Here is a 115,343-nt window from a genome sequence, read left to right as displayed (position 1 = left end):
TTGATGCGCATTTTTTGGAACAGCAACGATTCCTCTGTTCGCTTAAGCGGATCCTACGCATTGATGGATTCTTTTATACGTGAAAAATTGCCTTTTTTTTATTCTACATTAGTGCAAGCATCACTATTAATCGCATCTAAATATTTACTTTCGAATAATTTATGTTCTTTGCGCGCTTTTGTCTAGATTTCTTAGATATTGTTACCGCTTTTTAATCATTTCAAAATTAATTGAAATTTAATGCATGTTTACTGTGCAATAACCTATTCAAATATGCACAAAACCCTGCAGCAATCATTTTTTCATTCAAAAAATAGCTCATAACATCAACATCTTCGATGGCACAACACTTGCATTGCTTCTCTGATCAAATACGATCACCAAGGAAAACAGCTGTGCTGAACTTTAAAAAAATTATTCTACTTATATCGCTTTCTGTATTTTTAAGCGCCTGTAACGATTCAGATGAATCAGCATCCAATGCAGATCATGAAACTCTAAAACCAATTGCATTTACCCCGGTTGAAGCCAGTATTGCCAGTGTGCATCAATCGATTCAAAGCAAAGGCGCCAGCTGTGTTCAAATTGTGCAAAGCTATTTAGACCGAATTGCAGCTTATGATAAAAAAGGCCCCGCATTAAACAGCATTATTTCTGTTAATCCGTCCGCGCTCACAGATGCTCAAGCCCTTGACGATTATTATGCACGGACAGGCCAACTCAAAGGCCCGCTTCATTGTGTAACGGTGCTGCCCAAAGATAATATTGATGCCATGAACATGGCAAATACCGCTGGATCACCCGCCCTGAAAGACAATTTCCCAAAAGATGATGCCTATATCATTCATAAAATTAAAGAAAATGGCGGCATTATTTTAGGTAAAGCCAATTTAGATGAATTTGCTTTTGGTTTTGGCGGTAAATCCAGCCATGAAAATGGCGGCCAAGCTAAAAATGCTTATGACCTGACGAAAGGGCCTGGCGGTTCATCTGCAGGTACTGGCGCCGCGATTAATGCCAGTTTAGCCTTAATTGGCATTGGCACAGATACTGGCGGTTCTATTCGTATTCCTTCCGCCGTGCAAGGCTTGGTTGGCCTACGCCCTTCACTTCGCCTAGTCAGTCAAGACGGTATTATTCCTTTGGCGCCTACTCAAGATACTGCAGGCCCAATGTGCCGCAAAGCAATCGACTGCGCTATTCTAATGGATAGCTTAACTGGGTACGATCCATCCCCATCGTCTAATCAGCGCAATGATTTTGACCGTCTTGCCCCTTTAGTCGCTTCCGAAAAGGAATACCGTACTTTGTTTTCTGTACCAAGTACTTATGTTCCAGCAGAAACTGCATCATTACAAGGCAAACGCATTGGCCTAGTTCGGGCACTCTATGCACAGCCCAACACCCGCGGCGTGATGAGTGAAGATGGCCAGCTGGTTAATGAAGCCATGGATCAGGCAGTAGAAAAAATGAAAACTGCCGGCGCGATTGTCGAAGAAGTAGACATTGAAGATTTAGCCAATATTTTAACCAAATACTCCAGCCTTTCTGCCTATGAGTTTAAGACATCACTGAGTGCTTATTTAAAAACCACGCAAAGCATTTTTCAATCTTATGCAGACCTGCAAAAAAGCGGCCTGATGATTGCAACTTTCAATAATTATGACCGTGACCCAACTGCAGCATCCTTTATTGAAGGCTATCATCTCAATACTGTGATACGCGCGCCGCATGTTCGCGGAAATCTCAATGCAGCCCTAGATCATACAGACTTAAACGGTGTATTTAAGGGAACAAGCTACGATGCCTTGGCCTATCCAACCATGACTGCTTTAGCTGCCGATCTAGGCAACAGCCCATCTGCTGGAACGAATAACCGCCTCAGTCCATTTAGCGGCTTCCCGTCGCTTTCGATGCCGGCTAAAACAGTGACATCATCACGCAGCAGCTATCCAATGAACGTCAATATTGAATTCATCGCACGTGAATTTGATGAACCAACATTGTTGAATATTGCGGCAGCTTTTGAGAAAGTAAATCCTGCACGCCAAGTCCCTGTTCATACCCCGGCGCTATAATGCTTTGCTAAAAAATAAATGAGGAGTTTCATGCTCCTCGTTTATTTTTTAGCTGCCCGCGGGTGCGCCTGATCATAAACTTTCGCCAAATGATCAAAATCTACATGGGTATAAATTTGAGTCGTGGTTAAATTGCTGTGTCCCAGCATTTCCTGTACCGCGCGTAAGTCCCCGCTATTGGACAGCATATGGCTGGCAAAGCAATGACGCAGCAAATGCGGATGCAAATCCACATTTACACCTGCCCGCTGCGCTTGAAATTTCACCCGGTTTTCAATTTGCCTCGCGCCTAAAGGATTGCCTTTTTGGGTAATAAACACATTAGCCTCGGGTACAAAATCACCGTGCCATAATGGATACACCTGCAGCCAATTCATGACAGCTTCTTTGGCTTTTGCGCCAAACGGCACAATACGGGTTTTATTCCCCTTACCGGTAATGCGCAGCAGCTGCCGGTTAAAATCAACATCTTTGATCCGCAGCGACTGCACTTCCGCCAAGCGCAGCCCGCTGGAATACAGCAGTTCCAAAATCGCTTTATCCCGCAGCCACATTTGCTGCTGCACCTCTGTTTCTGGCGCTGGCTGATCCAAAATTTGATTGACCGTTTCGATATCCACTAAACCCGGCAAAGGGCGGGACTGACGCTTTAGCTGAAAATTATCGGCAGGGTTGAAGCGCATATATTCACTGTGCTCTGCCCATTTCATAAATTGACGGATCGCGGACAGCATGCGCTGCAAACTGCTGGAACTGAGTTGATGGCGCTCGACCTTGTATGCCAAATATTCACGCAGATCCGAGGTTTCTAGATCTGATAACGGAAGATTCCGTTTGCCGCAAAATAGAATAAAGTCCGAAACATCGCGCTCATAAGCCTGCAGGGTATGCGCAGACTGATTTTGAATTTCCCGTTCTTTGAGCCACATGGCCAGCAATGCAAATGCATCTATTTTAGAGGACATACTCCCGCCTCATACGCTGCTTTCTAACGCATGCAAATATTCGGTGACGAATTCAGCAACTTCCGATGCATGCTGCGCTGCAAATAAATGATCGCCATGTTGAATAATATACAGTGTTGAATGTTGAAATTTCTGATTTAAGTACCGTCCGACTGCAACTGGACTGATCAAATCTGCATCGCCCCACAACAGCAGCACTTCTTGCTTAATCTTAGATAATTGGCTGGCGTAATCCAAATGAACAGCAGCAAACCAGTCGGGATAATTTAAAAATTGATTATTGTATGCGCTCCGCCAATCTTCAACCTGGAAAGGACTTAAATCAATACCGCCTGAAGTCGCAATGAGCACCAGCCCTTTCACCAGCTCAGGCTTCTGCAGTGCAGCCTGCAGCGCCAATATGCCTCCCATTGATTGCGCGATAATTACGCACGGCTGACCCACCTGTGCCAGCACATGACGGCTCAGGCTATCAAAATCATAGACACTTTCCTGCATGGGCACTGAACCAAAGCCGGGATAGCCAATAACGTGCTTGGAATAGCGCTCTGGCAATAAGGCCATTAATGGCTGCCAAAATTCAAGGCTGCCGGATGCGCCAGGAAGAAATATCAATGGTGTCATTCAAGTTCAAGGCAAATGCATTCTTTTATACAGCATAACTGGTTTACAGGCATAAAAAAGCACCATCTTACGACCGTGCTTTTTTATTGCTTAATTTGGCTTTAACCTTGGAAATAGCTCAAATCCAAACGGCCTTCGTAGACATTTGCAGTCGGACCGGTCATCCAAACCACATCGCCTTCGCGCCATTCAATTTGCAGTTTGCCGCCAGCCAATTCAATTTCCACTGAATTTGCCAATAATCCACGGCGCATGCCTGAAACAGCTGCCGCGCAAGCGCCTGTACCGCAAGCCAAAGTCTCGCCGACACCGCGCTCAAAAACACGCAGACGCGCATGCTTTTCATCAATGATCTGCATAAAGCCCGCATTCACCCGCGCTGGAAACCGCTCATGCGACTCCAGCTGCGGGCCTAAACGCGCAACATCTGCCTGAATCACATCAGGGACAATCGTCACGGCATGCGGATTGCCCATATTCACAACATCAATCGTGAGCTGTTCACCATCAGGCAAGCGAATGTCATATAAATTTTCAGGCTCTTCCGCAAGAAATGGAATATCATGCGGCAGGAATTTAGGATATCCCATATTCACGCGGACCCAGCCATTCTGCCCCAGTTCCGGCTCTACAATGCCGGCCTTGGTCTGCACTTTCATTTTGGTTTTACTGGTCAGCTTACGCTCATGCACAAAGCGCGCAAAGCAGCGCACGCCATTGCCGCATTGTTCAACTTCAGAACCGTCTGCATTGAAAATACGGTATTTAAAATCGACATTCGGCATATCGGGCGGCTCAACAATCAAAAGCTGATCAAAACCAATGCCAAAATGGCGGTCTGCCAAACGCTGAATAGTCATCGTGTCTAAAAATGCACGCTGACTGATTAAGTCCAGCACCAAAAAGTCATTGCCTAGGCCATGCATTTTAGTAAATTCTAATAGCATCTCGAATTACTCCTTAAGGCAACAGGCGTTCGCGTTCCCACAATGATTCGATGCTTTCGCGCTCACGAATCAAATGCGGCTGATCAGCATCGACCATCACTTCAGCAGCGCGGCCGCGGCTGTTGTAATTAGAACTCATCACAAAGCCGTATGCACCGGCGCCCAGCACTGCAAGAATGTCATTTTCCTGAATTGCAAGCTCACGCTCTTTCCCTAAGAAATCGCCCGTTTCACAGATTGCGCCAACCACATCCCACTCTTTCGCTTCAGTATCGCTACGCGGCGTCACTTCCTGAATATCCATCCATGCTTCGTATAAAGCTGGACGGATCAAGTCATTCATGGCGGCATCAATAATGGCAAAGTTGCGGTGATTGGTCGGTTTCAGCAAATCGACTTTGGTCAGCAGCACGCCTGCATTGGCCGAGATGCTGCGGCCCGGCTCCATATAGACCTTCATGCCTAATTTTTCTAACGCCGGCTTCATGGCATTGGCATATTCTTCGACGGACGGAGGAGTCTCATCCTTATAGGTGACACCTAAGCCGCCGCCAATATCGATATGCTTAAGATTGATGCCCAATTCTTTGAGTTTCTCAATCATCACCATCACGCGGTCTAAAGCATCCACAAAAGGCTGGGTTTCTGTCAGCTGTGAACCGATGTGGCAGTCAATGCCGACGACATCTAAATTGGGCAATGACGCTGCATATTGATATGTTTCATACACGCTGTCAGATGGAATGCCGAATTTATTTTCTTTTAAGCCCGTCGAAATATACGGATGGGTTTTGGCATCCACATCTGGATTGACGCGCAGCGAAATGGGCGCTTTTTTGCCTAGTTTCGCCGCTACTTTCTGAATGCGGTCCAGCTCTGCAGAAGATTCGACATTAAAGCAGGCAATCCCCACTTCCAGCGCTTTTTGAATATCAGCTTCTGTTTTGCCTAGGCCCGAAAATACAATTTTCGATGCATCGCCGCCCGCTTTTAAAACCCGCGCCAGCTCGCCGCCCGTCACAATATCAAAGCCGGCGCCCAGCTTGGCCAATACATTCAATACCGCAAGATTAGAGTTTGACTTGACCGCAAAGCAAATTTGATGATCGATAAAGCTGAATGCACGGTCCATATCTAAATAATGCTTTTCAAAAGTTGCTTTTGAATAAACATAAAGCGGCGTACCAAATTGCTCTGCGAGCTGCTGTAGAGAACATTGCTCTGCGTGCAAAACCCCATTAATGCGGGTAAAACTCATGAATGTATCCTTGCTTTTAAGAGTTAAGGTGTAGTGGTGGAATTCGAATCTTCAGGCGCAGCTGGCGGCTGAACTGGAGCCTGTTCAGGCTGCTCCGCAGATTTTTGTGACGCTTCTGCATCTGAATAAAGCAAATATTTTGCACGTTTATCGTGGTTCTGATCGTTCGGCAGCTGCAAAGCGCCCGACTGACCGCAGCCCGTGAAAGCAAAACCCACGGCGCATAAACTCATGCAGCAAATGACTTGGCGCATCTGTTCACCTATCCATATTTTCAAAGAAGTATAGCGCAATCGCTTGGCTGACCGAAGCGCTAAACGCTAGAGATTATCGTCACTCATAAAAAAACGCCAGTCTAAGGCTGGCGTTTTTTTATTTTACTTGAATTATTTGTGTTTCGGTTTATAGAAACCAAAGTAACCGATAATCAAAAGAATAAACCAGATTGGGCTGACCATCAGCGCTTTCATCGTATCTGCTTCTAAAGACAGCACGTAAATCATGCCGATAAAGAAGATGATGACCACCCAGCAGGTAAACAAGCCGCCAGGAAGCTTAAAGGTTGATTTCGCATGCAGCTCTGGGCGTGTTTTGTAATAAACAATGTAGCTCCAGATAATCATCAGCCATACGCAGATAAACAAAATCGTTGATAATGTCGTTGCTAAGGTAAATGCTTCAACTGTATTGGGCACAAAATACTGCAGCGCTGCACCCAACAGCAAACATACTGCAGAGAAGTACAATGCATTGGCTGGAACAGCGCGGCTATTCAAATGGCCAAAGGCTTTCGGGCCTTGCTCTTCACGCGACAAGCCAAACAGCATGCGGGATGTTGAGAACACGCCGCTGTTCATAGAAGACATGACTGATGACAGCACCACCAAGTTCATAATAATGGCCGCCGCCGCAATGCCCGCCTGGCTGAATAAATTCACGAACGGGGAAACCGTCGGGTCAATTCGATTCCAAGGCGTGACTGACATGACAATCACCAAAGCCAGCACATAGAAAATAATGATGCGGACTGGAATTGAATTCACTGCTTTCGGCAAGTTTTTCTCAGGATCTTTGGTTTCGGCAGCGGTAGTACCTACCAGTTCCACACCCACAAAGGCAAAGATGGCAATCTGAAAGCCCGCCAGGAAGCCCGTGACGCCTGTAGGGAATAAACCGCCATGCGACCAAAGATGAGAAAACGCAGCAACTTCACCTGTCGTTGACGTAAAGCCGGTAAAGATCATCCACAGACCGACACCAATTAAGACCACAATGGCAATAATTTTAATCAGCGCAAACCAAAATTCCAACTCACCAAACAGTTTTACGGTAACAAGGTTCAGCCCCATAATAAACACAATGGCGGCGATACTGATCATCACCCCTTCCCCAGGCGTGAAAGGTATGCCTCCATTAAAGAACTGCAGGTAATAAATAATTGCGGACAAATCTGCAATGCCGATGGTGATCCAGCACAGCCAATAGGTCCAGCCGACAAAATATCCTGCCCAAGGGCCAATCAAATCAGTCGAAAAATCGATGAATGATTTGTAATGAAGGTTAGACAATAACAATTCGCCCAGCGCACGCATGACGAAAAACACCATAAAACCAATAATCATGTAAATCAGTAAAATGGATGGACCAGCCAAGCTGATCGTTTTACCTGACCCCATGAATAAACCAGTACCAATTGCGCCGCCAATAGCAATCAATTGCAGATGGCGGTTAGATAAACTTCGCTTTAGTTCACTATCTTCGGTAGTCGAACTGAGGTTTTCATTTGACATTGTTATTTTGTCTCTCAGAATTCAGTGTGTAAAAGTAGCCCAAAAAAATAAAAATAAAAAAAGGTTTTTGAGCGATTAGCTGATATTTTTAACGTCCAATTACGTTTTAGATGTTTTTTTAAACAATGTCACCTGTATCCTTTTCTATTTGGCTCTGTCCTTGATAAATTAGCAGTTTGCGTGCCAATTTAAATTATGCGGAGAATCTGCTCAAAAAATTGTTTTTATAAGCCGCTATTGCTACATTCTCAGCATCTCTAATTTCTTATACAGATAACAAGCTACATGAGTAAAGTCAAAACTGTTTACCGCTGCGAACAATGCGGGACTGATCATCCTAAATGGGCAGGCCAATGCACAGACTGCGGTGAATGGAATTGCCTCACAGAAGTCAGCATTGCCCCGGCCATTAGCCACCGCGCGCAGCCCAAAATGGGCAGCAGCGGCGGCTATGCAGGCCAAGCAGCCTCTATCACCACCTTAAATAAAGTGACCGTTTCACGTGAATCACGCTTAGCTACAGGCATTGGAGAGTTTGACCGTGTCCTCGGCGGCGGCTTGGTCACAGGCTCCGTGGTTCTGATTGGCGGCGACCCCGGCATCGGCAAATCCACCATTTTATTGCAGACTGCCACACATATGGCGGCAGCCAACAGTTCGGCCTTATATGTAACCGGCGAAGAATCCCTATCTCAGGTCGCCCTGCGCGCACAGCGTTTAGACTTGCCGACCGATCAGCTCAAAGTCATGGCGGAAACTTGTGTAGAGCGCATATGCGATATTTTGGCGCACGAACGCCCAGCCGTGGCCATTTTGGACTCTATTCAGACCCTGTATACCGAAACCTTGCAGTCTGCGCCGGGCGGCGTATCGCAAATCCGTGAATCAGCAGCCTTGCTGACCCGTTTTGCCAAGAACAGCGGCACATCTTTATTTATTGTCGGCCATGTCACCAAAGAAGGTTCGCTTGCCGGACCGCGTGTTTTAGAACATATGGTGGACTGCGTGCTGTATTTTGAAGGCCAGTCCGATTCGCGTTTCCGCATGATCCGCGCAGTGAAAAACCGCTTTGGCGCTGTCAATGAATTGGGCGTGTTCGGCATGACGGATAAAGGCCTGCGCGAAGTCTCCAATCCTTCAGCGATTTTTCTCAGCCGTTATGATGAAGCCATTCCCGGCTCAATTGTAGTGATCAGCCGTGAAGGCACCCGCCCGCTGCTGGTTGAAGTGCAAGCGCTGGTGGATGATTCTCAGGGCCAGCCTAGGCGTGTCGCTTTAGGCCTAGACCAAAACCGCCTGAACATGCTGCTGGCCGTCATGCACCGCCACGGCGGCGTGCAAACATCAGGACAGGATGTTTATGTCAACATTGTCGGCGGCTTAAAAATCACTGAGACGGGTTCAGACTTGGCGGTACTGCTGGCCTGCGCGTCGAGTATTCGGGGTAAGGCGCTGCCGCAGCAGCTGGCTGTGTTTGGCGAAGTCGGCCTTTCAGGTGAAATACGCCCTGTGCCGAATGGTCAGGAGCGGCTAAAAGAAGCCATCAAGCACGGCTTTAAGCATATTATTTTACCGCGCGGCAATGCGCCGCAAAGCCCGATTCCTGGCGTAAATATCATCTCAGTCGCACGCCTGCATGAAGCGCTGACTGAAGCAATGAATCTGAGTGAAGAACTGACTTAATCGCTATTTCATGTCTTGAATCGTTTTTTTAATAAAAAAAACGATTTTCCTATTGAAATTCAAATAAAATGCCTGCATAAATACAGGGCGATTTTTTATTTTTATATAGGTAAATTTAATGGAAGTTCGACAGCGTGGTTTGATTGCGGGCGTTTTGACCGCTGCTTTATTGGTTGCACCTTTAGCTGCAGAAGCAAAACGTGCAGGTGGCGGTAAAAGCCACGGTATGAGCCGTCAAGCGGCCCCATCTCAGTCTTACCAACAGCCTCGTCAAGCTGCTCCAGTTCAACAGCCAGCAACTGCAGGCGCGCCAGCTAAATCTGGTTCAAATGTAGGCGGCATGGTGGCTGCCGGTGTAGCGGGCGCTGCAATTGGTGCAGTTGCCGCTAATGCTATGGCGGATGATAAAAACACTCAGGCGGCTTCTGAAGCGCAAGCCGCGCAAGAAGAAGAAAAAGGCGGCATTCCTAGCTGGATTTGGATTTTGCTTGCTGCAGCCGCTGCCTTCTTTATTTTCCGTAAGATGGGCGCAAAAAAAAAACTAGCCAATAATCCGTATGCGCCAAATAACGGTTCATCAAACATGGCTTCCGCCAATAATGGGCCGTTTGGTCAGCAAAATGCAGCGTCAGGTTCAGCTGCTGGCGGCAGCACTAATATTTTTGGTCAGTCCGTTGGCGGTTCTACTGCGTCTCAAGCACCTGTAAACAACGCGCCTTTTGCAGGCGGCGTATATACCAATTCCGGCAGCCAATTGCCGGACGGTACAGAGCCTGCGGCTTTTTTACGTGTTGCGCGTCAGCGTTTTAACCATATTCAGTCAATGAATACTGCAAGCAACATTGCAGAAATTCAGCGCTACTTAACGCCAGATCTTTATCAGTCCATGTATAACGACATTATGGCCAATCAAGATCAGGACGTTGCTGAGTTTTCTAATTTAAATGCAATGGTAGCTGACTCGACAACTGAAAATGGCCAATATGTTGTAAGCGTTCGCTTTACTGGCACCGTCAGCGAAGATTTAAACAGCCTTCCACAGCCATTTGCTGAAGTTTGGCATTTTGTAAAGCCTGCCGGTTCTAGCGAAGACTGGAAAGTGGCTGGCATTCAGCAAGAAAGCTAATCCAAAATGGTTTTAAAAGTAGCAGCTTCAGCTGCTATTTTTTTGCCTGCTCTTTTTTTCTGAATTCCTGATCATTCAGTCGATTACCGCGCTCACTAAAAGCTTCATCAGTTCACTTTGCGATGTCGAATATGTTTGTACGTAGATTTGATTAAATACGTGTGTATGGTGCTCAGCACTCACCTGCTCTAGGCTGTGTACGCAAGCGAAAATACATTACCGCCCTTACAGCCAGTATGAGCGCAGCAGCAGCGCCGTTTTAGCTGATTTAAACCCTGTCTTCTTAAAAGCTGATCTTCAGATTGGATTTTTTGAGGCCAACCTATTAGGCTATGCCTATTCTGCACTTTTGGATCCGCTATGTCTGACCTTCCTATTTCACCTGCATTGTTTAACCGCGCGACAGCAGGCAACCGCGATGCTCAATTTGAACTGGCTGAAATTTACATGCAAAGTGACAACGATGAGCATGTTGAGCTGGCTGAAGAGTGGGCGCTGAAAGCGGCGCAGCTGGGGCATGTTGAGGCGATGTATTGGCTCGGCGAAGGCTATGCGGTTTATGCCAAAGACATGCAGGAAGAAGATGCTGAAGAATCGAAAGCTTATTTTGAACATGCGCACCGCTGGCTGGAACAGGCGGCAAAGCATAATCACCCGGCTGCCATTTTGGAATTGGCGAATTTTTACCGCCGCGGCGATGTGGTGGAAAAAGACGTAGCTAAATCTATTGAGCTGGTTGAACAGTCAGCTAAATTGGGTGAAGTGCAAGCCATGCGCGATTTAGCATTTATTTATGCCAATGGCCTAGGCATTGACGCAAATGAAGAAAAAGCGGATTTTTGGACTGAAAAAGCCAATGCTGCTGAGCAGTAACCGCAAAGCTCATTGAAACAATCAAAGCCCATCAACAGATGGGCTTTTTTATATGACGGCCATTTCGCTCAACTCGCGATATAGTCATTAACATCCACAGTAATGACTTGGCGGCAAATCCCCTCGGCCTGACGCTGCCGCTCAAAATCTTCGGCTGACATGGCGTCAAAGCTGTCAAAGAAGCTGATTTCGGCTTCATCGATGTCATACACCAAGGAGTGATTGCCAATACCTTCAAAGGTATCGTAATAGGCAATTACAAACTTGTTTTGCTCAAAGGCCTGCAAAATTTCCGCATAGCCTATTGCAGGCAGTACAGGCAATTGCAATTGCGCCGCTTCAGCATAACTGCGTTTTTCACCCTCCTGCAGATCCGGATCATGTTCTGTATAAAACTGCACGTTAAAGCCAAATTTTTTCAGTCCAACGGCTAAACCAATCGTCGTTGCACCGTATCCAGCTTCATAGCCGCAGACCTCTATCAACTGCTGAATATCTGCATCTATTCCTAAATGCTGCAACAGCATCCAAACAGCGTAAATTCCGCCATTAGCGTCCAGGCTGGATAATTCTTCAGGCATTTCCAAAGCCATAATCAAAACTCAAAAATTTGTCTGAAGCGATAATAAACAAATCATTCAAAATTTGCCTGAAAGTTTTAATCATTCATGGGCTTTAGCATGCACAAAGATAATGTCTAAATCCTGCTGAGGCACAAAGTTCTTTTCTGACATTTGGAATCGTGTTGGACTGATTTTTTTAACTTTGCCCGCCCAGCAGAAGGACACGAGTTCTCCAGCATCCCGTTCAATGGTCAAGTTAAAGTCTTGAATCGGCTTGGCCCAATTCGCCCCAGTTTTTAAGATATAGCCTAATGCCTGATAAGGCGCCTGCTGCGATTTGGCTTTCTTTAAGCCAGCTTTAAAGTTCCGATCCATGCAGTACGCTTTAGTATCCTCTTCCGGATATAACGCCACAGAACCGCCCACCAGCGGCGCGTATTGATGCTGCACATGTGTTAAGGCATTAGCTTTAAAAGTCTGTTTCCAGCTGTAAATCACTTGTGAAGACCAGGTGATCACTTCTTCTTTATCTTTCGGCAGCGCTTTTTGCAATGCTGCATTGCTGCAGCCTCTTAGCTTGGTTTCAAAAGCCTCATATTCATAATTTTGCCGATTCCAAGGATTCAGCATCTCTTTTTCGCTAAAACCGCATTGCTTAAAGGCATCCGTCAAATCTACCGGCGCTGGCTTTTCATCTGTTAAAATAAAAGTCCGGACATGCATCTCAGGCTGTATAGATTTTCCATCGATCAGCACCTTAAAGCTTTTAAGCAAGCGTTCCGTATCCGCAAAATCGGACTCAAAGAAATTTTCAATTTTAGGCAGCGGAAAAAGAATGGTTTCAGTTACATCCTTCTGACTCAAATTTTTAAATTGATAATCCACCTGAATGATTTTTTTACTGATAAATAAGTCTTCACTGTACATTTGGATGTCTTTATTTTTCAAATATTGCACACCACCCGTGGCGACATAGCCTGTTGAGTCATTGGCCATGATTGACGCGGAAATTAGAGGCAAGGCTCCGAGTATTTTTTTCATCATTATTCTTTTATTCCAAACAGACCTATATAAAGTCAGAACGTATTATTCCATAAAATTTACAGATCAAATGCTTATCCGTTAGATATTAATCAATTTCAGATTGGAACTCATCCTAATTCCAAGTACAATACCCTGCTAGTCGAGGGATGCTGCGACTTTTTCACAGGCTGATTTTCAAAAACAGCAATGTGAAATCGCTAGGCTCGACGATTCGGTCATACACCTGTGAAATAACAGTGCTGATCAAAAACGGCATCCGCGAACATAACGATCCAATCTATTTTTTTCTAGGAGATCCTGATGAACGCGGTCACTGCTTCATTTACAGATTACAAAGTTGCCGACATTTCACTTGCTGATTACGGCCGTAAAGAAATTAAACTAGCAGAAGCAGAAATGCCAGCCCTAATGGGTCTTCGCAAACGCTATGCAGCCGCTAAACCGCTTGCTGGCGCGAAAATCCTCGGCTGTATCCACATGACCATTCAAACTGCAGTTTTAATTGAAACGCTGGTTGAATTGGGCGCAGAAGTTCGCTGGACATCTTGCAACATCTTCTCTACTCAAGACCACGCTGCTGCTGCAATTGCTGCTGCTGGCGTTCCAGTATTTGCTTGGAAGGGCGAAACTGAAGAAGAATACGTTTGGTGCTTAGAACAGCAAATTAACGTAAACGGCACACCTTGGGATGCCAACATGATTCTGGACGATGGCGGTGACTTAACTGCGCTTGTTCACGAAAAATACCCAGAAGTAATTGCTAAAATTCACGGTATTACTGAAGAAACCACTACTGGCGTGCAGCGTCTTTACGAAATGCACCGTGACGGCACTTTAAAAGTTCCAGCGATCAACGTAAACGACTCTGTTACTAAGTCTAAAAACGACAACAAATACGGCTGCCGCCACTCTCTAAATGACGCGATCAAACGCGGTACAGACATGCTTTTATCTGGCCGCCGCGCGCTTGTTATTGGTTATGGCGACGTAGGTAAAGGTTCTGCGCAATCACTTCGTCAAGAAGGCATGATTGTACGTGTCACTGAAGTTGACCCAATCTGCGCGATGCAAGCATGCATGGACGGCTATGAAGTTGTTGCTCCGTACAAAAACGGCGTGCAAACTGGCAAGAAAGAAGACATCAACCTTGACCTTCTTCAAAACACTGACTTGATCGTAACCACTACGGGTAACTACCACGTATGTGACGCTGCAATGCTTGATTCTTTAAAAGCGGGCGCTGTGGTGTGCAACATCGGTCACTTCGATACTGAAATCGATACCAACTACCTACGCGGTTATAAGTGGGTTGAAGTGAAGCCGCAAGTACACCAAGTTTACCGTTCAGAAGACGAAAATAACTATTTAATTCTTCTTTCTGAAGGCCGCTTAGTGAACCTTGGCAACGCTACTGGTCACCCTTCACGCATTATGGATGGTTCTTTTGCCAACCAAGTATTGGGTCAAATTCACCTATTCGCTGAAAAATTTGCTGATCTTCCTGAAGATCAAAAACAAGCAGCGATCCGCGTAGAACTGATTCCTAAGAAGTTAGACGAAGAAGTTGCTGCTGCAATGGTTGCAGGTTTCGGCGGCGTGTTGACAACTTTGACTCAAGAACAAGCTGACTACTTAGGCGTACAAGTTGAAGGCCCATTCAAAGCTGAGGCTTATAAATACTAAGTTTTTCACCTCTCCTAACCTCTCTTGCGCTGAACTTTTAAGCAGTGCTTAAAGCACGCTCAGGAGAGGGATTTTTCATTACCGTTTTAAATAATGTAATGGATTCCCCTTCTCCCTTAGGGAGAAGGCTGGGATGAGGGAAATAATAAACAAACAGTATTTATAAAAAAGGATTTGAACATGTCAAAACAGATTCCTATTTCCTTTGAGTTCTTCCCGACCAAAACTGACGCTGGCGCGGAAAAACTTAAAGTTGTACATCAAGAACTTCAGTTGCTCAATCCTGAATTTTTCTCTGTAACATACGGTGCAGGCGGTTCTACCCGTGAACGCACATTGTCTACATTGAATGATTTTAACGGCAAAGGCACACCTGTTGCTCCCCACCTGTCTTGTATTGGTGACAGCAAAGAGCGTATTGCTGAATTACTGGATTTATATAAATCACAAGGGATTGACCGCATTGTTGCACTGCGCGGTGATTTGCCGTCTGGTCAAGTGGGTTTAGGCGAATTACCGTATGCAACTGACTTAGTACGTTTTATTCGTGAACATACAGGTGATCACTTCAAAATTGAAGTCGCGGCCTACCCAGAAATGCATCCGCAAGCAGACAGCTTTGATTTAGACATCAAGCGTTTCTGCGACAAAGCCAATGCAGGCGCAAATGCTGCATTGACACAGTTCTTCTTTAATCCAGATGCTTATTTCTACTTTGTAGAGCGCATTCAGAAAGAAGGCGTGAACATTCCTGTCGCTCCAGGCATTATGCCTATTACCAATGCCAGCAATTTAATCCGCTTTGCGGACGGTACAGGTGCAGAAATTCCGCGCTGGATCCGCAAACAGCTTGCAACCTATGGTGATGACACAGATTCAATCAAAGCCTTTGGTCATGAAGTGATTGTAAAACTTTGCGAACGCCTGATTGCCGGCGGCGCGCCAAGCCTGCACTTCTACACCATGAACACCACTGATCCAACGCGTCAGCTTGTCACTGACCTTGGCTTAGCTTAACCCCCATTGCTCGAGTAATACTGAAATGCCCCGTTTTTTTATTGAAGCTGATTTAACTGTTGATACGGTCATCGAATTAACTGAAACAGTTTTTCATCACTGGGTGAAAGTATTGCGTGCGCAAGTGGGCGAAAAAGCCACCTTGTTCAATGGGCAAGGCGGCGAATTCGAAGTTGAATTGACGGAAGCTTCCAAGAAATCTGCTTCAGTCAAAATCATTTCATTTAATCCAGACAACCGCACCCCCGCTTTTAAGGCTTTACTCGGCCAAGTCATGAGCAAGGGCGACCGTATGGATTATGCAATTCAAAAAGCTGTTGAACTGGGCGTGGCAGAAATTCAGCTGCTGACCTCTGAACGCTGTGAAATGCGTTTAAAATATGACCGCGATCAAAAGAAGATTGATCATTGGCAAGGCATTGCCATCGCAGCCTGTGAACAATGCGGCATGAATGTTGTGCCAAAAATTCATGCCCCGATCAGTTTAGAAGCATGGCTGGCATACGATCTGCCGGAGACTAAACTGGTTTTAGCGCCAAATAAAGATGAAACAGATGTACTGGCGGATGCATCTTTACAAATTGCACTGCTGATTGGCCCGGAAGGCGGGCTGAGTGAAGCTGAAATTCGGCAATCCAATTCCGCCGGCTTTAAAAACTGGTGCATAGGCGCTCGAGTCTTGCGCACTGAAACTGCTCCAATTGTTGCCCTGTCAATTTTGAATTACCGCCTAAAAGCTTAGCTCATCCGAATATTATATTTTTGTATACAATTTGATTGATTTTTATGTTTAACGTAATTAATCTAATTGTAAGCAATAAAAATTAAGCGATGAAAAACCAGTGTGTTTGGATTAATAAAACAACAAGCGACTTTTAATTACTATATTTAAATAAGGCACTTATATTGATGACAGATGATCAATATGACTACATCAAGCAGTACAATCATGCTGCTCAAATCGAGAATACGCTTCGCTTAAGCCGTTATTTTCTTCTCAGTATTTTAATCATCTGTTTATATATCTTTTGTATTTACCAAATTTACTTTAACACTGTTAATTTTTATTTCAATTTTTGGTTTATCTTTACCGAATTATTTGCCAGTTTTTGCTGGCTCATCAGCACGGCCTATTTCAAGCCTCATCAATTTGACTTAAAAATTGCTCACCGCTGGCTTCAGTTTCAATGCTTCAGTATCGGTGCACTGATCTCTGCCGGCATTTTCATCATTTATTATTATTTGCCGTCTATAAATCCTAATTTTGCCGATATTCAAGCGCTGACCTTATCTGCATTATTGCTGATTGTGACGCAAACCTTTGGTTTAACCTATTTAACACAGAAGCTAAATTACTTTTGCTTGGCTTTTTTACCCTCCATTGTGCCCTACTTGGTTTCACAATTTTTATTTCTTGACAAAAGCAGCCACCTGTTCAGCTTAGCTATCAATTTTGCTTTAATTGTCATACTGTTATGTGCAACTACGTCATACCGCATTCACCGCCGCATTTCTACCCTTTATGCAAAAAACAGCCTTTTGGTGAAAGAGGCCGAACAGCAAGTGGCGTGGACTGATGACCTGTGCAAGCAGCTGAAAAATGAAATCAACCACTCTAAAGATATCGAACTGCAGCTTCAGCTGAACAATCAGCTGCTGGAGCAGAAAGTGAAAGAACGGACTTTCGATATCGAGCAAATGAACAAAAATCTAGAAGATCAGCAGCAGAATCTTCAGCTCGCGCATGAAATTGCCGGTTTAAAACCCTGGGATTGGAACATTAAAGACCGAACAATTTCCCTGTCCAATAATCATAAAGGCACCACTCAGCGCGATTCAAAAGAGCATCATCACCAACTGCTGCATACAGTCCATCCAGATGATGCAGAACAGTTCAAAAATGCGATGAAACAGCATTTACGCGGTCAGAATGACCGTTATGAATCGACCTACCGGGTACAAAACAGCCTGACTGGAAAATGGAGCTGGGTGCATGACATTGGCCGGATTATTGCCTGGGACCCTGACAGCAATAAACCGCTGCGCATGGTGGGCATCCGCCGTGATATTCAGCAGGAACGCACATCGCAAGAGCGTTTAAAATTGGCAGCCAGCGTTCTTAAGCAAGCGGCTGAAGGCATTTTTATTCTAGATGAAGAGCTTCGCTATCTGGATGTCAACCCATGTTATGAACAGCTGACCGGCTTTCGCCATGAACAAATGATTGGTAAGCATTTATTTGATATCGCTGCAAATTATAAATCGCAGCAGCGCAGCGCGCATGCTGAGATTTTAAAGCAGGTGCTGCAGCATCAGCAGTATGACGGTGAACTGCAGGAAAAATTCCTGTCAGGAAAAGAATTAACACTTTGGCTGCACATTAATGCAGTGCTGGATGATCAAAACCGTGTCGCTCATTATATCGGCATTGTCTCAGACTTGACTGAACGCAAGCTGCAGGAACAGCGTTTATCCTATTTAGAAAATTATGACATCCTGACCGATTTGCCCAACCGGTTTTATTACAACTATCAGCTGCATCAGTACTTGATTTCGCAGCAGGACTCTTTAAAGCAGCTGGCCGTCATACGCCTGAACATCGACAGATTCCGCCCGCTAAATGAATACCTCAGCAACAACGGCGGTGATGAGCTGCTTCGGCAAGTTGCTCAGCGCCTGCGACTAACCAATGCGGAGGCCTTATTTTTAGCCCATCTCAATGGCGATGATTTTGCCATTGTGTATGAAATTTCGCATATCCGCCCATCGGTGATGGAACATTGCGAACGCATTGCCAAAGCTTTCACACTGCCCTTCAATATATTGGGGCAAGATCATGTCATCACGCTGTCCATGGGTATTGCACTCTATCCAGAGCATGGCCGTCAGCTGGATTATTTAAACAACTGCGCGGAACAAGCGCTTTCTGAAGCCAAACACCTTGGCGGCAATACCATACGTTTATATTCCAATGAAAACACAGCGCTGCTGGAACAAGGCATCTTTTTGGAAAGGGAGCTCCGCAAAGCGATTCAAAGCAATGAACTGGTGGTCTACTACCAGCCAAAAATCAATTTCAGAGATAAAAATATCTATGGCTTTGAAGCTCTGGTGCGCTGGAATCACCCTGAAAAAGGCATTATTCCGCCAGGGCTGTTTATTCCGCTTGCCGAACAGACCAGCCTGATTTCAGACATTGGGCGCATCGTCATCCAGCAAACCGCCAAACAGATCAAGAAATGGAACCAAATGGGGTTTAATAACATTTGTGTCTCAGTGAACGTCGTTGCCCAGCAATTGCGCCGCGGCCAGCTGCTGATCGACTTGGACGAAGCCATCAAAGCCAATGAAATTTCCGGCGACAGCTTAGAATTGGAAATTACAGAATCATCATTAATCGAAAACTCAGAAACAGTCAAAAAACTGCTGCAGGAAATAAAAAGCCGCCATATCAATATTTCTTTGGATGATTTTGGCACAGGCTACTCATCACTATCCTATCTTGCTGATTTTCCTATTGATGTTTTGAAAATAGATCGCAGTTTTATTTCCAAAATCGGTCAAAACAAGCACGAAGCCATCGTCTGCGCTATGGTTGCCATGGGCAAGGCTATGGGCTTAACTGTGGTGGCGGAAGGCATTGAAACCGAACAGCAGCTGCAATATTTGCGAAATTTAGACTGTGACATCGCGCAGGGCTATCTGTTCTCCAAACCGCTCCCTGAAGCGGAAGCAACGGTATATTTAAAACAAAATGTCCGCCCTGCCACTTATACATACTTAATCTAAGTACATCTTTCCGGTCTATAAGTTTGTTGGAAAAAGGCACTTTAGCGACTGTCCGAAGTGCCGAACAAGTGATATATTCGTGCTTATTTAAGAAACACTACCCGCATTTTTGGGCAACTCAGAACAAACGAGATACAGATGGACGATCAATCTTTAAAACAGCAGGCTTTGTACTATCACGAATTCCCAACTCCGGGAAAAATCAGCGTCACGCCAAGCAAACAATTGGTCAACCAGCATGACTTAGCGCTAGCCTACTCGCCAGGCGTTGCTGCGCCTTGTTTAGAAATTGAACGTGACCCGTCAACCGCAGCGCTTTACACAGCACGCGGTAACTTAGTTGCAGTTGTCAGTAACGGTACAGCCGTACTTGGCTTGGGCAACATCGGTCCTTTAGCCTCTAAACCGGTTATGGAAGGCAAAGGCGTACTGTTCAAAAAATTCGCCGGTGTCGATGTCTTTGACATTGAAATTGCTGAAAACGATCCAGACAAAATCGTAGATATCGTTGCAGCTTTAGAACCGACTTTTGGCGGTATCAACCTTGAAGACATCAAGGCCCCAGAGTGCTTCTACATCGAGCAAAAACTTCGCGAACGCATGAACATTCCTGTGTTCCATGACGATCAGCACGGCACATCAATTATTGTCGGTTCAGCATTATTAAATGCATTGCAATTGAACGGCAAAAAAATTGATGAAATCAAAATTATTGCTTCAGGTGCGGGCGCTGCTGCGCTTTCATGCCTGAACTTACTTTGCGCTTTAGGCGCAAAGAAAGAGAACATCATCGTTGCCGATTCACGCGGCCTACTCACCGCAAAACGTGAAGGTCTGGATGAATCTAAAAAAGCCTATGTACAAGATATCGAAGGCACCCAGCTTGCCGATGTCATGGAAGGTGCAGATATGTTCCTTGGCCTTTCTGCTGCGGGCATTTTAACCAAAGAAATGGTTAAAGTGATGGCAAAAGATCCAATCATCTTTGCCCTTGCAAACCCAGATCCAGAAATTCTGCCGGAACATGCGCATGAAGCGCGTTCTGATGTCATTATGGCGACAGGCCGTTCTGACTATCCAAACCAAGTCAACAACGCGCTGTGCTTCCCTTATATCTTCCGTGGCGCGCTGGATGTAGGCGCAACCACCATTAATGAAGAAATGAAGATTGCGTGTGTACATGCCATTGCGCGCATGGCGCATGTTGAGGCGGATGCTGCATCTTATGGTGAAAAATCTGCATCTTTTGGCCGTGATTACCTGATCCCGCGCCCATTAGACCAACGCTTGATTCTTGAAATTGCGCCTGCAATTGCACAAGCAGCAATGGACTCTGGTGTAGCAACCCGTCCAATCCAAGACTTCTCTGCATACCGTCAGCGCCTGTCTGAATTCGTCTATAACTCTGCGTTTATGATGAAGCCGATTTTTGCGCAAGCCAAAACAGATCCAAAACGCATTGCCTATGCGGAAGGTGAAGATCTGCGCGTTCTGCGTGCAGTGCAAATTGCAGTCGATGAAGATTTGGCAAAACCGATTCTTGTTGGCCGCCCTGCTGTAATTGAAGCGAACATCAAAAAGTTAGGCCTGCGCCTTGAAGACGGCGTGAACATTACCATTGTCGATCAAGAAAAAAATCCTGATTACGACAAATTTGCTGATGACTACTACAGCATCATGCAGCGCAAAGGTGTGACACCTGAATATGCGCAGCGTGAAGCGCGCCGCCGCTCTACACTGATTGCAGCCATGCTGGTTCGTCATGGCGTTGCAGACGGCATGCTGTGCGGTACGTATTCAAGCTACGACATTCACTTAGACTTCGTCAGCAATGTGATTGGACTAAAAGAAGGCCGCAATAACTTCTTCACACTGAATGCATTGATGCTTGAAGACCGCAACTTATTCATCGCCGATACCTACATTAACCGCAATCCAACGGCAGAACAGCTGGCTGAAATGACTATTTTAGCCGCTGAAGAAGTCCGCCGCTTTGGCATTACGCCGCGTGTTGCGCTGCTTTCACACTCAAGTTTTGGTTCAGATCAAAGCGATGCCAGCGCGCAAAAAATGCGTCAGGTGTATGACATTTTGTCTGAAATTGCTCCAGAGCTTGAAGTTGAAGGTGAAATGCACGGTGATGCAGCGCTGGATGAGAATATCCGTCATTTCGCATACCCGAACTCGCGCTTCAAAGGTTCAGCAAACCTGCTTATCATGCCTAACTTGGACGCAGCAAACATTTCATTCAACTTGCTTAAAGCAACATCAGGCAACAATGTCACAATTGGCCCAATCCTGCTGGGTGCAGCCAAACCAGTTCATATTTTAACGCCGACAGCGACGACCCGCCGCTTAGTGAACATGACTGCTTTAACTGTTGCTGAGATTCAAGAAAATGAGAAGTCCGCGCTGTAATTTAGCTGGCTAGATCACACTTAGAGACTTGAGAAAACCTCTATTCTGTAGCATGATGGCTTCAAGAATAGAGGTTTTCTCATGCAAGTTTATTTAGTAGGCGGTGCAGTTCGGGATCAGCTGCTCGGACACCCCTATCACGAAAAAGATTATGTTGTTGTCGGCGCAACGCCGGAACAAATGCTTGCTCAAGGCTATCAGCCTGTGGGTAAAGATTTCCCTGTTTTCCTGCATCCAGAAACCAAAGATGAATATGCACTCGCGCGGACTGAACGCAAGGCAGGACATGGTTATCATGGCTTTGAATTTTATACAGATCCAGCGGTTACGCTGGAACAGGATTTAATGCGGCGCGACCTGACCATTAACGCCATTGCGCAAGACAATAATGGCAATTTATATGATCCTTACAATGGCCAAAAAGATTTAGAACAGCGCGTGCTGCGCCATGTATCTGAGGCTTTTGCTGAAGATCCCCTGCGCGTATTGCGTATTGCGCGCTTTGCGGCCCGCTATAAAAAATTAGGCTTTAAAGTTGCTGATGACACTTTTAGGCTGATGACGCAATTGGCAGAGTCTGGCGAACTGGAAGCTTTAACGCCTGAACGCGTTTGGAAAGAGACCGCCCGCGCCCTCATGGAAGATCATGCCGATGAATATTTTGAAGTGCTGCGCGCATGCGGCGCATTGAAAGTTTTATTTCCCGAGCTTGATCAGCTCTATGGCATTCCGCAGCGTCCTGAATACCACCCTGAGATTGACTGCGGCATTCACACCATGATGTCACTGCAGCAGGCCTGCCGGGCCAATTACTCTTTGGATGTGCGCTTTGCTGTACTGGTACATGATCTAGGGAAAGCCTTAACGCCGCAAGAAGAGCTGCCGCGCCATATTATGCATGAAGAGCGCGGCATTCAGCCCGTAACTGAGGTTTGCGAACGGCTGCGCGTTCCAACCAATACCAAACAGCTGGCAATTGCCGTCTGCAAAGAGCATCTGAAATGCCATCAGGCGCTGACGCTAAAACCGGGAACACTTTGGCGCCTATTGCAGCGTTTAGATGTCTTACGCCGCCCTGAACGCGTTGAAGCTTTTGTGCAGGCCTGCGAATGTGACTCCCGCGGCCGTTTAGGACTAGAAGACAGAGACTATTCTCAAGCGCAATATGTACTGGACGCCATGCAAGTGGTGCGCAGCATTAAAGCGCAAGACCTTCCGCCAGACGTCCAAGGCTCTGATATTGGCGAGATGCTGATAGAGCGGCGCATTGCGGCGCTGGCTGAATTGAAGGCACAACACGCAGCCCTGACGATCTAATAAAAAAAGCTCCTTACGGAGCTTTTTTTATTCACCATTTCAGCACGGCTGATCAGTATTTCTAATTGATGTCTTAAATGACCTCTTCAACATTAAAAATGCGGTTGAACATAACAATCAGCCATCTTTCACAGCATCAGCTGATATTTTTGCGATAGCACTTTTCTGATTAAACCCGTGTATCCGAAAGCCATTTAACTCCCAACTTACGAAATATCCGCAGGAAATGTAATCACCTGGTCTAAACGCATTTGCTCAGTAGCAATCATCAGCAAGCGGTCTATCCCTAAAGCAATGCCCGAACATTCCGTCATATTGGGCAATGCAGCCAGTAGAAATTCATCTATCGGCATGACATGCAATCCCAGCTTTTCCCGCTCTGCATTGTCTGCTTCAAAACGGCTGCGCAGCACGTCAGCATCAATCAGCTCATCATAGGCATTCGCCAATTCCAAGCCTTCGATATACAGCTCAAAACGGGCTGCGACTAACTCGCCGTCTTCATCAATGCGTATTTTTGCTAAAGAGGCTAATTCAGGCGGAAAATCTGTCAGAAAAACGGGCGTATCAAAGCCTAAACTCGGTTCGACAAAATGTGAAAACAGCAAGTCGATATAGCCTAAACGGTCATCGCCTAAATCCAGGCTGATTCCAATGCGGCGGCAGCAATCTTTAAGCTCTTGCAATGAAGCTTGCAGCGGGTTTAATTCTAACCGGTCAATAAAGGCATGCTTATAGCTTAGGATGGTTGGACAAACTGCTCCAAAACGCTGCTTCAGGACAGCATTCAACAGATCCGTCACTTCAAACATTAAATCTTTCAAACTGAAGCCCGGACGGTACCATTCCAGCATGGTGAATTCGCTGTTGTGTTTACGGCCATGCTCATCATCACGGAAGACTTTGCAAATTTGATAGATAGGCCCGCTGCCGCTGGCCAGCAGGCGCTTCATGGCAAATTCCGGCGAAGTCTGCAAATAATGTGTTTGCAATTTCCCCATGACATGGCGCTGCGCTTGTATCGAAGCCAAATGCACATCCGTTACGCCTGCTTGAGAAAGACTAGGCGTTTCCACTTCAAGCACGTCACGCTCTGCAAAAAACTGACGAATCTGCGCATACATTTGCGCACGGGCGCGCATCGCTTTTAGATCACAGGTGGGCTGATACTGAACTGACTTTTGCGTGGAATGGTTCATTGACTGGCTCATGCTTTAGGGCCTCCGTGCGCTGCCCATTCACGCCGAAGCGGATAGGTTTTACGCAAATGATCGAAAGCCGTTTGCTCAACTTTGCCAGCTTTAACACAGGCGCGCAAAGCAGCATCATCACGGGCAATATCGTAAATTTCTGCTAAATGCCGTTTCAACACCGTTTTCAGCGGCTGATTTTGGAAAAATTGCTCACAGACCGGAAGCTGTGTTTCAAACTTTTTATCTGCCGCTGCAGCAAAAGTTTTGCAGAAAGCATCGTAAATCATTTGCGTACCGCGCGCCTTGCCTTCCAGGCTGTAGCCTGCAATATGCGGGGTCACTAAAGTAATTAGGTTCAATAATTCTTCTGAAATTTCAGGTTCATGTTCAAACACATCCAGCACAACCTGGCGCTGCGTATTTTTAATATCGGCAATCAGATCCGCTTCTGCAACCACTGGCCCTCGGGCAGAATTAATTAATACCGCTTCCGCTTTCATCTGCGACAGTGCTTCTGCGTTGATAAGATGATAAGTTGGATGCTGCCCTGTCTTGGTCAGCGGCACATGGATAGAGATTGCATCTGCCTGCTGTAATAATTCTTTAAATTCTACCTGCTTCACATGATCGCGCTGGACAAATGGATCATAGCCAATCACGTTCCATCCTAGAAGCTTCGCCATGACCGCCAAACGGGAACCGACATTGCCTAGACCAACAATGCCTAATGTAAACTGCTCATTGGCTTCCATCAGCTCTGGCTTGAGCTTCAGCAATGCTGTAATCACATATTCCGCGACGGCTTGCGCATTGCAGCCCGCTGCATTTGACCATGCTATTCCCTGCTGTTCAATCGCAGGAATATCCAAGTGATCTGTACCAATGGTTGCGCTGCCGACAAATTTTAAGGCTGTATTCTGAATCAATGCAGCATTTACGTTTGTGACTGAGCGAACCAGCAGCGCTTCGGCATCTTTCACATCACCGTGCGTTAAGCTGCGGCCGGCTTTATGTTCAATCGTTCCAAATTCGGCAAAGAAATAATCGGTAAATGCCAGATTTTCATCCGCAATGATTTTCATAAGCGCATCCAAAATTTTACTGCCGCTATGATAGCGCTTTTATACGCAGAATCGCTATGTGAGACAAAATCACTCATAAAAAAGCTCCTGATTTCTTAAAAGACTTTTTAGTATTTTGTGAAAGTGGAGGCAGTCTAAGAATAGGTGATATTTGCCTAGGAGACTGGTGGATATTCACATTAGTATTAGGATCAAACCAGATCGAAAGATTTTCTTGATTCACAAAAAATGGCTTAAGAACAGCAATTGTTCGTACGATCCATCTCTAACTGGTCAGTTCCAAACATTTTTAAAGGCAGGTGATTGCAATCCATGCACGTATATCGGTGCTGAATAAATTTACGGGATTAGACAGATCATTGACCTGAGTTGTTTTCTAAATTTGAGTATTTCAGAGGCAACTTTAACTTTTAAATGTTTGTGCAACAAAGCTCTGTAAGCATAAAAGTTTTATTTTTAACATTTTCAGAAAATCTAGATGTATCTATGACAAATGAGCCATAGGCAGAGTTAATCAGTCTGTTTCTTTTCAGGAGCAGCCATATGGCTATGATCATAATGTTCTGCCATGAAATATTCTCCTTCCGATATTTAGAATTAGCAGAGATACTGGATATAAACCCAATATCTCTGCTGTAAATCAATGAATTTATTGGATTAAGAAACTTTCTTTTCATTTATCCATCGATACAGAACCGGCAATAAAACCAATGTCAGCAGGGTCGATGAGATAATCCCTCCAATCACAACAGTTGCTAAAGGCCGCTGTACTTCCGCCCCAGTTCCGGTTGCCAATGCCATTGGGACAAAACCAAGTGATGCCACACAGGCGGTCATCAGCACAGGTCGAAGACGCAAAATTGCCCCCTGCCACGTTGCATAATAAAGGTCATGTTGCTGCCGCAGCTCTTTGATAAATGTCAGCATGACTAAGCCATTCAGTACAGCCACCCCTGACAATGCAATGAAGCCCACGCCTGCAGACATAGATAGCGGTATGTCGCGCAGCCACAATGCGACTAAGCCGCCACACAATGCAAACGGTACACCGCTAAAGACCAGCAGGCTTTCTTTGATGCTGTGAAATACAGCCATCAATAAAATAAAAATAGTGAGCAATGCCAGCGGAACCACCAATTGCATTCGCGCTTTTGCAGACATCAGATTTTGAAATTGACCGCCATAATCTATCCAGTATCCGCTTGGTAACTCCTGTTTGGATAACGTGCTCTGAAGCTCTGTTACGAATGAGCCTAAATCGCGTCCCTCTACATTTGCAGTAATGACAACACGGCGTTTGCCATTTTCACGGCTGACCTGATTAATGCCCAAGATATTTTCAACACGCGCCACATCTTGTAATTGAATTAAACCGCCATTCGGCAATTGCACTGGAAGCAGCGCTAACTGTTCAGGACTCCGCTGAGAGTCATCTAGGCGAATCACAAAATCGAACCGCTTGTCGCCCTGTAAGATTGTTCCAACATTTTGACCACCGACACTGGTCGCCACCAGATCCTGAATGGCTTTTACCGACAGGCCATATTGTGCGGCTCTAGACTTATCCACTTCTACATTCAATAAGGGCAAGCCGCTGGTTTGTTCGACATTAACGGCTGTCGCCCCTGAAATTGCTTTAATTTTTTGAGAAATCTTATTCGCTTCGCGATTCAGCACCTCCATATCATCGCCAAATAATTTGACGCCCACATCACTTCGCACCCCTGAAATCAGCTCGTTAAAGCGCAGTTCAATGGGCTGCGAAAACTCACTGTTATTTCCCGGCAATGTTGCTAAGAACCTAATCATTCTTTGGCGAAGCTCATCAATGGTTTGTTTGGGATCAGGCCATTCATCATGAGGCTTTAACAGCACAACGCCATCTGAAATATTGGGCGGCATGACATCTGTAGCGACTTCTGCTGTGCCGGTACGCGCAAAGATCGCTTTAACTTCAGGAAATTCTTTCAGCAGCAGCTTTTCAGTGTTTTCCTGCATCCGCAGTGACTGTTCTAAGCCCGTACTCGGAGAGCGCATTTGCTGAACTGCAAAATCCCCCTCACCCAATTGAGGCGCAAATTCACTCCCTGTTTGAGTGGCCAGCGCCCCCGTCAGAACTAAAATACTGGCCGCAAAAACAATCACCAATACACGAAGTTCATAGGCCTTATCTAAGAGCATTTCATATTTAGTTTTAAGCCAATGCATCCAGCGGCTTTCAGTTTCCTTGACTTCTCCAGTAACAAATAATGCAACTGCGGCTGGCACAAAAGTGACAGACAAAATCATGGCCCCAATTAAGGCCAGCACTACGGTCATTGCCATAGGATGAAACAGTTTGGCTTCTACACCGGTTAAGGTAAAGATGGGCAGATAGACCACCAGAATAATCAACTGTCCAAAAATGAGCGGGCGGCGCGCCTGTTTGGCAGCCAGAAAAACTTCTTTAAATCGCTCAGATCGGCTCAGCAAACTGCCTTTCATTTTCTGAGCTTCGGCGAGCCGACGAATACAATTTTCGACAATAACGACTGCGCCATCAATAATAATGCCGAAGTCCAATGCGCCTAAACTCATCAAATTCGCGCTAATTTTCTGTTCTGCCATACCAGCTAAGGTAAACAGCATTGAAAGTGGAATAACGCAAGCCGTGATCAGCGCTGCACGGAAATTGCCTAAAAACAGAAATAAAATCACAATGACGAGGATTGCGCCCTCAATCAAATTCTTCTGAACGGTTTGAATCGCCCGGTCCACCAAATGCGTGCGGTCATATACCGTTTCAATCACCACGCCTTTAGGCAGGGATTGCTGAATAGACTGCACCTTTTCATCAATGGCTTGAGCAACGGTACGGCTATTTTCACCCATCATCATCATGGCAATACCCAATACAGTTTCTTCACCATTATAGGTCGCCGCGCCGGTTCTTAAGTCATGACCGATCGATACCTTGGCAACATCTGAGACCCGAATCGGATAGCCGTTTTTATTGGCAATGCTGATGTTTTGAATATCTTCAATCGTGTTTAAAGTCCCGGGAACCCGAACAGTTAATTGCTGTCCATTTTTTTCAATATAGCCGGCCCCGCGGTTTTCATTGTTTTCTGTCAAGGCCGTTTGCAAATCAACTAAAGGGATTTGCAATTGCTGCAATCGGTTCAGATCCGGGGCAACCACATAGGTTTTATTAAAGCCGCCGATACTGTTGATTTCCGCAACGCCTTTTACGCGCTGTAATTGCGGCCTCACGATCCAGTCCTGAATTTCACGCAAATCCATCGCGGAATAAGCAGTTCCATCTGGCTTCTTCGCATGAGGTTCGGCTTTAATCACCCATTGATAGATTTCACCTAAACCTGTCGAAATAGGCGACATTGCCGGCTGTATATTTTCTGGCATTTCTCCCATCGCTTCTTGCAAGCGCTGGTTAATGAGCTGTCTGGCCCAGTAAATATCGGTGCCATCTTCAAAAATGACAGTCACCTGCGATAAGCCATAGCGGGAAATAGAGCGGGTTTGTTCCATTTTCGGCATGCCCGACATGGCATTCTCAATGGGATAAGTAATCCGCTGCTCCATCTCTAAAGCAGTAAAGCCATTGGCTTGAGTGTTAATCTGTACCTGCGTATTGGTAATATCAGGCACGGCATCAATCGGCAGCTTTTGATAGCTGTAAATGCCTACGCCAATCCAAGCCGCAATAAAAAGCATAATCCAAATGGCATTATGAATTGAAAACTGAATCAGCCGATCAAACAACCCTTCCGGCTTTGCCAATTCATTATCTGGAATTTGAGGGAGTTCAGTGCTCATGCGAAGCCTCTCCTTTTTCCAATTCAGATTTCAGTAAAAAACTGCCTTGACCTGCATATTTTTGTCCCGGATTCAGTCCATTGACTACTTCAATCCATGGACTGTCCCCAGACGATTGGCCGAGTTTTACAGCTTGCGGACTGAATTCAATTTTCTGTCCGTGCTGAGTGGCGACAAAAACCACCTCTTTTCCATCGACATTCTGAACTGCAGACTTGAGCACCCGCAAGGCACTGTTTTCACTCTGTTGCTGCAGCAGCACATTCACCATCAAGTTTGGACGCAATTCGGCTGCATTCGATTCAACTTTTGCACGTACCTGCAGACGGCCCGTTTGAGTATCCGCTTCAGTATTTAAGGTCTGAATAACCGCCTGATAGACCTTTTCCGTTTGCAAGGATTTAAATTCGATCTTTTGATTTGGGGACAAATCCATCATTTCAGCATTGGGCACAATAAACTCAAGCCAAAGCTGATCTAACTGGTCTATGGTAAAGAGTTGGTCGGCCAACTGAACATTTTCCCCAAGAACCAAATCTTTTTTACTGATCACACCGGAAATCGGGGCTTTCAAAATATAGCGCCCGTTACTGGAATTCATGGCGCCAAATGCGCTTAAACGGGATTGAGCGGCTTGAACTTGAATTTGCGCCCGCTGATAGCTGTTATAAGCCCGTTGATAGTCCTGCTTTGCTGAAATGCCCTGTGACCAAAGCTGACGCTCACGTTCAAAGTCTTGTTTCGCCAGTTCAAGATTGGTCTGTTCAATTTTAAGATTGGCCTGCTGATCGACTAAATCAGGCACAAGCAACGCTGCCAAAGGCTGCCCTTTTTGAACTTTTTGGCCGAGCTCTACATAGACATTTTCGACATGGCCGCTAAAACTCGGGGAAACATGCGCTTGCTGGTCGGTATTTACATTCAGTTTTGCCGGATAAGAACTGAGTTTAACCACCGGACCTTGATCGACCACAGAGAGCTGTATGCCTTGTTCAACCAATTGCTTGGCCGTTAAGCTTACGCCTTCTGCATGCTCTTCAATTTCACCTTCATGCTGCTCTTCGCCTTCTTCTGCATGTTCATCTGAAGTTGCTGATTTATTCTTACCCGATATAATTAAAAGAATACTGAGAAGTACAGTTATACTGATGACCACACTAATCAGCAGCGCTTGGGAAATTTTGCCGCTCTGTTTCTTTAAACTATTTTTAAGATCGAACATGTTAATTTCCCCCGCCAATGACAGGCATGGCCTGTATGTCTTGCCATAAATTTTGATTCAATTGTGCAATCGCATCTTTTGACATCACTTCACTTGGGCTAATGCCTAGACTCAAACTTTCCGCTTCAATGGCCTTTTGCCAGCCGTCCCGCAACAGCTGAATTTTACGCAAACGGATATCCTGTAATTGAAGCGTGGCCTGCTGAACATCGCTTAAAGCAAACTTGCCTGCCAGAAAGCCTTGCAATGTTTTACTTTGCACTTCAGCTGCCAAAGGAATTTGAGTGCCATTTACAACTTTGAATTGAACCTCTAGGCCCTGCAGTTCCGTTAAAACCGTGCCGATTTGCAGCGCATTTTGCTTGAGATAAAAATCTTTCTGGCGCTCTAATAAATTCATTTTCTCTTGCGCGATTTTTATGCCATTTTGCTGGCGGTCGAAAATATTAAGCGGCACACTCACGCCAACGACCCATTGATTTTGTGTTGAGTTTTCCATGGACTGAGTGCGGTTGACACCCAGGTTTAAAGTGGGATTCGGACGTGCCTTGGCTTTCAGCTGATCTACCGTAACTTGAGACTCTAAGACCTGTAAAATCCGATATTTCTCAACGTAGTTGTCTGCTAAATTTTCTTGAACCTGCTGATGCGCCGATTTTGGCCAAAGCTTTTGCGGAGATAAATTGATCTGTAATGATTTATCTGACGTCCCCCATAAATTTGATAATTGCTGGGTTGCCACTTGCACCTGCAAGTCAGCCTGTCTAAAAAGACGGATATTTTCCGCATAGCTTAACCGTGCGCGATTCACATCGACTTGCGCGATACTGCCCGCATTAAAGCGCTTTTCAATGGCGTTCATGTTCTCTTCGCTTACGCGAAGCTGTTCATGAACAATGTTTTTTTCAAGTTCAGCGATGGCCAGTTGCGACCAGACATATTTCACTGCAAGCTCAACTTGCGCTTGATATATCTTCTGCTTCAGCGCAGTTTTATCTGTAGAAATACTGGCTAATTTTTGGTTCGCTTTGCGCTCTCCGAAAATATCCAAGGGCTGTGATATGCCAATCGCCAGTTCTTTGTCATTATTTGAACCAAAGCCTGTTTGTTCAACGGAAAGCTCAGGATTTTTGAACAGCTTACTCTGCTGGATATTCGCAGCATTAATGCTCTTCTGCGTTTCCCAAAAGTTTTGGGACGCTTGGTACTGATTCACCTGATCAATGGCCTGCTTCAGCGTTAAATCTTGGGTACTGGCGACTGCAAAGGTACTTAAGCTGATCATTGCGGATAGCACGATCCCTGTACGGAATGCCGGCCAGCATAAGTTCAGGATAGAGGTATCCTGATATAATTTGTTTTTTGACATGAAATGCCCCACACATAATGAAATTAGGAGTGGTGGGCTTTTATAAAACTACCCCACCGATAGCAGGGGCAAATCGGGAGGAGGTGTTAATTGATTTAAATAAGGGGATTTATAAAAAGTTCTTCCCAAATAAGATGGGATAATATCTGTCTCAAAATGAGTCTTGAAATTCAAATCATCAGGTGGATCAATCTGAATCACGATTGTATTTGAGAAATGACTGCACTTTTCATTAAAGCAAACCTTCTGACAATAGTCATAGATTTCATTATAGTTTTCTAGAGAATAAGGCGCTTGGCTAGAATGATCGGTCTTTTCACCTAAAGCGATTGGATTAGATAGTATTGAATTGGGCAGGTTTGGCATTTCATGCAGACAGGCAGCCTCTGCCACACTCCAAATATTCTGGAATGTAAACAAGAGTACCAAAAGCTGAATTAGAAATGTTTTTCTCGTCATACACAAATCTGTATTTAAGGAAGCTGTCCAAATCCATCTAGGATCTGTTCACAGAATTTAAGTCACCTTAAACTTTTTGCAATCTTAAGTAAAGATATTCACTGAATTCATGGGCGGAATATATTAGCCGGCGCAGTTATACCCTTGAAGGGATTCAGCTATCTAGAGTTAACCATTAAGCATATTTGTTTCTTTAGTGGTACTCAATGGCGCACGACAGATTTTTGCCTTGAAATGACAATCCTAAAAATAAATCTATTTCAAGTGAAGCCAAATCAGTTTTGAATAGCCGCCGATTTTGCAGACACTTTTCAGCTAGATAAAATGGCCAATGAACGAGGCATTTATGAGTAGCCGCAAACGATATTCCGCCAAGAAAAATGCCAAGTCTTAGAATAGTGCAAGGACCAGTTCTCAAAAGTGAAATGAACTCCTCCGAACAGTTAAGCATTTAGACAGGGCGATATAGAAAGGATGATCAGGTTACCATCCTCAAAGTTTCGTCGAAGCCAAGATGCATTGCATTCAATCTTGCGAAGCAGTCCTGCTTAAGTGATAAACTGAACAATGCGGATTATGCAACTCATAAATTTACTGCTGTTTACGGGTGGCAGGTGTAGCAAAACCACCTGAACCCTCCATCTTAGTCAGGATGGTCCCACCCGCGCGATATGCATTAATCAGATTTGAATCAACTCAAGATCAATAAACTAAGAACTAAAACGTCAGCCTGCTGGTTAATCCTAAAACCAAAGCATTGTCGACATGGCTTGTTGCGCCGGGATGAATCACATATTGAATATTCGGGCGGAGCATGGCCCATTTTGTTGGATAATAGGAATAATTTAGTTCAAGATTATATTCTGCTTCTTTATTGATGCGGCTGCTATGTTCGCGATAACGGTTGCTCACATGAATACGATTCAGACCAAACCCTAAAATATCATTCTCATGATTTTCCAGTAACCCGATATATTTCAGCCCAATCTGCTGCATATTATCAATTTTATTGGTACGGTCATCATGAAAGCTTAAATTCATAAACCCGTGTAAACCTTGTTTTCCTGCTCCATGACTTGTTAACTGCTGTTCTGCAACAAACCATGCTCCAGAAGTATGGTCTTTAGCTTCTCCTGTCACAATATCTTTTTGATTTTCAATATTATCTGCGGTGTTGTACATCATACCAAAACGGTAACTCCCCGCTAAGCCATTCACAGCATGTTTCGGCTGCCAAACAAGTTCAACTGGCGCCGTTACCCCATCTGACTTTGATGTACTTAAGTTCCATCCCTCATTTTCTTTAATATTGGTCGGGTTAAATTCAAACACAGCAGCTTGAGCATAGAGTTCAGGATAAATTTGATATTTCAACATGCCTGCCCATTGGCTAACAGGAATGTTGTACCAGGAACTTCCCTGCCATTTGCCCATCTGCGCTGTACAGAAAGATGTATTTTGGAAATCACATGACATCACATTAAAATAAGTTCCCATGCCAAACCGACCTAAGCGGACACTTATTCCATTATCTTTAAATTGCTTTTCTATGGAAAATTCGCTTAAACGGCTGCCACTATTTCCTCGCCCATAACTTGCCTGAACATTGCCCATCTGCGGCGCAAGCGGATCAGAAAGCTGTTCAACTGAAACACTTTGACCTTGCCGTGCAGTCACAATTGTACGAACTGAAATACCATCCCAACCGAGTAATTTTTCCAAGTCCCAATAACTCCCTAACCATAATTGGCTGGTATAGGTTGGATCTTGCCGCTCGTGATATCCGCCATCTGCTAAATAGGCGGTATCGACAGTAATATTGGCATCAAACTTCATTCCTTGCTCTGATAGCTGACTGCGGGTTCCGTTCCAATCTCCCAATAAGTAATCAGCTTTGGGGTCTAAAACAGCTGCAGCATGGCTCTGCGCGAGGGTAAAAATAAGTCCTGCGCTGCTGAATAACATTTTTGCTATTAATTTCATTCCTTGATCCTTTTCGCTTTTTCGGCATGCAAAAACCCTATTCATATCATTTGAATGATATGAATCATGTGGACGCTGCCTTCGTTCTTAATTAAATTTAGACGTTTCGTTTGAGTAAAATTGCACTGCTGCCTATAATTTTACACTTTCCTTTTACTGTCACTTTTCAAGCCTGTTCCTTCGGCTAATTCTGTATCTAAAATCCCTTCATCAATCGCATTTCTGCAATGAAACCCGCAACACTCTATTATTGACCGCTATGCCGCATTTTTTAATCCAGCAGTTTTGCTGTATGGGCTTTTACAAAATGCGATTGATTCTCTCGCTGCAGCACGGAAGTAATGTAGTGGCCCGCTTTTAACATTGCAGAAAGGTCAATGCCTGTTTGAAAGCCCGATTGTTCTAATAAATACACCAGATCTTCTGTGGCTACATTTCCTGAAGCGCCTTTGGCATAAGGGCAGCCACCTAATCCTGCAATCGAAGAATCAAAAATCCTCAGGCCCTGCTCTAATGATTCAGAAATATTGGCAATCGCCATACCATATGTGTCATGAAAATGGCCCGCTACCCTGTCAACAGGCAGAACGTCCAGACAATGCTGCAGCATTTTACGAACACGGACTGGGCTGGCTGTGCCAATCGTGTCGCCTAATGAAATTTCATAACAGCCCAAATCAAAAAGCTGTTTTGCAACACGCGCTGCTTTTTCAGGAGCAATTGCCCCTTCATAAGGGCAGTCAACAACACAAGATACATAGCCGCGCACTTGAATTCCATGCTGTTTGGCAACCTCAAACATGGGTTTAAAACGTTCAAAGCTTTCCTGAATAGAACAGTTAATATTTTTTTGCGCAAATGATTCAGATGCTGCTGTAAAAATGGCGACCTCTTTGCATCCGGCCTCAATCGCAGCCTCTAATCCTTTCATATTCGGAACCAATAAGCTGAAGCTAACCTGTTCGGGTTTTTCAAGCGCAGCATATAACGCTGTACTGTTGTCCATTTGCGGAACCCAGCGCGGTGAAACACAGGATCCCACTTCAATTGATTTAAATCCGCTGCCTACCAGCAGATTCAAAAACTCTAGCCGCTGGTTAAACTCAATGACAGATTTTTCATTCTGCAGCCCATCGCGGGCGCCAACTTCTACAATTTTTACAAAGTCATTCATGCTTAGCCCGCCAAACCAATCAAAGCCGGAACAGACAGAATCGCCATGTAATATCCCATAAACTGACAGCCGGTATTAAAACCAAAATGCTTAGATAATAAGCCGCCAACGAGACCAACTGTGATAATGACCAATACGCCAAGGAGCGCCCCTTCCCATAAACTGATCACTAAAATAAGGCCTACAAATGTTGCAATAATGGCCTCATGGCTAATGTATTTGGTTACGAATAAGGCTGCTCGGCGGGCATAATTCATGGCAAATGGATAAGACACGAGGGAAGCAATGAAAACCGCAAGCAGACCATAGCCCAAGAACTCCCATTGGCTTAAAAGATGATGCAGGTTATGCCCTTGCACTCCATTTCCACCCACGGTAAATACCGGCGGCGCATTGAATAATGGCGCAGCTGGGCCAGCAGCGACAGGACTTAAAGGCAGGCCGAAAGCAATCAGCGGAATTAAAGCTTCTGCAATATAAGTAGACTCTGTAATACCATTCTTCGCGGTCAGCGTCGTCGTTAAACGCTGATACACCTGTTTAAATCGTGAAGAGACAAACTCCCCCAAGGCGACGGTCATTGCAACTGGACTGAAAACAAACGTAGCACTTGAAACCACAGACGTCGCAACCGTCCATTTTACTTGTTCTTTATCCAGCACTTTCAGCGGATTAGGAAAGTATCCTGACCAACTCTTTACTTCAGGCGCAATAGAAAGCTGATTAACCGATTGGCGCTGCATTTTTTTACGTCCTAATGGTGAACTCACCATTAATAAATCTGCAATTAATGGCCCAATCGCAATGCCCAGAAAATAGCTAATAGATAATTTAGTATCAAAAGCTGCCGTAAAGCTTTGCAATCCAATAATCAGCACGACAAAAGGAATCAGCAGCAAAGTGGATGCTAATTTACCCGGCGAAAAATAGGTAATGATGATTGCCGCTAAAGCAAAAATCCAGGGTGCGAATGCTTTAATCGCATCGCCAAACGGGGCTAATAAGGAGGCAAATAACACCGCACACGGCACCGCAATAAATGCAGAAACAATGGCGCCAGAAATCATCTTGCGCAAAGCAATATGTGGCGCACCAAGCTTCCGCATCGCCTCACATTCCGCCATTAGCGGTGTGGCTAAAGTATCACCGGGGATACCCAATAATGCGGTAGGAATAGCATGGGTCATATGCTTTGCAACAACCGCAGCCATCCAAAAAGTGAATACCCCTACCGGCGGTGCGCCAAGTAGAATAATTAATAGCGTCAAAGGGGCAATTGTGGTGGTTTCATCCGTTCCAGAAATCAGGCCAATGGCTGCAAATAAAACCGCGCCAAATAAACCGAATCCAAAAGCCACCAAAACTTGATCAAATAATAATTCCATTTTATTTACCTTCACTTTGCTGACGCTGTTGGGCATATGCAACAAAAGCATCGTACAAATTTAGTTCCTTTAATTCTTGAACAAGTTTTTCAGGTAAATCATGAATTTCACCAATTGATTTGCCTTCTTTTTCCCATTGATCAATCAATATTTCAAACCATTCCATGGATTGATTTTCAGACTCTAGAATTTCTCGTTTGGGTTTGTATAAAACTGAACAAATAAAACCCGCAATTAAGCATCCTGCTAATCCACACAACATGCTATATGCATGATTAAGGGTCTGGTTTTCAACAAATTGCCCTAATACCCATTGCGAGGAATAAAAAAATGACACGCTTAAGGCTGCGCCAATAAAAATCGATTTAACCAAAGCCGGGAAGCTGACCGTATCTCCCCATACTTCTACAAGCTCATCATTATTCTCACTTGATACATCTTTTTGAGAACGTTGACTGTGATGAGCTGCATTTTTTTTATCTTGCTGCATCGCATTATCCATTGCTGCTAACTCCTAGTCCTTCTAGTTTTAAAAGCAAACGCATTAACTGCGCAATTCTGCCAACAGCTCCAATGCCCTATCATTTCTGACATCATGTTCTGCGACCATTTTTGCCACAATTAAGTCAACTTCCTCTAGATTAGCGCCTGCCACAACAGCAATATTGCGTGCATGCAATGCCATGTGGCCACGCTGAATCCCTTCTGTTGCCAACGCACGCATCGCCGCCATATTTTGGGCTAAGCCAACCGCTGCAATCACTTCTCCGAGCTCACTTGCCGAGTCAATATTCAGCATCTGAATAGACAATTGCGCTAAAGGATGGGTTTTCGTTGCCCCGCCGACTAAGCCTACCGCCATAGGCAATTCGATGCGGCCAACCAAATTGCCTTGAGCATCTTTCTCCCAAGTCGTAAGCGATGTGTACTGTCCGTTTTTGGCTGCATAAACATGTGCGCCTGCTTCAATTGCACGCCAGTCATTCCCTGTAGCAACAATCACAGGATCAATCCCATTCATAATGCCTTTGTTATGCGTTGCCGCACGATATGGATCAATGACAGCAAACTCATATGCTTCCAGCATACGTTCAATCACTTCTTCACCAGACAATGACTCTTGTTTCAGTTGATCGGGGCGTACAGTTAATTCCGCCCGGACTAAGCGCAAATCTGCGAGATTGGATAAAATGCGTAAACGAACTTGCCCTCCTGTCAGTTTTTCAACCAATGGCGTTACCGTCTCTGCCATAGTGTTCACTGTATTTGCGCCCATCGCATCACAGACGTTTACAATCAGATGCATAACAGCCATAGGGCCGACTTTGGTGGACTCAAATAAATGAACCTCGATGTCTTTACAGCCGCCGCCCAAACTGATCAGGAATTTATCTTTGCTATTTGCGAGCTGAATAATTTCCTGTTTATTGGCCAATAAAATTTCTTTCGCTTTTTCTGCGGATTCAATACCCAAAATTTGGACTTGCGCGCGCATTAACGGTTCTGTGCTTGAGGTTCTAAAGCCGCCGTTTTCACGCACAATTTTCGCCATATATGATGCGGCAGCAACAACTGATGGCTCTTCAACCACCATTGGAATTAAATGATCTTTACCATTAATTTGAAAATTTGCAGCAACGCCAAATGGCAGTTCAAATTTTCCAATAACATTTTCAATCATGCCGTTTGCTAAATCACAAACTAACGCGCCGTCATTTTCCAATAATTGCTGTTGTTGGGCATTTAAACCTGCTATTTTTGAAACTTCCTTGAGGCGTTCTGAAACTGTTAATTTACGAAAATCAGGTAATTTAGAATTCATGCTGGCTATCCTATGCTCATTATGTTCATAGAAACAATTTAAGTGTTTGCCTGATTTCTCTCAAGGTACAGTTTTTACGGACAGTTTTTTTAGGACAGTTTAAGTAATATTATGGACGCCAGCTCAGTACACCTTGTTGATCAAATTTTTCAGATTTTAAAACACCAAATAAAATCTCAACTGTATAAAAAAAATGAAAAAATTCCATCTATTCGAAAATTATGCATTCAGTATAATGTTTCTAAAAATACCGTCATTTCTGCTTTAGAGCGACTAATAGACGAAGGTCTAATCTATTCAAAGCCCGCATCCGGTTTTTTTGTCATGGAACAAAAAAACCTGCCCAGATTTAAGCAAGCCAATATTGAAATGCATGACATAGATGAGTTATGGCTAATGCGCCGGCAATTAGAAACATTCAATGGCGTCATTAATGTTGGAGATGGCTTCCCCGATTCGTCATGGTTTGACTTATTGCCCTTAAATAAACTTCTGCAAAAATCACTTCAAGAAAATAATACCAAGCTATTACGTTACGGGTCTAAATATGGTTATGAAGCGCTGAGAGAAACATTATCCTTACGCTTAAGCCAAATCAACATTAAAACTATTCCTGATAATATTTTACTGACTAATGGTGTAAATGATGCAATCGATCTGATTATTCGATATTTCGTTGAATCCGATACTATTGTCTTAGTCGACTCGCCTATTTATTATCCGCTGCTAAAAAAACTGCAGCTTACAAAATGTAAAATAATGGAGGTTCCGCGTTTGGTCGACGGGCCAGACTGTCAAATTCTTGCAGAATATTTAAAGACACTCAAACCTAAACTTTTCTTTACCCAAAGCATTTCACATAACCCGACCGGCACACATATCAGTCTAGATAAAATCAAGATCATTAACAGCTTGTGTAAAGAACATAACTGCTTAATTATTGAAAATGATATCTTTTCTGAATATACAGATATTAAGCACAGATTAAGCTCGTATAGTGATTTTTCACATCATCTTTATATTGGCGGATTCTCTAAGATTATCAGCCCATCCATTCGCGTTGGATTTATTGTTGGTGAATACCATTTAATGGATAAAATCGCTGATTTCAAAGCCATTTTACATGTTAATAGTTCAGAATATGCAGAACAATTTATTTGTACGATTTTACAAAGTAAAGTTTATGAACAGCATCTTCATTTTTTTAAAGAAAGCTTAAAATCAAACAGTCAACTTGCACTGAAGAATATTAAAAAATTAGGAGGCAAGGTTTTTTACGAAGCTCAAGATTCTTTATATTATTGGACTGCTTTTGAAAATCTAGATTTGTCTCATGACATGATGAAAAAGTCAGTTGAACATAAGCTTGTTCTCGCGCCTGGCTATATTTTTAGTTTGGATGGACAGAAATATAATCAATGGACTCGCCTCAATGTTAGCATTGCCTCCAAGCAAAATTTTTATGAAGAATTCGATTCCTTTTTAAACCTATAAAAATAATGCAGCTTCAAATGGCTTTGTTGCACAAACCTGCCGTTAAAGGCTTATTCAGCAATATAATTTTCAGATGAGCAAGCCTGTACCTGAAATCTATATGGCAGCTGTCTTTTTTTAAAATTGAATGGCCATACTGTATCACTCAAATCTTTTTCCAATTTTATCCATTTGCCTTAATGATGTGTGCTGAATTAACAGCACACATCAAAAAAAGCAGGCCGCTTTTAAGGGATAGATACCGCCTGTAAAATGGACATCGTTAAGCCATGGTATGAATGGTGTCCTTAAAGCGTTTCCATGACACATAAAAGAAGACCGATGCAATACCGATCAGCCACAACATGGACGGCCAAACGACATCAAAGCCTGCATTACGGTACAAAATAGCTTGAGCCAAAGACACAAAGTGTGTTGTTGGCGCAATCAGCATAATATTTTGAACAATTTCCGGCATGCTTTCCCGCGGTGTTAAGCCGCCAGAAAGCATTTGCATGGGAATCAGCACCAGCATCATCAGCAAGCCAAACTGCGGCATGGACTTGGATACGGTCGCCATATAAATGCCCATAGATGTGGTCGCAAATAAAGTCAGCAAAGCACCCAAAAAGAATAAAGATAAACTGCCGTCAATCGGCACATGTAAGACCCCTTGCACCACAACTTTAAGGCCGAGAAATGCTGCAATCAGCACTACCAGGCTCATTGACCAGACTTTGGACATCATAATTTCAAACACCGTCACGGGCATAACCATTAAGTGCTCAATCGTGCCATGTTCGCGCTCACGAATTAAGGCTGCACCCGTCAAAATAATCGACAGCATGGCAACGTTATTGATGATCTGCATGACACTGCCAAACCATTGCGAATCAAGCGTTGGGTTGAAGCGCGCACGCAGTTCCAGCTCTACAGGCAAAGCAGTAATGTGACGGTTTCGCAACACATATTCATTGACTTCTGACTGAATAATCTGCTGAACATAGCCTGCTCCAGACATGGCCTGAGTCATACGCGTTGCATCGACATTGAGCTGAATTTCAGCCGTGTCGCCTTTCAAGACATGTTCCTGGAAATTGACTGGGATGTTCAATGCAAACGTAAACTCCCCTGCATCCATGCCAGAATCCATGGTATTCAACTCAGCGGTTTGGCTGATGAAGTACGGCGGATAAAAGGCCGACGAAATGCGCTCGGATAATGTCGATTTATCTTCGTCTACAATCGCTATCGGCGCCATATTTAAAGTATCAGTCATCGCTGTAGCCGCGGTATAAACCGACACCGTAAAAGTATAGATAATCAATACCAGCATGATCGGATCACGCCACAGGCTCCATAGTTCCTTACAGCCCAGCTGATAAATATTCTGCAATTTATGTCTGATCATTTTATCGCTCCTGTTTTTTCAGCAAGGCGATGGCGGCTAACATGATGACAGGCACAGACAGCGCCATAATCCATAGGGATTTATTCAAATCATCAAAGCCCAAGCCTTTGTTGAATATGCCGCGGCTGATGTTGATCATGTGAGTAGCTGGGTAAATTTCACCAAACCATCGGCCAAATCCTTCCAGTGATGACACAGGGGTAATAATTCCGGCAAACTGCATCACAGGAATTAAGGTAGCAATCACTACCAAAAACAAAGAAGCAATCTGGCTTTTGGTCATGGTAGATGCCAGCAGCCCCATTCCTGTTGAAAAAATCACAAACAACAGTGACGCCAGTGTCAGCGTGAAGAAACTGCCTTTGATCGGAACATCAAACAGCGTGACAATCATCAAGCACATCAACAGATAATTCATCATTGCCAGTACGATATAAGGAATTTGCTTGCCAACCAGGAATTCCGTCCGCGTAACGGGCGTTACATATAAATTGACAATCGAGCCCAGTTCTTTTTCCCGTACGACAGATAGTGCTGTCAAGATTGCCGGAATCAGCAGCAGCAGCAGCGGAAAGACTGCAGGCGCCATGGCCGGCAAACTTTTAATATCGGGGTTATAGCGGTAACGGGTTTCGACGGTCACCAGACTTGAACGGTCATAACCGCTTTTTTCCAAAGTCTTTTGCATGAGCCAGTGGTTATGAATACCCTGTACATAACCTTGCACAGTTTCAGCACGTGATGGCATAGAACCATCAATCCAAGCCGCAATTTTGACATTTTCTCCCCGGGCCACATCCCGTGCAAAATTTGCCGGAATTTCAATGGCCAGCGAAATGTCACCGCTGCGCATGCGCTGATCAACTTCGTCATAGCTATGCAGCGGCGCTTTCTCAATAAAATAACGTGAGCCAGCAATACTCATGGTGTAGTTTGCACTGAGTCCAGACTGATCCCGATCAAGTACCGCAAAAGTCAGGTCTTCTACATCCATCGTAATACCAAAACCGATTACAAAAAGCAGAATCAGCGAACCCAGCAATGCTGTAGTAGCGCGGATCGGGTCTCGCGCAAGCTCCAAAGACTCACGCCACGCATAACTGAACATACGCTGCAAGCTGAAACTTTTGGGCTTTTCATCTATTTTTTCAGCTGGCTTATTTAAATTGAGTTCAGATGATGAAGCATCTTCCTGATCGGTTTTGGTTCCTGCACCGGCATCCAGCAAATAACCAATAAATGCTTCTTCTAGTGTTTCGGCATGGCGATTTTCAATCAGCTGAGCTGGTGCTGCGCTATCTAAAACCCGGCCAGCATGCATCATAGACATGCGGTCACAGCGCATGGCTTCATTCATGAAATGCGTGGAAATAAAGATCGTGACCCCATCATTCCGCGAGAGACTGATCAAATGGCGCCAGAAGTTATCCCGCGCAATCGGGTCAACACCGGAAGTCGGTTCATCCAGAATTAAAATTTCAGGATTGTGCACCAGCGCTACCGCCAAAGATAACCGCTGCCTTAAACCTAGCGGCAAGTCATCAGGCAATTGCTCCTGTACCTTAGTCAAATCAAAACGCTGCAGCATCAACTGTACGCGCTCATCTATTTTGTCAGCAGGCACATGAAATAATTTTGCATGTAAAATTAAGTTTTGCAGAATGGTCAGTTCGGTATACAAGGAAAATGACTGCGACATATAGCCGACACGCTGCCGTGTTGCGAGATCGCTGCCATCAACCGGCTGACCAAATAGCCATGCCTTGCCTTCCGATGCTTCTAGCAAGCCCGTCAGTACTTTCATTGTTGTCGATTTACCGCAGCCGTTCGAGCCTAAAAAGCCGAAAATTTCACCGCGCTTGATTTTGAAATTAACATGATCCACCGCAGTAAAATCACCAAATTTAACTGTCAAATCCTGTGCTTCAAGTGCATAGTGCTGCGAATCATACTCAGGCAATGGTGGAATCACCACAGACTCATAGCCCTTGGTTTTTTCCTCAGGCAGCAGCTTAATATAGGCTTCTTCCAAATTCTGACTTTCAGTTTTTGAGAGTAATTCCTGCGGAGTCCCGGTTTTTAAAATATTGCCGTCATCCATCATCGCCAGCCAATCAAAACCTTGGGCTTCATCCATATACGCAGTGGCCACAATCACGCTCATTCCTGGGCGGCCTTTGCGAATTCGGTTAATCAGTTCCCAAAACTGGGCTCGCGCTAAGGGATCTACCCCTGTCGTCGGCTCATCCAAAATCAGAAAATCTGGATCATGAATAAGTGAGCAGCACAGGCTCAATTTTTGCTTCATGCCGCCAGAAAGCTTGCCTGCAGGCCGATCCAAGAAACCATTTAAACCTGTACTTTTGGTCAACTCATCAATACGGCGGCGGCGCTCTTCGGCACTATGGCCAAATAGCCGCGCTACAAATTGTAAATTTTCTTCAACCGACAATGTCTTATACAGGTTTTTACCTAGGCCTTGCGGCATATAGGCAATATGCGGACAGACTTTTTTACGGTGTTTTTTACTGGCAATATCACCGCCTAAAACAGTGAGCTTACCTTCCTGTACAATTTTAGCACCAGACAGCAATGCCAACAGACTGGATTTACCTACCCCGTCTGGACCGATCAAGCCAATCATGCAGCCTGCCGGAAGCGATAAAGTAATATTCTTTAACGCTTCATTTTTTTCATATTTCAGGCTGACATTTTGAATCGCAGCAACAATCAGCCCTTGAACTGATTGTTGTGTCATGATTTAACCTTATTTTCTAAGAATGGCGGCCAAGCCGCTTTATCATCAATTTTAATGTAGGCGACGCCCGGAAGACCGGTCTTCACTTGTTTAATATTGTTTTGCAACAGTTCCGGATCAATTTTCGCTTTAACGCGGAACATCAGTTTTTGCCGTTCGCTTTCCGTTTCAACCGATTTAGGTGTAAACTGCGCTGTATCTGCAACAAAAGACACTTTGGCTGGAATAACTATATTTTTAGCAGCATCCAGCACAATACGCACTTCTGTACCCATTGCAATACGGCCAGCGACTGTTTCAGGCAAGAAGAAAGTCATATATACATCAGACAAATCAATTAAATTCAATACACGACCGCCCGCAGCGATCATTTCACCGGGTTGCGCCACTCGGAACTGGACCCGCGCTTTTAATGGCGCTTTCAACTGCGCATCATCAATATCAAATTTCAGACGTTCAATCGTTGCTTTCACCGCATCTACTTGTGAATGGGCGCTTGAAACCTGACTACGCGCAGCGACTATGGCGCCTTGTGCACTATTCACTTGCGCTTTGGCTGCACTTAACACAGCGGCAACACGTTTAGCATCGGCGCGTTCATCATCCAGTTGCTGTTTTGACGATGCACCTTCTTTGGCTAAAATTTCAGTACGGGCTAAACGGTTTTTAGCTGCGGTTAATTCTGTTTCACGCTGCGCCACCATCGCCTCAGCAGCTGCTTTTTCACTGATACGCATGGCCAGCTGCGCTTCGGCTGTTGCAATGGCATCTTCAGCCTGGCGTTGCTGAGCTTCGGCCTCACGGACTTGTGCTTCCAAAGTCGATACATTGATACGCGCCAAGACTTGTCCAGGCTCAACAAAGTCACCTTCCTTAACTAAAATCTCTTCAAGCTGACCTGACAATTTACTGGACACATTGATTTCCGTTGCTTCAATTCGGCCATTGCCGCTGACCAGCGCTTCGGTATCGGGCTTGCTAATCTTTTGCCAAACCAGATAAGCGACCAAAATTGCAACCACCACTGCCCCAACAATAGATAACTTTTTAATATTCATATGCTTAACCACCAAATATATTCAATAAAATTTAAAAGGAAGCTTGTTCAAGCGTAAAACTCCTTCTTCATCATTTTGTTCAGATTCTTTTAAAGCTGTATTGTTAAGACGGCGTTATGATGTTGCTGTCTCCCCCCAAAGCAAAGTATAGAGAGACGTAGGACTGCATTAAGGCGCTTTGTGTTTCAACCCATTGCTGCTCTGCAGACATTAGGCTGCGCTGTGCATCCAGTACATCAAGATAACCGACTGCACCATTGTCATAGCGCAATTGCGCCAGCCGAGCAGTTTCTCGAAATGCGTTCAAGCCTTGCTGCTGCACTTGCAATTGTTTGGTTAAATGCCGCTGTCCTGCCAAGGCATCAGCCACTTCACGAAAGGCATTTTGTACGGTTTTTTCATATTCAGAGACAGCAATGTCTTGACGTACTTCAGCTAAAGTCACGTTATTTTTCAAACGTCCAGCAGTAAAAATTGGAATGCTGATACTTGGCGAAAAAGTCCACAGTTCACTGCCTGAATTAAACAAACCATCAAGCTCAGTACTGGCAGTACCAAAACTGCCAGTTAATGCAATCCTCGGAAAAAATGCCGCGCGGGCTGCATGAATATTGGCATGTTTAGAATTGAGCATTGCCTCGGCAGAGCGAATATCTGGACGGTTCAGCATTAATTCCGAAGGCAGCCCTGTTTGCAGCACCCCAGTTTTAAAAGTCACTTGGTCTAAATCGGGTTTTGGAATTGCAACCGGCTGGCCAATTAGCTGCACCAAATAATTGGCTGTCATATCCTGACTTTTTTGCAACTGCGCCAATAAGGTCTGACCATTGGTTAACAAAGTTTGCGCCTGCATATATTCAACTTTCGATCCAGCACCCACTTCATAGCGGCGCTTGAATATACGCACAGATTTTTCATAGCTTTGCACTGAACGCTGCGCAAAATAAATCCTTTTTTCTAATTCCGACAGTGTCACATAGCTTTGTATCGCCTGCTGGATAATGCTGTTACGTACAGCCAGCTGATTATATTCAGTCGCAAAAAACTGCTGCAATGCAGCTTCATTTAAACTGCGGATACGCCCCCAAAGATCCAGTTCCCATTGGTTCATGCCAATACCGACAGAATACTGATCGGAAGTCACTGCACGACCGACATAAGACAAATCAGCCGGCACTCGACTGCGGTCATAGCCAGCACTGCCTGAAATGCCCGGCCAGGCTTCGGAACGCTGAATACCGTATGCGGCTTTCGCTTCCTGAACTCTCAGCGCTGCAATTTTTAAATCGCGATTATGGGTTAAAGCCAGATTCACCACTTGAATCAAAACTGGATCATTCACATAATCGGACCATATTAAAGCCTGATATTTAGTCCCTTTTTGCATGGGATACACTTCAGCCAATGCCACTTGCGGTTTTTGGTAGGTTGCAATATGTTGACATGCTGTCAACATGCCTGAAGAAAGCACAATAAATAATAGACGTGAATATTTTGCAGACATTCCAGTCACTCCCCCCAATATTTAACTGAGTAATATAAATGTGCATGTGTAAACATGGCTTTTAAATGAATTTTAACGAATTGATTCAACCGTAATTCAATATCAAAATCCGGATCGGCCATCCACTTATGCACTAACCCAATCATTGCAGCCATAATAAAATCTGCTAGCATTTCTATGTCTACATTTCTCGATAGTTGTTCTAAAACTAAAGCCTCTCTTAACCGCTTAATCAGCTCTTTTTCTCTTATTTTTTGTGACTCAATTAAACACTGACTCAATTCCTGATTAGATACCAAACCATAGAGTTTCAACCCAAAATATGCCCTATATTTATCTTTATTCTTATTAATATCATTTGCAGCATCTAAAAAAAGGCTATTTATAGCTTCAAGACCATATTTACCTTCGGTCGCTACTCTACACTTCTCACCCAACCACATTTCCAACGAATTTAATACACGAATTAACAATCCAGTTTCAGTTCCACAATGCTGCAAAACCAAACCCATGCTATAACCAGAATTTACACAAACAGCTTCTAATGTAACAGAACCAATACCACCATCAGATAATAAAATAATTGCCTGATCAACCATTTTATTATCTAACTCAATTGCTACATTCTGATTTTCTTCTCCTTTTAAGCTATTTTCCCACCTATCACCAAACTCATAAAAACAGATATTTTTCTGATTCATTTCCACCTCTATTTAAAAAATATATAAAAACACTGTTATTAAAAATATTTATTTTTATAATATACTTTTAAAAAAGTTTAACGTCAAAGCAATTCAAAAAACAATAATTAAGCATTATCTTTCAAAAACTTGCATACAATTCAACCAAAAAAATATCCAACTGATTTAATCTGGATTAATGAAACTAATCAAAAAAATAAGCTGTCTGAAAACAACTTTTCCGGGTACCAAAAAAAACCTAATAGCAACTTTAAGAAATTGACTTAAATAGAAACTTAGTTTTTAAAAATATTATCTATTAATCAATAGCCAATTAAAAAATTATTTTTTATAATCTAAATAGAAGCACAATATACCTTCAATAAATAATCAAAAAAACGCATTGACATTAACCAAAAAAAATAAATAAAAAACCTGCCAAATAAAATAAATTCAAATACATCAAGATGACAAAATTATCTAAATAACACTCCTAAACGAGGAAAAATTATTACGCTTTATGGAATTTAGCACACAGATTTACTGACCTATACACTTGAATAGCCACCGATTTTTTTTAGAAACATTTTAGTTAGATATAATGATCAATTAACCAAATATTTATGAGCGGCAGTAACTGAGCTCACAGCAGGCACCAAAGGGACACCCTGCCAAAGCGGGCGATATTGCCTACTATGCGCCTTGAGGCAAATGAAAAAATTGGTCAGGCTAACATCGCCAAAGTTTGGTTGAAATAAAAATGCGCTGCATCGAATTATTTGAAGATCAGCTCAGTGCTTGAAACTTTCCAAGCCGCGTCAATAAAATTTGTACACGTCTGGCAGTATTCAATATTTAAGGAATCAGGCCATTTTCTCACTCAAGCTGTAACTTAAATTTGAGACATAGGTGAAGCTTTAACTTTTAAATCTTTGTGCAGCAAAGCCAGTGAGATCTATATATTCGCCTTTTATGCAATCAACAACAGAACATTATTTTTTATATAAAACAATATCGATGCCAGAAAACTCATTCTTATATTTATCAAATAATTGTTCAAAATCCATAATCAATTCTTGATTACTGCAAGGCAATACCTCATTGCTATATGCATCACTCACACTGCACTTTAACTTTTGCTTTGACATTGTATAAACAGCCTTTTGACGAGCAAATTCAGTTTTTCGAACGACTCCTAATCTCCGCATCTCTGACAAGATTCTGTAAACACTCGCAAGACTGCAAGATTTGATCAAATTGAGTTGGATATATAATTGATCTACAGCCAATCCTTCTAAATTTTTATCCAAAATATCAACGATAAGCTGCTGTATTGATTGCTGTTGCTTTTCATTATTTAACAAAATGAAATATCCCAATTCCAGTAAAAGATTGATTGCCTTTTCAAACAAATAAAACCTATACATTTCAAAAATGATGCTTCAGATTACATTCGAATATTTCCACCCAATGCTGCAATCAATTGTGCTGTATTGTTCATTTGAGAAAGTTGCAATTGCAAAGTCGTTTGCTCAGCCTGCAATCTTAAATTTTGAGCAGTAACCACCTCTAAATAACTCACTAAGCCTGCGCTATAACGCCGAGTTGCTACTTGTTCATTCTCGGTTGCCAGCGCAAAGAGTTTTGCTTGTTCAGTTTGCTGCTGTTTAAAACTGGATGCCTGCAACAAAGCATCTTCGACATCTTTCCAGCCTGTTAATATCGACTGCTTATAGGCTGCTAATTTTTCATCATAATTGGCTTGAGCCTGAGCAATTTCCGCTTCTCGTTTACCGCCATCAAAAACAATGGCAGCCGCTTGTAAGCCTGTAGACCATAAGTATTGCGGCGATTGGAACAAATGCCCCAAAATTTGACTGTTTAAGCTGCTATTTAAACCAATCGTGACATCAGGCAGCCATGCGGTTTGCGCTAAACCCAATTCAGCATGCGTCATGGCCAATTCCCGCTCTGCGCGAATAACATCAGGACGCTGGATTAATAATCGGCTTGGAAGCTGAGCAGGGATCTGTGGAACGGTCAATGCCTGCTTCTGTTTAATCAATTGAAACTGAGCAACACTTTTACCTTGCAGCACCGCCAAAATATTTTCTTGTAAATTGCGATCTCGGGTGGTTTCAATCCGTTGGATTTGCACCTGCTTTAATTGCGTTTCTGCCTGTATGACATCGGCGCGAGCAATCATGCCTGCCTTGTATTGATTTTTTAAAATTTGAACCGAACGCAGATAACTTTTTTGGGTTTGCTGCAGTACATCGGACTGTGCATCTAGTACACGAATATTCCAATACGCATCTGTAGCCAACAATTGCTGATTTAATTTAACCGCGTCTAAATCAGCCTGACTGGCTTCTAGATTAGCCTGTTGCCCTTCAATAGCTTTTGCCACACGTCCCCAAACATCTGGCACCCAGCTGGCTTGCACCCCCAATCCAAATTGGCTACTTGCTACGGTATTTTTTGCGCCATTACGGTTTGCAGCACCATTTGCTGTGATATTGGGTACGCGATTAGCACGCTGTACTTCAAGCAAAGCCTGCGCTTGCTGATAACGCGCTTCGGCTTGCTTTAAGGTTAAATTTTCTTGATTCAATTGCTGCATCAATTGGCTTAAAACAGGATCGTGGTAAATATCCCACCATTGTTCAGCAGAAATTTGAATTGCCGAAGTTGCTGTCCAGTTTAAATCGGCATATTTGTACTGATCATCTGCTTGTACAATCGGAATTTTATATTCAGGTGGCTGCAGTACTACATTCGAACTGCACGCAGTTAAAATGAACATGCAGCTTAGGCTCATCACATTTTTATACTTTAAACTCTGCATCTTATTTCCTATTTACCTAAATCAATTGCATGCACATTTTTCGATCTTCTGAAAAATTCAGCGCATTTTTCTAAAACCAAATACAGCACAGGCGTGGTATATAACGTAAGTAATTGTCCAAGCGCCAAACCGCCGACAATCACCACACCCAAAGGCTGACGCAATTCAGCCCCTTCGCCCCAACTCAGTGCCAATGGAACAGCGCCTAATAGTGCTGCGGTATTGGTCATTAAGATGGGCCTAAAACGAAGTTCCGCTGCGGACACGACTGCTTGATAGGCTGATTTTCCTGCCCGCCTTTCCATCAAAGTAAAATCAATAAGCAGAATGGCATTTTTCACCACTACCCCAATGAGCAGGAACATTCCCAATAAGGCAATCAAGCTAAAATGAAAGCCAAATGTCCAGAGTATCAATAAAGCCCCTAAAGCGACTGCGGGTATGGTGGACAGAATGGTAAATGGATGCACCACGCTTTCATAAGTCACGCCCAATACGATATAAATAAGCAAGATCACCACTAAAACCAGTACAGGCGTACTTAAACCGCTTTGCAAACTTTGCGCTTCAGCTTCTTTATCGCTGGTCATAAAGATTTCGTTCGGCAGCATCACTTCAGGTAAAACTGAGCGAATCGCAGCATCGGCTTGTTCATTGGTATATTCTGGTTTGACCACATAGCCAATGCCCATCGCAGCATACTGGTTACGGCGGTAAACCCGGTCATTGGTGATGCCATAAGACCAGGTGGCAAAATTACTGAGTGGAACGGGCTCACCTTGCTGGTTCGGCACACGAATATCCGCCAAAGCCTCCGGCTGTTCGGTAAAGCGCTTATCAACTTCCATCACTACATGAAACTGCTGTGTTTGATCATAAATGGTTGAAATTTGCCGCTGTGAAAAAGAGTTATTTAGCACACTGGCAATGCTTTCTATATTTACCCCTAAGCGTTGAGCTGCTTCACGGTCAATATTCAAAGTCACATGCTGTGCGCCTTCATCGCCCATCGACTCAACTTCTGCAAGCTGAGGGAGCTTTTGCATTGCCAAAGCAACTTTAGGCACCCATTCACGCAACAGCGCTACATTGTCAGATTGCAAGAGCAACATGTAGTCTTGCCCACTGCCACCAAACGGATCATCAAGTTCAAGCTCCTGCTTGACTCTTGCTGAGAAAATTGCACCCGCCTGCCACGGCGCATTTTGTTTCAAACGCTCCACCACTTCATGGGCACTTTGACCATCGCGTTCGGCTTTCGGTTTTAAGCTGACCATCAGAAATGAATTGGTTGTCCCGCCTGAGCCACCTGAAGTTCCCACCACATTTTGCACAGCAGGATCTTTTAACAGGCTCTCGCTAAAGGCGGCAATTTTTGGCCGCATAATCTGAAATGAGAATCCATCATCACCGCGAATAAACGCATCCACTTGCCCTGTATCTTGCTCAGGCAATACCCGTTTAGGTAAAGTCTGGTAAATATAAGCAGAACCTGCAATTGCCCCAATCCATAACAAAATTGCCAGATAACTGTGTTTCAGCATCCATTTTAATGATGCTAAATAAGCCTGATTCAGCTTCTGCATCCAACGATGGCTATATTGATACAATGCCTGATGCTGATAACTGGCGAGTGGTTTTAGGCAACGTGCAGATAAACTGGGTGTTAATATCAGTGAGATCACCACGGATAAAATAACAATAAAAACTAACGTTAAAGAGAATTCTCTAAATAGTCGTTCTATCACCCCGCCCATAAACAGGATAGAAATGAAGATCACCACCAAAGCCAAATTCATGGCAATCAAGGTTGTCCCCACTTCCTGAATGCCTTTTAATGCTGCCTGAACAGGTTGCTCACCTTGCTCAATATGCCGTTCAATATTTTCAAGCACCACGATGGCATCATCAACCACCAGTCCAATAGCAACAATTACCGCCATAATGGACAAATTATTGAGTGAAAATCCTGCCAAATACACCAGACTGCTTGCACCAATCAATACGACAATCAACGCAACTGCAGGCACTACTGCACTTTGTACCCGCCCAAGCATGAGTGCCACAACAATCACCACTAATAGGATTGAAAGCAATAAGGTATCTCGCGCTTCATCCAAGCCTGCTCGAATGATTTTTGAACCATCCATCACGGTTGTAAGCCGAGCATCCTCAGGAATCATCAGTTGTAATTCAGACAGCCTTTCCTTGATTTTTTCAATGGTTGCAACCGTATTGGCATTCGGTTGCCGACTGATTTTAATAATGACCGCAGGTTGACCATTATGAAAACCACTGACATAACGGTTTTCTACCGAATCTTGAACTTCTGCAACATCTTTTAACCGTACAATCGTTTGCGCATTTTTATAGACAGGGAGATTGGCAAAATCTTCAGCAGTTTTTAAATTGCTTGAAAGCGCCACTTGCCAGCGTAATTGATCATTTTCAACCACACCGAGTGCTTGAGTGCGGTTGCTTTTTACAATCGCTTCTCGTACTTGCTCTAAAGTTACACCCTGTGAAATCAATGCATTCGGATTTAAGGTCATCCGCACCGCTGGCATGGAAGCGCCATCAATCGAGACTTCACCGACGCCACTGACCTGTGCCAAATTGGGCTGCAGCAAGTCACTGGCAATTTCATACAATTTACCCGCAGATAAATGCTGTGAACTCAATGCCAAGTAAAAAATAGGGCTTTGGCTTGGATTGACTTTGAAATATTCAGGAGGGCTTGGCATGCCTGAAGGCAACTGCGACATGGCAACATTGATTGCTGCCTGTACTTCTCTGGCTGCTTCATTAATGTTTGTTGCCAAGTCGAAATTCAAAACCACTTGTGCTGAACTTTGACTGCTTGACGAATTAATGGCTTTGACCCCAGAAACGCCCATCATGGCGCGTTCCAGCGGTGTTGCCACAGTAGCAGACATACTTTCAGGGCTTGCACCCGGTAAACTTGCCCGTACCACAATGGTGGGAATATCTGCTTGGGGTAAGGCTGCAACAGGTAAACGTAAATAGGCCAAAATGCCCAATAAAACAATGGCAATGGCAATTAGGACACTTGCCACGGGTCGATGAATAAAGACTGAGAGTAATTTCAAGACTCTCTCCCTGCATCATCTGTAACAGCTGTATCAACAACAAACTGATTTGAGTCTGACTGACTGAAAGATTGCTGTAAGCGATCAAAAAACAGATAAACCACAGGCGTCGTAAATAATGTCAGAATTTGGCTTAACAACAATCCACCGACCATCACAATCCCAAGGGGTTGTCTCAGCTCTGCCCCTGCACCCGATGCCAACATCAAAGGAATCGCACCCACCAATGCAGCTAAAGTGGTCATTAAAATAGGACGGAAACGCATGAGTGCCGCTTGATAAATGGCCTGTTGCGGCGACAAACCTTCATTACGCTGAGCAGCCAATGCGAAGTCCACCATCATGATGCCGTTTTTCTTCACCAAACCAATCAGCAAGATAATGCCAATCAACGCGATCATATCTAAAGGGCGATTGACCATAAACAAGGCAAGCAAAGCGCCAATGGCCGCAGAAGGTAATGTAGAAAGAATGGTAATCGGATGAATAAAGCTTTCGTACAAGATTCCCAACACGATATACATGGTGACAATCGCTGCAATCACTAACCAGAATGTATGTTGTTTTGAATTTTCATAGGCTGCCGCAGCACCCTGTAGTTTCACTTTGACATCAATCGGCAAATTGAGTTGCTGTTCCACTTGATGGATCACCTTAATTGCATCACCCAATGCTACGCCCTGTGCCAAATTAAATGACACGCCATTGGCGGGGAATTGTGACTGTTGCTGCAAGAGGATCGGGACACGCTTTTGTACAATGGTTGCCACGGAACTGAGTAGAATCGGTTCGCCGTTGCTGTTATGAATATAGGTTTGGGCCAGAGCATCAAAACCTTGTGTTGAATCTGGAGCAAGTTCTAACACGATGCGGTATTGATTCGACTGTGTGTATAAAGTGGCAATTTGCCGCTGAGCAAACAAGTTTTGCAGCGCTAAACTAATATCTTCAATACTTAAATCTAAACGTGCCGCTGCATCACGATTGACATCAATAAATGCCTGCAAGCCCAATCCGCCGCCATCACTGGTGACATCGGAAAATTCAGCTTGTTTGCGTAAAACATCTACCAAAACAGGTGTCCATTGCTCTAAATCTGCACTTCGCGTTGCTGTAAGGCTCAGTTGATATTGCGTTCGGCTGATTTTGTCTTCAATACTCAACTCTTGCACAGGCTGCATCCAGCCTTGAATGCCTTTGACCTGATCAAATTCTCCCCGTAAACGAGTCATCACTTGCGATGCACTATCACGTTCAACATACGGTTTAAGGTTAATAAGAATTCGGCCATTGCTGAGTTTTGGATTATTGGCATCAATGCCAATAAATGAAGACAAACTCTCAACCGCTGGATCTTTTAAAATTTGTTGTGCCAAAGCTTGTTGACGCTCACTCATGGCCTGAAACGAAATATCATCAGGTGCTTCGGTCACTACCTGAATCACACCACTGTCTTGTACGGGGAAAAAGCCTTTAGGAATCATCCAATACATGACACCAGCCAACATGACCGTACTCAGCATCACCGCCAAAGTGAAAGTTTGATGCTTAAATACCCACTGCAAACCTTTACCATACTGCTGAATCACCCAATCCAAACTCCAGCGACTACGTGATGGCGCATGCTCAGTATTTTTAAGCAGATATGCACACATCATTGGGGTTAGGGTGAGTGAAACGACGAGAGATAATGCAATAGCAGCTGCTAATGTCACTGCAAATTCATGGAATAAACGTCCCACGACATCCCCCATAAACAACAAAGGAATGAGTACGGCAATTAACGATACGGTAAGTGAAATCAGGGTAAAACCAATTTCCCGTGAACCTTTTAATGCTGCTTGTAATAAGCTTTCACCTGACTCTCGATGTCGGGCAATATTTTCCAACATGACAATGGCATCATCGACCACAAAACCTGTGGCAATGGTCAGTGCCATTAGCGTTAAGTTATTAACCGAAAAGCCTAAAAAGTACATCAAAACAAATGTACCGATAATCGACAGTGGTACAGCTATACTTGGAATAATCGTGGCAGAGAGATTTCTTAAAAATAAGAACGTCACCATCACCACCAGACACACGGCAAAAACCAATTCTTTTTGCACATCATGAATCGAACTGCGGATACTTTCAGTTCGATCGGTCAAAATGCGAATTTTGACATTGTCAGGGAGATTCTGCTGCAGCTCAGGTAAAACCTGTTTAATTTGATCAGCCACCTGAATGACATTGGCATTCGGTTGGCGCTGCACATTGACCAAAATCGCAGACTGGCTGTCTGCCCATGCCGCCATATAGCGGTCTTCACTGCCCTCAATAACGGTGGCAACATCTTTGAGGCGAATGGGCGCGCCATTATTCCAGCGGAGAATTAAAGCTTCATAATCTGCAATTGAACGAATTTGATCATTGGCATCCAGCATGGTGGTCCGAAATGGCCCGTCAAAACTGCCTTTGGGTTGATTGGCATTGGCAGAATTAATCGCAGACCGCACATCTTCCGCACTCATTTTATAACTTGCCAGCGCAGCCGGATTCATTTGCACGCGGATTGCTGGCCGCTGACCGCCTGCAAGACTCACCATACCGACACCTGTCAGCTGCGACAGTTTTTGCGCAACGCGAGTATCCACCATGTCGTACACAGTGGTTAAAGGTAATGTTTCTGAGCTAACCGCTAATGTAATGACGGGTACATCGGCAGGATTGACTTTGCGGTAAATCGGCGGTGTGGGTAAATCATTGGGTAATTTACTGCTTGCAGTGCTTAATGAAGACTGAACTTCTTGCTCCACCACGCCCAGTTCAGCACTGAGATCAAACTGCAAGCTAATCACCGATGCCCCCACCGAACTGTTGGATGACATTTGCTTTAAGCCGGCAATTTTCCCCATTTCACGTTCAAGTGGTGCGGTAATCGTTCGCTGTACCGTATCTGGATTTGCCCCTGGCTGAAAGGTATACACCTGAATAATCGGATAATCGACTTGCGGCAAAGCAGAGACTGGAAGCATTCGCCAGACCAGCAGACCACTAAATAGCAATGCTAACATCAGCAGTATTGTTGCAACTGGACGTAAAATAAAGAACCGTGAAATATTCATGATTTATCCAGCAGCAGATTCCGTTACAGGGGGATGCGGTTGATCATCAGCAATAATTTGAACTTCTTTGCCATCTGAAAGACGGTCAATCCCCTCAAGCACCACTTTTTCAGTGCCGTTTAAGCCTGCTAAAACTTCAATCTGACCATTGCTGCTTAAACCTAATCTTAGGCTTCTGATCTCAGCTTTATGGTCTTTATTGATGACGTAAACATAAGTGCCTTTTGCGCCATGCTGAACCGCATCGCTAGGAATACTCACTGCATTTTGAATGGTTTGCGCACTTAAACGGACATTGACAAATTGATTTGGAAATAAGCTGTCATCACGATTATCAAACACCGCTTTTAACTTTAAAGTGCCTGTACTGATATCAATTTGATTGTCCAAAGCCTGCACATGACCGACTGCGAGCTGTTGCTGTTCAGCTTTATCCCATGCACCGACTTTGACCTGTTGACCTGATTTTAAGGCTTCACGTAATCCTGTGAGATGATTTTCTGCCACTGCAAACTGTACATAGACCGGATGAACTTGCGTGATGGTCACCAAAGCTGTGCTTTCATTGGCCTGAATCAAGTTGCCTGCATCTTTTTGCTTAAAGCCGACACGGCCATCAATAGGTGAATAAATTTTGGTATAGGACAATTGCAGTTTTGCAGCATCGACTTGCGCACGATTGGATTGTATTTGCCCTTTCAGCTGATTCACCAAAGCCTGCTGCTGTTCAACTTGCTGTTTGGCAATAGAGTCTTGTTTAAACAGCAATTGATAGCGTGCTAGCTCAGTTTCCGCATTGTTTAATTGCGCAAGATTTTGCTGTCTAGTTCCTTCAGCTTGCGCCAAAGCCACTGCAAATGGAGCAGGGTCTATCTGAGCCAATAGCTGCCCTTTTTTGACCCATTGCCCTTCTTTGAAATAAACCTGTTGCAGCACGCCAGAAACCTGACTTTGCACATTTACCGTATGCACTGGAACAACCGTACCAATGGCTTTAATTTCAACATCTAAATTGCTGCGCTGTACAGGCACTACACGTACAGGTACAGGCTTACTCCACTGGCTATATTCTTCTTGCGGTTGATTTGCAGTCTTTTTCCAATATATTCCCCCAATGATCAGCAAAATGAATACAAAAAATCCAATGATATATTTCAGTTTTCGACCCAATGAATTGCGTTTTTTCGCTACATCTATATTTTGATTACTCATAAAACTCACTCATTTACAGTCGAAAAAATTGCAATCCAATCACAATAAAAAAAGCCATGCTTGATAAATTCAAATTCAACTTTGCTTGATAAGATTGAATAAACACGATTGCTCCAGCAATCAGTGTGATGACGCCAAACCATGCGGTTATCCCGATCGAAACACCCCACGCTAAAATGCTGTGAAATAATGAAAGTGCTAAAAACATCCATCCAAAGACCTTAAGTATTTGGATTTTTTTTAAAGATAACGGCGCTTTCAAAACCAGTTTTGCATTGCGCTCCATAGACAGATTTAATGCAAATAAACCGATATAGCTCAAAAATATTGCGGTTAAAATATTGATGGATAAAATGCTCATGACAACTCCTCCGAACCTTGTGGTTCAGTAGAGTTTTCTGCCTTGGACGCAGGCTGCTTTTTAACTTTTTTGACAGGGAGCTTTAAAATAGAATCCCGCTTAAGCCATACTTTGTAAGATGCCCATGTGAGCATTAAACCGATACCAATAAAGCCAATATCAATACTGGCTAATGCAAAGTCTTGGTGTGAAAGTGATACGCCTAAGTGGCGATCTGTCGTAACAAAGTTGAGGATAGGCAACAATAAATAAGCCAAAGCAGCAAAAGCCAATATCTCAATCCAAGCACGGACAATCGGCCGACTTAATGCATAAAGGAAGCTGAATAATAAGGTGATATATAAACAATGCACTTCCCAATTGGCACGGTTAGCGAAATCGGCAGGAATCAAACGGTTTGCCCAAAAATACACGGCTATCGCAAGGGGTAAACCAGCAATCATGGCTATATTTAGGCGCTCAACCAAGGCATGACCAAAACTCATTCGCTTTGACTTTAATTGTTTTGGCCGGCGTTTAACGGTCCACAGCACCAAGCCAGTTGCAATCATGGCTGTGCCTAAAAGCCCTGTCAGCACATATAAGATACGCGCAAATGGCGATGCAAATAAGCCCTCATGCAGCCCTAATACAGTTGTACCAAAGACCATCGGCGCCTTATCTTCATTGGACTTTTCCTGAACAATCTTTTGACCTGTATATAAATCAAAACTTAAAGATGTGCGTTTTCTTGCAATCGTATCGCTGCCAGTTTGGTAAAATTCAATTTTTGCAGGAGTTTTACCTTGATCAGGATAAAAATTTACCTGACTGATTTTTTGTGATCCGCCCCATTCACTTTGAACTTTTGCAAGTAAAGGCTGAATAGGAACGAATTTCTGCTGGATTTCACCCATGGCTGGCGGAACAGCAGAATCATCCTTATTAAAACGAGAGTTTGTTGGGTACAGTTCCGCATAATAGCGTTCTGTATTTTTCTCTCCTGAGCCATAAACCATTGGAACACCCAAAGGCATATAAGCATTGGCAAAGAAAATTAAACCGCTATACGTGATCATGATATAAAACGGCAAAGCAATCACACTAATCACATTGTGTGCATCTAACCAGGACCGCTGGCCTTTGGCGGGTCTAAACGTAAAGAAATCTTTAAATATTTTTTTATGGGTGATGATGCCTGAAATGATGGCAACAAACATGAACATGGTGCAAATGCCCACGATCCGCATGCCCCAATCATAAGGAATATAATGCAGCGCATAATGCATACGATAAAGCGTAAAACCGCCACCCGTTTCACGAGGCTGAATTTGCTCAGAAACAGGTTGCCCTGATGAAACATCAAGCACTTCTTTATTATATTTACCCCGTTTCCCTTCTTCTTTGGGTGGCAAAGTCCAATTGACAGCGAAGTCATCTGCACCGCGCTGATTGGTGAGCAGATTCACTCCCCAGCGTTCGGCTTTTTGCGCGTCAGGATTATTTTTTAAATAATGATAGGCTTTATCCAGCTGCTCATTTTCAGGCACAATAATATTGGACTGCAATGCTTTTTCAGGCTGCATCCATCGTGTCAGTTCAATTTGAACATAACCTGCTGTACCTGTTAAAAAGACAAAAAATAAGATCCAGCCAACGACCAAACCTGTCCATGTATGCAGCCAAGCCATGCTTTGGCGGAAGCCCTCTTTCATGTGCTTCCCCAAATTTTTAGTGCGCTGACGATACACCCAAGGCTAAGCAACAGGCCGATGGATAAGCAGACCGTTTTTAAAGTGCTTTTTATACTGAATACAGTCAAGATGAACACTAACCAAACAATGAAGCTAATCAAAAAACCGGTATATGTAGCGATTGCAAGCTGATTTGGAAAGAGCAACCCAACCATAGCAACCGTTAAATTTGCCGCAACAAAACCGCCTAATGAAGCAAGCAGAATACGTATAAACACAATAAATCGATGATGATTTTGAGTGTTGAACTGAAAAGAAAGGGATTTCATGACTAGACCACTAACATTGCAAGCGTAATACAGTGATTACGCATCGTTATCTACTTAGACGGATGAGATGAATAAACAGCTCAAAAAAGATGTTACTTTGTGTAAATAATAATATTGCATTTAATAATGATTATCATTAAGATTCAATAAATATTTTTATTGAAATCTATTTTCTTTCTTGAATTTGGATTTGATTGATTCTGTTTTAAGGCTATTTGATGAATTTAAATGTACATAAGCAGTTATGGTTCAGCCATGTTTATCAAACACACCAAACAATGTTACTCTCCTGGTTTAAGCACAAACTTCAGCATCATCATCAATCTGAAGACTTAAGTCAGGAAGTCTTTTATCGCGCCCTGAAAAGCCATTATCAACATGAAAATATTAAAGAACCCAAAGCATGGCTACTTGGCATTGCCAAACATGTCATTATTGACCATTGGCGTCATCAACAAGTGGAACGCTTATATTTAGAGGCACTGGCCCAATTACCTGCTGAGTTTTATCCATCTGTTGAACATGAAATCTGCATTCGTGAAACATTATTTCAAGTCCATAAAGTCTTGGAAAAATTACCTGCGCGTGCAGCACAAGTTTTTTTATTATCTCAACTCGATGGCTTAACCTATAAAGGCATTTGTGCGCAGCTGAATATTTCTGAAGCCACCGTAAAACGGGACATGAAACTCGCTTTTCTCGCCTGTATCAGCCTTCAACAACAGTAATTTATCATTCACATATGACAACTCCAGAAAAACTGTCCAAACACGTTTTAGATGAAGCAACTGATTGGCTGGTGATTTTGCACTCTGGAGAAGTTAGTGATGAACAGTATCAGCAATTTGAACAATGGAAAAATCAAAAATCGGAAAATACACTGGCCATTGAGCAGGTCCAAAAAATCATCTCCGGACTCAATGAACTGCCGGCAAATTTAGGCCATCAATCTTTTACCCGTTCAAAGAATGAATTTCATCAGACATTAAAAAATAATACTTTATTGAGCTTAATTGGCCTGTTCATGCTCACCTTTTTTTTATATCAATTGCCTTGGTCAAAATGGCAAGCTGACTATCACACCGATATTGGTGAAATTAAGAATATTCCTTTGGAAGACGGCTCTCAACTTATCCTTGCCAGCAATAGCTATATCAATGTCGAATACACAAAGCAATCACGGAAAATTAAACTTATTACCGGTGAAATTTATATAAAAACTGCTAAAGACCCGTATAAACGCCCTTTCTTTGTGAGTACTTCAAATGGTGACTTGGAAGCCTTAGGCACCCAATTTACTGTACGGCAAGAAAAGAAAAAAACTAAATTAAATGTTTATGAACATGCTGTAGCCATTCATTCCGCTGGGCCTGCAAAAGAAAAAATAATCAAGCAAGGATTTCGTGCTGTTTTTAATGCTCAACAGATATCTAACGCGATCCCTTTAAAAAATGACCAGCCATACTGGACGCAACATTTATTAGTCGTTGAAAACTGGCCTCTCAAAAAGGTTTTACACGAATTATACCGTTACCAGCAAGGCACCTATTTTATAGACCCCAGTATTGAAAATATTCAAATTTCAGGCGTGTTTTCTTTGGTGCACATTGATCAAAGCCTTGAGGCTATCGCGCATGCAAACAGCCTTAATTTAGAGTTCTATAGCCCATATATACTTCATATTAAAAAGTCATAATTCGAGTTTTTAATTGCTCTTCAGCGAATGGTGATGCCCCCCTGTAATCAATAATATTCTGCAGATATTCAAACGGTCCAAAATAACTTGCACTAAAAATATGAGCTCTTTTTCTTTTTTATTCGACTTATAGGTAAACATACTTTCAGATGCAAATTTTATGTCAAAATTTCAGGTCAAAACCGCATTATCTATTGCGATTCGAGCAGTTTTATTAGGAGCTCCGGCACTTACAGTTGGAGTACTGTCAACCAATGGCTATGCCGCTGCCGCGCAGAGTATCACTGTTAAAAAAAGCACACTCGATCAAGCGTTAAAACAGCTTGCTATTCAAACAGGAATAACGATTAGCTATGATGCTCAAGCATTTTCAAAAATAAACAGTAAGGGCTTACAGGGGCAATATTCTCCTGAACAAGCTTTAAGAATTTTATTACAGCCAGCGAATTTAGAAGCCATTAAACTTGAAAATGGCGGCTTCAGCATTAAACCTCTTCACACAGCTGCCAACGAAACTCAGCCCCCCCAACTCAGCACAACTCAAGCAAGCACAACATCTCAAGATACGAATGCTTCCGCCCATGAAGTAACGCAATTACCCGCAATTATAGTCACCGCAAATGAGGAAAGCCCATTAACGACGGAAGGAAGCAATTCATATACAGCTAAGGCAACAGCAGCCTCTACAGGTTTAGCCCTGTCATTAAAAGAGACACCACAATTAGTCAGTGTGGTCACACGACAGCAAATGGAAGATCAAAATCTTACTCAGCTTATGGATGTCGCCAATCAAGCTGCAGGATTAACCATTAAACAAGGCGGCAATATCGGCTCAGACAATTCTCCAATTTATGCACGCGGTCAAACTGTAGACAGTTACTTACTGGATAGCATAAAACTACTCAACTCATATTCAAGTATTTTTCAAAGCCAAGACACTGCTCTTTTTGATCGCGTTGAAATTGTTCGTGGAGCAAATGGATTAATGACCGGCGCAGGCACAGCCAGTGCCAGTATCAATATGGTACGAAAGAAGCCATTAGAAGATTTTAAAGCTTCTGTCAGTGCAAGTGCTGGTTCATGGGATACTTACCGCACCGATCTTGATATATCTACCCCACTCAATAAAGAAGGCACAATCCGTGGGCGTACGGTCTTTGCATATCAAACAGGCGATTCATATATAGACCGTTACAGCGAGGAACGCAAAGTCGCTTATGGGGTTGTTGAAGCCGATTTAAATGATAATACCAAAGCCAGCCTTGGCGTTAGCTATCAACAAATTGATATAGATGGCATTGCCCGCAGCGGTTTACCAACGTATTACACAGATGGAACACCTATCGATTGGTCACGGTCTGATTCAGCCGCGGCCAATTGGTCAACATCCGACCGCTCAACAACAGGCTATTTTGCTGATATGGAGCATCAGCTTAATGACCGCTGGAAAATAAAGGGCGTTGCATCCCGCACTATTACCTCTTCTGATGAAATTGTCGGCTATGTATTTTCCGGTTCAGGAATAAATAAAGCAACTGGCGCTGGCAGTGTGCTTTATGGCACACGTTGGGACTATAAACCTACTCAGGATTTATTTAATTTAACACTGAATGGCTCATTTGATTTGTTTAATCAAACGCATGACGTTGTGGTTGGAACAACGTATGCCAAAAGCAAAAATAAGCGCCCTAACTCAACTGGTTGGGATACCATTCCAATAGATAATATTTTTGCTTGGGATGGCTATACGCCAGCTAAACCGGACTTAAAAACCAATGGCTGGTATAGTACAGATGAAAAAAGCCTCTCCGCATTTACTGCTGCCCGCTTAAAACTGAGTGACCCGCTGGCCATGATTATCGGTGCCCGGCTTGATGATTGGGAACGAATTTCAAAAACCAATCCGGAAACCGGCGGCACTGCGACAAGCAAAAAACAAGAAGAAAAAGAAATCATTCCTTATATTGGACTAACATACGATTTCACTCCACATTGGACAGCCTACACCAGCTATACAACTATTTTCTCCCCACAAGATAAATATGATCTTAGCGGGAATTTTATCGATCCATTGGTTGGCAATAGTACTGAAATTGGCGTTAAAGGTGAATTTTTTGATAATCAGCTAAATATCGGTGCAGCCATCTACCAAACCAAAGAAGACAATAAAGCTATCTTAATTACTGGCGCGCCGCAAATTACTCTGCCTAATGGACAAAAAGTATCTCCATATCGTGCTGAATCAGGTACAAAAAGCCGTGGGATTGAGTTAGAAGCTACGGGGAAAATTACTGATTTATGGCAGCTTTCAGCAAGCTTTACACGCAATCTTTCCCAAGACAGCAAAGGTGACAGCCTAAATAGTGATGTGCCTAACAATACAGCTAAATTATTTACAACATATACATTGCCCCAGTTAGATGAAGCGCTCACCATAGGTGCAGGAATCCGTTGGCAAAGTGATATTTACACATATGTCACGCGTACTAATTCATTTAAATCAGAACAAGGGAGCTATGGCATAGTTGATTTAATGGCGCGCTATAAAATCAATGAAAATCTCACAGCGAATTTAAATATTAATAATCTATTGAATGAGAAATATCATTTATCGACTTTAAATAGTTACTATGGCGCACCAGCTAACTTTCAAGTAGGTGTAAAGTATAATTGGTAATCTTTAAATTTTGGTAATATTAAAGGCTTATTCATGGCACAACATTTGCCAATGAATAAGCCTGCCCAATGCTGCACGTGCATGAATCTCATTGACTTGGCTTTGAAAGTTTCTAGCCGTTAATTTATCGCCTAATAATTTGATGCAATGCATCTTGGTTTCTACTAAGCTGCGTCGATGATAGCCGGACCATTTTTTCCAAATCGTTCTTCTTCGCCGTTTGATTGTTTGCAGTAATTCATTTCGCTCTGCAAATTTCAGCTTTTGATCTTTCCAAGGCTTGGCATTTCTTCTTGGCAGTATCACCGCATATGCTTGTCGATCTGAAATCAGCTGTCTACAATCTTTTGCATCATAAGCGCCATCCGCATAGACTGGTGGATTTTGATCAAGTAAATCCCTAGTACTTGTGAATTACTGACATTATTTTCAGTAAGCTGAACAGCCGTATTTGCATGGTTTTAACATCTATGTATGCCGATATGAAGCTTACGCTATTGTATGCGATATTCAGGCTGATGCTTCTTACACTTCCATTCGCCTTCACCTGAAAACTTAAGAGCAGCAGAGTCTACGAGCAGATGCAGGCCATCATTGCTTTTCGGATAAACAATCTCAATATCGATATGCTTTTGCCTTCTGCCGAGGGTGGAGTACGAATATCACTGATATTCGGAGCTGTCCAATCTAATCTACACAGCTGAATCAGGCTTTAAACAAAGTATGTGACCATGCCTAAAGTGAGTCGAAATAGAGATTTGATCACGAGACAGCATTGAATCAATGTATTGAAATACCTTTGATTTCGACCCTGCTTGCCTTATGCCAGAGCACACCATTGAGTTTTGGGAGCATACTAAATTGAGATATCTCCTCCAATTAATTAAGGCTCGATTATAGGAAAACCAATTGGTTGTACGATAAAATTTAGGTGCAGACTCATTCATGGTTAAATTATATGGTTGAATAGGCCTTTAGTAGCGGGTTTGTGCAACCAAGCCAATCAGAAATAAGTTAAGAACTTATTTCGAATGAAATTTACAAAAAATCTGAGCTCACAGTTGTCTATTTTTTATTGTGTCTGTCAGTTTATTTTCAGCTATTCTTATTAGAAGCTCATTAAATTTCCCACAATCTTTATCCAAAGAAGTCTATTTCGATCCAAAATTTTATGTGGGATAAAAGCACAGGCAAGAAAAAAGCCCTTGCAAATACAAGAGCTTAATTCAAAATTTGGCGGAAGCGGTGAGATTCGAACTCACGGAGGGGGTAAACCCTCGTCGGTTTTCAAGACCGGTGCATTAAACCGCTCTGCCACGCTTCCATGGGCGTCATAATACGGCTCTTTTCCGATGATGACAAGTAATAAATGAAACTAAGCCATTCAAATGCATATTGTTTAACCAAAAAAATTATAATTGGGCTGCTAATTCAGCGCCGTCGCGAATAGCGCGCTTAGCATCCAATTCTGCAGCCAATTTTGCACCGCCAATGATATGGTAATTTGCTAAGGTCTTTTCCGGCGCTGCAGGCATTAACTCTTTAACTGATTCCTGGCCTGCACATACCACTACGGTATCCACACGCAGCAATTGATCATGCCCGCCCAGTTCAATCCATAAACCTTCATCCGTCACAGCTTTATATTGTACGCCGCGAAGCATACGCACTTGATGCTTTTTCAACTGCGCACGGTGTACCCAGCCTGAAGTTTTGCCCAGCCCCGCCCCAAGGGCTGAAGTTTTACGCTGCAATAAATATATCTCACGAATAGGCGGATGAACTTCGGCTGCTGTCGCGCCGCCTTCCGAGACATAGTTTGGGTTTGGATCGACCCCCCATTCACGCTGCCAATCTGCAAGCGGCTGCGGCTGAGGTTGATGCTCGGGTTTCAATAAATACTCAGACACATCAAAGCCAATGCCCCCTGCACCAATCACAGCCACCTTTTGTCCAACGGGCGCACCGCGCAGTACTTCTGCATAAGACAAGACTTGCGGTAAGTCACTGCCTTCAATACGCAGTGCACGCGGAACCACACCCGTCGCGACAATCACCTCTTCAAAACCTTCTCGCTCCAGCTGTTCGCGGTTGGCTTTCGTATTTAAACGAAGCTCTACCCCTGTTTTTTCAAGCTGCACTTTGAAATAGCGGATGGTTTCATGAAACTCTTCTTTGCCCGGCACAACTTTTGCCAAATTAAACTGGCCGCCAACTTCATGAGCGGCTTCAAATAAAGTGACTTGATGGCCGCGGCTGGCTGCTACCGTAGCTGCAGACAGGCCTGCAACTCCACCGCCGATGACCGCAATACGTTTAGGCTTCGATGTTTTCAGATAAACCAATTCTGTTTCAAATGCCGCCTGCGGATTAACCAAGCAGGTGGCGCGCTGGTTTTTAAAAGTATGATCCAGGCAAGCTTGGTTGCAGGCGATACAGGTATTAATTTCATCGACACGGTTGGTTGCTGTTTTATTCACCCAAAATGGATCGGCCAAGAGCGGACGCGCCATTTGCACCATATCCGCCTTGCCCGCAGCCAAAATTTCTTCGGCAGTTTCCGGCATATTAATGCGGTTAGAGGCAATCACTGGAATAGCCACATGCTTTTTCACTTCTGCCGTATAATCCGCAAATGCTGCACGCGGCACAGACGTCACAATGGTTGGAATACGCGCTTCATGCCAGCCAATGCCTGTATTCAACAAAGTAATACCCGCCTGCTCTAAAGCTTTGGCAACCGTAATTACTTCATCCATTGTGTTGCCGTCATGCACCAAATCCAGCATCGACAGGCGGAAACAGATAATAAATTTCTCACCGGCTTTAGCGCGAATAGCTTTGACTATTTCCACTGCAAAACGCATCCGGTTTTCAATCGGCCCGCCCCAACGGTCTGTACGCTGGTTTACATGGCGGCTCAAAAACTGATTCAGCAAATAGCCTTCTGAGCCCATAATTTCCACACCGTCATAGCCCGCTTTTTGAGCTAAGCTTGCACAGCGCACATAGTCGTCTATCGTGTCTAAAATCTGTTTATCACTCAATTGCCGCGGCTTAAATGGCGAAATAGGCGATTTAATTGGACTGGAAGACACCACAAAAGGCTGATAGCCATAACGGCCTGCATGCAGAATCTGCATTAAAATTTTCGCGCCATGCTTATGTACGGCATGCGTCACCAAGCGGTGCGGCGCAATATCACCCAAAGTATTCATCGTTCCGCCCGCAGGCAGCAGCCAGCCTTGACGGTTTGGCGAAATGCCGCCCGTAATAATTAGGCCTACGCCGCCTTTTGCGCGTTCGCCAAAGTAGGCTGCCAATTTAGGATAATTATAAAAACGGTCTTCTAAGCCAGTGTGCATAGAACCCATGACTACACGGTTTTTAATGGTCGTAAAGCCTAAATGCAGCGGCTTTAAAATATTTGCATAGCTAGTTGTCATCATGAATCCTTGTATTTGGCTTTGCAACTTGTTGCATACTACTTTAGCGGGTTTTATAAATTTTGGGATGACAATTTAAAAAATATTCTGCGCTTCTTCGGTCAATGCTATACACAAGCGAATGTCAAATCGATGACATGGAACATTTAAACAAAAAGCCCATCATTAAAATGATGGGCTTTTTATCAAACAAGCTTCAAGAGACGCAGCCACGCTGCAGGCTGCTATTTCCAATGTTTGAGCTTGCTGGTTTGTCCAATCCCGACATTAAAGCTATTGGTCGGATCCAGCTTTTGATAATGATTTTTCAGCGCAGGTTTCGCCACATATAAATGCCCGACATTATGCTCTGCAGGATATTCAGCGCCACGGTCATCCAGCAAATGCCACATTTCATGTTCCATCGCCAACGGGTCTACGCCTTTTTTGACAATATAATCCTGATGGAACACATGGCACAGGAAATGCCCATAATACAATTTATGGATAATTTGCTCATCCATGGCTTTCGGTAAAGTTTCCACCCATTCACGGTCATTACGGCGCAGCGCAATATCCAGTGCCACAATGTCTTCCACTTCCGAACGGTGTGTATCACGGTAACGGATTGCAGCGCCTGCTACCGCAAAACGGTGCAGAAATGCCTTACGCCCTTCCTCATCGCTGCATTTGAAAGAGCTACCTGAATTTCGATTGCTGAAATAATCTTTTAAATAACGTTCAACCTGATCCACATCCTGATTCTCAATACGAATCACCAAATGATGCTCATACAAATCACGGAATTCATTCATGCGTTTCGGCAAATGATTCGGCAAAAATTTAGTCACCAGCTGCAAGACTTTATCCGACAAACCGCGTAAATGAAGTTTTTCCAAATAGCCATCGACTTTATCTTTCATGGCAAATGCAGCCGGCACTTTTGCCGTACCGAATTTCTCAATAAACATAAAGGTGTCTTTGCCGTATTCTGCACCAATGTCATAAGCGACACGATGAATATACTCGCCTGCAATCGGCAAGCGCGGCAAATCTTTCAGCAAAAAGCGGCGGATTTCCGTCAAATCATCATGTGAATTGGTTCCCACATAAAACACCTGACTTGGAATCTTTTCAAAGGTATCTAAGCGAACGGCAAAGACACACACTTTACCCGCAGAACCCGACGCTTCAAATAAGCGGCTTGGATCGGCATTAAAGCGTGCAGGCGTATTTTCATCAACTTGCTTTACGTCATGTGAATAGCGCTGGTCTGATGCACAGCAGCTTGAATTATTCACAATGTCATTGATTTGATAGTTTTTATTTTCCAGCGCTGTGAGGATTTCTTCAGGCGTATTGCCCAGATTGACCCCTAAATGATTGACCAGCTCCAATTCACCTGATGAATTGACTTGCGCATACAGTGCAAGCTCCGTATAGGCAGGACCGCGGCGCACCAATGCCCCGCCTGAGTTATTGCACACGCCGCCCAAAACCGATGCGCCAATACAGGATGAACCAATCACCGAGTGCGGTTCACGATTGAATTGCGCCAAATCTTTTTCAAGCTTGTCTAGCGTTGCACCCGGCAAGCAAATCACTTGCTTGCCTTCATTAATCACTTGTATGCCAGCCAAACGACGGGTGCTCATCAAAATCACAGGACGGTCATAATCATCGCCAAATGGTGTTGACCCCCCTGTTAAGCCTGTATTGGCCGCCTGCATAATCACGATGCAATCTGCATCTACTGCCGTTTTCAGCACTTGCCATTGTTCCAGCAAAGTTCCCGGCACAACCACGGCCAAGACATGCCCTGAACCGTAACGGCGACCTTGACGATACAGACGCGTGTCATTGGCATCGGTCAAAACGTGCTGTTTGCCGACGATGTTGATGAGGTTTTGAATGGTTTGATGTGGAGATGGTTGGGTAGTCATGGTCGTATGTCTTCTATTTTTTTCAATACCTGAATTGGATAGTTCCCTCTCCTGAGCGTGTTTTAAAGCACTGCTTTAAAACTCAGCGCAAGTGAGGCTTAGGGAGAGGTACTTTTCAATTAAATGAAGGAATAAACTCCTCCCCTCATCCCAACCTTCTCCCACAGGGAGAAGGAGTATTGCTATTTAAATCAAATAACATTTCCCACTTTTACAAAAGGGAGAGATTCACTATCAAAAGTAATTATTCAGCCAACTCTTTCTCTAACTTCACCAAACAATCAGACGTAATATCTGCAATGGTTTTCGCGCCCGTCAACGTCATCGCCACACGCATTTCTTTATCAATCAAATCCAGCAGATTCGAAACGCCTTCACCGCCTGCAGCACCCAAAGCATAGACAAATGCGCGACCCAACATGCAGGTATCCGCACCCAATGCCAGCATACGCACGACATCCAAACCATTGCGAATACCAGAGTCCGCAAGGATTTTAATATCGCCTTTCACAGCATCTGCAATTGGTGGCAAAGCACGAGCAGAAGACAATACGCCATCCAGCTGACGGCCGCCGTGATTCGACACCACGATGCCATCTGCACCAAAACGTACCGCATCTTTGGCATCTTCAGGATCAAGAATACCCTTGATTACCATTGGGCCATCCCAGAACTCACGGATCCACTCAAGGTCTTTCCATGAAATCGATGGGTCAAAGTTATTTCCCAGCCAGCCGATATAGTCTTCAAGACCCGTTGGCTTGCCTAAGTATTTAGAAATATTGCCCAAGTCATGCGGACGTCCCATCATGCCGACATTCCATGCCCAATGCGGGTGGAAACACGACTGCATATAACGGCGCATGGCCGCATTTGGACCACTCATGCCTGAGTGCGCATCGCGGTAACGCGCACCCGGTACAGGCATATCCACGGTAAATACCAAGGTAGAACAGCCGGCAGCTTTGGCGCGCTCCAAGGCATTTTTCATAAAGCCGCGGTCACGCAGCACATACAGCTGAAACCACATCGGACGGTTGATTGCAGGTGCAACTTCTTCAATCGGACAGACTGAAACAGTGGATAGCGTAAAAGGAATGCCCTTCTTATCTGCTGCAACGGCGGCTTGCACTTCACCGCGGCGCGCATACATGCCTGTTAAACCCACAGGTGACAATGCAACAGGCATCGACAAGGTTTCATCAAACAATTTTGTTTCTAAACTGAGCTGAGACATGTCATTTAAAACACGCTGTCTTAACGCAATTTTTGATAAATCTTCCACATTGCGTTTTAAGGTGTATTCCGAATACGCCCCACCATCGATGTAATGGAATAAAAATGGCGGTAAACGACGTCGCGCGGCTTCACGGTAGTCATTTGCAGAAGAAATAATCATGTTTTATATCCTGTTCAATCGGCTTGCACGCTGACGACGGGCTTCTTCCTCATCAATCATCCGTACCTGCTGTACTACAAATTCGATATGTCCACAGACTGCAGCGCGTGCAGCCTCGGGATCACGACGTTCAATTGCATCCATCACCTGTAGGTGCTGATCACGCAACTGATCATAACGGCGGGCTTCGGTATAGACTTTACGACGCCCTAAAACGACATTAAATTGCAGCAAATCAAACAAGCTGCGCATCATCTGAATCAAAACCAGATTATGAGACGCTTCTGCGATGGCCAGATGAAACTCTGCATCTGCCATCGAGGCTTGATCATCATCGCCCAAAACTTGAAAATAGCTAATCTGATCATAACAATAGCGGATTTTTTCAAGGTCCTGAGGCGTTGCCCGCTGTGCCGCATACCACGCTGTTCCACCTTCCAGAATCATCCGCGCTTCCTGCACATCAAAACGATAGGCAGGATCTTCATCGATCAGATTACTTAAAGGTTCGACAATCTGATTTTGCGACCAGTTTGCAGGCAATTGCTGCAAATAAGTCCCCGCCCCAACTTTGCTGACCAGCATGCCCGTACTGGTCAGTTGCGAAATGGCCTCTCTCAAAGAGGAACGGGATACACCGAGCTGCTCACAGAGCTTACGTTCGGCAGGCAGACGGTCTCCGACTTGCATACTGTTTTTTTCAATCAGCATGCGCAGGTTTTGTACCACTTTGTCGGAGACTTTCATCTGCTTTCCTCAGTTTTGCATCAGGTCTGTGCAACCGCATGAGGATTCATGATTTGAAAAATCAAGGAATCATCCATGGGAACACATAGGCTTGTAATGTGATGATGATACCAATCATCACAGTAAATGAGATACTGTGTTTTACCGTAAAACGGAACAAATCAGACTCTTTACCCACTAAACCTACTGCTGCGCAGGCAATTGCAATTGACTGAGGAGAAATCATTTTCCCTGTGACACCGCCACTGGTATTGGCAGCTACAAGCAACACTTCAGGTACGCCAATTTGCTGTGCCGTAGTTGCCTGCAATGCACCAAACAGCGCATTGGCAGAGGTATCTGAACCCGTCAAGAACACCCCTAGCCATCCCAAGAATGGAGAAAAGAATGTAAATGCCTGACCGGTATGCGCAAGCGCCAAGGCAAGCGTTGCAGACATCCCTGAATAGTTCGCGATAAATGCAAAAGCCAGCACCATGCCAATTGAGTAAATTGGAATTTTCAATTCATTGACCGTTTCACCAAAAGTCACAATCGCGTCTTTCGGCTTCATTTTTAAATAAATGATGGTAATGATGGCCGCGAACATAATCGCAGTACCCGTTGCCGAGAACCAGTCAAATTTATAGATCGCATCGTAGTCCTTGATCTCAGGCACCACAGGCGGCATTTTTTGAATCATTTGATGCAAGAATGGCACTTTGATCGAAATCACCATGTCATGCAAAGCGCCATCTTTGGTGAATAAATCCTTAAACGGTTTTACGCTCCAGATTGTCACCATTGCCGTTAAGATGGCAAATGGCGACCATGCTTTGGCAATTTGACCAATGCTGTATTTTTTCGCTTTTTGCGCTGCAAGATTTTCATCAATCGAGGCATCTTCATCAGCAAAACGGAAGATATGTTTTGGCTGCCAGAATTTCAAAAGAATAGTCAATGAAATCAAGGATGCAATTGCCGCAGTAATATCCGGAAGTTCGGGACCGACAAAGTTAGACGTTAAGTATTGCGCCAATGCGAAAGAACCGCCGCCCACAATCACCGCAGGCCAAGTCTCTTTCACGCCGCGCCAGCCGTCCATGATCGCCATGATCCAGAACAGCACGATGATGACCATAAACGGCAATTGGCGGCCGACCATCTGACTGATTTCCATGGTTTCAACACCTGAAACCTGACCCGCCACAATAATAGGAATACCCATCGCGCCAAAGGCAACAGGCGCAGTATTCACAATCAAACATAGACCCGCAGCATAAAGCGGTTTAAAGCCTAAACCGACTAAAAGCGCAGCCGTAATCGCCACAGGCGCGCCAAAGCCCGCCGCGCCTTCAAGGAAAGTACCAAATGCAAAACCAACGAATAGCATTTGCAGACGCTGATCTTCAGTGATGGACAGGATTGAGGAACGAATAATATCGAACTGCCCTGTTTTCACAGACACTTTATACAGGAATACTGCACCGATAATGATCCAGGCAATCGGCCAAAGACCATAAAAGAATCCGTAAATCATTGAAGCGAATGCCATCGGCGCAGGCATTTGATAGCCAAATAAAGCCACCAATAATGCAAGCACGACAGTTATCGTGCCGGCAACGCTTCCCTTCATGCGGAACACAGCAAGCGCTAAAAAGAAAAAGATAATTGGAATGAGCGCGATGGCACTGGAAACCCAGATATTCCCCATCGGATCATAAATCTGTTGCCACTGTTGAAGCATTGTCATCTCCTTGAAATGCTTTCAGGAAAATTAAAAGAGGTCTGATCAAACACTTATTTCTCAATAATTGGTAAGACCAATATTTAATTAAATAAAAAATATATCACCACAAGCAAGAATATCGTACTTTTTGTTGAATTAAAGATCAATTATTAATTTAATGATTTAAAATTGGTCATACCAATATTATTCTTAAAAACGGAATTCTATCTTTGATTTTAAGGCGGAGGGTACTCAGATCAAATTATTTAAATCTTTAATTTTTAATATTTTTCATTGAACCAGAAAATTTCGGCCCTGCTCACATTATACTTTAGTCTAAAACAAGAATTTGGGAGGCTGTTCTTGCAAACCCGCCGCCTCAATAGATCGCCATTTATACATCAGGCTTGAAGCCATCTAGCTACCCCGCATATTGAAAATATGAATATTCTGTTGATAGATTATTTTAGGCGCGTCAGCCTCTGACTGAATGAGCACATCCATTCAGATAAAAAGCAGAATTTTTGCTGTTACTTTTCCCATTGCTTTGCTGTTGCTTTCCACAGTGAAAACAGTCCCAGCACTGTTCCAACGGGAAAGCTCAGCAGCATAAGAACAGCCATCACCCGTGACAAAATCAGCCCTTCATTATTCCCCTTTTTAACTTGAATGCAGGCCAAAACATTAAAGCCAAACATCAGCAGCATCAGCACAGTTAATACCGCCAATTCAATCATAGGCATCGTGCTTTGCTGATATTCCAAATACCAGACAATAGCCAATGCGCAAAACAGCAGCCCTGCATAGATGCCATGCACCAAGCTTAAGGTTTCGTTCTTGCTTTTTGGATGCGGATATAAGGGCGGTAAATTATTCATTGCCATAACAGGTCTCCCCCTATGAGATGTGTTTTTCACTGAACATTTTTCAGCATTCGATTATTTTCAATCCCAATGAATCGAAATAATCAAAAATGTTTTTTTCCAGAACAATACTTCAAAAATTTATTCATTTTTTGAATCTGCGGAAGTTGCCAATACAAATATATCAGCAACGTATCGCTTTAATATGAACGCATTGCTATTTAATGCCGATTTTCCATCACGGCGCGCCGAATATTCTGTTTTGATGCAAAATTCAATGAACTGAAAATAATGCCGGAACAAATAAAAGCGGCTCCAATGAGAATATTGATTGTGATCGGTTCATGCCACAGCACATGCCCAAAAAATAAACTCAGTATTGGAATGCACATCACTGAAATTGAAGCGACAAAAGTATCGACCTGGCTCACAATCCAATTCCAGAGCGCAAAAGCAAAACCGGTCCCAATCACCGCAATATAAAACAGAATCGAGTCATTCAGCGGATTGAGCCACACCTTAAAATCGACGGGTTCAAATGCCAAAGCGCCCATTAAAATGATGAAACCGCCAATCAGCATTTGCCAAATCGTCAGCTTCATTTTGTCATAGGCTGCAAAATTCTGTTTGACGTAAACTGTCGTCATGGCCCAAAAGAATCCTGACAGAATCAAAAAGCCTTGGCCAATTAAGGCTAAATTCAAATGCATGTGGTGCAGCTGTGGCCATAGAATGGCGGCTAAACCCAATGACCCGCACAGCAGTCCAATGATTTTTTGCGTATTTAAGCGCTCTTTCAAAATATAGTGCGCCAAGACGCCAATAAAAATCGGCATGGTAAATACCAGAACAGCAGATAAACCGGAATCTACAAATTGCATGGCAAATATCTGTGTCGCATAGAAACCGATGCAGATCATCAAACTAGAAACAATCAGCTGTTTCCATTCCCCTTGTGCAGGCAGCACAGACTTTTTCAGCAGCAGCTGTACAGCAATCAGCGTCAATGCAGCCAAAATCAAACGCATTGAAATAAACAGAAACGGCGGAAAAATTTGCAGGCTGTGCTTGACCAATCCCCATAAAGATCCCCAGACCAGACAGAGCAAGGCAATGGCACTCACAACTTTAATATTCATTTGCTGCACTCAACAGATGGAAAGTTCCAGCAGTGTAAATAATAAATGACATCATGAATAATGTTATGTTTTAATCTATACATCATTTTTTTTGATGTCTTGGGTGAGTCATTGGTGATCCCTGCCTGGACCGATACTTGAGGATGCAAAATGAATATCGATATGAGTGATATCAAATCATTTGTTACTGTAGCAGAGCTTAAAAGCATTACTGCTGCCGCGCACAAGCTTAATTATTTGCAATCCAATATGACGGCTAAAATCAAAAAAATTGAAAATCACTATGACCGTCAGCTTTTTATTCGCAAGCCTAAAGGTGTAGAACTGACTGAGTCAGGCATCAATCTTTATCAGCAATACAAAAAAATGATGTTCACTTGGGAAGAGACTGAAAATAAAATTTATCAGCAAGAAAAATACTTACGCTTTGGCACCAATACCAGCTTAGGCGGCATGCGTTTTTACCCCTCTTTTAGCCAGCTTTATGAAACTTATCCTGATCTCTCAATCACCATGAAAACAGGAGCGACAGGCTTTATTGAAGATGAAATAGTGCAGGGAAATTTGGATATTGCTTATGTACTGGGGCATCCGAAGCAGAAAAATCTGCAGTACATTCACAAAGCGGATGACCATCTGGTGCTGATTGGGAAAAATGTCATTAACCATGACAATGTTGCTGACTGCATTCATCAGCAAAATGTTCTTTTAGCTTCGGAACAATGCTGCTATTCCACAACCTTGGATCAAATTTGTGTTGATTATCAGATTAAAAAAGGCGAAACAACACATATTTTTGATCATGAAGCGCTGATTCAATTTACTCAGCTTGGCATGGGTATTTCTATGATTGCCAAATCACTGATCGAGAAATTTAACATCCAATATTATATGGAAGTGCCTGAACAATACCGCAATATCGGTTTATATTTAATTGCACGGAATGATCATGTATTTACGCCCATTGAGAAGCAGTTTGTGGGATTGAATGATCAGCTGTGAGGGCGATTGCTGTATTTTTTTCTTTCGAATAAACAGTGTTCCTATTGGAAATGCCGCAAGTAATAAAAGCGATCAAAAAGCAGATCAATATCGTGCTGATTTGAGCTCCATCTGCACTTGCTGTGCGGCATATGCTTGAAGCGCCGTTTGAATTATTCGCGCGATAAAATATCCCAAAGCGGCACATGGTTGACTGTCATCAAATGATGCTGAAAAATCCAATATCAATCATATCAGCAATGAATAAGCAGGCCGCTGCATAATGCATTGATAACAGGCCGACATTGAGTTTTTGCGATTGAATTATCGGCTAAGCTGATTTTGGACAATTGTTATTGCCTCTTTTTTTTATTTTTCCTCTGAGCGCATATACGGCCGAGTTCGCCAGCTTTATATCCTGCATTGAGCTGCCCGCCGCACCCGCATCCCCGGCATTAGGCTCAGCCCAATAAATGCGGTCTAATTTTTTATAAATACCGCATTTAATGCTGCGTATATAAGCTAATTTTACTGCACTGCATCTGTTTCGTTCTATTTCTTCGATAAAATCTATTCTTCGCATTGTTTTTTTGCCTATTCCGAATTTTTTCAGAAAAAAAATGCGCCAAAAAGTGATATCATTGAAGAAATATATATTCTCTCGGGCCACCCTTTTAAGGTGCCTATTTTAATATCGTTAGGATTAACAATGACTGATAATGCAACTATCTTGCAGAATGTCCCTGTTGGCAAAAAAGTTGGTATTGCCTTCTCTGGTGGTCTAGATACTTCAGCCGCTCTTTTGTGGATGAAACAAAAAGGCGCAGAACCTTATGCTTATACAGCAAACTTGGGTCAGCCTGATGAAGACGACTACGATGCGATTCCACGTAAAGCGGAAGCGTATGGCGCAGTAAAAGCACGCTTAGTTGATTGTCGTTTACAGCTTGCTCTTGAAGGTATTGCGGCGATTCAATGCGGCGCGTTCCACATTTCTACTGGCGGCGTACCGTATTTCAACACAACGCCATTAGGCCGTGCAGTTACAGGCACAATGCTTGTTACCGCAATGAAAGAAGACGACGTTAACATTTGGGGTGACGGCTCTACTTACAAAGGCAACGACATTGAGCGTTTCTACCGCTACGGCCTATTAACCAACCCTGCGCTTAAAATTTATAAGCCTTGGCTAGACCAAACGTTTATTGACGAATTAGGCGGCCGTGCAGAAATGTCACAGTTCCTGATCGACAATGGCTTTGACTACAAAATGTCAAAAGAAAAAGCATATTCGACTGACTCGAACATGCTGGGCGCGACCCACGAAGCAAAAGATCTTGAATACCTCAATGCAGGCATCAAAATTGTTGACCCAATCATGGGCGTTGCATTCTGGAAAGATGACGTAGAAGTTAAAGCTGAAGAAGTCTCTGTGACTTTTGAAGAAGGCTTCCCTGTTGCCTTGAACGGCAAACGCATTGAAGATCCTGTTGAATTCATTCTTGAAGCCAACCGTATCGGCGGCCGTCACGGTCTGGGCATGTCGGATCAAATCGAAAACCGCATTATTGAAGCAAAATCCCGCGGCATCTACGAAGCACCGGGCATGGCGCTCCTTCACATCGCTTACGAGCGTCTTGTGACCGGTATTCACAACGAAGATACCATTGAACAATACCGCATCAACGGTTTGCGTTTAGGCCGTCTTCTTTACCAAGGCCGCTGGTTCGACTCTCAAGCGCTGATGCTTCGTGAAACTGCGCAGCGCTGGGTTGCTAAAGCGGTCACAGGTACGGTGACTTTAGAACTTCGCCGCGGCAATGACTACACCATCATGAACACTGAATCTCCTAACCTCACTTATGAAGCTGAGCGTTTGACAATGGAGAAAGGTGATTCTATGTTTAGTCCAGCTGACCGTATCGGTCAATTGACGATGCGCAACTTAGACATCACAGATACCCGCGCAAAACTAGGCATCTACACTGGCGCTGGCTTGCTTGCTGTTGGTACAGGTTCAGCGGTTCCGCAATTGAAAGATAAAAACAAATAATTATTTGTTTGCAGTCAAAAAACCGCTCACATGAGCGGTTTTTTAATGGCAGCAGAATTTCAGCAATATCTGCTGCTACCCGCCCGATTTGAACCTCTGCCTAAACCGCTGCAAATATTATCGGCAGCATCAATGCTGAGAATGAAAAGCTGAAAGCCTAATTAAGCTACTTGCGCAGATCGGATAGATTGATAATAGATTTGGTTACGGCCAAGCTGCTTAGCGCGGTACAGCGCTTGATCGGCGATAGACAGCAAATCCTCTTTCGACAGCTCTTCTCCGCGGAACACCGTAATGCCTAGGCTGATCGTCACATGGCTGGACACGGTGGATTTTGCATGCGGAATTTCCAAACGGTCAATAGCTTTATAAATATTAGACGCAACGGCGTACGCGCCATGCGCGTCAGTTTCAGGCAAGAGCACCACAAACTCCTCACCGCCATAACGCGCAACAAAGTCCATGTGCCGAATCGCATTTTTAACGGTCTTGGCAATGGATGAAATCACATCATCGCCTTTTTGATGCCCATAAAAATCATTGTAGTTTTTAAAGTGATCAACATCGATGAATAAAATAGATAAGGCGCTTTCATCCCGCTTGGCCTGCTCATAGCAGGTATCCAGCATTTCATCAAAGGTCCGGCGGTTGGAAATTTTAGTCAGTTCATCATGCTGGCTTAAGTGCAGCAGCTCGGTGGTGTGTATGCGGTGAATCTTCTCACTGATATCCGCCCGCAGCATGCTGAGGAAAATCATCCGTTCCCGCGCGCAAAGCATTTTGCTGATGACAAAGCCCAGCACGCAGCTGCCGATCAGCACCCGCCCCATCACCATGGCATCAAACTTCACATACAGGGAAAACAGCATCATCATTGTAACCATTGCCGCCATCAGGCCTGTCATCAGCATATGCACAGGCTTAACGCCCGTCAAAATATAGCCCAAGATGTAAATCATGCAGATGATCATCATGGCTTGATGCTTTAAAGCCGGCGTATAAACGGTCATGGTCAGCCACGACATCGAAATCACGGCCCAAAACACTAAAACCATGGAGGCATACGGGAAATAATGATTCAATTTTTTATAATGGGCAAACACATAGAGTAGCCCTAGACACAAAGCGCCATTCACCAATCCCGCTAAACAGCGAACAAAATCATGGCTGAAATACGCTTTTTCAATGATCCAGTAATCTCCAGGAATCATCAGCAAAGTCAAAATAAAATAGGTTAATACCCCGATCCAGACGTATTGATTAATATTGTCGCGGGCGCGGTCTAAATTTGTAATCCAAAATTGAGTTTCCAGCTTTTTAGGAAAAACCTGTCCGACACGGCGGCTTTGGCGTGCAATCAATTCTTCTAATTTTTCTTTATCATATTGCAATTTTGCAAGATTGTACTTGTATTCCATTGCCACGATTTATTTAATTATTTTAGTGCCCTTAAAATAACACAATTTTTTCAAATTATTTAGATCACACACGCCATTTGTCTTTAAAACGCGTTACCATTTTCACACTTTTTGCATTATTATCTATTTTATTTCCAAGTTTGAAATCGCCTTGAACTCGATTACTATTCTTCAGCCAGATGACTGGCATGCCCACCTTCGTGACGGCTTAGCCTTAAAGCGCACGGTTCCAGATTTAGCCAAACAGTTTGCGCGCGCGATTTGCATGCCAAACTTAGTCCCGCCTGTAAAAACTGTTGAAGAAGCAAATGCTTATCGTGAACGCATTATGGCGCATGTGCCTGAAGGCGTAAATTTTGATCCGCGCATGGTGCTGTATTTCACCAATAATACTGCGCCAAGTGAAGTGCTGAAAATCAAGCAGTCTGAACACGTCAACGCGATCAAGCTTTATCCTGCCGGCGCAACCACGAACTCTGACAGCGGCGTCAGTGACATCAGTAAAGTCTATGGCGTCATTGAGCAAATGGAAGAGCACCAAGTGCCGCTTTTGCTGCACGGTGAAGTTACACATAACCATGTCGATATTTTTGACCGTGAAAAGCGCTTTTTGGATGAAGTGCTGTCTCCGCTTTTAAAGCAGTTTCCTAAACTGAAATTGGTGCTGGAACACATTACCACCAGCGAAGCTGCGCATTTTGTCTTGGAGCATGACCGCAATGTGGCTGCCACTATTACACCGCAGCACTTATTGTTTAACCGCAATGACATGCTGGTGGGCGGCGTTAAACCGCATTTTTACTGCCTGCCGATTTTAAAGCGCCAAACGCATCAGCAAACCCTGCTTGAAGTCGCCACCAGCGGCAGCCCTAAATTTTTCTTAGGGACTGACAGCGCGCCGCACTCAAAAAATGCTAAAGAAAATGCATGCGGCTGCGCAGGGTGCTATAGTGCGCCTAACGCAATTGAGCTGTATGCTCAAGCATTTGATCAAGTCGGAAAAATTGAACGCCTGGAAGGTTTTGCCAGCCATTTTGGCGCAGACTTCTATGGCCTGCCGCGCAATACCAATACCATTACTTTGGTAAAAGAAGATCAAGTGATTCCTGAAAGTTTAGACTATTTGGATGGTGAACAGATTATTCCGCTGCATGCGGGTAAAACCATTCAATGGAGAAAAGTGTGACAGATGAAACTCTACCAGTAATTGGTCAGCGTTTCCGTGGATTCCTGCCTGTCGTTGTTGATGTTGAAACCGCAGGCTTTAATTCACAGACCGATGCATTATTGGAAATTGCAGCCATACCGATTGTGTATGATGCAGAAGGAAAATTTGTGCCGGGCGAAGCGCACCATGCGCATATTAACCCATTTGAAGGCGCAAACTTAGACCGCAGGTCTTTGGACTTTATTGGCGTAGACCCGTTTAATCCTATGCGGATGGCCATGGCTGAAGATGAAAAGTCTGCATTGAAACGCATTTTTAAATCAGTCAATGAAGTCCGCCGCCAGCAAGGCTGCACACATGCCATTTTAGTGGGCCACAATGCGCATTTTGATTTAGGCTTTGTACAGGCAGCCATTGCCCGTACAGGAACCAAAAATCAGAACCCGTTCCACAGTTTTTCTGTTTTTGACACTGTCACCTTAAGCGCTGTAGTTTTTGGCCAAACTGTTTTAGCTAAATCCTGCATTCAGGCTGGCATTGAATTTGACGGCAAAGAAGCGCATTCTGCATTGTATGACACACAGAAAACAGCTGAATTATTCTGCTTTATATTGAACAAGCTTGGCCCAAGTTTGTTAGATATCCTAAGCGCTGAGAAATAATTTCCGCCCCTGCTGGCTTAAAATTTGAATCTGGCAACATGCCTAATATGTTCAAATTTTAAGCCAGCAGGGCTTTTTTTTGACCTTATAAAAACCTCGATTAATCGTTTTTTCTTCTCAATAAAATCGTTTTTTTGTATTAAAAATAAGTCTCATTTGTATTGATTAATTTAACATTGTTAATGATAATCGATCGCATTACTATTTATATCCACTTTACCCTCTATGCGATTTGCCCACTCTCCGCTTGCTCTGGCTATTTTTTCCGCGCTTTGCCCTATCGCATATGCAAATGATGCCGAAAATGCAGCCGTACAGCCCGAAGTGAAATTAAATACCATTATCGTAGAAGCAGAAAAGGCAAATGAAGTCGGGCAAACCACTTACAGTAAAGAAGATTTAGAAAAAACGCCGAATAGCTCAAAAAACATTACCGACTTTTTAAAAGTTAATCCGAATGTGCAGTTTGACTCCAGTGCACGCAGCGGCCGCCAGCAAGGTGAACTGAATCCGTCAGAAATCAGCATTAATGGCGGATTGCCCTATGATAATAAATTCCTGATTAACGGGATGAGTATAAACAATAATATCAATCCAGCCAGCGAAGCTGGCAGTACAAATGTTTCCGAATTAATGGGTGGATCACAAACTGTTGCCATCAATACTGACTTACTGTGTAAGCTCACTGTTTTAGACAGTAATGTCAGTGCAGAATATGGCGAGTTTACCGGCGGTGTTGTCAGTGCAGAAACCTGTACGCCAAAAACTGAAATTGGGAAAATACACGGCAAGATCAGCTACGACTACACCTCAGATAGCTGGTCTAAAATCCACTTTCCAACTCAAGAGCAAGCGGATAACTTCGAAGACTCAGTGAGTGAAGCAATCCAGCCTTTTTTTACAAAACAAGGTATGAGCGCCACGGCTTATGGCCGACTGTCTGAAACATTGGGTATGAATGCATTCGGCTCATACCGGAAATCTGATATTCCACTCAAAACCAGCATCAGCACGCCTACGAATTTTGATCAAAAGCGTGAATCAACAAATGCAGGCTTAGAATTATTTTACACCCCCGATGATAAAACCTCACTGAAAATCGGCACGCAGTTTATGGAGTCTGAAAGTCGCTATTTTCTAGCTACAACAGCCAACTCTGAAAGCCAGCACACTTCAGACAGCCAAAACTTTTATATCAACTACAATAAAGCCTTAAATAAAGTTCAATTTGAGCAGCAGCTCAGCTATCAAATACAAACCGCTTCCCGCGAAGGGGAAAAAGATAATTTATCGTGGCTAAAATCTTCTACTAAAAATTGGCGCGCATCCGGTACACAAATTGAAGGCAGCTTTGGCACAATGGAACAGCAAGAAGAAAAGCTGGAATACACAGCCAAAGCAGTCTTCGACCCAATCCGCATTGGCGCATTCAGCCATGCCTTTAAAGCTGGCGCTGGCTATGGGCACTATAATGCTTATTGGGAAAGACCAGAGACCACTTATCTCTATTCAGGCGCTGTAGGCAAACTGAAGAATCTAAATTGCTATGCTGCTTCAGGTACGCGCTTTGATGCATGTGATGAAGGTGATAGCACTGATGGTCAATATCTTGCTAATCGAACGGCGTATTTCGCAGGAAAAATCGAGGTTCAGCAAGACCGCTGGCATGCATTTGCAGAAGATCAAATTCAGTGGGATAAATATCTCACTGCAACATTAGGCTTAAGAACAGACTATGACAGTTTAACCAAAAACAATAATATTGCGCCCCGCAGCTCATTTGTTTATAAGCCTTTTGGCAATGATAATCTGTATTTCTCTACCGGCTGGAACCGCTACTATGGCTTAAATGCGTTCTATAATGAACTGCAAGACCGCAAAGGCTTAATGATGGTCAGTCAAAACCGTACAGATTTAAGCAATAACTGGAAAGATAAAAGCTCCACAGCATCTTATACCTACCGTTCACAGCTCGACACGCCATATGCGGATGAAACCGTATTTGCAGTGAATGGCACTTATGCGAATACCCTCATGGGTTTAAAATGGGTGAACCGTAAAAACAAAGACCAGCTGCGCAGAACCGAATCTCTGATTGATCCTAGAATTGACAGTACAAGAAGCACCTATACTTACGACAATACTGGCCACTCAGAATCAGACATTTTTAGCCTGAGTATCAGCAATATTGAGCCGCTTCAATTCTTAGGCAGCCAGCATAAATTCAGCTTCAATGCCGACTACACCCAAACAGAACGCAACTTCAACTCTTACAGCTCGACCTTCTACATAGGCACGCCGCAAATTTATTATGATGGCAAAATTATTAATGCCGAAGACCGTCCTTCTGAAGCCTTCAATACTCCGTGGACAACACGCCTAGGCTGGGATATTCAATTTGATAACTTGCCGTTATCCATTAATAACTTCATCAGCTATCAAGGCAAAGTCGATGCCATGAAAAAGACAACCAAAGGTTATACGGATGAAAACGGCATCGAATATGACATGTACACACCATACACCACGAAAAATAAATTTTACTGGGATTTACGGGCTACGTATGACATTTCAATGGCGAATGGCAGCAAAACAACATTTGGCTTGACAGTGAACAACGTCACCGACCGTAAAAACACTTATATTTCTTCCGGTGTGATCTATCCTGAACTTGGCCGCCAATTCATCGCTGATGTCACCTTTAAATTTTAGTTTGTAAATTATTTACATTGCTGAGAACAATGCCGCCTGAATTCACAAACTTTGTAGCTTACAGCCTGCCTTGTTTTCGCTATACTGAGCGGGCTTTTTTCAATCTCCCCCCATATTTATGCTGAAAAATATCCTGCTGGTTTTACTTATTTTATTTCCTGCCGCACTATATATTTATATGATCAGCCGGGATGACGGCACCAAACTGGCAGAACAAAAGCAGCCATCTTCCGAACAGCATTCCGTAGTTCAACCAAAACCCTAATCCGGACATTTATATCTATTTTATTGATAGTCAAATATAAATTATAAGAAAAAACCGATTTATGTGATTTTTCATATAACGAACCTATAAAATATGTTTTTAAAAACTTTTGTTTTCAATCTATGCAATCTCCCTCTCAGCCTTCGCAGCAACCCTCTGCGGAAGGGACTACGCCGTCTTTAAAACGCGCTATGACCACGCGTCATCTAATTATGCTTTCCTTAGGCGGCGCCATTGGCACTGGCCTGTTCATGGGTTCTGGTGAGGTTATTTCCCAAGCAGGCCCATTAGGGGCAGTTCTTGCTTATATTATTGGGGGCATCATTGCCTATATGGTCATGCTTTGCCTCGGTGAGCTTGCCGTACATTTACCGGTATCCGGATCATTCGGGGCATTTGCGACCAACTACATTGGCCCTGGAACGGGCTATATGGTGTCTTGGATGTACTGGCTCGGCTGGTCTGCCACCTTAGGCACAGAATTTACCGCAGCCGCCATACTGGTGCAGGAGTGGTTTCCGCAAACTTCTATCTGGCTATGGACCCTGATTTTCGCTGCGGGCGTGCTGCTGTCCAACCTCAGCTCCACACGCACCTTTGCCGAGTCTGAATTCTGGCTGTCTTTTATTAAAGTGGCGACGGTGCTGATATTTATCGGGCTTGGCTTTGCCTGCATTTTTGGCCTGATTCCTTTTGAAGGCTATACCTCTGCCCCGCTGTTCAGCAATTTGACAGAACATGGCTGGCTGCCAAATGGCTTGTTCCCGCTTTTTGCAACCTTGCTGATCGTGAACTTTGCTTTTAACGGGACAGAAATGATCGGGATTGCGGCGGGCGAAACCGAAAACCCAGAGAAAAATGTGCCTAAAGCCATTCATGCGGCCGTATGGCGCTTGATGATTTTCTTTGTCGGCACCATTATCGTCATCAGTTCTTTGCTGACCTATACCGATGCGGGCTTAAATGTCGGCGGTCACGGCGGACTCAGCAGCAGCCCATTCGTTTCAGTTTTCAACTTGATGGGCATTCCCTATGCGGAAGATATGATCCGTTTTGTGATCATTACCGCCTTATTGTCTACCGCAAACTCAGGCTTATATGCCGCATCCCGCATGATGTGGGCACTGTCTGCACAAAATCATCTGCCGCGCGTATTTGCCAAAGTGAATAAATCAGGCGTTCCTGTGGTTGCCATTTGGGTCACCATGATTGGCGGTTTGCCTGGCTTGCTGTCTGAACAGTTTGGCGCAGATGTGATCTTTAAAAACCTGATGGGCGTGGCTGCGTTTACCATGGTGATTGTCTGGATGAGCATTTGCTGGAGCCAATTCAACTTCCGCCGCCAATGGCTGAAGCAAGGCCATACTGTCAGTGAGTTGAAATTTAGAACACCTTGGTTCCCGCTGGTGCCGATATTAGGCTTTATCTGCTGTACGGCCACCGGCTTAAGCATGGCCGCCGACCCTGAAATGCTGTCTGGCTTTATCGGCTGCCTGCTGTTTATGGCGGCATGCTATGCCAGCTATTACTGGCTGTATCACAATAAAAATCAATAACAGTCCTATTTTATAATCAAAATTTTTGATGAATTTGACTTTGAACAAAGCGCAGCGGCTCCGCTGCGCTTTGTTATTCAACCCGCCATTATGGATGGCAAGATTGACGACCCTTTAAAAACGCAGCGCCTTTCAATTGCTCATCTCAAAATAAATCTCTCATTTTTTAATCAAACAATTCAATATTTTAAAAATAATGCCTTCTCAGGTTTGACAGCTTTTTTAAAAATCCCTAATATAGCCATCACCTCGCAACGTCCCTATCGTCTAGAGGCCTAGGACATCGCCCTTTCACGGCGGTAACCGGGGTTCGAATCCCCGTAGGGACGCCATCTATCTTTTTATAGACTATCTTTTATCAAATAATTAAAAGCTGATTGCACTCTCACTATTTTTCTCTACAATAGCCCGCTTCCTACTATTTTCTTAATGACATTTTATGCACTCATCTCCGAATGATGCTCTGCATCAGGGCAATTCTGCGCCGTTAAAACGCGCTATGAGTACTCGGCATCTGGTCATGATTTCGCTTGGCGGCGCAATCGGCACAGGCCTGTTTTTAGGGTCGGGTGAAGTCATTGCACAAACGGGGCCTGTCGGTGCCATCATTTCATATTTTTTGGGCGGCATTATCGCCTATATGGTTATGCTGTGCTTAGGCGAACTTGCCGTTCATATTCCTGAGTCCGGCTCATTTGGCGCCTATGCCAAACGCTATATCGGGCCAGGTACAGGCTATACCATTACCTGGCTGTACTGGCTGACCTGGTCAGTAACATTAGGCACGGAGTTTACGGCAGCCGCATTGCTGATGCAGGAATGGTTCCCTGACAGTTCTATGTGGATGTGGACCCTGTTTTTTGGCGTTTTTGTATTCAGCCTGAATATGATTTCAACCAGATGGTTTGCTGAATCTGAGTTTTGGCTGGCTTTAGTCAAAGTGATTACGGTCGTTGCTTTTATTGTGTTGGGTTTACTCGCCATCTTTGGCGTGATTGGCTACAGAGGCTATGAAGCTGCGCCTTTATTTAGCAACTTAACGGCCCAAGGCTGGTTCCCAGAAGGTTTATTCCCTATCTTTACCACCATGCTGATCGTTAACTTTGCATTTTCAGGTACAGAGCTGATTGGTGTAGCTGCGGGTGAAACCAAAGATCCAGCGAAGAATGTGCCGAAAGCGATCAATACCGCGATTTTCCGCTTACTGATTTTCTTTGTGGGCACCATCTTAGTCGTGACTTCACTCCTTCCGCATCAGGAAGCAGGTTTAGCGGCTGAAGGCGTCAGCAGCAGTCCATTTGTTACGGTATTCCAGCATATTGGCATTCCTTATGCTGAAGACATTATCCGTTTTGTGATTATCACTGCGTTATTGTCTGCTGCGAATTCAGGCCTGTTTGCCGCATCCCGCATGATGTGGTCGCTGTCTTATCAAAAGCAGCTGCCAGCGGTGTTCTCTAAAGTCAATGCGCGCGGCGTTCCTTATGTGGCTGTCATCGTCACCATGATTGGCGGCATGCCGGGCTTATTGTCTGAGCAGTTTGCACCCGAAACAATTTTCACGAATTTACTGGGAATTGCGGCATTTACCATGGTGGTTGTATGGATGAGTATCTGCTTAAGCCAATTCAACTTCCGCCGTCAATGGTATAAAGATGGGCATACCAAAGCAGAATTGGGCTTTGCTGCCCCGCTGTTCCCGCTTGTGCCGATTCTGGGCTTTATCTTCTGTTTTATCACCTGCATCAGCATGGTATTTGATCCATCACTGCGCATCAGCTTCTTTGGCTGTTTAGCGTTTATTGCGGTCTGCTACGCCAGCTATTATGCGTTCTACCATAATAAATCCTAAACATTAGGCTTTCAGTATAAATAAAAAAAGAGCAGCTCCAGCTGCTCTTTTTTTATTTATACTGTTTTGACAAAGGACATCTTTCTAGGTGCGTCTATGAATATTATTTTGATTCATGGAATGAACCAGCAAAATCAAACAGCTGAATCACTGCGTCAGCGCTGGTTAGGAATTTTCAAAAGCGGGCTGCATCATTGCCAGCAAGATGCCTATTATCCTTATTTAAAGCAGCACATCCGCATGCCCTTCTATGGAGACCTGCTTTCAAGGCACCATCTGCAAAATACATTAAACGCCAGCACATTGATGCCGCAGCATTGGCCGCATTTTCCATTTGTCCATACTGTTCCACTGCAGCCCAGCCCTCAGGCAGCGCATGAACACTCGCCCGAAATTTGCAACAATCCGCAGTTAAATGTCGAAGATGCGCTGAATTCCAACCCTAAAATAAAATGGATGGCCGCATTAAGCCGGGATTTGGCCCTGCGCGACTTTGCCCTGATCATTAATCATTTTCCTGACCTGCATGCCAGCCTGCTGCATAAATTTCTAGTCGAAACCTATCTCTACTTATCCAATCCGCACTTCATCCACGCTGTTCATGCACGGATTCATGAACAGCTGCACACAGCAAAACCGCAAATGATCATTGCGCATTCATTGGGCACCGTCATTGCCTACAATTTTATGATCCAGCACCCTGAACTGAATATTCAGAGATTTATCACGCTCGGCTCTCCGCTTGCATTCCGCGTCATACAGTCTCATCTTCCGCAGCCCATCCAAAGGCCGCCGTCTCTCGCGGGCGACTGGATCAATTTTTACTCTGCGGATGATTTCCTCACCGCCTTTCCCCTCTCGGAATCGCCCTTTAAATTTAAGCCGGCAATTATCAACCACGAAATTCGGACACAGCTTGAACATCCGCATGACATTGGCGGTTATCTGCAGCATCCGCTTGCGGTCGCGGCATTGCTGGAAATGCTCAAAAAAACGCCTTAAACGATGTATTTTTCAAGCTTTTTTCAGATATTGTTTTAAATTTATGCACTCGGTACAGAAATCTGAAATTATTTGTGGAAAAGCGTTTGACACCCCCCGGTTTTCACCCTAATATACGCCCACCTCTGAAACGTCCCTATCGTCTAGAGGCCTAGGACATCGCCCTTTCACGGCGGTAACCGGGGTTCGAATCCCCGTAGGGACGCCAATTTCAGAAGTACATTTTATTAAGTCCCTATCGTCTAGAGGCCTAGGACATCGCCCTTTCACGGCGGTAACCGGGGTTCGAATCCCCGTAGGGACGCCATTACTTCAGATCAAAAGTTCTGGTTTTAAAATTTAACTTCTGTACTGTCCCTATCGTCTAGAGGCCTAGGACATCGCCCTTTCACGGCGGTAACCGGGGTTCGAATCCCCGTAGGGACGCCATATTCGAGATTGAGATTTATCAAAATTTCATCTCATAAAAAAGCTCAAGCATTTAAGCCTTGGGCTTTTTTATTGCCTCTATTTTCAGCCAACCTGATCAGAGGCGCTGCATAATGTTTTCAAATTCCTATATATTCAAAAACAGCCTAAACACAATCATTATAAAACCGCATGAACATCACTTTGCATCACCTGCCTAATTCGCGCTCACAGCGCATCCTTTGGCTGCTGGAAGAATTAAATCTCAATTATGATTTGATTATTTACAGTAAGAACACAGCAGATAAGCCGAACAGACAGATGAAGTTCCCGACCCTGCACATCGAACAGAACAGCCAATCTCAGACACTGACTGAAAGCAGCGCGATTGCAGAATATTTATGCCAGCTTGAACAAAAAATCATGGTACAGCCTGCGGACAGCAGTTATTGGAATTTCTGTTTTTATAAAAATTTTGCAGATGCCGGCTTTATGCCTAACCTAGCCTTAAAACAGGTCTTTACACAGATTGCACAGCAAACCCCTTGGCCTGTGCGCTTTGTCAGCCTTGCATTTAAAGCGGCATTCAATCAAGGCTATTTAAACCCTGAACTTCAAAAACAATTGCAGATGCTGGTCAGCCATTTACAGCAAAACACTTGGCTGGCAGGAAACCAGTTCAGCATGGCCGATATTTTATTATGGTTTCCGCTGCAGGCTTGCGCATATGCCTATCCGCAATTTTCGGATTACCCTGCTTTAGAGCAGTACTTAACACAAATCAAAAGCAGGCCGGCCTTTCAATCTGCACTGCAGAAAGGGCGCTGGTCGGCTGAAGAGTTCCAGCGCTATTGGCAAATCACGCAATAACGCTGATGCATTTACCTGCAATCCCCATTAAGCCGATTTGCGCGAGTTCACACGGCCTTTAATCACCGCCGTCAAATTGCCTTTTAAGTACTTAAAAAAGACTTTTAATGGCGACAGTTTAGGATTTGGCTGCTTGCCTTCGCCGATGGCTTTAAACTGCGCCGCATACCAAATAATTTCCATAATTGCCATTTTATCGACCATTGGAATGCCGGTTTTAATTTTATCTACACCATACCGCACATCCTGCCCGGCCAGCAGGCGGTCTGCCAATGCCGTTTCTACCGCAAATGGACGCGCAATGCCGATAAACTCGCATGCGCCGCTGTCCAGCGCCGCATTCATGCCTTGCACCGTACGGAAGCCGCCCGTCACCATCAAATGGCATTTCACTTCCTTGCGGATTTTATCGGCAAAATCCAAAAAGTAGGCTTCGCGGGCAATCGTCGATGCTTGACGCTTCTCTTCTTTAGCACCCGCCATGGCTGGCGCTTCATACGTCCCGCCCGACACTTCAATCAAGTCAATGCCGGCTGCATCAATAGCCTTAAATACAGCAATCACATCTTCTTCGGTAATGCCCCCGCGCTGAAAATCGGCGGAATTCAGTTTTACCGCAATAATGAAGCGGTCTGATGTGGCAGCGCGCACCGCGTGATAAATTTCCAATAAAAAACGCATGCGGTTTTCTATTGAACCGCCCCATTGATCAGTACGCAGGTTGGTCAGGGGCGATAAAAACTGGCTGATAAGATAACCATGCGCGCCATGCAGCTGCACACCTTCAAAGCCCGCTTTTTCACATACTGCGGCTGCCGCGGCAAAACGCTGAATAATGTCTTTAATTTCATCTTCACGCAGCGCGCGCGGCGTGCCGAAGGTTGTTGCCAGCATTGGGCTGAACGGCACAGCAGACGGCGCTACGGTTTCTTTGTTCAGGCCTTTCGGACACTGGCGGCCCGGATGCGACAGCTGCACCAATTGCACCATGCCATGCTTTTTGCCGATATCGGCCCACTGCTTAAGCAAAGCCAAATCACGCTCAGATTCAATTGCCACGACGCCCGGTTCATTTTTGGCGCGGATATCCACCATGACATTGCCGGTAATGGCGCAGCCTAAGCCGCCTTTCGCCCATGCTTCATACAGGCCATAATGCAGATGATTCGGCTGCCCTTGAACGTTCGCCAGCGCTTCACTCATTGCGCCTTTAATAATCCGGTTTTTAAATTGTGCCCCGCGGATTTGAATCGGTTCTGCAAGATGGCTCATGTCGTTTCCGTTATTCTTTAAATAGTGCTTTTACTCTAACCATATTCTGCATGGCGTCAATAGCATATAGACAATTAATATTGTCAAATCATTCCAGTAAGGATCAGTATTGGCTGGCTTCAATCAGCTTTTGCGTATATTCCGTTTGCGGCTGCGCAAACAAAGCCTCTGTATCCTGAAATTCCACCATTTTGGCGCGGCGGAGCACCAGCACTTTTTGGCAGAGCGCTTTCACCACTTTCAAGTCATGACTGATAAACAGATAACTCATCCCGTCTTCCTGCTGCAGACGCCGCAGCAGGCGCACAATGGCGCGCTGCGTGGTGCGGTCAAGCGCAGAAGTCGGTTCATCCAGAATCAGCACTTTCGGCTGCAGCACCAAAGCCCGCGCCAAGGCAATGCGCTGCCGCTGTCCGCCAGACAGTTCATGCGGATAGCGCTGTTTAAAAGACACCGGCAGTTCGACTTTCTGCAAAGCCTCATCAATGCGCTGCTGAATGTCGTTTTTAGAAATATTCTTGAGCGCCAAGCCCTCACTGAGGGTCTGCTCCACATTTAAACGCGGGTTTAAGCTGCTGAACGGATCTTGAAACACAATTTGAAAATGACTGCGCAAAGGGCGCAGCTGTTTTTCATTCAGCTGATTTAAATCCTGTCCCAGCAGCAAAATTTGCCCATCACTGTCTATTAAACGTGAAACCGCCAAAGCCAGCGAACTCTTGCCGGAACCGCTTTCGCCCACAATGCCGATTGACTGCCCCTGCTGCAGCACCATGCTCAAAGGCTCAACCGCCACAACATAATCTTTGACCCGATTCAGCAGGCCTTGCTTGATTGGAAACTTCACACCTACATTGACCAGTTCGAGGACAGCTGGCTGCGGATTCAGCGTTAAAGCTTCGCCAAAATCATGATTGAGCAAATCTTGGGTATATGCCTGCGCAGGCGCATTAAAAATTTGCGCTGCATTGCCCTGTTCAACCGCTTGGCCCTGATGCATCACAATCACCTGATCGGCATATTTACGCACCAGATTCAGGTCATGGCTGATCAGGATCATGGCCATTTTCCGGCTTTGCTGCAGCAATTGCAGCAAGTTTAAAATTTGCGCCTGCAGCGTGACATCCAAGGCAGTGGTCGGTTCATCGGCAATTAAAATGTCAGGATCCAAAGCCAAAGCCATTGCAATCATCACGCGCTGGCGCTGGCCGCCCGACAGTTCATGCGGATAGCGTTTAAGCTTTTCTTCCGGCTCTGGAATGCCGACATCATTAAGAAGCTGGATCACCCGCTCACGGGTTTTGGCTTTAGACCAGCCGCGAAGCAGCAGGCTTTCGCCAATAATTTTTTCGACACGGTGCAGCGGATTCAGCGCGGTCATCGGCTCCTGAAAGATCATGGCGATCTTTTCACCGCGAATGCAGCGGAGCTGCGCCTGTGTCATTTCCAGAAGGTTTTGACCGCTGAATAGCGCCTGCCCAGACACCTGCAGCGTTTTCGGCAGCAGGCCCAGCAAGGCTAAACTGCTGATGGATTTGCCTGAACCGCTTTCGCCGACAATCGCCAGCGTTTCACCAGCCTGCAGCTCAAAACTGAGGCCTTGCACCAGCGGCTGCGCATCATCATCATGATCTATCCGCAGCTGATGCACGCGGAGCACCGTATTCGCAGCAGGATCTGCAGCGGTATCTGACGATGTATTATTGACGTCTTGGATCGAATGCATCGCGCGCCGCCTCCCCAATATAGATCAGCAATGACAGCACAATTGCTAAAGTAAAAAAACCAGACAGCGCAAGCCACGGCGCATTTAAATTATTTTTGCCCTGCAGCAGCAGTTCACCCAGTGAAGCGGCATCCGGCGGCAGGCCGTAACCTAAAAAGTCCAGCGCCGTCAGCGCGGTAATATTTGCTGTCAGCATGAAAGGCAGCTGAGATAGGCTTGAACTCATGGCATTCGGTAAAATATGGCGGAAAATAATGGCCCGGTCTGTAGCGCCTAGGCTGCGCGCGGCCCGCACATAGTCAAAATTGCGCGCGCGCAAAAATTCAGCCCGAACCAGCCCAACCAAGGCGGGCCAGCCAAACAGCAGCATAATGGCAAACAGCCAGTACACGCTTGGCGTAAACATGCTGACCAAAATCATCACCATGAACAGCATGGGCAAGCCGCCCCACACTTCCAGAATACGCTGGCCAATCAAGTCAATCCAGCCGCCGTAATAGCCTTGAACCGCGCCGACAGCGATTCCCAAAACAGCTGAGGCCAACGTCAAAGCAAAACCAAACAGCAATGACACACGAAGGCCATAGAGAATACGCGCCAGTACATCCCGCCCCTGATCATCGGTACCCAGCCAGTTCTGCGCTGTCGGCGCTGAAGGCACAGGCACTGCTAAATCGAGATTTGGCGTCTGATAAGAAAAATGGTTGATCGGCCACAGCGCCCAGCCTTTTTCATTAATCAGCTGCTGCACAGCCGGGTCTTTATAATCCGCTTCGGTTTCAAATACCCCGCCAAAGGCCGTTTCAGGATAATTTTTAAATACGGGCAGATAAAGGCTGCTGCCGTATTTCACCAGCAGCGGCTTGTCATTGGCAATCAGCTCCGCGCCTAAAGACAGCAGAAAAATAATGCTGAACAAAATAAAGCAGCCAAAGCCCAGTTTATTTTCTTTAAAGCGCTTTAAACGCGCCTGCATAATCGGGGACATTATTTCGCTCCCCGTGATTCAAAGTTGATGCGCGGATCAATGACCTGATACAGCACGTCACTGATTAACCGTAAAATTAAGCCCAGCAAGGTAAAAATGAATAAGGTTCCGAAAATCACGGGATAATCCCGCTGCACAATGGCTTCAAACCCCAGCAGCCCTAAACCGTCTAAATTAAAAATAATTTCAATGAATAAATTGCCTACAAAGAAAATGCCAATCAGCGCTTCGGGCAAACCCGCAATCACAATCAGCATCGCATTGCGGAATACATGCCCATACAGCACGCGTGATTCCGTTAAGCCTTTGGAACGCGCAGCCAGAACATATTGCTTGTTCAGCTCTTCCATAAAGGAGTATTTAGTCAAATAGGTCAGCCCTGCAAAGCCGCCGATCACCATGGCTAATAATGGCAGCGTCATATGCCAGAAATAATCAGCGGCTTTTCCAAAGGCGCTCAGTTCAGAAAAATTTTCTGACACCATGCCTTGCAATGGAAACCATTGGAAATACGATCCGCCAGCAAAAAATACAATCAGTAAAATCGCAAATGCAAAAGCCGGAATAGCGTAGCCAACCGCCAGCAGCAAAGAGGTGGCTTTATCAAATAGCAGGCCGTGCTGACGGGCTTTTTTAATTCCCAGCGGAATCGACACCAGATAAATCAGCAAGGTACTCCACAGGCCCAAAGACAGCGATACAGGCATTTTTTCCCACAGCAATTGGGTCACCGGCTTATCTTTAAAGAAACTGGTGCCAAAATCCAAAGTGGCGTAGCCTTTGAGCATTTGCCAAAAGCGTTCATGCGCGGGTTTATCGAAACCATATTGGGCTTCGATCTTCTGCACCATGTCTTCACTGAGGCCTTTCGCGCCTTGATACTTGCTTCCGCTCTGAGCCGTTTCCCCGCCGCCCGCCGTTCCCATGCCTTGAAAAGCTTCGGCCTGCTGGATGGCTTGCTCGACAGGCCCGCCCGGAGCGATTTGAATCACCACGAAGTTAATCAGCAAAATAATTAACAGTGTTGGGATAATCAATAACAAGCGTTTTAAAATATATGTGCCCATCCTGTTTTCCTTTTATTTTGGGCTTATTGCTTGCGCAGATAATTGGCAACTTTATTGGCCTGTGCGGCATCGCTCCACCAGTAATCAATGCCAGTGGACAGTTTGGGCTTGACCGCAGGCTGTTTGTACATATTCCAATACGCCAGCCAGTTTTCGCCTTTGCCGTAAGTTGGAATCTGATAGTACCCAGCGCGGAGCAATCGGTCCAAAGCACGAGTGCTGGTCACCAACGCTTGGCGGTCAGGGGCCCGAATCACCTGCTCTATCATGGCATCAATAGCAGGATTTTTAATGCCTGCATAGTTATAGTTGCCATCCTGATCGGCGGAAGCGCTCCCCCAAAACTGCGCCTGCTCATTGCCGGGACTTAAAGACTGCGGCATGACACTGGTGGTCATATCAAAATCTTTGCTCCGCATGCGCTCAATATACTGCGGCACATCCACTTGACGCACATTCACCTGAATGCCTAAACGTTTCATATTGCGCACAAAAGGCATCAATGTCCGCTGCAAGCCGTCCTGATGAATGAGAAATTCAATTTGTATTGGCTGCCCTTTATGATCCATTAATTGGCCATTCTTATATTTATAGCCGGCTTGAATCAGCAGCTGTCTGGCCTGTAATAAATTATTGCGGTTAAAGCCGCTGCCATCTGACACTGGATACTGCCAGTTTTTCAGCACACCTGCACGCTGAACAGGATCTAATTTGGCCAGCAGCGGATTCAGTATAGCCCGCTCGCCGGCAGACGGCATGCCTTTCGCTTCCAGTTCACTATTGGCAAAATAGCTTTGCAAACGCGTGTATTGGCCATAAAACAGCGCTTTATTCTGCCACTCAAAATCATAGGCATAGGTTAGCGCCTGACGCAGGCGGATGTCTTGAAAGGGATTGCGGCGGGTGTTGAATACAAAACTTTGCGTGGCAATCGGGTTGCTGTGCTTAAAGCGGTATTTCACCACCATGCCGGCTTTCACTGCAGGAAAATTATATTCCGTCACCCATTTTCTTGCCGTATATTCCTCATGCAGCGTGTACTGCCCAGACTTAAAGCCTTCAAAAGCAATATCTAAACTGCGGTAATAGACGTATTTCAAGCGGTCAAAATTATGGCGGCCTTTGTTGACCGGCAAATCTTTGCCCCAGTAATTGGGATTGCGTTTATAGCTGATGCTGCGCCCCGCATCAATCCGGTCAATTAAATACGGCCCTGAACCCAAGATCGGCTGCAACGTCACACGGGTAAAATCTTTTTCCGCCCAGTCCTTTTTTGAGTAAATGGGCATTTGCGACAAAATCAGCGGCATTTCCGCATTATTGTCCGATTTAAAACTCATTTTGACCTGATATTTAGACAGCACTTCAGTCTTGGCTAAATCGGCCAGATACATTTGCAGGCCAGGGTTTGACTTGGTTTGATAGGCATCAAAACTGTATTTCACATCATCTGCAGTCACGGCCGAACCGTCACTGAATTTGGCTTTTGGATTTAAATGGAAAATGACATAAGCTGTTTTATGCGGGTCAAAGGTGACACTTGTCGCCAGCAGCGGATACATTACGCCCGGTTCATCCAGGGAACTGCTCATCAATGAATCGAACAGATAATTGACCCCATCGACTGAACTGCCTTTGCCGTTCATGCTGTTCAAATTATCAAAGGTGCCATTGCTGGCGGTACTCAAATAACCGCCTTTCGGCGCCTTTATATTGGCATAGGGCATGATTGCCAAAGAGGCATATTTCGGCGCACTGTGCACCGCAATGAAAGGTGTGGTCTGCAGCGCAGCGCAGCCCCCTTGCGGCAGCGCTGCAGTTCCTAAAGCCAGTACATAAGGATAAACCTTGACGAATAAACTGTTCACATTGCTCCCTGCTGTGTGTTTGGCTTTAGTTCGGTACTTTAATGACGTCACCGATACGCAATGATGCAGAAGGCTGCAGATTATTTAATTCAGCCAAAGCGCCGCTCTCCATGCCATAACGGCTTGCCAAGCCAATCAGCGTATCGCCGCGTTTTATGCGGTATTCCGTGATGGTTTTTGGAATCTGAATTTTTTGCCCGACGCGCAAACCGGCGCGCGCACTTAAACTGTTCATATCCGCCAGTTCAGCAACGCCTAGCCCCGTACGGCCGGCAATCGAATTCAAAGACTCGCCTGCTTTTACGGTATAGCTTTCTGTGCTGCGCGAAGGTGCTGGCGCCGGTTTTGCCGCTGCAGGCGCGGCGCTTTTCTCCGCTTCCGGCAAGTCGCCGGCAATTTTTAATTTTTGGCCAATGCGGACAGAACCGGTGCGGCTCAAATTATTCAGATCCGCCAGATAATTCAGCTGCAAATGGTATTTTTGCGCAATCGAAGTCAGGGTTTCTCCCGATTTCACTGTATGCGTTTCCTGAACAAGGCCAGAACTGGCTTTGTCATTTTTGGATGATGATTTGGCTTCAGCTTTCATGGCAGGTTTAACTTCCGCCTTTTCTTCAGGCGCATCACCGGTCAGCTGAAGCTTTTGCCCAACACGCAGGCCGTTATTGCGGTTAATGCCGTTAACATTCGCAATATAATCAATGGTTAAATCATAACGGCCTGCAAGTGCAGAAAGCGTATCGCCCGGTTGCACCACATACTGTTCAGGCGTTTTCTTGATGGCGGGCACTTTCAGGGACTGGCCAGCGCGAAGGCCGGTATTGGCTGCAATATTGTTGATTTCCGCCAATTCAGACACGCTGATTTTAGATTGAGCGGCAACGCTATACAGCGTATCGCCGCGCTGTACGCTGTAGCTTTCTGTTTTATAGCTTGGTTCAAATTTCGCTTCGGCCTTAGGTTCCGCTTTTGCCGCCGGCTTTGCATTGCTGCTGGAAACAGATTCCACATCATTCAGCGGCACATTAATTTTTTGACCCGCCATCAGGTTGCTGAATGCAGTTAAGCCCGAAGTCAAATCCGCCAATTCCTGATTGGACAGTGCATAGCGGTCGGCAATCAGTTTCAAATACTCGCCGCGTTTTACGGTATAAGTCTTGGTAGGCACTTTAAGGGCTTTTTTCTCAGCCTCGGCTTTTTTGCTGTCGGCTTCAAGTTTCGCCTTCGATGCGGCTGTTTCTTTCAGCGAAAGCTTCTGCCCCACAATTAAGCCGCTGGTCGTGCTGATATTATTGAAATCCGCCAGCTGCTTCACCGATAAGCCAAATTGGCTGGCAACACCTGTTAAACTGTCATTGGCTTTCACGACATAATTTTCTGGCTGAACTTTTGACTTTGATTCTTCCTGCTGCGCGGCCGGTTTCGCATCGTATAAATAGATCACGGTTCCAACAAACAGCTTAGAATCCGCATCCATTTGGTTCCACTTGGCAATATCACGCCAGTTCACGCCGTTTTTCATGGCGATCACCGCCAGCGTATCGCCAGACTGAACGGTATAGGTGCTGCGTTTCCCTTTTGGCGCAACCACGACCACTTCTGAATCTGTTTTGATGTAGTTTTTGCCTAAATTCCGCTTCGCCTCATCAGAGTCCGGACGGGTATTTTCAGCGACGCTTTTCGGATAAGCAAAGCCTTTGGTCAGCTCTTTACCCTGCTGGTCGGCAATAGATTGGCTGGTTTGAATTGCGGTCAGCTTAATTTTACCGTCATAGGGATCAACAATTTCAGTGCCTTTAGGCGCTAAAGCAGTCAGCTCTTGAACCACTTCATCCTGTTCCGCTTTCGTCGCAACAGGTTTCAGCACTTCATCAACTGTTTTGGTTTCGCCCTCAGCCTTAATCGCCGCCATGATTTGTTCGCGCTCTTTTGCTGACAATGGCGGTTCTGCAGACACGGCTTTAACTGGCGCTGCCGGTGTCACGGCAACAGGAATACGCGGCGCGCTGGGGATATTCGTACTGGATGCGAAGGCAGCTAAAGCATCAGAACCTCTTGGCGTCTGCGCTTGCGGGCGCCCCAAAGCGCTATTGCTGGATACCGCCACAGCCGGCTTCACAGCCACTGCCGGCGTCTTAGCAGATGCCAACACTGGCGGTACAGATATTGAAGGGACAACCGTTTTAGTATTTAAGGCCGGCGGTGTTTCACGCGAAGGTGCAATAGTGACATTATTTTTAGGCAAGTCCTGGCTAAAACCGCCCGCCCAGTAGCCGCCCGCAGACGATTTCATCTTTTTCAGCTTTGCATCTACCGATGGGCTGATGTCAGCGGGAATTAAAATTTTCATCGGGCTGCCCGTGTCAATCACTTCACCGCGGTGCCCAGGATTTAATGCATATAGTTCTGAACGGCTTAAGCCTGTAACAGAAGAAACCTCATCTAGGCTGGCAGGCCCAACCATCACTTCACGGAAATGAGGGCGGTTGGCAATGGGCGGCAAACTTACGCCATAAGCGTCCGGATTTTTAATAATCTGCGCGACCGCCAAAAACCGCGGCACATAGTTCATGGTTTCCTGCGGCAATTTTAAAGACCAGTAATCGGTCGGCAAACCGGCAGCTTTATTGCGGTTAATTGCCTGCTGAATGCGGCCTGGGCCTGCATTATAAGATGCCAGCGCCAATTCCCAAGAACCAAACTGATTATACAAACTGCCTAAAAATTCATAAGCGGCCCGTGTAGATTCCACCACATCACGGCGCCCATCGTACATACTGGTCTGCTTTAAGCCATAAATACGCCCAGTGCTTGGAATAAACTGCCAAAGGCCAGCGGCGGCGGCGCTTGAAGTTGCTGCAGGATCATAAGAACTTTCGATCACAGGAAGCAATGCCAACTCGGTCGGCATGCCGCGGCGCTCCGCTTCTTTTACAGTGTGATACAGATAACGCGATGCGCGCGCGCTCAACCGGTCAATATAGGGCTGACGGGAGGCAAACCAGCCGCGCTGCGCTTCAATGCGGGTATCCCAATGGTTTAAATCCATTTTAAAGCCAACAGTCATGCGCTTCCACACATCGCCATGCTTTAAAACTTGCAGGCGGTCGCCTTCCACTGCCCGCATATCTGTTGCAGAAAGCAAATCTTCCAAACCATCTAAGCTATTGGCATCCAAATAGCCCGATGAACCAACCATTTTCGACTTCGACCCATGTGTTGTGCTGGAAGTAGATGAACAGCCCGTTAAGCCTAAAGCAGCTAACGCTGAACCCAGTACTGTAATTTTGAATAATGACGGGAAAGTAGGCTGACACCAGATCGTGGTTGGTTTATACATAAAAAATCCAAACAACTCGTATAAAATTTATTTTTTAGATATGCCATTGTAGTGAAGCGCCACTCAGACACAAGGCGTTAATTTAACGTGTTTCGAGTATAAATGTTACAAGAAATTAAAAAAACGTCGTGATATCGCTTCCTCATTTGCAATTGCGTTATACAATACTCCCTTGAACTCAGCCTTAACTTTCCGGATTCATATTTATGTCACAAACAATCACGCTTTATGTCGATGGCGCCTGCAAGGGCAATCCCGGTTTAGGCGGATGGGGTGCATACATTATTACAGAATCTGCAGAGCATAAAATTTGCGGCGGCGAAGCGGAAACCACCAATAACCGCATGGAGCTGACTGCAGCGATTGAAGGTGTGCTGTTTTGCCCAATGGATGCCAAACTGATCATTTGGACAGATTCCAACTATGTCAAGCAAGGCATTACAGAATGGATTCACGGCTGGAAAAAGAAAAACTGGAAAGATGTCAAAAATCCTGACCTTTGGAAAAAACTGGATGCTGTATGCCAAGGCCGTGAGATTGAGTGGAACTGGATTAAAGGCCATGCAGGCCACGCCGGCAATGAAATGGCGGATCAGTTGGCCAACCAAGGCGCAGAAGAAACCGCAGCCCAGTTAAAAAACGGCAATGCCGTCGAAACTAAAAAAAAAGCGGAATCTGACTGGCTCTTGAATGATCCTTTTGGATTGGATGCCTCGGATGACGAAGAAGAATATTCCGAAGATGAAATGCACGATGCGGAATCAACGGACGCAGCGGGTGATGCGCCGATCAACACATGGGCTGAAGATGCGCTGGACGAGGCTGTTCCTGCAGACGCAAGCAGAATTCCTGCAAAGCAGGCATCAAACGCGCCGATTCATCCGGCAGTCGTCATTACACCCGCCACATTGGACCTGCAAGGCCCGCGCCAGCTGATTCTGGATACCGAAACCACCGGTTTTTATTTCCAGGACAGCGACCGCATTATTGAAGTCGGCGCAATCGAAATGATTAACCGCAAGCTGACCGGCAGTTCCATTCATATTTATATCAACCCGCAAAAGCCTGTGGGCGAATCTGAAAATATTCACGGCATCAGCGATGACTTTTTAAAAGACAAGCCGCTGTATGCAGAAATTGCCGAGGCTTTATACGAGTACTTAAAAGGCGCAGAAATTATTGCGCATAACGCAACCTTCGATATGAACTTCTTAAATATGGAGTTCACCCGCGCCGGCTTTGGTGCGCTGTCGAATGTCTGCGAAGTGACCGATACGTTAAGCATGGCAAAAGCCAAGCACCCTGGGCAAAAAAACTCGCTGGATGCGCTGGTTCGCCGCTATGAAATTCCGCAGCGTGACCGTACTTTCCACGGCGCCTTGCTGGATGCGGAAATCCTGTCCGATGTTTATTTAGCCATGACTGGCGGGCAGGTTTCATTTGACATCGACGCCCTGACTCATTCTGAAAGCGCTCAAGGCAATGCGTCCAGACAGGCCGTGCAAATTGAGCTGCCTGCCATTATGCCAAGCGAAGAGGAATTAGCAGAGCATGAGAATTGGGTCAAACAATTTGAAGAAAAACATGGAACACCTTGCCTTTTCGCAAAATAAAATCTGAATTCCGTGTTACTTTTTGTATTTAAACCATTAAAACTTACGCTATAGTAAAACAAAAGATGGCCCGCCTGAACAAGGCGGTTCACAAACAAGATAAAACCCTAGGAAAGGTGCAGATCCATGTCCTACCAAACCTCTATTCATTTTGATCCAACGGCATTGCTGATAATAAAAAATGAGGTTGATAACTCGATCAAGTTAGTCGAATCAGCAGTCAGCACCTTAGTGGAAGACCAAACTTTGCCTTTCGGCATTGATGATGCGCTCAATCAATTCGAGCAATGCTCACAGGTTCTGGCGCTGATTGATATGTCCAGCCTTGCTAAAATTGCACAATATTCTGCAGAATTAATGCGCAAGATCATGGGGAATCCTGCCATCATTAACTCAACAGATGTGATTGCGCTCAGCGAAGGCACCACCATGCTGAAGCGCTATATTGAATTCATCTGCTTGCGTGAAGTCAAAATTCCGCAATTCTTATTAGATACGCTCAACCGTCTAGAATTGTCATTAGGTAAGCCGCTGACTTCTGAGGGCCAGCATATCGAGACCCTGCTCGACTCAATCACCCCAGATTTTGATTTGCCTCAAGCGCCGGCTTTGGAAAAATCAAAATATGTGCACCGACTGTATAAACTGGCTTTAAACAAGCTGCTGAAGCAGGAAGAAACTGAATCTGACCTGCAAGCCATTAAGCTGGCGGGCGCATATTTAGCAGGCCTGTCTGAAAAGCACCCAAGCAAGCAGTACTGGAACCTGGTTTTTAACGCGTTTAATCAACTTGACCATTTGCTGCTCAGCGAACCCCGCCTGCGCACCTTCATCAGCATTGAACGCAATATGGCGCAGTATTTCAGCGCGCCTGAACGCTATAAAGCATCGCTTGCGGATATTGCAAATGTGCTCAGCCTCTGCATCAGCCAAGAAGATGAAGTGTCGCAGCATATCCGCGGCAAATTGAATATTGGAGACGACCTGCTGACTGATATCCAGCTTCAAGTCTTCAGCCGTCATTTGTATGGCCCTGATTTTGACACCATGCATACCATCAGTGATTTAGTCACTGCTGAAATGACGCAAATCCGCAATGATATTGAGTTCAACTATCAGAATATGACACCTGAAAAAACTCAGGAACTGCAAGCTAAACTGCTTCAGCTGGGCAACATATTCAAAGTGCTGAACTTGAACGAAGCGCATAATGATCTGACTCGCCAAGCCGCATCCTTAAACCAAACAGAAATTTTGAAAGATGAAAATTTTGCGCAGCAGCTGATGAACTGTATCTTATCTGCCATGAATTCGATTGGCGTGCTGGAACGTCACCACACTTCAAGCCGTCTGCAGCTGCGTGTCAACAACATGAACATTTCATTAGACCGCCTAGACGAAGCGCATGAAGCGCTGCTGAATGAAACCAAGCTTTTAATTGATGCAGCCAGCCAGACTTTAGTTCAGTTTGTAAAAGAGCAAGATCCTGCCCTATTGCAGACAATTCCTTCGCAATTGCGCGAAATTGGCGGCGCCTTGCTGTTCTTGAATGCTGAAACAGGCCGAGATGCGCTGAATGCTGCCGCGTCTTTCCTGCAAAACCGCATGGATGCAACCGATGCGATAGACGCGCAAAACATTAACCATGTTTTAGATACGCTGGCGAGCGCAGACATGCTGATCGACAATTTAAAGAACAAATTGCCTGTATTGCACACGATGTTTAAGGTAGCATTGGAAAGCAGTGATAAACTGAAATCTGCAGCCTAATGACCACACTCTCGCTTGCCTATATTTTCAAACAGCAGCAGCTGTTAGTCGATGAACATTATCAGCTTCCTCAAGTTGAAAGCCTGGCAAGCGATTTGCTGATCAGCGCGGGTGATCAAGTGATTGCCCGTGACCTTCTGGATCATGAGCCCATCCCTGACGGCTTGCAGCTCGTACCGATCCGCCAATTGCTCCAGCTTTGGAATATCAAAGAGTTTGAACAGGCCAGCCGCGCTATTCAGCTTTTAGAATGGCGCCGCAACCATAAATTCTGCAGCCACTGCGGACATAAAACCGATGTTCACGCCAGTGAATATGCTATGGTTTGCCCTTCCTGCGGCTATCATCAATATCCGCGTGTCAATCCCTGCGTCATTACCGTGATTACCCGCGGCCAAGATGAAATTTTGCTGGCCAAAAATGCCCGCAATAAAAACAGTGAAATGTACGGCTTAATTGCTGGCTTTATTGAAGTTGGAGAAACGCTGGAAGATGCTGTGCGGCGGGAGACGCTGGAGGAAGTCGGCTTGACGCTGCAAAATATTCAATATCTGGCCAGTCAGCCCTGGCCTTTTCCAAGCAATTTAATGATCGCGTTTAAAGCAGAATACGCTGCGGGTGAAATTAAACTGCAGCCCGAAGAAATCAGTGATGCCGCCTTCTTTAAATTTGATCAGCTGCCGGAAATTCCATTTAAAGGCAGTATTGCGCATGCCATGATCATGCATGCGATTCATGGCACGGCTGTTGCGGATGATACGCAGGCTTGGCTTTAAGCCAGAACCAAACGCGTTTCAGCCGATTATTTTAATGCATCGTCCAAGGCGCGCATAATAGCTGTTTTAGTGCTAAAAAAACGGCTGAACAAACTGGAAACAGAACCAATCATCGTAATATGCCCAACCCGCGGCACAGAAATCAGCTGGCTGTAATTGCCCCGCTCCCGCAGCTTGGCATCAAAATCCATGCTGTTGCTGTGGCCGACAATGTTGTCATTGGCTGCCGTAAACAAATAATGCTTAATGGAGTTTTGCTCCACAAAATAGTACGGCATTACCTGCTGATACGGCAGGTTCTGATCAAAGGCATCGGCGCAAAGCGGGTCGCCCTTATAATCAAAATGATAGGGTCCAGCCAAACCGATAATCGCCCGAATCTTATCCTTGCTTTGCAGCGGATACGGGTGTGGATTATACAGAGCCGACATCACATTGAATGCGCCTGCAGAATGCCCCATCAGCACAATATTCTCGGCGGCTATCTGCAATTTTTGCTGTGACTGGCTGAGAAAATTCAGCGCCAGGCTTAAATCATCAATGTAACTTGGAAAGATATGCTTAGGCGCAAGATGGTAGTTAATCACCGCCACATCAAAGCCTTCTTTGGCAAAAGCTTCGCCGATAAAGCTGTAATCCTTTTTATCCCCATGCATCCATGCCCCGCCATGCACAAAAACAATCAGCGGGCGCTGCTGGCGCGGCGCGCTGCTTCGGTATAAATCGAGCCGGTGGCGCGCTTTCAGGCCATACGGCACATTGTGCTGTACGGTATAGCCCTGCTTTGGCGTTAACCGGTTTAATGCATAACTGCCAAAGTCATAAATGCGGAAATTCCGATACATGAATTTCGCAAGTTCAATTTTCTGATGGAGCTGCTTTTTCCAGCTTTTCACATTAAGGTGCATTATTCGGTTCAGCTGTATCCGGGTCTATAGCAACAGGCGTTTGCGCTTCTACAGCGCCATTGACCATCGGTGCTGAAAAGCTTGACGCAGTTGAGGCTGGCGGAAGGCCCTGATCAATATTATCCACCAAAGTCACAATTTTGGTCACATTGCCCACTTGCTGCAGCACCTGATTCAAATCATTGATTTCAGCCGTATTCAAACGCCCCATGACATACAGGACGCCATCTTCGGTATGAATATTGACTTTGCTGTCCGAAACCACGGGCGCTTTCATAATCAGCCCACGAGTATTCGCTGTTACAGCCGTATCTTGCATAATGGTGTTATAGTTGATCTGATTGCCGACAGTAATAAAGTTGTGAATGCTTTTCACATCACTCATGGCTTTAACATTGTCTTCGGCCAGCTGCTTAAGGTGCTCATCGGGAACCTGCCCCGTCAGCAGCACATTGCCATGAAAACTGTCGATGTTGACACGGGCCTGCTTAAAGCGCGAATCCAATTTATATAAATTAATTTTTGCTGTTCTAACAATTGAAGAATCAATAAAAACCTGACCTAAAGAACGCGCACCGCTTTCTGTGCCTACAGGCGCTGTGCCTGTACCGCCGGAAATAAAACTGGCGCATCCTGATAAACTTGCGACACATAACATTGTCATTGCAATACGCTTAACCACTCAGCATGACTCCTCAATATTTTTTTTCAGTCGATTTCTATCTATGCATTTACACAGTATATTTGTTCAAAGATTAATAAACTCTTGATCAAAAGTAAAAGCATTTTCTATCCATTGCAAATCATAAGTGAAATTGGAAAAATCATGCTGTAGTGATTTTGCAAACCGTTGATAAAAATCAAAACAAATCACATCAAAGCGGCAAAAATACTGTTGAAAACTAGGCTGTTCATTCAGAAAATACAGGGCAGTTTTTAGCATTTTACGCTGCTTATGTATAGAAACGGTTTCAGAAGCCTGTGCATATGCCGTTTTAGACCGCGCTTTGACTTCAATAAACAGCAGTTCCTGGCCGCGCTGCACAATCAGATCAATTTCACCAAAACGGCTGTGATAATTGGCCTGCACCAAAGAAAAACCCTGCCGCTCGGCCAATTTAAGCGCCTGCTGTTCAGCCCATTGCCCCATCTGCATCAATTCTGCTTCCCTTTAAAATGAATAAATTCAATGCATTTAAATGACCGTTACGCCTTTTCCTGTATTGTGATAGCAATGCGGTGTACGCTGAATGTGGTTGCCGTTAATTTGGATCAGCCCAGTTCTCCCCTCAAAAACCGCTTCTTTCAGTTTTGGGTTCTGCAGATACAGCTGCGCAATGCTCCATGCATCGCCGCCAAAGGCCAGCATGCGCTGATAAGGCATTGTGACCGGATGCTGCTGATAAGCGCTGTACAGTTCCGCCCATTGACCGCGGTACAGCGCAGGCGTATCGCAGAATTTCATGCCTTTCGGAATCGGCTGATCTTCCTCAATGGCATTGGATACTGTATAAATCTGTTTTTTCGGCAATTTCTGCTGCCCATTCATCCACTCATTATTTCCCAGCAGCAGCAATGCCTGATGCCTTTTTAATTTTTTTGGCGGCGCATGTACCACTTGCATTTGCAAGCCCGCCTGCGTGACCAAAGACATTAAAAACAGCTCATGCTCTGTTTCCGCGCCCGGCTGACGCAGCACCAGCAGCTCCTGCATCCGGTCTTCCGCCAGTATTTTCTGCAAGGCTTGCGCATCATCTTTTTTCGCGAGGCTGAATTGCGTGATATTGCCCGCCTGCGCGGCGCCTTCATTCAGCGTTAAAACCCGTATTTTAGGTCTGGCTTTCATCAGCGCATCCACCTCTGCGCGCGCCAAAGGCCCCACGATCAGCTTGGTCTTTGGGGTAATATTTTTCTTCAGCACTTTGGCTATTTGTTTTTGATCAGAATTCACAAATTTAAGGGGTTCTGGATGGCCAGACGCCGCATATGCGCTTTGAAAACCCAGCTTGATGCTCGATGCCGCTCGCGCCATAGGGCCAGATTCGGGTAAAATAACCAAAACCTCTGCTTGGGCGTAAGTCATTCCTCCCATCAACGCCAATACAAGTAAATTTTTCTTATTATTCCGCTTATTCTTAAACATGGAGAAACCTATGGGTGCTCAGTTATTTGTTGTTGCGACTCCAATCGGGCACTTAGATGATATTAGTTATCGTGCAATTAATGTTCTGAAGTCGGTTAATATTATTGCCGCAGAGGATACACGAACTTCTGCGCAATTACTTAAACACTTTAATATTCAAACACCGCTAACCGCCTGCCATGATCACAACGAAAGCAATAAGATTGATCAGCTGATTCAGCGCCTGAAAAATGGCGAAGATATGGCGTTAATCAGTGACGCCGGCACACCGCTGATCAGCGATCCGGGCTTTAAGCTGGTGCGTGCCGCGCAAGAACACCATATTCAAGTCATTCCTGTACCAGGCGCCTGCGCCGCCATTGCTGCGCTCAGTGCCGTGGGGCTGCCCAGCGACCGTTTCAGCTTTGAAGGTTTTTTACCGTCAAAACAGTCACAGCGCCTTTTAGCGCTGCATAAGCTGAAAGATGAAACCCAGACCATGATTATTTATGAAGCGCCGCATCGCATTGTCGCGTGTTTAAAAGATATGGCTGAGGTGTTTGGCGCAGAGCGGCCTGTCGGTTTTGCCCGTGAAATTACCAAGACCTTTGAAACCATAAAAAAAATGACGCTGGGCGAATTGGTGACTTTTGTGGAATCTGACCATAATCAGCAAAAAGGCGAAATTGTCTTGGTGATTGGCGGCGCAACTGCAGAAAAAGATTTGGAACAGGAAAAGCTGGATCAATTGCTGACCCGGCTGCTGCAGGACTTATCGGTGAAAGCGGCCTCTCAGTTAGCCGCCGACTTAACCGGTATTAAAAAGAAAGTCGCCTATCAGCGCGCTTTGGAACTCACTCAAAATAATGATGAATCCTAATCCGCGCAGCAGCGCATAAGCGGCTCTGCTAATAAGAAAGGCATGTTCAATATTGGTCATGGATATGCTTTTCTTAGCACTTAAATATACAGAAGCAGCGTCTAAGCAGCGGAATTATTGAGTCCGCATTTGAATCCTTGAGGACGTGATGCCATACTTTTAGAATAATGATCAACACCTCAATAACAATAACCGCATGATGGCAAAACCCACGTTTAAACCGGTCTATCTATTCAATCTCTTTTGGCTGACTGGACTGCTGCATATTGCATATTATGGCTCAAAGCCTTATCCGCATTATATTTTTGATCAGATGATGACACCGGATGCTCAGGCCGTATTCATTACTTGCGGTATTTTTTCGATTTACTTTATTGCCGGCAATATTTTGCGCCTTACGCCTCTTTGGCAGACGCCGCGCTATTGGCCTTATATTTTTCTCAGCGCTATTTTAGTATTTCAAGCATTCATTGCCTTTATTGGGGCAATGCATGCTCCGCCTTACTGGGGAGCTCTGATCATCAACTGCATGTTTATGCTGCTGGCGCATTTTGTATTTTATCCGCTCTACGCCATCAGCAAAAAATACACAGAAAAGAAAAACACTGCCTAAAAGCAGTGTTTTTTATCAGTCGTGCGCGTTTTCATCCGGCGGCACTTCAGTAATCCTGCCGCCGCGCGCCAAGAATGCTGCCACTTCATCTTCCAATGTCTGACGCTGTTTCAGCTTAGCAGTGACTGTCAATGTTTCCGCTTCTGCAACATCACCGTCAGATGCGCCTTCTGATGCATCTGAAGCGCCTTTTTCGGCTGCTTTCGCTTCATCATCATCTACTGCAGAATCTTCTGATTCATCATAATCATTCATTTCTGTCATCTTGCTCTCCCCACGAATGACTGCTTGTACTGGTCAGGCAAAAACCTGATTTTGATTTAGAAGAAATTTATCAATCTCTTTGGCTTTCGCATAGAGCTAATCACCATAAAATCGTATCTTTTTTGATCAAAATCGTAATCATGCATTTACAGATGCTTAAAAAACTCGCTATTTCAGCTTATGCGCAATAACGGGTCGCTTTCAAAGAAGATAAGCCGCTGGCCTGAGCCATAAACGCGTCTTTTAAAATGTGCTGATTTTCGACTTGCTTCAAGCCAAAATTGCGCGTCCAAACCACGGGAAACAATGCTGCAGTTTCCAGCCAGCCAATAGCAGACATGCTGTGCATCATGGCATCATTTTGCCCTTTGCGGCGGTGCTCATAGCGCTTTAAGGTCTGCTCATGCGCCCACACGCCGCGCGCCTTGTCATGCAGCAGCGCATCGCACAGCACCGCGGCATCTAAACAGCCAATATTCACGCCTTGACCTGCCAGCGGATGAATCACATGGGCAGCATCGCCTATCAGCGCTAAACCGGCTTTGACATACTGCTGCGCCGCACGCGCTTTCAGCGGGAACTTGGCCCGCGGTGTAGCATCCAACACTTCACCCAGCATGTGATGGCTTTCACGGGTTAAGAGCGCCTTAAAATCTTCATCTGATAAAGCTGCATATTCATCTGCATAATCGTCTGGCAACGTCCAAACAATCGACTGCCAATAACCGTTTTGCTCAAAGCTTAAGCTCGCCATCGGCAAAAATGCCAGCGGCCCAGTTTCCAAGAAAATCTGACGCGCCATATGCAAATGCGGCTGTGCGGTGCGGATCGCGCAGCTGATGCCTGCCTGCTGATAATCCAGCACATCAATATCAATAAACGCTTGTTCACGGACAAAAGAATTAGCGCCATCGGCCCCGATCACCAATTTGGTTTTCAGCTGAGTGCCGTCCGCCAAATGAATATGCCAAATGCCGACACCTTCTTCAACACGAATCACTTTAACTTGAGTTCGATAATCTTTGAGCTGTTCCAGCATTTGCTGCTGTATCGCCAAATTCAAAATGCTGGGTTCCACCATTGAACCCAGTGCCTGCTCTGCACTTGGGGTGCGCTCAGAAGCATGTCCAAAATTGATTTCGCCATAGCCATTTTTATTCCACACCTGCATGCCGCTATAGGGCATCTGACGGGCTAATTTCTCCCAAACACCTACTGTTTTCAGCAAATGAATAGTGGCTTGGCTCAGCGCCAATACGCGCGGATTGGCAACGGCTAAATTCTTTTCTGCATCCAAAATTGGCGCGGCATCCAAGACAGTCGCCTGTACGCCGCCTTGCGCTAACAGCAGCGCTGCTAAGCCGCCCACCAAACCGCCGCCAATAATAACTGCATCCAATACCGGATCATGACTCATATTCATGCTTTCAGCCCCATTGCATAATTTGCGACCAGCGGTTTAATACCGGGAATCGTGTCAAATGCCACCAAGCCTGTATTGCGGATGAATTTTAAAATTGGGTTTTGGTTGCTGAAACCGCGCACTACAGAATCACAGAATTTAATCACCCGCTGCTGATCGGTCAGGCGGGACTTTTCATAATCCAGCAGCATGGCGGCGTCACCCAAGTCGGAAGCTTGAGTATTTTGCTCGATTAAATAGCGGCGCAGCACATAAGCATCCCGCATGCACAGGTTAAAGCCCTGTCCTGCAACCGGGTGAATGGTATGAGCGGCGTTGCCCATCAGCACCACACGGCCGACCGCCTGCTTTTCTGCCAATACTTGTGACAGCGGAAAACTGAAACGCTTGCCGGTTTTTTGGAACTTGCCAGCGCGGTCGCCATAAGTCTGCTGCAAGGCATCTAAAAAGTGCTGATCATTTTCATCGCCCATCCACTCACCTTCTGTACCCGCAGGCACTGGCCAAACCACAGAACGGCGGTATTCACCCGGCAGCGGCAGCAGCGCTAAAGGCCCCAGCGGGCTGAAACGCTCAAAGCCGACATGATTATGCGGTTTTGAGGTTTGCACAGTGGTGACAATCGCCACTTGATCATAATCATGTTCAGATGCGCCAATGCCTAAAGCTTTGCGGCAGAATGAATCGCGGCCATCAGCCGCAATCACTAATTTTGACTGCAGTGCAATTTTTTCTGCTCCGCGGATGGCTTCAATATATGCCCAATCTGCATCTTGGGTTAAAGAGGTGACTTGCACGCCATCGATCAGTTCAATCAAGGCGTCTTGCTTAACCTGTTGCAGCAGTACCCGGCCCAGCCATGCATTTTCAATGACCTGTCCAAAGCTTTCGACTTTTTCCTGTTCTGCTTTTAGGCGGGCTTTGCCGAAACTGCCCTGCTCTGTAATGTGGACTTCATAGATTGGCGTTGCATGTTCCTGCAAGGCCTCCCACAGGCCCAGCTCTTGATAGATTTGCACAGTGCGGCGCGACAGTGCGCTGTTTCGCGCATCAAAACTGGAATGATAGGGAGCAAGATTGGCATCATCATAATTTGGATATTGAATGGCTTCGAGCAGCTTCACGCCAATATCCGCTTTTGCCAACATAAGCGCCAGACTCAGTCCGACCATACCGCCGCCAACAATAATGACTTCTTGCTGCATGCTTTCATCCTTTTTTATGAGGTACTCGAATTCAGGAGATTCATTCGAAATACGTATAATCTGTAATGGATTTTATATTACATCAAGGACATGCATTTTTATAATGAATTAGAAATTTGTTGCAGGATTGAGTACTCAACCGCTTCATCCTTTGTGGATAGCTAAGCCAAGGGCCAATCTTGTTGCTATGGTATTTTCTGCTGAACATTTAGAAATTTATTTAAGCGAATGAATCAAATGCGCAGACAATTAATTAAAGAATAGGCATAAAATATGATAAATCATTTAAAACGCCCCAGCATTCACCATTGGGCTTAAAATATAATTTAAGATTATGATTAATATAGGATAAAATTAGTTTTTTATTCCCACGCAGAGAGATCTCTGACAAACTCAGTACAGTCCAAGCGACAAAGCTATGACGTCCCAACTTTTAAGTTTATTGGTATAAAGAGTAAGCGCCATGAAGCTCACGAGCAAAATTTCTCCATACGATATTAGATGGCCCATACTCTTTCATGCAGCCAAAGCACAAATTGCAAAGGCTTTTGGAACTGAACTGATTGATATTCACCATGTCGGAAGTACTGCCGTTTCGGGTCTCGCTGCCAAGCCAGAAATCGACATACTGATTGAGGTTTCTGCACATATCAATGAAACTGCTCGAAATAATGTCATGCGTGGCCTCGGATATGTACGTGGCAGTGATCTGTCATCAGGCCACCATTTCTACCGTCGAGATATAAATGGAGTGCGGACACACAAAGTGCATGTCTGTATTTCAGGTCATCGTGAAATTGATAGAATGCTTCGATTTCGAGATGTGCTAATCAATCATAAAGAAATTCGACAAAGTTATCAGGACTTAAAACTCGAATTAGAGAAAAGCAATACGGGCGGCATTGCTGAATATCTCATCCGCAAGGCGCCTTTTATCGAGAATGTTATGGAGTCGCTCACGGATTAAAGTCACTTTAGAGGATTATCACAGCCATAGCTAAGCTGCCATTATTAACTGAATCAAAAGAAAATCTAAAACGCCTATCACGATCAAATCTGCAGGAGGCAGTCTAAGAGACTAATACGAAATCCCCTGACAGGATGTCAGGGCTTAAATAAGTATTTCACATCAGGTGTATCATGTTAATTTTAAGGAAACTTAAAAATGAAGAAATTAGAAATCATTTTTTCAGTAATCTTATCCCTCATTATTTTGTGGGGCATCCAATGGATGTTTCATGGTTTTCCGACAACAAATTAAAACCATATTCCTATTAATCGTAGATTTTTACTAAGAAACAAATGGCACTGACAACAGAAAATTTCCTCAATATTGCGATGAAAAACACCATCAATGCTGAAATTGCTTTTAGGCTTCCCCAGCTTGGTTTAGATCAATGTATGCTCACAGCTGGATGCCTATTTCAAACGATATGGAATCATCAATCACAATTACCATTAACTTGGGGAATAAAAGATTACGATGTTTTCTATTTTGATGAAGATTTATCTTTTGAAGCTGAAAACAAAATTATTAATTCTGCTCAAAAACTTTTCCAAGATTTAGATATTAATATTGAATTAAAGAATCAAGCCCGTGTTCATCTTTGGTATAGCAGCCGATTCGGTGGACAATACCCAAAATTAGAATCAACTCAAGATGGTATAGACCGTTATCTAATTTCAGGAACATGCCTTGGTTTAGATATTGAATCGCACAAAATTTATGCTCCAAATGGCTTCTCTGATATAGAACAAGGAATTCTTCGCATTAATCCTAAAAATTACAAGTTAGATCTATTCCACCAAAAAGCTAAAAGTTATCAAGCTCGCTGGCCTTGGCTTAAAATTATAGAGCCTAATTCGCAAGCTGTTTAACATAAAACTTCTAATACAAAATAAAAAAAGCCAGTCATCAGACCGGCTTTTTATTTATGAAGTCTTACTTCGCCATCAAGGCTTCAATCTCTTCTACAGATTTCACTACAGCCGCAGTTAAAACCCGCGGGCCGGTTTTGGTGACCGCCACATCATCTTCAATACGGATGCCGATCCCGCGCCATTTTTCATCGACAGTTTCATCGTCCGGCGCAATATACAGACCCGGCTCAACGGTGACCACCATGCCTTCTTCATAAGCACGCCATTCACCATCCTGCTTATATGCACCGACATCATGCACATCCATGCCCAGCCAGTGGCCTGTGCCATGCATATAGAACTGGCGGAACGATTCAGCGGCAATAATTTCATCAATATTGCCGTGCATAATGCCGAGGTCGAGCAAACCTTGCACCAATATACGCACTGCGACATGATGCGGCTCTTTATAAGAGTTGCCAATACGCACGGCGTCAATGGCGGCAAGCTGGGCATCTAAAACGACGTTATACAGCGCTTTCTGCTCTGGGCTAAATTGACCATTCACTGGAAAAGTACGGGTAATATCGGAAGCATACAGCTGATATTCACAGGCTGCATCAATCAGCACCAGGTCTCCATCTTTCAGCTCTTTGTCGTTTTCCACATAATGCAGAATGCAGCCGTTTTCACCGCCGCCGACAATGCTGTTATATGAAGGCACGCAGCCATTTTTGCCAAACACATAATTCAGTTCAGCTTCCAGCGCGTATTCCATCATGCCGGGCTTAACCGCTTGCATGGCGCGGGTATGCGCTTCTGCAGAAATATCAGATGCCAGCTGCATCAGCGCCAACTCATCTTCAGATTTATGCAAACGCAGCTCATCGACAATGCGGT

The 115,343-nt window shown here is 44.7% G+C and carries 85 protein-coding genes, 5 tRNA genes and 1 pseudogene (1 of these 91 cut by a window edge); 34 read left to right on the top strand and 57 right to left on the bottom strand.

The annotated features are described in order from the left end of the window. The first annotated feature begins 395 nt into the window (after positions 1-395). The gene (locus tag JZ784_RS08350) at positions 396-2,078 is read left to right on the top strand and encodes an amidase family protein (protein WP_346314525.1); all 1,683 of its coding nucleotides are present in this window, start codon (positions 396-398) and stop codon (positions 2,076-2,078) included. A 41-nt stretch (positions 2,079-2,119) separates the two neighbouring features. Here JZ784_RS08350 and xerA read toward each other — a convergent pair whose 3' ends face one another. From xerA to JZ784_RS08320, 6 genes are all read right to left on the bottom strand, one after another. Next, complete coding sequence (xerA, locus tag JZ784_RS08345) at positions 2,120-3,043, bottom strand: site-specific tyrosine recombinase/integron integrase (protein ID WP_346314524.1); 924 nt, start codon at positions 3,041-3,043, stop codon at positions 2,120-2,122. 9 nt (positions 3,044-3,052) lie between these two features. Further along, positions 3,053-3,667, bottom strand: coding sequence for an alpha/beta hydrolase (locus JZ784_RS08340; protein WP_346314523.1), 615 nt, complete (start codon positions 3,665-3,667; stop codon positions 3,053-3,055). A 101-nt stretch (positions 3,668-3,768) separates the two neighbouring features. Beyond that, the gene (gene dapF / locus JZ784_RS08335; RefSeq protein ID WP_346314522.1) at positions 3,769-4,614 is read right to left on the bottom strand and encodes a diaminopimelate epimerase; all 846 of its coding nucleotides are present in this window, start codon (positions 4,612-4,614) and stop codon (positions 3,769-3,771) included. 13 nt (positions 4,615-4,627) lie between these two features. Next, positions 4,628-5,872, bottom strand: coding sequence for a diaminopimelate decarboxylase (gene lysA, locus JZ784_RS08330; protein WP_346314521.1), 1,245 nt, complete (start codon positions 5,870-5,872; stop codon positions 4,628-4,630). A gap of 23 nt (positions 5,873-5,895) precedes the next feature. Then, positions 5,896-6,126: a lipoprotein gene (locus JZ784_RS08325; protein ID WP_346314520.1), complete on the bottom strand. Its 231-nt coding sequence runs from the start codon at positions 6,124-6,126 to the stop codon at positions 5,896-5,898. Positions 6,127-6,258: 132 nt separating this feature from the next. Next, positions 6,259-7,662, bottom strand: a complete 1,404-nt coding sequence (locus tag JZ784_RS08320) for an amino acid permease (RefSeq protein WP_130146610.1) — start codon at positions 7,660-7,662, stop codon at positions 6,259-6,261. Between the two features lie 285 nt (positions 7,663-7,947). On the opposite strand from JZ784_RS08320, the gene radA reads away from it, so the two are divergent. The 3 genes from radA to JZ784_RS08305 all read left to right on the top strand — a co-directional run bounded on the left by radA (position 7,948) and on the right by JZ784_RS08305 (position 11,344). Then, positions 7,948-9,345, top strand: a complete 1,398-nt coding sequence (radA, locus tag JZ784_RS08315; RefSeq protein ID WP_130146612.1) for a DNA repair protein RadA — start codon at positions 7,948-7,950, stop codon at positions 9,343-9,345. Between the two features lie 118 nt (positions 9,346-9,463). Beyond that, positions 9,464-10,471, top strand: a complete 1,008-nt coding sequence (locus JZ784_RS08310; RefSeq protein ID WP_346314519.1) for a Tim44-like domain-containing protein — start codon at positions 9,464-9,466, stop codon at positions 10,469-10,471. A gap of 360 nt (positions 10,472-10,831) precedes the next feature. Further along, on the top strand, positions 10,832-11,344 hold the full coding sequence (locus JZ784_RS08305) for a tetratricopeptide repeat protein (RefSeq protein ID WP_346314518.1): 513 nt from the start codon (positions 10,832-10,834) through the stop codon (positions 11,342-11,344). Between the two features lie 68 nt (positions 11,345-11,412). On the opposite strand, the gene JZ784_RS08300 is transcribed toward JZ784_RS08305, so the two are convergent. Both JZ784_RS08300 and JZ784_RS08295 read right to left on the bottom strand, forming a co-directional pair. Next, entirely contained in the window at positions 11,413-11,937 is a 525-nt protein-coding gene (locus JZ784_RS08300; protein ID WP_346314517.1) for a peptidase C39, read from the bottom strand. A 69-nt stretch (positions 11,938-12,006) separates the two neighbouring features. Beyond that, positions 12,007-12,948, bottom strand: a complete 942-nt coding sequence (locus JZ784_RS08295; protein WP_346314685.1) for a DUF4424 family protein — start codon at positions 12,946-12,948, stop codon at positions 12,007-12,009. 303 nt (positions 12,949-13,251) lie between these two features. Here JZ784_RS08295 and ahcY point away from each other — a divergent pair, with 303 nt between their 5' ends. The 6 genes from ahcY to JZ784_RS08265 all read left to right on the top strand — a co-directional run bounded on the left by ahcY (position 13,252) and on the right by JZ784_RS08265 (position 23,175). Then, on the top strand, positions 13,252-14,634 hold the full coding sequence (ahcY, locus tag JZ784_RS08290) for an adenosylhomocysteinase (protein WP_346314516.1): 1,383 nt from the start codon (positions 13,252-13,254) through the stop codon (positions 14,632-14,634). A 180-nt stretch (positions 14,635-14,814) separates the two neighbouring features. Then, entirely contained in the window at positions 14,815-15,651 is an 837-nt protein-coding gene (gene metF, locus JZ784_RS08285) for a methylenetetrahydrofolate reductase [NAD(P)H] (protein ID WP_005008548.1), read from the top strand. A gap of 25 nt (positions 15,652-15,676) precedes the next feature. Beyond that, positions 15,677-16,393, top strand: coding sequence for a 16S rRNA (uracil(1498)-N(3))-methyltransferase (locus tag JZ784_RS08280; protein WP_346314515.1), 717 nt, complete (start codon positions 15,677-15,679; stop codon positions 16,391-16,393). Between the two features lie 167 nt (positions 16,394-16,560). Continuing rightward, positions 16,561-19,440, top strand: a complete 2,880-nt coding sequence (locus tag JZ784_RS08275) for an EAL domain-containing protein (RefSeq protein ID WP_346314514.1) — start codon at positions 16,561-16,563, stop codon at positions 19,438-19,440. Positions 19,441-19,578: 138 nt separating this feature from the next. Then, positions 19,579-21,858 carry an NADP-dependent malic enzyme gene (locus JZ784_RS08270; protein ID WP_005008542.1) on the top strand — a complete coding sequence of 760 codons (2,280 nt, stop codon included), beginning with the start codon at positions 19,579-19,581 and terminating at the stop codon, positions 21,856-21,858. Positions 21,859-21,939: 81 nt separating this feature from the next. After that, entirely contained in the window at positions 21,940-23,175 is a 1,236-nt protein-coding gene (locus JZ784_RS08265; protein WP_346314513.1) for a multifunctional CCA addition/repair protein, read from the top strand. Positions 23,176-23,381: 206 nt separating this feature from the next. On the opposite strand, the gene epmA is transcribed toward JZ784_RS08265, so the two are convergent. From epmA to JZ784_RS08210, 11 genes are all read right to left on the bottom strand, one after another. After that, positions 23,382-24,374, bottom strand: coding sequence for an EF-P lysine aminoacylase EpmA (epmA, locus tag JZ784_RS08260; protein WP_346314512.1), 993 nt, complete (start codon positions 24,372-24,374; stop codon positions 23,382-23,384). Between the two features lie 8 nt (positions 24,375-24,382). Next, positions 24,383-25,450, bottom strand: coding sequence for a 4-phosphoerythronate dehydrogenase (locus JZ784_RS08255; RefSeq protein WP_346314511.1), 1,068 nt, complete (start codon positions 25,448-25,450; stop codon positions 24,383-24,385). A gap of 657 nt (positions 25,451-26,107) precedes the next feature. After that, entirely contained in the window at positions 26,108-29,266 is a 3,159-nt protein-coding gene (locus JZ784_RS08250) for a CusA/CzcA family heavy metal efflux RND transporter (RefSeq protein ID WP_346314510.1), read from the bottom strand. Then, positions 29,256-30,488 carry an efflux RND transporter periplasmic adaptor subunit gene (locus tag JZ784_RS08245; protein WP_346314509.1) on the bottom strand — a complete coding sequence of 411 codons (1,233 nt, stop codon included), beginning with the start codon at positions 30,486-30,488 and terminating at the stop codon, positions 29,256-29,258. The genes JZ784_RS08250 and JZ784_RS08245 overlap by 11 nt, the downstream gene beginning before the upstream one ends. Position 30,489: 1 nt before the next feature. After that, positions 30,490-31,857 carry a TolC family protein gene (locus JZ784_RS08240; protein WP_346314508.1) on the bottom strand — a complete coding sequence of 456 codons (1,368 nt, stop codon included), beginning with the start codon at positions 31,855-31,857 and terminating at the stop codon, positions 30,490-30,492. A 48-nt stretch (positions 31,858-31,905) separates the two neighbouring features. Beyond that, a complete protein-coding gene (locus JZ784_RS08235; protein ID WP_346314507.1) occupies positions 31,906-32,316 on the bottom strand; it encodes a hypothetical protein in 411 nt (136 codons plus the stop codon). Between the two features lie 717 nt (positions 32,317-33,033). After that, positions 33,034-34,299, bottom strand: coding sequence for a carbohydrate porin (locus JZ784_RS08230; RefSeq protein ID WP_346314506.1), 1,266 nt, complete (start codon positions 34,297-34,299; stop codon positions 33,034-33,036). Positions 34,300-34,570: 271 nt separating this feature from the next. Then, complete coding sequence (locus JZ784_RS08225) at positions 34,571-35,473, bottom strand: hydroxymethylglutaryl-CoA lyase (protein WP_346314505.1); 903 nt, start codon at positions 35,471-35,473, stop codon at positions 34,571-34,573. A 2-nt stretch (positions 35,474-35,475) separates the two neighbouring features. Further along, positions 35,476-36,858, bottom strand: a complete 1,383-nt coding sequence (locus tag JZ784_RS08220; protein ID WP_346314504.1) for a tripartite tricarboxylate transporter permease — start codon at positions 36,856-36,858, stop codon at positions 35,476-35,478. Position 36,859: 1 nt separating this feature from the next. After that, entirely contained in the window at positions 36,860-37,360 is a 501-nt protein-coding gene (locus JZ784_RS08215) for a hypothetical protein (protein ID WP_346314503.1), read from the bottom strand. Between the two features lie 42 nt (positions 37,361-37,402). Continuing rightward, a complete protein-coding gene (locus tag JZ784_RS08210; RefSeq protein ID WP_346314502.1) occupies positions 37,403-38,680 on the bottom strand; it encodes a hydroxymethylglutaryl-CoA reductase, degradative in 1,278 nt (425 codons plus the stop codon). Positions 38,681-38,791: 111 nt separating this feature from the next. Here JZ784_RS08210 and JZ784_RS08205 point away from each other — a divergent pair, with 111 nt between their 5' ends. After that, positions 38,792-40,174, top strand: coding sequence for a PLP-dependent aminotransferase family protein (locus tag JZ784_RS08205; RefSeq protein WP_346314501.1), 1,383 nt, complete (start codon positions 38,792-38,794; stop codon positions 40,172-40,174). Between the two features lie 262 nt (positions 40,175-40,436). On the opposite strand, the gene JZ784_RS08200 is transcribed toward JZ784_RS08205, so the two are convergent. From JZ784_RS08200 to JZ784_RS08140, 13 genes are all read right to left on the bottom strand, one after another. Continuing rightward, positions 40,437-41,564: an ABC transporter permease gene (locus JZ784_RS08200; protein WP_346314500.1), complete on the bottom strand. Its 1,128-nt coding sequence runs from the start codon at positions 41,562-41,564 to the stop codon at positions 40,437-40,439. A gap of 1 nt (position 41,565) precedes the next feature. Then, entirely contained in the window at positions 41,566-44,325 is a 2,760-nt protein-coding gene (gene rbbA / locus JZ784_RS08195; RefSeq protein WP_346314684.1) for a ribosome-associated ATPase/putative transporter RbbA, read from the bottom strand. Next, positions 44,319-45,380 carry an HlyD family efflux transporter periplasmic adaptor subunit gene (locus tag JZ784_RS08190; RefSeq protein WP_346314499.1) on the bottom strand — a complete coding sequence of 354 codons (1,062 nt, stop codon included), beginning with the start codon at positions 45,378-45,380 and terminating at the stop codon, positions 44,319-44,321. The genes rbbA and JZ784_RS08190 overlap by 7 nt, the downstream gene beginning before the upstream one ends. 103 nt (positions 45,381-45,483) lie before the next feature. Further along, positions 45,484-46,884 carry an efflux transporter outer membrane subunit gene (locus tag JZ784_RS08185; protein ID WP_346314498.1) on the bottom strand — a complete coding sequence of 467 codons (1,401 nt, stop codon included), beginning with the start codon at positions 46,882-46,884 and terminating at the stop codon, positions 45,484-45,486. Positions 46,885-46,889: 5 nt separating this feature from the next. Further along, positions 46,890-47,585 carry a TetR/AcrR family transcriptional regulator gene (locus JZ784_RS08180; RefSeq protein ID WP_346314497.1) on the bottom strand — a complete coding sequence of 232 codons (696 nt, stop codon included), beginning with the start codon at positions 47,583-47,585 and terminating at the stop codon, positions 46,890-46,892. Between the two features lie 971 nt (positions 47,586-48,556). Further along, positions 48,557-48,928 (bottom strand): transcriptional repressor, encoded by a 372-nt coding sequence (locus JZ784_RS08175; RefSeq protein ID WP_346314496.1) that lies wholly within the window; start codon positions 48,926-48,928, stop codon positions 48,557-48,559. An 83-nt stretch (positions 48,929-49,011) separates the two neighbouring features. Next, positions 49,012-50,412: an efflux transporter outer membrane subunit gene (locus JZ784_RS08170; protein WP_346314495.1), complete on the bottom strand. Its 1,401-nt coding sequence runs from the start codon at positions 50,410-50,412 to the stop codon at positions 49,012-49,014. Between the two features lie 8 nt (positions 50,413-50,420). Then, positions 50,421-53,522, bottom strand: coding sequence for an efflux RND transporter permease subunit (locus JZ784_RS08165; RefSeq protein WP_346314494.1), 3,102 nt, complete (start codon positions 53,520-53,522; stop codon positions 50,421-50,423). Further along, on the bottom strand, positions 53,519-56,629 hold the full coding sequence (locus JZ784_RS08160) for a multidrug efflux RND transporter permease subunit (RefSeq protein WP_346314493.1): 3,111 nt from the start codon (positions 56,627-56,629) through the stop codon (positions 53,519-53,521). The genes JZ784_RS08165 and JZ784_RS08160 overlap by 4 nt, the downstream gene beginning before the upstream one ends. Positions 56,630-56,632: 3 nt before the next feature. Then, the gene (locus JZ784_RS08155) at positions 56,633-57,841 is read right to left on the bottom strand and encodes an efflux RND transporter periplasmic adaptor subunit (protein WP_346314492.1); all 1,209 of its coding nucleotides are present in this window, start codon (positions 57,839-57,841) and stop codon (positions 56,633-56,635) included. A gap of 13 nt (positions 57,842-57,854) precedes the next feature. Beyond that, positions 57,855-58,202, bottom strand: a complete 348-nt coding sequence (locus JZ784_RS08150; RefSeq protein ID WP_346314491.1) for a DUF3325 domain-containing protein — start codon at positions 58,200-58,202, stop codon at positions 57,855-57,857. Further along, complete coding sequence (locus tag JZ784_RS08145) at positions 58,199-59,896, bottom strand: PepSY-associated TM helix domain-containing protein (RefSeq protein ID WP_346314490.1); 1,698 nt, start codon at positions 59,894-59,896, stop codon at positions 58,199-58,201. Before JZ784_RS08145 ends, JZ784_RS08150 begins: the two co-directional genes overlap by 4 nt. Further along, positions 59,893-60,204 (bottom strand): hypothetical protein, encoded by a 312-nt coding sequence (locus tag JZ784_RS08140; protein ID WP_346314489.1) that lies wholly within the window; start codon positions 60,202-60,204, stop codon positions 59,893-59,895. Before JZ784_RS08140 ends, JZ784_RS08145 begins: the two co-directional genes overlap by 4 nt. 218 nt (positions 60,205-60,422) lie before the next feature. Between JZ784_RS08140 and JZ784_RS08135 the strand changes: the two genes are divergently transcribed. The 3 genes from JZ784_RS08135 (at position 60,423) to JZ784_RS08125 (ending at position 64,577) form a co-directional block, all read left to right on the top strand. Beyond that, the gene (locus tag JZ784_RS08135; RefSeq protein ID WP_346314488.1) at positions 60,423-60,932 is read left to right on the top strand and encodes a sigma-70 family RNA polymerase sigma factor; all 510 of its coding nucleotides are present in this window, start codon (positions 60,423-60,425) and stop codon (positions 60,930-60,932) included. A gap of 14 nt (positions 60,933-60,946) precedes the next feature. After that, complete coding sequence (locus JZ784_RS08130; protein ID WP_346314487.1) at positions 60,947-61,900, top strand: FecR domain-containing protein; 954 nt, start codon at positions 60,947-60,949, stop codon at positions 61,898-61,900. Positions 61,901-62,060: 160 nt separating this feature from the next. Then, positions 62,061-64,577, top strand: a complete 2,517-nt coding sequence (locus tag JZ784_RS08125; RefSeq protein ID WP_346314486.1) for a TonB-dependent siderophore receptor — start codon at positions 62,061-62,063, stop codon at positions 64,575-64,577. Positions 64,578-64,604: 27 nt separating this feature from the next. Here the strand turns inward: JZ784_RS08125 and JZ784_RS08120 are convergent. The 9 genes and pseudogenes from JZ784_RS08120 to JZ784_RS08080 form a co-directional block, all read right to left on the bottom strand. Beyond that, positions 64,605-65,524: pseudogene (locus JZ784_RS08120) on the bottom strand (IS5 family transposase). A gap of 287 nt (positions 65,525-65,811) precedes the next feature. Continuing rightward, positions 65,812-65,901, bottom strand: a tRNA-Ser gene (locus tag JZ784_RS08115). 88 nt (positions 65,902-65,989) lie between these two features. Beyond that, positions 65,990-68,026 (bottom strand): NADPH-dependent 2,4-dienoyl-CoA reductase, encoded by a 2,037-nt coding sequence (locus tag JZ784_RS08110; protein ID WP_346314485.1) that lies wholly within the window; start codon positions 68,024-68,026, stop codon positions 65,990-65,992. 221 nt (positions 68,027-68,247) lie between these two features. Continuing rightward, positions 68,248-69,945, bottom strand: coding sequence for a D-lactate dehydrogenase (dld, locus tag JZ784_RS08105; protein ID WP_346314484.1), 1,698 nt, complete (start codon positions 69,943-69,945; stop codon positions 68,248-68,250). Between the two features lie 244 nt (positions 69,946-70,189). Continuing rightward, positions 70,190-71,344, bottom strand: a complete 1,155-nt coding sequence (gene lldD, locus JZ784_RS08100) for an FMN-dependent L-lactate dehydrogenase LldD (protein ID WP_005008476.1) — start codon at positions 71,342-71,344, stop codon at positions 70,190-70,192. A 3-nt stretch (positions 71,345-71,347) separates the two neighbouring features. After that, positions 71,348-72,091: a transcriptional regulator LldR gene (gene lldR / locus JZ784_RS08095; protein WP_346314483.1), complete on the bottom strand. Its 744-nt coding sequence runs from the start codon at positions 72,089-72,091 to the stop codon at positions 71,348-71,350. Positions 72,092-72,152: 61 nt separating this feature from the next. Next, the gene (gene lldP / locus JZ784_RS08090; RefSeq protein WP_219189850.1) at positions 72,153-73,823 is read right to left on the bottom strand and encodes an L-lactate permease; all 1,671 of its coding nucleotides are present in this window, start codon (positions 73,821-73,823) and stop codon (positions 72,153-72,155) included. A 506-nt stretch (positions 73,824-74,329) separates the two neighbouring features. Then, entirely contained in the window at positions 74,330-74,683 is a 354-nt protein-coding gene (locus JZ784_RS08085; RefSeq protein WP_005008459.1) for a hypothetical protein, read from the bottom strand. A 200-nt stretch (positions 74,684-74,883) separates the two neighbouring features. Next, positions 74,884-75,801: a DMT family transporter gene (locus JZ784_RS08080; RefSeq protein WP_346314482.1), complete on the bottom strand. Its 918-nt coding sequence runs from the start codon at positions 75,799-75,801 to the stop codon at positions 74,884-74,886. Between the two features lie 150 nt (positions 75,802-75,951). On the opposite strand from JZ784_RS08080, the gene JZ784_RS08075 reads away from it, so the two are divergent. Further along, the gene (locus JZ784_RS08075; protein ID WP_005008455.1) at positions 75,952-76,803 is read left to right on the top strand and encodes a LysR family transcriptional regulator; all 852 of its coding nucleotides are present in this window, start codon (positions 75,952-75,954) and stop codon (positions 76,801-76,803) included. 310 nt (positions 76,804-77,113) lie between these two features. On the opposite strand, the gene JZ784_RS08070 is transcribed toward JZ784_RS08075, so the two are convergent. Then, the gene (locus tag JZ784_RS08070) at positions 77,114-77,365 is read right to left on the bottom strand and encodes a hypothetical protein (RefSeq protein ID WP_346314481.1); all 252 of its coding nucleotides are present in this window, start codon (positions 77,363-77,365) and stop codon (positions 77,114-77,116) included. 126 nt (positions 77,366-77,491) lie between these two features. On the opposite strand from JZ784_RS08070, the gene argG reads away from it, so the two are divergent. After that, a complete protein-coding gene (gene argG / locus JZ784_RS08065) occupies positions 77,492-78,835 on the top strand; it encodes an argininosuccinate synthase (RefSeq protein WP_130147686.1) in 1,344 nt (447 codons plus the stop codon). A 161-nt stretch (positions 78,836-78,996) separates the two neighbouring features. Here argG and JZ784_RS08060 read toward each other — a convergent pair whose 3' ends face one another. After that, complete coding sequence (locus JZ784_RS08060; protein WP_346314480.1) at positions 78,997-80,253, bottom strand: diguanylate cyclase; 1,257 nt, start codon at positions 80,251-80,253, stop codon at positions 78,997-78,999. 151 nt (positions 80,254-80,404) lie between these two features. Here JZ784_RS08060 and pyrC point away from each other — a divergent pair, with 151 nt between their 5' ends. From pyrC to JZ784_RS08005, 11 genes are all read left to right on the top strand, one after another. Next, positions 80,405-81,439 carry a dihydroorotase gene (pyrC, locus tag JZ784_RS08055; protein WP_005008452.1) on the top strand — a complete coding sequence of 345 codons (1,035 nt, stop codon included), beginning with the start codon at positions 80,405-80,407 and terminating at the stop codon, positions 81,437-81,439. Beyond that, complete coding sequence (gene rnt, locus JZ784_RS08050) at positions 81,424-82,083, top strand: ribonuclease T (RefSeq protein ID WP_035361767.1); 660 nt, start codon at positions 81,424-81,426, stop codon at positions 82,081-82,083. Before pyrC ends, rnt begins: the two co-directional genes overlap by 16 nt. A 225-nt stretch (positions 82,084-82,308) precedes the next feature. Then, a complete protein-coding gene (locus JZ784_RS08045) occupies positions 82,309-84,795 on the top strand; it encodes a TonB-dependent receptor plug domain-containing protein (protein ID WP_346314479.1) in 2,487 nt (828 codons plus the stop codon). Positions 84,796-85,182: 387 nt separating this feature from the next. Beyond that, positions 85,183-86,616 carry an amino acid permease gene (locus JZ784_RS08040; RefSeq protein WP_346314478.1) on the top strand — a complete coding sequence of 478 codons (1,434 nt, stop codon included), beginning with the start codon at positions 85,183-85,185 and terminating at the stop codon, positions 86,614-86,616. Positions 86,617-86,872: 256 nt separating this feature from the next. Beyond that, positions 86,873-86,948, top strand: a tRNA-Glu gene (locus JZ784_RS08035). Positions 86,949-87,055: 107 nt separating this feature from the next. Beyond that, positions 87,056-88,468, top strand: a complete 1,413-nt coding sequence (locus JZ784_RS08030; protein WP_346314477.1) for an amino acid permease — start codon at positions 87,056-87,058, stop codon at positions 88,466-88,468. Between the two features lie 96 nt (positions 88,469-88,564). After that, positions 88,565-89,470, top strand: a complete 906-nt coding sequence (locus JZ784_RS08025; protein WP_346314476.1) for an alpha/beta hydrolase — start codon at positions 88,565-88,567, stop codon at positions 89,468-89,470. 132 nt (positions 89,471-89,602) lie between these two features. Then, a tRNA-Glu gene (locus tag JZ784_RS08020) sits at positions 89,603-89,678 on the top strand. Between the two features lie 23 nt (positions 89,679-89,701). Further along, positions 89,702-89,777, top strand: a tRNA-Glu gene (locus tag JZ784_RS08015). Between the two features lie 46 nt (positions 89,778-89,823). Next, a tRNA-Glu gene (locus JZ784_RS08010) sits at positions 89,824-89,899 on the top strand. A gap of 171 nt (positions 89,900-90,070) precedes the next feature. Beyond that, positions 90,071-90,748, top strand: coding sequence for a glutathione binding-like protein (locus JZ784_RS08005; RefSeq protein ID WP_346314475.1), 678 nt, complete (start codon positions 90,071-90,073; stop codon positions 90,746-90,748). Between the two features lie 27 nt (positions 90,749-90,775). Here JZ784_RS08005 and JZ784_RS08000 read toward each other — a convergent pair whose 3' ends face one another. The 6 genes from JZ784_RS08000 to JZ784_RS07975 all read right to left on the bottom strand — a co-directional run bounded on the left by JZ784_RS08000 (position 90,776) and on the right by JZ784_RS07975 (position 101,009). Continuing rightward, positions 90,776-92,020 carry an NADH:flavin oxidoreductase/NADH oxidase family protein gene (locus JZ784_RS08000; protein WP_346314474.1) on the bottom strand — a complete coding sequence of 415 codons (1,245 nt, stop codon included), beginning with the start codon at positions 92,018-92,020 and terminating at the stop codon, positions 90,776-90,778. A gap of 103 nt (positions 92,021-92,123) precedes the next feature. Then, positions 92,124-93,746: a dipeptide ABC transporter ATP-binding protein gene (locus JZ784_RS07995; protein WP_346314473.1), complete on the bottom strand. Its 1,623-nt coding sequence runs from the start codon at positions 93,744-93,746 to the stop codon at positions 92,124-92,126. Next, complete coding sequence (locus tag JZ784_RS07990) at positions 93,721-94,734, bottom strand: ABC transporter permease (protein ID WP_346314472.1); 1,014 nt, start codon at positions 94,732-94,734, stop codon at positions 93,721-93,723. The genes JZ784_RS07995 and JZ784_RS07990 overlap by 26 nt, the downstream gene beginning before the upstream one ends. Then, the gene (gene yejB / locus JZ784_RS07985) at positions 94,734-95,801 is read right to left on the bottom strand and encodes a microcin C ABC transporter permease YejB (RefSeq protein ID WP_346314471.1); all 1,068 of its coding nucleotides are present in this window, start codon (positions 95,799-95,801) and stop codon (positions 94,734-94,736) included. Before yejB ends, JZ784_RS07990 begins: the two co-directional genes overlap by 1 nt. A 23-nt stretch (positions 95,802-95,824) precedes the next feature. Then, entirely contained in the window at positions 95,825-97,633 is a 1,809-nt protein-coding gene (locus JZ784_RS07980; RefSeq protein WP_346314683.1) for an extracellular solute-binding protein, read from the bottom strand. 61 nt (positions 97,634-97,694) lie between these two features. Further along, the gene (locus JZ784_RS07975) at positions 97,695-101,009 is read right to left on the bottom strand and encodes a LysM peptidoglycan-binding domain-containing protein (RefSeq protein WP_346314470.1); all 3,315 of its coding nucleotides are present in this window, start codon (positions 101,007-101,009) and stop codon (positions 97,695-97,697) included. Positions 101,010-101,215: 206 nt separating this feature from the next. Between JZ784_RS07975 and dnaQ the strand changes: the two genes are divergently transcribed. From dnaQ to nudC, 3 genes are all read left to right on the top strand, one after another. Next, complete coding sequence (gene dnaQ, locus JZ784_RS07970; RefSeq protein ID WP_005008425.1) at positions 101,216-102,622, top strand: DNA polymerase III subunit epsilon; 1,407 nt, start codon at positions 101,216-101,218, stop codon at positions 102,620-102,622. A 126-nt stretch (positions 102,623-102,748) separates the two neighbouring features. Continuing rightward, positions 102,749-104,392 (top strand): chemotaxis protein, encoded by a 1,644-nt coding sequence (locus JZ784_RS07965; protein WP_346314469.1) that lies wholly within the window; start codon positions 102,749-102,751, stop codon positions 104,390-104,392. Next, complete coding sequence (gene nudC, locus JZ784_RS07960) at positions 104,392-105,168, top strand: NAD(+) diphosphatase (protein ID WP_130147712.1); 777 nt, start codon at positions 104,392-104,394, stop codon at positions 105,166-105,168. Before JZ784_RS07965 ends, nudC begins: the two co-directional genes overlap by 1 nt. A 26-nt stretch (positions 105,169-105,194) precedes the next feature. On the opposite strand, the gene JZ784_RS07955 is transcribed toward nudC, so the two are convergent. The 4 genes from JZ784_RS07955 to JZ784_RS07940 form a co-directional block, all read right to left on the bottom strand. Beyond that, positions 105,195-106,076 (bottom strand): alpha/beta hydrolase, encoded by an 882-nt coding sequence (locus tag JZ784_RS07955; protein WP_005008414.1) that lies wholly within the window; start codon positions 106,074-106,076, stop codon positions 105,195-105,197. Then, complete coding sequence (locus JZ784_RS07950) at positions 106,066-106,758, bottom strand: BON domain-containing protein (protein WP_005008412.1); 693 nt, start codon at positions 106,756-106,758, stop codon at positions 106,066-106,068. The genes JZ784_RS07955 and JZ784_RS07950 overlap by 11 nt, the downstream gene beginning before the upstream one ends. A gap of 66 nt (positions 106,759-106,824) precedes the next feature. Beyond that, positions 106,825-107,232: a YraN family protein gene (locus JZ784_RS07945; RefSeq protein ID WP_130147717.1), complete on the bottom strand. Its 408-nt coding sequence runs from the start codon at positions 107,230-107,232 to the stop codon at positions 106,825-106,827. 39 nt (positions 107,233-107,271) lie between these two features. Further along, positions 107,272-108,219, bottom strand: coding sequence for a penicillin-binding protein activator (locus JZ784_RS07940; RefSeq protein ID WP_346314468.1), 948 nt, complete (start codon positions 108,217-108,219; stop codon positions 107,272-107,274). 10 nt (positions 108,220-108,229) lie between these two features. Here JZ784_RS07940 and rsmI point away from each other — a divergent pair, with 10 nt between their 5' ends. Together rsmI and JZ784_RS07930 are read left to right on the top strand one after the other, a co-directional pair. Next, the gene (rsmI, locus tag JZ784_RS07935) at positions 108,230-109,078 is read left to right on the top strand and encodes a 16S rRNA (cytidine(1402)-2'-O)-methyltransferase (protein ID WP_346314467.1); all 849 of its coding nucleotides are present in this window, start codon (positions 108,230-108,232) and stop codon (positions 109,076-109,078) included. A 196-nt stretch (positions 109,079-109,274) separates the two neighbouring features. Further along, positions 109,275-109,691, top strand: coding sequence for a hypothetical protein (locus JZ784_RS07930; protein ID WP_346314466.1), 417 nt, complete (start codon positions 109,275-109,277; stop codon positions 109,689-109,691). A gap of 15 nt (positions 109,692-109,706) precedes the next feature. On the opposite strand, the gene JZ784_RS07925 is transcribed toward JZ784_RS07930, so the two are convergent. The 3 genes from JZ784_RS07925 to ubiH all read right to left on the bottom strand — a co-directional run bounded on the left by JZ784_RS07925 (position 109,707) and on the right by ubiH (position 112,583). Further along, the gene (locus JZ784_RS07925; RefSeq protein ID WP_005008401.1) at positions 109,707-109,955 is read right to left on the bottom strand and encodes a hypothetical protein; all 249 of its coding nucleotides are present in this window, start codon (positions 109,953-109,955) and stop codon (positions 109,707-109,709) included. 178 nt (positions 109,956-110,133) lie between these two features. After that, positions 110,134-111,372, bottom strand: a complete 1,239-nt coding sequence (locus JZ784_RS07920; protein WP_346314682.1) for an FAD-dependent monooxygenase — start codon at positions 111,370-111,372, stop codon at positions 110,134-110,136. Between the two features lie 2 nt (positions 111,373-111,374). Next, complete coding sequence (ubiH, locus tag JZ784_RS07915; RefSeq protein ID WP_346314465.1) at positions 111,375-112,583, bottom strand: 2-octaprenyl-6-methoxyphenyl hydroxylase; 1,209 nt, start codon at positions 112,581-112,583, stop codon at positions 111,375-111,377. A gap of 463 nt (positions 112,584-113,046) precedes the next feature. Here ubiH and JZ784_RS07910 point away from each other — a divergent pair, with 463 nt between their 5' ends. Then, positions 113,047-113,550 carry a GrpB family protein gene (locus JZ784_RS07910; RefSeq protein ID WP_346314464.1) on the top strand — a complete coding sequence of 168 codons (504 nt, stop codon included), beginning with the start codon at positions 113,047-113,049 and terminating at the stop codon, positions 113,548-113,550. 335 nt (positions 113,551-113,885) lie between these two features. Then, positions 113,886-114,461: a nucleotidyltransferase family protein gene (locus JZ784_RS07905; protein ID WP_346314463.1), complete on the top strand. Its 576-nt coding sequence runs from the start codon at positions 113,886-113,888 to the stop codon at positions 114,459-114,461. A gap of 64 nt (positions 114,462-114,525) precedes the next feature. Here JZ784_RS07905 and pepP read toward each other — a convergent pair whose 3' ends face one another. After that, positions 114,526-115,343 carry the 3' portion of a Xaa-Pro aminopeptidase gene (pepP, locus tag JZ784_RS07900; RefSeq protein ID WP_346314462.1) on the bottom strand. Its footprint extends 505 nt past the window's final position, so 818 of the gene's 1,323 nt are visible here — the last part of the coding sequence; its start codon lies beyond the right edge, outside the window — the gene reads right to left on this strand; the stop codon is at positions 114,526-114,528.

The organism is Acinetobacter sp. CWB-B33, assembly GCF_039655955.1.
Lineage (GTDB): Bacteria > Pseudomonadota > Gammaproteobacteria > Pseudomonadales > Moraxellaceae > Acinetobacter > Acinetobacter bouvetii.
The sequence above is the reverse complement of the archived record's forward strand: the minus strand, read 5'-3'. Positions and strand labels throughout refer to the sequence as shown.

Coding starts and splice junctions, on each gene's coding strand:
- xerA (WP_346314524.1), bottom strand. CDS start 3,043: ATGTCCTCTAAAATAGATGCATTTGCATTGCTGGCCATGTGGCTCAAA.
- JZ784_RS08340 (WP_346314523.1), bottom strand. CDS start 3,667: ATGACACCATTGATATTTCTTCCTGGCGCATCCGGCAGCCTTGAATTT.
- dapF (WP_346314522.1), bottom strand. CDS start 4,614: ATGCTATTAGAATTTACTAAAATGCATGGCCTAGGCAATGACTTTTTG.
- lysA (WP_346314521.1), bottom strand. CDS start 5,872: ATGAGTTTTACCCGCATTAATGGGGTTTTGCACGCAGAGCAATGTTCT.
- JZ784_RS08325 (WP_346314520.1), bottom strand. CDS start 6,126: ATGCGCCAAGTCATTTGCTGCATGAGTTTATGCGCCGTGGGTTTTGCT.
- JZ784_RS08320 (WP_130146610.1), bottom strand. CDS start 7,662: ATGTCAAATGAAAACCTCAGTTCGACTACCGAAGATAGTGAACTAAAG.
- radA (WP_130146612.1), top strand. CDS start 7,948: ATGAGTAAAGTCAAAACTGTTTACCGCTGCGAACAATGCGGGACTGAT.
- JZ784_RS08310 (WP_346314519.1), top strand. CDS start 9,464: ATGGAAGTTCGACAGCGTGGTTTGATTGCGGGCGTTTTGACCGCTGCT.
- JZ784_RS08305 (WP_346314518.1), top strand. CDS start 10,832: ATGTCTGACCTTCCTATTTCACCTGCATTGTTTAACCGCGCGACAGCA.
- JZ784_RS08300 (WP_346314517.1), bottom strand. CDS start 11,937: ATGGCTTTGGAAATGCCTGAAGAATTATCCAGCCTGGACGCTAATGGC.
- JZ784_RS08295 (WP_346314685.1), bottom strand. CDS start 12,948: ATGAAAAAAATACTCGGAGCCTTGCCTCTAATTTCCGCGTCAATCATG.
- ahcY (WP_346314516.1), top strand. CDS start 13,252: ATGAACGCGGTCACTGCTTCATTTACAGATTACAAAGTTGCCGACATT.
- metF (WP_005008548.1), top strand. CDS start 14,815: ATGTCAAAACAGATTCCTATTTCCTTTGAGTTCTTCCCGACCAAAACT.
- JZ784_RS08280 (WP_346314515.1), top strand. CDS start 15,677: ATGCCCCGTTTTTTTATTGAAGCTGATTTAACTGTTGATACGGTCATC.
- JZ784_RS08275 (WP_346314514.1), top strand. CDS start 16,561: ATGACAGATGATCAATATGACTACATCAAGCAGTACAATCATGCTGCT.
- JZ784_RS08270 (WP_005008542.1), top strand. CDS start 19,579: ATGGACGATCAATCTTTAAAACAGCAGGCTTTGTACTATCACGAATTC.
- JZ784_RS08265 (WP_346314513.1), top strand. CDS start 21,940: ATGCAAGTTTATTTAGTAGGCGGTGCAGTTCGGGATCAGCTGCTCGGA.
- epmA (WP_346314512.1), bottom strand. CDS start 24,374: ATGAACCATTCCACGCAAAAGTCAGTTCAGTATCAGCCCACCTGTGAT.
- JZ784_RS08255 (WP_346314511.1), bottom strand. CDS start 25,450: ATGAAAATCATTGCGGATGAAAATCTGGCATTTACCGATTATTTCTTT.
- JZ784_RS08250 (WP_346314510.1), bottom strand. CDS start 29,266: ATGAGCACTGAACTCCCTCAAATTCCAGATAATGAATTGGCAAAGCCG.
- JZ784_RS08245 (WP_346314509.1), bottom strand. CDS start 30,488: ATGTTCGATCTTAAAAATAGTTTAAAGAAACAGAGCGGCAAAATTTCC.
- JZ784_RS08240 (WP_346314508.1), bottom strand. CDS start 31,857: ATGTCAAAAAACAAATTATATCAGGATACCTCTATCCTGAACTTATGC.
- JZ784_RS08235 (WP_346314507.1), bottom strand. CDS start 32,316: ATGACGAGAAAAACATTTCTAATTCAGCTTTTGGTACTCTTGTTTACA.
- JZ784_RS08230 (WP_346314506.1), bottom strand. CDS start 34,299: ATGAAATTAATAGCAAAAATGTTATTCAGCAGCGCAGGACTTATTTTT.
- JZ784_RS08225 (WP_346314505.1), bottom strand. CDS start 35,473: ATGAATGACTTTGTAAAAATTGTAGAAGTTGGCGCCCGCGATGGGCTG.
- JZ784_RS08220 (WP_346314504.1), bottom strand. CDS start 36,858: ATGGAATTATTATTTGATCAAGTTTTGGTGGCTTTTGGATTCGGTTTA.
- JZ784_RS08215 (WP_346314503.1), bottom strand. CDS start 37,360: ATGGATAATGCGATGCAGCAAGATAAAAAAAATGCAGCTCATCACAGT.
- JZ784_RS08210 (WP_346314502.1), bottom strand. CDS start 38,680: ATGAATTCTAAATTACCTGATTTTCGTAAATTAACAGTTTCAGAACGC.
- JZ784_RS08205 (WP_346314501.1), top strand. CDS start 38,792: ATGGACGCCAGCTCAGTACACCTTGTTGATCAAATTTTTCAGATTTTA.
- JZ784_RS08200 (WP_346314500.1), bottom strand. CDS start 41,564: ATGATCAGACATAAATTGCAGAATATTTATCAGCTGGGCTGTAAGGAA.
- JZ784_RS08190 (WP_346314499.1), bottom strand. CDS start 45,380: ATGAATATTAAAAAGTTATCTATTGTTGGGGCAGTGGTGGTTGCAATT.
- JZ784_RS08185 (WP_346314498.1), bottom strand. CDS start 46,884: ATGTCTGCAAAATATTCACGTCTATTATTTATTGTGCTTTCTTCAGGC.
- JZ784_RS08180 (WP_346314497.1), bottom strand. CDS start 47,585: ATGAATCAGAAAAATATCTGTTTTTATGAGTTTGGTGATAGGTGGGAA.
- JZ784_RS08170 (WP_346314495.1), bottom strand. CDS start 50,412: ATGCAGAGTTTAAAGTATAAAAATGTGATGAGCCTAAGCTGCATGTTC.
- JZ784_RS08160 (WP_346314493.1), bottom strand. CDS start 56,629: ATGAATATTTCACGGTTCTTTATTTTACGTCCAGTTGCAACAATACTG.
- JZ784_RS08155 (WP_346314492.1), bottom strand. CDS start 57,841: ATGAGTAATCAAAATATAGATGTAGCGAAAAAACGCAATTCATTGGGT.
- JZ784_RS08150 (WP_346314491.1), bottom strand. CDS start 58,202: ATGAGCATTTTATCCATCAATATTTTAACCGCAATATTTTTGAGCTAT.
- JZ784_RS08145 (WP_346314490.1), bottom strand. CDS start 59,896: ATGAAAGAGGGCTTCCGCCAAAGCATGGCTTGGCTGCATACATGGACA.
- JZ784_RS08140 (WP_346314489.1), bottom strand. CDS start 60,204: ATGAAATCCCTTTCTTTTCAGTTCAACACTCAAAATCATCATCGATTT.
- JZ784_RS08135 (WP_346314488.1), top strand. CDS start 60,423: ATGAATTTAAATGTACATAAGCAGTTATGGTTCAGCCATGTTTATCAA.
- JZ784_RS08130 (WP_346314487.1), top strand. CDS start 60,947: ATGACAACTCCAGAAAAACTGTCCAAACACGTTTTAGATGAAGCAACT.
- JZ784_RS08125 (WP_346314486.1), top strand. CDS start 62,061: ATGTCAAAATTTCAGGTCAAAACCGCATTATCTATTGCGATTCGAGCA.
- JZ784_RS08110 (WP_346314485.1), bottom strand. CDS start 68,026: ATGATGACAACTAGCTATGCAAATATTTTAAAGCCGCTGCATTTAGGC.
- dld (WP_346314484.1), bottom strand. CDS start 69,945: ATGACTACCCAACCATCTCCACATCAAACCATTCAAAACCTCATCAAC.
- lldD (WP_005008476.1), bottom strand. CDS start 71,344: ATGATTATTTCTTCTGCAAATGACTACCGTGAAGCCGCGCGACGTCGT.
- lldR (WP_346314483.1), bottom strand. CDS start 72,091: ATGAAAGTCTCCGACAAAGTGGTACAAAACCTGCGCATGCTGATTGAA.
- lldP (WP_219189850.1), bottom strand. CDS start 73,823: ATGACAATGCTTCAACAGTGGCAACAGATTTATGATCCGATGGGGAAT.
- JZ784_RS08085 (WP_005008459.1), bottom strand. CDS start 74,683: ATGGCAATGAATAATTTACCGCCCTTATATCCGCATCCAAAAAGCAAG.
- JZ784_RS08080 (WP_346314482.1), bottom strand. CDS start 75,801: ATGAATATTAAAGTTGTGAGTGCCATTGCCTTGCTCTGTCTGGTCTGG.
- JZ784_RS08075 (WP_005008455.1), top strand. CDS start 75,952: ATGAATATCGATATGAGTGATATCAAATCATTTGTTACTGTAGCAGAG.
- JZ784_RS08070 (WP_346314481.1), bottom strand. CDS start 77,365: ATGCGAAGAATAGATTTTATCGAAGAAATAGAACGAAACAGATGCAGT.
- argG (WP_130147686.1), top strand. CDS start 77,492: ATGACTGATAATGCAACTATCTTGCAGAATGTCCCTGTTGGCAAAAAA.
- JZ784_RS08060 (WP_346314480.1), bottom strand. CDS start 80,253: ATGGAATACAAGTACAATCTTGCAAAATTGCAATATGATAAAGAAAAA.
- rnt (WP_035361767.1), top strand. CDS start 81,424: ATGGAGAAAAGTGTGACAGATGAAACTCTACCAGTAATTGGTCAGCGT.
- JZ784_RS08045 (WP_346314479.1), top strand. CDS start 82,309: ATGCGATTTGCCCACTCTCCGCTTGCTCTGGCTATTTTTTCCGCGCTT.
- JZ784_RS08040 (WP_346314478.1), top strand. CDS start 85,183: ATGCAATCTCCCTCTCAGCCTTCGCAGCAACCCTCTGCGGAAGGGACT.
- JZ784_RS08030 (WP_346314477.1), top strand. CDS start 87,056: ATGCACTCATCTCCGAATGATGCTCTGCATCAGGGCAATTCTGCGCCG.
- JZ784_RS08025 (WP_346314476.1), top strand. CDS start 88,565: ATGAATATTATTTTGATTCATGGAATGAACCAGCAAAATCAAACAGCT.
- JZ784_RS08005 (WP_346314475.1), top strand. CDS start 90,071: ATGAACATCACTTTGCATCACCTGCCTAATTCGCGCTCACAGCGCATC.
- JZ784_RS08000 (WP_346314474.1), bottom strand. CDS start 92,020: ATGAGCCATCTTGCAGAACCGATTCAAATCCGCGGGGCACAATTTAAA.
- JZ784_RS07995 (WP_346314473.1), bottom strand. CDS start 93,746: ATGCATTCGATCCAAGACGTCAATAATACATCGTCAGATACCGCTGCA.
- JZ784_RS07990 (WP_346314472.1), bottom strand. CDS start 94,734: ATGTCCCCGATTATGCAGGCGCGTTTAAAGCGCTTTAAAGAAAATAAA.
- yejB (WP_346314471.1), bottom strand. CDS start 95,801: ATGGGCACATATATTTTAAAACGCTTGTTATTGATTATCCCAACACTG.
- JZ784_RS07975 (WP_346314470.1), bottom strand. CDS start 101,009: ATGTATAAACCAACCACGATCTGGTGTCAGCCTACTTTCCCGTCATTA.
- dnaQ (WP_005008425.1), top strand. CDS start 101,216: ATGTCACAAACAATCACGCTTTATGTCGATGGCGCCTGCAAGGGCAAT.
- JZ784_RS07965 (WP_346314469.1), top strand. CDS start 102,749: ATGTCCTACCAAACCTCTATTCATTTTGATCCAACGGCATTGCTGATA.
- nudC (WP_130147712.1), top strand. CDS start 104,392: ATGACCACACTCTCGCTTGCCTATATTTTCAAACAGCAGCAGCTGTTA.
- JZ784_RS07955 (WP_005008414.1), bottom strand. CDS start 106,076: ATGCACCTTAATGTGAAAAGCTGGAAAAAGCAGCTCCATCAGAAAATT.
- JZ784_RS07945 (WP_130147717.1), bottom strand. CDS start 107,232: ATGCAGATGGGGCAATGGGCTGAACAGCAGGCGCTTAAATTGGCCGAG.
- JZ784_RS07940 (WP_346314468.1), bottom strand. CDS start 108,219: ATGTTTAAGAATAAGCGGAATAATAAGAAAAATTTACTTGTATTGGCG.
- rsmI (WP_346314467.1), top strand. CDS start 108,230: ATGGGTGCTCAGTTATTTGTTGTTGCGACTCCAATCGGGCACTTAGAT.
- JZ784_RS07930 (WP_346314466.1), top strand. CDS start 109,275: ATGATGGCAAAACCCACGTTTAAACCGGTCTATCTATTCAATCTCTTT.
- JZ784_RS07925 (WP_005008401.1), bottom strand. CDS start 109,955: ATGACAGAAATGAATGATTATGATGAATCAGAAGATTCTGCAGTAGAT.
- JZ784_RS07920 (WP_346314682.1), bottom strand. CDS start 111,372: ATGAGTCATGATCCGGTATTGGATGCAGTTATTATTGGCGGCGGTTTG.
- ubiH (WP_346314465.1), bottom strand. CDS start 112,583: ATGCAGCAAGAAGTCATTATTGTTGGCGGCGGTATGGTCGGACTGAGT.
- JZ784_RS07910 (WP_346314464.1), top strand. CDS start 113,047: ATGAAGCTCACGAGCAAAATTTCTCCATACGATATTAGATGGCCCATA.
- JZ784_RS07905 (WP_346314463.1), top strand. CDS start 113,886: ATGGCACTGACAACAGAAAATTTCCTCAATATTGCGATGAAAAACACC.